The 114,579-nt window shown below is 73.9% G+C and carries 97 protein-coding genes and 2 tRNA genes (2 of these 99 only partly in view); 51 read left to right on the top strand and 48 right to left on the bottom strand.

Annotated features, from left to right (window positions below; all coding sequences use genetic code 11):
* The 7 genes from IEW07_RS01220 to IEW07_RS01190 form a co-directional block, all read left to right on the top strand.
* A protein-coding gene (locus IEW07_RS01220; protein WP_229741478.1) for a dicarboxylate/amino acid:cation symporter crosses the window boundary here: on the top strand, window positions 1-590 show its 3' portion. It extends 835 nt beyond the left edge of the window; the window shows 590 of its 1,425 coding nt (coding positions 836-1,425); the start codon falls outside the window, past its left edge; it ends in the stop codon at window positions 588-590.
* A gap of 153 nt (window positions 591-743) precedes the next feature.
* The gene (locus tag IEW07_RS01215) at window positions 744-1,976 is read left to right on the top strand and encodes a sigma-54-dependent transcriptional regulator family protein (RefSeq protein WP_188533999.1); all 1,233 of its coding nucleotides are present in this window, start codon (window positions 744-746) and stop codon (window positions 1,974-1,976) included.
* Between the two features lie 167 nt (window positions 1,977-2,143).
* Window positions 2,144-3,688, top strand: coding sequence for an acetaldehyde dehydrogenase ExaC (gene exaC / locus IEW07_RS01210; protein ID WP_188533998.1), 1,545 nt, complete (start codon window positions 2,144-2,146; stop codon window positions 3,686-3,688).
* A 314-nt stretch (window positions 3,689-4,002) separates the two neighbouring features.
* Window positions 4,003-4,497 carry a hypothetical protein gene (locus tag IEW07_RS01205; RefSeq protein ID WP_188533997.1) on the top strand — a complete coding sequence of 165 codons (495 nt, stop codon included), beginning with the start codon at window positions 4,003-4,005 and terminating at the stop codon, window positions 4,495-4,497.
* A gap of 190 nt (window positions 4,498-4,687) precedes the next feature.
* Window positions 4,688-5,323, top strand: a complete 636-nt coding sequence (locus IEW07_RS01200) for a Maf family protein (protein WP_188533996.1) — start codon at window positions 4,688-4,690, stop codon at window positions 5,321-5,323.
* A gap of 154 nt (window positions 5,324-5,477) precedes the next feature.
* The gene (locus IEW07_RS01195; RefSeq protein ID WP_188533995.1) at window positions 5,478-7,271 is read left to right on the top strand and encodes an acetyl/propionyl/methylcrotonyl-CoA carboxylase subunit alpha; all 1,794 of its coding nucleotides are present in this window, start codon (window positions 5,478-5,480) and stop codon (window positions 7,269-7,271) included.
* A gap of 133 nt (window positions 7,272-7,404) precedes the next feature.
* A complete protein-coding gene (locus IEW07_RS01190; protein ID WP_188533994.1) occupies window positions 7,405-8,817 on the top strand; it encodes an MFS transporter in 1,413 nt (470 codons plus the stop codon).
* Window positions 8,818-8,901: 84 nt separating this feature from the next.
* Here the strand turns inward: IEW07_RS01190 and IEW07_RS01185 are convergent, their stop codons facing one another.
* Entirely contained in the window at window positions 8,902-10,323 is a 1,422-nt protein-coding gene (locus tag IEW07_RS01185) for an NAD(P)H-quinone dehydrogenase (RefSeq protein WP_188533993.1), read from the bottom strand.
* A gap of 92 nt (window positions 10,324-10,415) precedes the next feature.
* On the opposite strand from IEW07_RS01185, the gene IEW07_RS01180 reads away from it, so the two are divergent.
* Both IEW07_RS01180 and IEW07_RS01175 read left to right on the top strand, forming a co-directional pair.
* A complete protein-coding gene (locus IEW07_RS01180) occupies window positions 10,416-11,237 on the top strand; it encodes a purine-nucleoside phosphorylase (RefSeq protein WP_188533992.1) in 822 nt (273 codons plus the stop codon).
* 98 nt (window positions 11,238-11,335) lie between these two features.
* Window positions 11,336-13,102 (top strand): phospho-sugar mutase, encoded by a 1,767-nt coding sequence (locus tag IEW07_RS01175; RefSeq protein ID WP_188533991.1) that lies wholly within the window; start codon window positions 11,336-11,338, stop codon window positions 13,100-13,102.
* A gap of 57 nt (window positions 13,103-13,159) precedes the next feature.
* Here the strand turns inward: IEW07_RS01175 and IEW07_RS01170 are convergent, their stop codons facing one another.
* On the bottom strand, window positions 13,160-13,630 hold the full coding sequence (locus tag IEW07_RS01170) for a universal stress protein (protein WP_188533990.1): 471 nt from the start codon (window positions 13,628-13,630) through the stop codon (window positions 13,160-13,162).
* Between the two features lie 371 nt (window positions 13,631-14,001).
* Between IEW07_RS01170 and IEW07_RS01165 the strand changes: the two genes are divergently transcribed.
* Together IEW07_RS01165 and IEW07_RS01160 are read left to right on the top strand one after the other, a co-directional pair.
* Complete coding sequence (locus tag IEW07_RS01165; protein WP_188533989.1) at window positions 14,002-14,184, top strand: hypothetical protein; 183 nt, start codon at window positions 14,002-14,004, stop codon at window positions 14,182-14,184.
* Between the two features lie 149 nt (window positions 14,185-14,333).
* Window positions 14,334-15,884: an alanine/glycine:cation symporter family protein gene (locus IEW07_RS01160; RefSeq protein ID WP_229741477.1), complete on the top strand. Its 1,551-nt coding sequence runs from the start codon at window positions 14,334-14,336 to the stop codon at window positions 15,882-15,884.
* A 166-nt stretch (window positions 15,885-16,050) separates the two neighbouring features.
* Here IEW07_RS01160 and nirD read toward each other — a convergent pair whose 3' ends face one another.
* A complete protein-coding gene (gene nirD, locus IEW07_RS01155; protein WP_188533987.1) occupies window positions 16,051-16,431 on the bottom strand; it encodes a nitrite reductase small subunit NirD in 381 nt (126 codons plus the stop codon).
* Between the two features lie 223 nt (window positions 16,432-16,654).
* On the opposite strand from nirD, the gene nirB reads away from it, so the two are divergent.
* Together nirB and IEW07_RS01145 are read left to right on the top strand one after the other, a co-directional pair.
* Window positions 16,655-19,282 carry a nitrite reductase large subunit NirB gene (gene nirB / locus IEW07_RS01150; protein WP_188533986.1) on the top strand — a complete coding sequence of 876 codons (2,628 nt, stop codon included), beginning with the start codon at window positions 16,655-16,657 and terminating at the stop codon, window positions 19,280-19,282.
* Window positions 19,283-19,337: 55 nt separating this feature from the next.
* Window positions 19,338-20,459, top strand: a complete 1,122-nt coding sequence (locus tag IEW07_RS01145; RefSeq protein WP_188533985.1) for a uroporphyrinogen-III synthase — start codon at window positions 19,338-19,340, stop codon at window positions 20,457-20,459.
* 76 nt (window positions 20,460-20,535) lie between these two features.
* Here the strand turns inward: IEW07_RS01145 and IEW07_RS01140 are convergent, their stop codons facing one another.
* From IEW07_RS01140 to IEW07_RS01120, 5 genes are all read right to left on the bottom strand, one after another.
* Entirely contained in the window at window positions 20,536-21,936 is a 1,401-nt protein-coding gene (locus tag IEW07_RS01140) for an L-lactate permease (RefSeq protein ID WP_188533984.1), read from the bottom strand.
* 124 nt (window positions 21,937-22,060) lie between these two features.
* Complete coding sequence (locus tag IEW07_RS01135) at window positions 22,061-23,662, bottom strand: FAD-dependent oxidoreductase (protein WP_229741476.1); 1,602 nt, start codon at window positions 23,660-23,662, stop codon at window positions 22,061-22,063.
* Window positions 23,659-25,815, bottom strand: coding sequence for a molybdopterin oxidoreductase family protein (locus tag IEW07_RS01130; protein ID WP_188533983.1), 2,157 nt, complete (start codon window positions 25,813-25,815; stop codon window positions 23,659-23,661). Before IEW07_RS01130 ends, IEW07_RS01135 begins: the two co-directional genes overlap by 4 nt.
* A gap of 46 nt (window positions 25,816-25,861) precedes the next feature.
* Window positions 25,862-27,256 (bottom strand): MFS transporter, encoded by a 1,395-nt coding sequence (locus IEW07_RS01125; protein WP_188533982.1) that lies wholly within the window; start codon window positions 27,254-27,256, stop codon window positions 25,862-25,864.
* 344 nt (window positions 27,257-27,600) lie between these two features.
* The gene (locus tag IEW07_RS01120) at window positions 27,601-28,323 is read right to left on the bottom strand and encodes a sirohydrochlorin chelatase (RefSeq protein WP_188533981.1); all 723 of its coding nucleotides are present in this window, start codon (window positions 28,321-28,323) and stop codon (window positions 27,601-27,603) included.
* A 159-nt stretch (window positions 28,324-28,482) separates the two neighbouring features.
* Here IEW07_RS01120 and cobA point away from each other — a divergent pair, with 159 nt between their 5' ends.
* From cobA to IEW07_RS01105, 3 genes are all read left to right on the top strand, one after another.
* Window positions 28,483-29,505 carry a uroporphyrinogen-III C-methyltransferase gene (gene cobA, locus IEW07_RS01115; protein WP_188533980.1) on the top strand — a complete coding sequence of 341 codons (1,023 nt, stop codon included), beginning with the start codon at window positions 28,483-28,485 and terminating at the stop codon, window positions 29,503-29,505.
* Entirely contained in the window at window positions 29,495-30,319 is an 825-nt protein-coding gene (locus tag IEW07_RS01110) for a uroporphyrinogen-III synthase (protein ID WP_188533979.1), read from the top strand. The genes cobA and IEW07_RS01110 overlap by 11 nt, the downstream gene beginning before the upstream one ends.
* A 427-nt stretch (window positions 30,320-30,746) precedes the next feature.
* A complete protein-coding gene (locus IEW07_RS01105) occupies window positions 30,747-33,131 on the top strand; it encodes a bifunctional polysaccharide deacetylase/glycosyltransferase family 2 protein (protein ID WP_229741475.1) in 2,385 nt (794 codons plus the stop codon).
* A gap of 86 nt (window positions 33,132-33,217) precedes the next feature.
* On the opposite strand, the gene IEW07_RS01100 is transcribed toward IEW07_RS01105, so the two are convergent.
* Window positions 33,218-34,177, bottom strand: a complete 960-nt coding sequence (locus tag IEW07_RS01100; RefSeq protein WP_188533978.1) for a chitinase — start codon at window positions 34,175-34,177, stop codon at window positions 33,218-33,220.
* A 356-nt stretch (window positions 34,178-34,533) separates the two neighbouring features.
* Here IEW07_RS01100 and deoC point away from each other — a divergent pair, with 356 nt between their 5' ends.
* Entirely contained in the window at window positions 34,534-35,205 is a 672-nt protein-coding gene (gene deoC / locus IEW07_RS01095; RefSeq protein ID WP_188533977.1) for a deoxyribose-phosphate aldolase, read from the top strand.
* 108 nt (window positions 35,206-35,313) lie between these two features.
* Window positions 35,314-35,745 carry a hypothetical protein gene (locus IEW07_RS01090; RefSeq protein ID WP_188533976.1) on the top strand — a complete coding sequence of 144 codons (432 nt, stop codon included), beginning with the start codon at window positions 35,314-35,316 and terminating at the stop codon, window positions 35,743-35,745.
* Window positions 35,746-35,841: 96 nt separating this feature from the next.
* Here IEW07_RS01090 and IEW07_RS01085 read toward each other — a convergent pair whose 3' ends face one another.
* Window positions 35,842-37,050, bottom strand: coding sequence for an acyltransferase family protein (locus IEW07_RS01085; protein WP_188533975.1), 1,209 nt, complete (start codon window positions 37,048-37,050; stop codon window positions 35,842-35,844).
* Window positions 37,051-37,214: 164 nt separating this feature from the next.
* Complete coding sequence (gene mfd, locus IEW07_RS01080; RefSeq protein ID WP_188533974.1) at window positions 37,215-40,940, bottom strand: transcription-repair coupling factor; 3,726 nt, start codon at window positions 40,938-40,940, stop codon at window positions 37,215-37,217.
* Window positions 40,941-41,127: 187 nt separating this feature from the next.
* Here mfd and IEW07_RS01075 point away from each other — a divergent pair, with 187 nt between their 5' ends.
* The 3 genes from IEW07_RS01075 to nhaA all read left to right on the top strand — a co-directional run bounded on the left by IEW07_RS01075 (window position 41,128) and on the right by nhaA (window position 44,847).
* On the top strand, window positions 41,128-41,625 hold the full coding sequence (locus tag IEW07_RS01075; protein WP_188533973.1) for a DUF2505 domain-containing protein: 498 nt from the start codon (window positions 41,128-41,130) through the stop codon (window positions 41,623-41,625).
* A 26-nt stretch (window positions 41,626-41,651) separates the two neighbouring features.
* Window positions 41,652-43,436: a glycoside hydrolase family 5 protein gene (locus IEW07_RS01070; RefSeq protein WP_188533972.1), complete on the top strand. Its 1,785-nt coding sequence runs from the start codon at window positions 41,652-41,654 to the stop codon at window positions 43,434-43,436.
* Between the two features lie 118 nt (window positions 43,437-43,554).
* Window positions 43,555-44,847 (top strand): Na+/H+ antiporter NhaA, encoded by a 1,293-nt coding sequence (gene nhaA / locus IEW07_RS01065; protein ID WP_188533971.1) that lies wholly within the window; start codon window positions 43,555-43,557, stop codon window positions 44,845-44,847.
* Window positions 44,848-44,935: 88 nt separating this feature from the next.
* Here the strand turns inward: nhaA and pth are convergent, their stop codons facing one another.
* Both pth and IEW07_RS01055 read right to left on the bottom strand, forming a co-directional pair.
* The gene (gene pth, locus IEW07_RS01060) at window positions 44,936-45,514 is read right to left on the bottom strand and encodes an aminoacyl-tRNA hydrolase (protein ID WP_188533970.1); all 579 of its coding nucleotides are present in this window, start codon (window positions 45,512-45,514) and stop codon (window positions 44,936-44,938) included.
* 98 nt (window positions 45,515-45,612) lie between these two features.
* Complete coding sequence (locus IEW07_RS01055; protein WP_188533969.1) at window positions 45,613-46,224, bottom strand: 50S ribosomal protein L25/general stress protein Ctc; 612 nt, start codon at window positions 46,222-46,224, stop codon at window positions 45,613-45,615.
* A gap of 671 nt (window positions 46,225-46,895) precedes the next feature.
* On the opposite strand from IEW07_RS01055, the gene IEW07_RS01050 reads away from it, so the two are divergent.
* Both IEW07_RS01050 and IEW07_RS01045 read left to right on the top strand, forming a co-directional pair.
* Window positions 46,896-48,557 (top strand): GH25 family lysozyme, encoded by a 1,662-nt coding sequence (locus IEW07_RS01050; protein WP_229741474.1) that lies wholly within the window; start codon window positions 46,896-46,898, stop codon window positions 48,555-48,557.
* Between the two features lie 109 nt (window positions 48,558-48,666).
* Window positions 48,667-49,818 carry a CAP and S-layer homology domain-containing protein gene (locus tag IEW07_RS01045; protein ID WP_188533967.1) on the top strand — a complete coding sequence of 384 codons (1,152 nt, stop codon included), beginning with the start codon at window positions 48,667-48,669 and terminating at the stop codon, window positions 49,816-49,818.
* 204 nt (window positions 49,819-50,022) lie between these two features.
* Here IEW07_RS01045 and IEW07_RS01040 read toward each other — a convergent pair whose 3' ends face one another.
* The 4 genes from IEW07_RS01040 to IEW07_RS01025 all read right to left on the bottom strand — a co-directional run bounded on the left by IEW07_RS01040 (window position 50,023) and on the right by IEW07_RS01025 (window position 53,569).
* Window positions 50,023-51,003: a ribose-phosphate diphosphokinase gene (locus tag IEW07_RS01040; RefSeq protein ID WP_188533966.1), complete on the bottom strand. Its 981-nt coding sequence runs from the start codon at window positions 51,001-51,003 to the stop codon at window positions 50,023-50,025.
* A gap of 2 nt (window positions 51,004-51,005) precedes the next feature.
* On the bottom strand, window positions 51,006-52,526 hold the full coding sequence (glmU, locus tag IEW07_RS01035) for a bifunctional UDP-N-acetylglucosamine diphosphorylase/glucosamine-1-phosphate N-acetyltransferase GlmU (protein WP_268235509.1): 1,521 nt from the start codon (window positions 52,524-52,526) through the stop codon (window positions 51,006-51,008).
* 75 nt (window positions 52,527-52,601) lie between these two features.
* A tRNA-Gln gene (locus tag IEW07_RS01030) sits at window positions 52,602-52,674 on the bottom strand.
* A 112-nt stretch (window positions 52,675-52,786) separates the two neighbouring features.
* Window positions 52,787-53,569 carry an IolE/MocC family protein gene (locus IEW07_RS01025; protein ID WP_188533965.1) on the bottom strand — a complete coding sequence of 261 codons (783 nt, stop codon included), beginning with the start codon at window positions 53,567-53,569 and terminating at the stop codon, window positions 52,787-52,789.
* Between the two features lie 261 nt (window positions 53,570-53,830).
* On the opposite strand from IEW07_RS01025, the gene IEW07_RS01020 reads away from it, so the two are divergent.
* Window positions 53,831-55,675 carry an ABC-F family ATP-binding cassette domain-containing protein gene (locus tag IEW07_RS01020; protein ID WP_188533964.1) on the top strand — a complete coding sequence of 615 codons (1,845 nt, stop codon included), beginning with the start codon at window positions 53,831-53,833 and terminating at the stop codon, window positions 55,673-55,675.
* Between the two features lie 4 nt (window positions 55,676-55,679).
* On the top strand, window positions 55,680-56,885 hold the full coding sequence (locus IEW07_RS01015; protein ID WP_188533963.1) for a phosphotransferase family protein: 1,206 nt from the start codon (window positions 55,680-55,682) through the stop codon (window positions 56,883-56,885).
* Between the two features lie 28 nt (window positions 56,886-56,913).
* Here the strand turns inward: IEW07_RS01015 and IEW07_RS01010 are convergent, their stop codons facing one another.
* Together IEW07_RS01010 and IEW07_RS01005 are read right to left on the bottom strand one after the other, a co-directional pair.
* On the bottom strand, window positions 56,914-57,933 hold the full coding sequence (locus IEW07_RS01010) for a GTP pyrophosphokinase (RefSeq protein ID WP_188533962.1): 1,020 nt from the start codon (window positions 57,931-57,933) through the stop codon (window positions 56,914-56,916).
* Window positions 57,934-58,203: 270 nt separating this feature from the next.
* The gene (locus tag IEW07_RS01005; RefSeq protein ID WP_188533961.1) at window positions 58,204-59,505 is read right to left on the bottom strand and encodes a ScyD/ScyE family protein; all 1,302 of its coding nucleotides are present in this window, start codon (window positions 59,503-59,505) and stop codon (window positions 58,204-58,206) included.
* A 377-nt stretch (window positions 59,506-59,882) separates the two neighbouring features.
* Here IEW07_RS01005 and IEW07_RS01000 point away from each other — a divergent pair, with 377 nt between their 5' ends.
* The gene (locus IEW07_RS01000; RefSeq protein WP_188533960.1) at window positions 59,883-61,598 is read left to right on the top strand and encodes a bactofilin family protein; all 1,716 of its coding nucleotides are present in this window, start codon (window positions 59,883-59,885) and stop codon (window positions 61,596-61,598) included.
* Window positions 61,599-61,643: 45 nt separating this feature from the next.
* On the opposite strand, the gene IEW07_RS00995 is transcribed toward IEW07_RS01000, so the two are convergent.
* Both IEW07_RS00995 and rsmA read right to left on the bottom strand, forming a co-directional pair.
* The gene (locus IEW07_RS00995; RefSeq protein ID WP_188533959.1) at window positions 61,644-62,603 is read right to left on the bottom strand and encodes a 4-(cytidine 5'-diphospho)-2-C-methyl-D-erythritol kinase; all 960 of its coding nucleotides are present in this window, start codon (window positions 62,601-62,603) and stop codon (window positions 61,644-61,646) included.
* Window positions 62,600-63,514, bottom strand: coding sequence for a 16S rRNA (adenine(1518)-N(6)/adenine(1519)-N(6))-dimethyltransferase RsmA (gene rsmA / locus IEW07_RS00990; RefSeq protein ID WP_188533958.1), 915 nt, complete (start codon window positions 63,512-63,514; stop codon window positions 62,600-62,602). Before rsmA ends, IEW07_RS00995 begins: the two co-directional genes overlap by 4 nt.
* 525 nt (window positions 63,515-64,039) lie before the next feature.
* Between rsmA and IEW07_RS00985 the strand changes: the two genes are divergently transcribed.
* Window positions 64,040-64,981: a type IV toxin-antitoxin system AbiEi family antitoxin domain-containing protein gene (locus tag IEW07_RS00985; RefSeq protein ID WP_188533957.1), complete on the top strand. Its 942-nt coding sequence runs from the start codon at window positions 64,040-64,042 to the stop codon at window positions 64,979-64,981.
* 187 nt (window positions 64,982-65,168) lie between these two features.
* Here the strand turns inward: IEW07_RS00985 and IEW07_RS00980 are convergent, their stop codons facing one another.
* On the bottom strand, window positions 65,169-66,182 hold the full coding sequence (locus IEW07_RS00980) for a TatD family hydrolase (protein ID WP_188533956.1): 1,014 nt from the start codon (window positions 66,180-66,182) through the stop codon (window positions 65,169-65,171).
* A gap of 116 nt (window positions 66,183-66,298) precedes the next feature.
* Between IEW07_RS00980 and IEW07_RS00975 the strand changes: the two genes are divergently transcribed.
* The 3 genes from IEW07_RS00975 to IEW07_RS00965 are packed head-to-tail and all read left to right on the top strand — an operon-like array spanning window position 66,299 to window position 70,895.
* On the top strand, window positions 66,299-67,249 hold the full coding sequence (locus IEW07_RS00975; protein WP_188533955.1) for an AAA family ATPase: 951 nt from the start codon (window positions 66,299-66,301) through the stop codon (window positions 67,247-67,249).
* Window positions 67,246-68,616: a DUF58 domain-containing protein gene (locus IEW07_RS00970; RefSeq protein WP_188533954.1), complete on the top strand. Its 1,371-nt coding sequence runs from the start codon at window positions 67,246-67,248 to the stop codon at window positions 68,614-68,616. Before IEW07_RS00975 ends, IEW07_RS00970 begins: the two co-directional genes overlap by 4 nt.
* Complete coding sequence (locus IEW07_RS00965; RefSeq protein WP_188533953.1) at window positions 68,568-70,895, top strand: transglutaminase TgpA family protein; 2,328 nt, start codon at window positions 68,568-68,570, stop codon at window positions 70,893-70,895. Before IEW07_RS00970 ends, IEW07_RS00965 begins: the two co-directional genes overlap by 49 nt.
* Here the strand turns inward: IEW07_RS00965 and rsmI are convergent.
* Window positions 70,882-71,811, bottom strand: coding sequence for a 16S rRNA (cytidine(1402)-2'-O)-methyltransferase (rsmI, locus tag IEW07_RS00960; RefSeq protein ID WP_371870197.1), 930 nt, complete (start codon window positions 71,809-71,811; stop codon window positions 70,882-70,884). The two genes, IEW07_RS00965 and rsmI, sit on opposite strands and share 14 nt — an antisense overlap.
* Window positions 71,812-71,897: 86 nt before the next feature.
* On the opposite strand from rsmI, the gene IEW07_RS00955 reads away from it, so the two are divergent.
* Complete coding sequence (locus IEW07_RS00955) at window positions 71,898-73,556, top strand: dolichyl-phosphate-mannose--protein mannosyltransferase (protein WP_371870196.1); 1,659 nt, start codon at window positions 71,898-71,900, stop codon at window positions 73,554-73,556.
* 54 nt (window positions 73,557-73,610) lie between these two features.
* Here the strand turns inward: IEW07_RS00955 and IEW07_RS00950 are convergent, their stop codons facing one another.
* The 4 genes from IEW07_RS00950 to IEW07_RS00935 all read right to left on the bottom strand — a co-directional run bounded on the left by IEW07_RS00950 (window position 73,611) and on the right by IEW07_RS00935 (window position 76,442).
* Complete coding sequence (locus tag IEW07_RS00950; protein ID WP_229741472.1) at window positions 73,611-74,603, bottom strand: TIGR01906 family membrane protein; 993 nt, start codon at window positions 74,601-74,603, stop codon at window positions 73,611-73,613.
* 135 nt (window positions 74,604-74,738) lie between these two features.
* Window positions 74,739-75,059 carry a hypothetical protein gene (locus tag IEW07_RS00945; RefSeq protein WP_188533952.1) on the bottom strand — a complete coding sequence of 107 codons (321 nt, stop codon included), beginning with the start codon at window positions 75,057-75,059 and terminating at the stop codon, window positions 74,739-74,741.
* Window positions 75,060-75,321: 262 nt separating this feature from the next.
* Complete coding sequence (locus IEW07_RS21375) at window positions 75,322-75,891, bottom strand: DUF3499 family protein (RefSeq protein WP_188533951.1); 570 nt, start codon at window positions 75,889-75,891, stop codon at window positions 75,322-75,324.
* Window positions 75,892-75,905: 14 nt separating this feature from the next.
* Window positions 75,906-76,442 (bottom strand): WhiB family transcriptional regulator, encoded by a 537-nt coding sequence (locus tag IEW07_RS00935; protein WP_188533950.1) that lies wholly within the window; start codon window positions 76,440-76,442, stop codon window positions 75,906-75,908.
* A gap of 310 nt (window positions 76,443-76,752) precedes the next feature.
* Between IEW07_RS00935 and IEW07_RS00930 the strand changes: the two genes are divergently transcribed.
* A complete protein-coding gene (locus IEW07_RS00930) occupies window positions 76,753-77,526 on the top strand; it encodes a TIGR03089 family protein (RefSeq protein WP_188533949.1) in 774 nt (257 codons plus the stop codon).
* Window positions 77,527-77,536: 10 nt separating this feature from the next.
* Here the strand turns inward: IEW07_RS00930 and IEW07_RS00925 are convergent, their stop codons facing one another.
* Window positions 77,537-78,109, bottom strand: coding sequence for a GtrA family protein (locus IEW07_RS00925; protein WP_229741471.1), 573 nt, complete (start codon window positions 78,107-78,109; stop codon window positions 77,537-77,539).
* Window positions 78,110-78,376: 267 nt separating this feature from the next.
* Between IEW07_RS00925 and IEW07_RS00920 the strand changes: the two genes are divergently transcribed.
* The 4 genes from IEW07_RS00920 to IEW07_RS00905 all read left to right on the top strand — a co-directional run bounded on the left by IEW07_RS00920 (window position 78,377) and on the right by IEW07_RS00905 (window position 82,886).
* Complete coding sequence (locus IEW07_RS00920) at window positions 78,377-79,492, top strand: 5-(carboxyamino)imidazole ribonucleotide synthase (RefSeq protein WP_229741498.1); 1,116 nt, start codon at window positions 78,377-78,379, stop codon at window positions 79,490-79,492.
* A 149-nt stretch (window positions 79,493-79,641) separates the two neighbouring features.
* Complete coding sequence (gene purE / locus IEW07_RS00915) at window positions 79,642-80,127, top strand: 5-(carboxyamino)imidazole ribonucleotide mutase (protein ID WP_188534180.1); 486 nt, start codon at window positions 79,642-79,644, stop codon at window positions 80,125-80,127.
* Between the two features lie 49 nt (window positions 80,128-80,176).
* Window positions 80,177-81,784 (top strand): LCP family protein, encoded by a 1,608-nt coding sequence (locus IEW07_RS00910; protein WP_188533947.1) that lies wholly within the window; start codon window positions 80,177-80,179, stop codon window positions 81,782-81,784.
* Window positions 81,785-81,845: 61 nt separating this feature from the next.
* Complete coding sequence (locus tag IEW07_RS00905; protein WP_188533946.1) at window positions 81,846-82,886, top strand: lipid II:glycine glycyltransferase FemX; 1,041 nt, start codon at window positions 81,846-81,848, stop codon at window positions 82,884-82,886.
* A gap of 21 nt (window positions 82,887-82,907) precedes the next feature.
* Here the strand turns inward: IEW07_RS00905 and IEW07_RS00900 are convergent, their stop codons facing one another.
* Together IEW07_RS00900 and glpX are read right to left on the bottom strand one after the other, a co-directional pair.
* Window positions 82,908-84,089, bottom strand: a complete 1,182-nt coding sequence (locus IEW07_RS00900) for a hypothetical protein (RefSeq protein ID WP_188533945.1) — start codon at window positions 84,087-84,089, stop codon at window positions 82,908-82,910.
* Window positions 84,090-84,320: 231 nt separating this feature from the next.
* Window positions 84,321-85,268 carry a class II fructose-bisphosphatase gene (gene glpX / locus IEW07_RS00895; protein WP_188534179.1) on the bottom strand — a complete coding sequence of 316 codons (948 nt, stop codon included), beginning with the start codon at window positions 85,266-85,268 and terminating at the stop codon, window positions 84,321-84,323.
* A gap of 238 nt (window positions 85,269-85,506) precedes the next feature.
* On the opposite strand from glpX, the gene IEW07_RS00890 reads away from it, so the two are divergent.
* From IEW07_RS00890 to IEW07_RS00880, 3 genes are all read left to right on the top strand, one after another.
* Entirely contained in the window at window positions 85,507-86,190 is a 684-nt protein-coding gene (locus IEW07_RS00890; protein WP_188533944.1) for a DUF4245 domain-containing protein, read from the top strand.
* The gene (locus IEW07_RS00885) at window positions 86,187-86,846 is read left to right on the top strand and encodes a carbonic anhydrase (protein ID WP_188533943.1); all 660 of its coding nucleotides are present in this window, start codon (window positions 86,187-86,189) and stop codon (window positions 86,844-86,846) included. Before IEW07_RS00890 ends, IEW07_RS00885 begins: the two co-directional genes overlap by 4 nt.
* 62 nt (window positions 86,847-86,908) lie before the next feature.
* The gene (locus IEW07_RS00880) at window positions 86,909-88,330 is read left to right on the top strand and encodes a class II fumarate hydratase (RefSeq protein ID WP_188533942.1); all 1,422 of its coding nucleotides are present in this window, start codon (window positions 86,909-86,911) and stop codon (window positions 88,328-88,330) included.
* Between the two features lie 175 nt (window positions 88,331-88,505).
* Here IEW07_RS00880 and IEW07_RS00875 read toward each other — a convergent pair whose 3' ends face one another.
* Entirely contained in the window at window positions 88,506-88,976 is a 471-nt protein-coding gene (locus tag IEW07_RS00875) for an NUDIX hydrolase (RefSeq protein ID WP_188533941.1), read from the bottom strand.
* 55 nt (window positions 88,977-89,031) lie between these two features.
* Window positions 89,032-89,547: a prepilin peptidase gene (locus tag IEW07_RS00870; RefSeq protein WP_188533940.1), complete on the bottom strand. Its 516-nt coding sequence runs from the start codon at window positions 89,545-89,547 to the stop codon at window positions 89,032-89,034.
* 85 nt (window positions 89,548-89,632) lie between these two features.
* Here IEW07_RS00870 and IEW07_RS00865 point away from each other — a divergent pair, with 85 nt between their 5' ends.
* Complete coding sequence (locus tag IEW07_RS00865) at window positions 89,633-90,388, top strand: hypothetical protein (protein WP_188533939.1); 756 nt, start codon at window positions 89,633-89,635, stop codon at window positions 90,386-90,388.
* 58 nt (window positions 90,389-90,446) lie between these two features.
* Here the strand turns inward: IEW07_RS00865 and phoH2 are convergent, their stop codons facing one another.
* Window positions 90,447-91,826: an RNA 5'-3' helicase PhoH2 gene (gene phoH2 / locus IEW07_RS00860; RefSeq protein WP_229741469.1), complete on the bottom strand. Its 1,380-nt coding sequence runs from the start codon at window positions 91,824-91,826 to the stop codon at window positions 90,447-90,449.
* 161 nt (window positions 91,827-91,987) lie between these two features.
* Complete coding sequence (locus IEW07_RS00855; protein ID WP_188533938.1) at window positions 91,988-92,749, bottom strand: isoprenyl transferase; 762 nt, start codon at window positions 92,747-92,749, stop codon at window positions 91,988-91,990.
* 238 nt (window positions 92,750-92,987) lie between these two features.
* Between IEW07_RS00855 and trhA the strand changes: the two genes are divergently transcribed.
* On the top strand, window positions 92,988-93,698 hold the full coding sequence (gene trhA / locus IEW07_RS00850) for a PAQR family membrane homeostasis protein TrhA (RefSeq protein ID WP_188533937.1): 711 nt from the start codon (window positions 92,988-92,990) through the stop codon (window positions 93,696-93,698).
* Here trhA and IEW07_RS00845 read toward each other — a convergent pair.
* Genes IEW07_RS00845 through mca form a run of 3 tightly spaced genes read right to left on the bottom strand, consistent with a single transcriptional unit; the run spans window position 93,688 to window position 97,147 of the window.
* On the bottom strand, window positions 93,688-95,808 hold the full coding sequence (locus IEW07_RS00845) for a thioredoxin domain-containing protein (RefSeq protein ID WP_188533936.1): 2,121 nt from the start codon (window positions 95,806-95,808) through the stop codon (window positions 93,688-93,690). The two genes, trhA and IEW07_RS00845, sit on opposite strands and share 11 nt — an antisense overlap.
* A gap of 56 nt (window positions 95,809-95,864) precedes the next feature.
* Window positions 95,865-96,260, bottom strand: coding sequence for a hypothetical protein (locus tag IEW07_RS20815; RefSeq protein ID WP_229741468.1), 396 nt, complete (start codon window positions 96,258-96,260; stop codon window positions 95,865-95,867).
* 8 nt (window positions 96,261-96,268) lie between these two features.
* On the bottom strand, window positions 96,269-97,147 hold the full coding sequence (mca, locus tag IEW07_RS00835) for a mycothiol conjugate amidase Mca (RefSeq protein WP_188534177.1): 879 nt from the start codon (window positions 97,145-97,147) through the stop codon (window positions 96,269-96,271).
* 203 nt (window positions 97,148-97,350) lie between these two features.
* On the opposite strand from mca, the gene IEW07_RS00830 reads away from it, so the two are divergent.
* From IEW07_RS00830 to IEW07_RS00820, 3 genes are all read left to right on the top strand, one after another.
* Window positions 97,351-97,788, top strand: coding sequence for a DUF4307 domain-containing protein (locus tag IEW07_RS00830; RefSeq protein WP_188533935.1), 438 nt, complete (start codon window positions 97,351-97,353; stop codon window positions 97,786-97,788).
* Window positions 97,789-97,984: 196 nt separating this feature from the next.
* Entirely contained in the window at window positions 97,985-98,488 is a 504-nt protein-coding gene (gene greA / locus IEW07_RS00825; protein ID WP_188533934.1) for a transcription elongation factor GreA, read from the top strand.
* A 2-nt stretch (window positions 98,489-98,490) separates the two neighbouring features.
* Window positions 98,491-98,700 (top strand): hypothetical protein, encoded by a 210-nt coding sequence (locus IEW07_RS00820; protein ID WP_188533933.1) that lies wholly within the window; start codon window positions 98,491-98,493, stop codon window positions 98,698-98,700.
* 112 nt (window positions 98,701-98,812) lie between these two features.
* Here the strand turns inward: IEW07_RS00820 and ilvA are convergent, their stop codons facing one another.
* Complete coding sequence (gene ilvA / locus IEW07_RS00815) at window positions 98,813-100,060, bottom strand: threonine ammonia-lyase (protein WP_188533932.1); 1,248 nt, start codon at window positions 100,058-100,060, stop codon at window positions 98,813-98,815.
* A 102-nt stretch (window positions 100,061-100,162) separates the two neighbouring features.
* Complete coding sequence (locus IEW07_RS00810; RefSeq protein ID WP_188533931.1) at window positions 100,163-101,524, bottom strand: AI-2E family transporter; 1,362 nt, start codon at window positions 101,522-101,524, stop codon at window positions 100,163-100,165.
* Between the two features lie 117 nt (window positions 101,525-101,641).
* On the opposite strand from IEW07_RS00810, the gene IEW07_RS00805 reads away from it, so the two are divergent.
* Window positions 101,642-102,244, top strand: a complete 603-nt coding sequence (locus tag IEW07_RS00805) for a nitroreductase family protein (protein ID WP_188533930.1) — start codon at window positions 101,642-101,644, stop codon at window positions 102,242-102,244.
* Window positions 102,245-102,328: 84 nt separating this feature from the next.
* Here IEW07_RS00805 and IEW07_RS00800 read toward each other — a convergent pair whose 3' ends face one another.
* Complete coding sequence (locus IEW07_RS00800; RefSeq protein ID WP_188533929.1) at window positions 102,329-103,246, bottom strand: Bax inhibitor-1/YccA family protein; 918 nt, start codon at window positions 103,244-103,246, stop codon at window positions 102,329-102,331.
* A gap of 259 nt (window positions 103,247-103,505) precedes the next feature.
* Between IEW07_RS00800 and IEW07_RS20810 the strand changes: the two genes are divergently transcribed.
* The 3 genes from IEW07_RS20810 (at window position 103,506) to IEW07_RS00785 (ending at window position 107,278) form a co-directional block, all read left to right on the top strand.
* Window positions 103,506-105,458, top strand: a complete 1,953-nt coding sequence (locus IEW07_RS20810; protein ID WP_229741467.1) for a S8 family serine peptidase — start codon at window positions 103,506-103,508, stop codon at window positions 105,456-105,458.
* Between the two features lie 190 nt (window positions 105,459-105,648).
* Window positions 105,649-106,722, top strand: a complete 1,074-nt coding sequence (locus tag IEW07_RS00790; RefSeq protein WP_188533928.1) for a hypothetical protein — start codon at window positions 105,649-105,651, stop codon at window positions 106,720-106,722.
* Between the two features lie 13 nt (window positions 106,723-106,735).
* Window positions 106,736-107,278, top strand: a complete 543-nt coding sequence (locus IEW07_RS00785) for an S-layer homology domain-containing protein (protein ID WP_188533927.1) — start codon at window positions 106,736-106,738, stop codon at window positions 107,276-107,278.
* A 47-nt stretch (window positions 107,279-107,325) separates the two neighbouring features.
* Here IEW07_RS00785 and IEW07_RS00780 read toward each other — a convergent pair whose 3' ends face one another.
* The 5 genes from IEW07_RS00780 to IEW07_RS00760 form a co-directional block, all read right to left on the bottom strand.
* Window positions 107,326-107,892: a potassium channel family protein gene (locus tag IEW07_RS00780; RefSeq protein WP_188533926.1), complete on the bottom strand. Its 567-nt coding sequence runs from the start codon at window positions 107,890-107,892 to the stop codon at window positions 107,326-107,328.
* Window positions 107,893-107,979: 87 nt separating this feature from the next.
* Entirely contained in the window at window positions 107,980-108,465 is a 486-nt protein-coding gene (locus IEW07_RS00775) for a hypothetical protein (RefSeq protein WP_188533925.1), read from the bottom strand.
* Between the two features lie 211 nt (window positions 108,466-108,676).
* Window positions 108,677-109,243: a hypothetical protein gene (locus tag IEW07_RS00770; protein ID WP_188533924.1), complete on the bottom strand. Its 567-nt coding sequence runs from the start codon at window positions 109,241-109,243 to the stop codon at window positions 108,677-108,679.
* Between the two features lie 356 nt (window positions 109,244-109,599).
* Complete coding sequence (locus tag IEW07_RS00765; protein WP_188533923.1) at window positions 109,600-109,794, bottom strand: hypothetical protein; 195 nt, start codon at window positions 109,792-109,794, stop codon at window positions 109,600-109,602.
* A gap of 22 nt (window positions 109,795-109,816) precedes the next feature.
* Window positions 109,817-110,101, bottom strand: a complete 285-nt coding sequence (locus IEW07_RS00760) for a hypothetical protein (protein ID WP_188533922.1) — start codon at window positions 110,099-110,101, stop codon at window positions 109,817-109,819.
* Between the two features lie 268 nt (window positions 110,102-110,369).
* Between IEW07_RS00760 and IEW07_RS00755 the strand changes: the two genes are divergently transcribed.
* Window positions 110,370-110,582 carry a hypothetical protein gene (locus IEW07_RS00755; RefSeq protein ID WP_188533921.1) on the top strand — a complete coding sequence of 71 codons (213 nt, stop codon included), beginning with the start codon at window positions 110,370-110,372 and terminating at the stop codon, window positions 110,580-110,582.
* Window positions 110,583-110,638: 56 nt separating this feature from the next.
* On the opposite strand, the gene IEW07_RS00750 is transcribed toward IEW07_RS00755, so the two are convergent.
* Window positions 110,639-111,001 (bottom strand): SpoIIAA family protein, encoded by a 363-nt coding sequence (locus IEW07_RS00750; protein WP_188533920.1) that lies wholly within the window; start codon window positions 110,999-111,001, stop codon window positions 110,639-110,641.
* 508 nt (window positions 111,002-111,509) lie between these two features.
* On the opposite strand from IEW07_RS00750, the gene IEW07_RS00745 reads away from it, so the two are divergent.
* Window positions 111,510-112,448, top strand: a complete 939-nt coding sequence (locus IEW07_RS00745; RefSeq protein ID WP_188533919.1) for a glycerophosphodiester phosphodiesterase family protein — start codon at window positions 111,510-111,512, stop codon at window positions 112,446-112,448.
* A 136-nt stretch (window positions 112,449-112,584) separates the two neighbouring features.
* On the opposite strand, the gene IEW07_RS00740 is transcribed toward IEW07_RS00745, so the two are convergent.
* A tRNA-Leu gene (locus IEW07_RS00740) sits at window positions 112,585-112,658 on the bottom strand.
* Window positions 112,659-112,938: 280 nt separating this feature from the next.
* Here IEW07_RS00740 and IEW07_RS00735 point away from each other — a divergent pair.
* The gene (locus IEW07_RS00735) at window positions 112,939-113,205 is read left to right on the top strand and encodes a hypothetical protein (protein WP_188533918.1); all 267 of its coding nucleotides are present in this window, start codon (window positions 112,939-112,941) and stop codon (window positions 113,203-113,205) included.
* A gap of 111 nt (window positions 113,206-113,316) precedes the next feature.
* Here the strand turns inward: IEW07_RS00735 and IEW07_RS00730 are convergent, their stop codons facing one another.
* Window positions 113,317-114,579, bottom strand: the 3' portion of a protein-coding gene (locus IEW07_RS00730; RefSeq protein WP_188533917.1) for an NAD(P)/FAD-dependent oxidoreductase. 147 nt of this gene lie beyond the right edge of the window; only the last 1,263 of its 1,410 coding nucleotides appear in the window; the start codon falls outside the window, past its right edge — the gene reads right to left on this strand; it ends in the stop codon at window positions 113,317-113,319.

Here is a 114,579-nt window from a genome sequence, read left to right as displayed (position 1 = left end):
CCGGCGTCTGGCCGGCCGTGCAGCTGGGCTTCGTCTCCCGCTCCTCCGTCGGCGCCATGCCCCTGACCCAGCGCGTTACCGAGCGCAGCCTCGGCGTGCCCCGGGCCTACGCGTCCTTCGCCGTGCCGCTCGGCGCGACCACCAAGATGGACGGCTGCGCCGCGGTCTACCCCGCGATCGCGGCCCTGTTCGTCGCGCAGTTCTACGGCATCGACCTGGACGTCACGCACTACGTGCTGATCGCGCTCGTGTCCGTGCTCGGCTCGGCCGCCACCGCCGGCACCACCGGCGCGACCGTCATGCTCACCCTCACCCTCTCGACCCTGGGCCTGCCCCTGGACGGCGTCGGCCTGCTGCTGGCCGTGGACCCGATCGTCGACATGGGCCGCACCGCGCTCAACGTGGCCGGCCAGGCCCTGGTGCCCACCCTCGTGGCCCAGCGCGAGGGGATCCTGGACCGGGAGCTCTACGACGCCCCCCGCACCGGGGACCCCTTCGCGCCGGAGGCCCCGGAGACCGCGGCCGCCCCGGGGACGGGCGCCCCGGAGGCGCCGGCCGATCCCCTCGGCGCCCCCGCCGGGGGGCGCTGACCGGCCCGCCCGGCCCGCCGAGGGGCGGGGAGCTGTGGGAATGCCCGACGCATCCCGGCAGTTCCCCGCCCCTCGCCCGTCGTGGACACGTCAGCGGCTACCCTGGGACCCGGAGCGAGACCCGGATCACACCGCACGACGGAGGCGAGGAGCATGGGCGCACGGGCCCAGGGGCCGACGACGACGGACCCGCTGCTGCGGCTGTCCTGGGCCCGGTCCCTGGAGACCCTCGCGACCCCGGAGCGCTGCGCGCCGCAGGTCGTCCTGGACCGGGGCGACGTCCGCGAGGCGCGGGCACCGCTGCGCCTGCTCCTGCCCGTGCTCGACGAGCTGCTCACGCCCCTGGCCGAGGAGACCGGCCTGGTCGTGGCGGTCACCGACCCGGCCGGCGTGCTGCTGCGGGTCGGCGGTGCCGCCGCCACCCGGCGCCGGGCCGAGGCGATGGGCTTCGTCGAGGGCGCCGACTGGTCCGAGCTCGCCGTGGGGACCAACGCCCCCGGCACCGCGCTCGTGCTGCGCCGCCCGGTGACGGTCCGCCGGGAGCAGCACTTCTACCCCGAGGCCCGGCCGTGGTCGTGCACGGCCGCCCCGCTGCTGCACCCCCTGACCGGGGAGCTGCTGGGCGCCGTGGACCTGACCGGCGGGGACACGGCCGCGGATGCCTCCACCCGCGCCCTCGTCGGCGCGGCCGTGCGGGCGGCCCAGGCCGAGCTCGCCCTGGCCCTGCGCGGCCGGCCACCCTCCGCGGCACCGCCCCGCCGGACGACCCCCGGCGCGGGCGCCCGCGCGGTCCCCGCGGCCGGTACGGGGGCCCGGCTGCGGGTCCTGGGACCGGGCGCGCCCGCGCTGGTCCTGCGCGGCCAGGCGCTCGAGCTCACGGAGCGGCACGCCGAGATCCTGCTGGTCCTCTCCCGCTCCGCGGCGGGACTGAGCACCGCCGAGCTCTCCGACCGGCTGTGGGGCGGCCGCGTGCAGGAGACCACGGTGCGCGCCGAGGTGCTGCGGCTGCGACGGCTGCTGGAGCGGGCCGGGGGCCCCACGGTGGACTCGCGCCCCTACCGGCTCGCGGCGGCGCTGCCGTCGGACGCCGGGACGGTCCTGGACCTGCTGGCCCGCGGCGCCCACCGGCGGGCCCTGCGGGAGTATCCCGGGACGCTGCTCCCCCGCTCGGAGGCCCCCTGGGTCGCCGAGCTTCGCCACCGACTCTCCGCGCTGCTGCGGGACGCCGTCCTCACGGACGGCTCCGCCGAGGCCGTCCGCCAGTACCTCGCCCTGCCGGAGGCCGCCGACGACGCCGAGGCGTGGGCGCTGCTGCTGCGCCTGCTGCCCGCCCGCTCCCCGGTCCGGGCGGAGGCCGTGCGCGAGCTCGAGAGACTGCGCGCCTGAGCCCCCGCCGCGCCACCCCGTCCCGTTCTGCCGCGGGCCCCGCCTTGTCCGCCGCCGCGCCGAGGGCCGTGCAACGTGCGTGCAACGTGGCGGCGCGTAGCGTGATCCGCATCACACACAGTGTGCGGCGGACCCGCGCACCCGGGCACGAAACGGAGTCTGCTCCCATGACCGTTGACGTTCAGTCCAGCACCACCTACGCGCAGCCGGGCACCGAGGGCTCGAAGGTCACCTTCAAGCCCCGCTACGACCACTGGATCGGCGGCGAGTGGGTCGCCCCCGTGAAGGGCCAGTACTTCGAGAACATCTCGCCGGTCAACGGCAAGCCGTTCACCGAGGTCGGCCGCGGCACCGCCGAGGACATCGAGGCGGCGCTCGACGCCGCGTGGGCCGCCGCCCCCTCCTGGGGCAAGACCCCGGTCGCGGAGCGCGCGCTCGCGCTGCACCGGATCGCCGACCGGATGGAGCAGAACCTCGAGATGCTCGCCGTCGCCGAGACCTGGGACAACGGCAAGCCCGTCCGCGAGACGATCAACGCCGACCTCGCCCTGGCCGTCGACCACTTCCGCTACTTCGCCGGCGCCATCCGCGCCCAGGAGGGCACCCTCTCCCAGCTGGACGACAGCACGACGTCCTACCACTTCCACGAGCCGCTGGGCGTGGTGGGGCAGATCATCCCCTGGAACTTCCCGATCCTCATGGCCGTGTGGAAGCTGGCCCCGGCGCTGGCGGCGGGCAACGCCGTCGTCCTCAAGCCCGCGGAGCAGACCCCGGCGTCGATCCTGGTGTTCGTCGAGCTGATCGCCGACCTGCTGCCCCCGGGCGTGATCAACGTGGTCAACGGCTTCGGCGTGGAGGCCGGCAAGCCGCTCGCCTCCAGCCCGCGGATCCGCAAGATCGCGTTCACCGGGGAGACGACCACGGGCCGGCTCATCATGCAGTACGCGTCCCAGAACATCATCCCGGTCACCCTGGAGCTCGGCGGCAAGTCCCCGAACATCTTCTTCGAGGACGTCGCCGCGCGGCAGGACTCGTTCTACGACAAGGCCCTCGAGGGCTTCGCGTTCTTCGCCCTCAACCAGGGTGAGGTCTGCACCTGCCCCTCCCGCGCCCTGATCCAGGACTCGATCTACGACCAGCTGCTGGGCGACGGCCTCGAGCGCGTGAAGGGCATGGTCCAGGGCAACCCGCTCGACCTCAACACCCAGGTCGGCGCGCAGGCGTCCAACGACCAGCTGCAGAAGATCCTCTCCTACATCGACATCGGCAAGCAGGAGGGCGCCAAGGTGCTCGTCGGCGGCGAGCGCAACGAGCTCGCCGGCGACCTCGCCGACGGCTTCTACGTCAGCCCCACGGTGTTCGAGGGCCGCAACTCGATGCGCATCTTCCAGGAGGAGATCTTCGGGCCGGTGCTGTCCGTGACCCGGTTCTCGGACTACGCCGAGGCCATCAGCACCGCCAACGACACCCTCTACGGCCTGGGCGCCGGCGTGTGGGCCCGCAACGGCAACCTCGCCTACCGCGCGGGCCGGGACATCGAGGCCGGCCGCGTGTGGGTGAACCAGTACCACAACTACCCGGCGCACTCGGCGTTCGGCGGGTACAAGTCCTCGGGCATCGGCCGCGAGAACCACCTCATGATGCTCGACCACTACCAGCAGACGAAGAACCTCCTGGTGTCCTACTCCGAGGACGCGCAGGGCTTCTTCTAGGCCTTCCGGCGGGCCCCTCCCAGGGCCCCGGACCGGCCGCGGAGGGGGGCGGCGGAGGGGCGGCGCCCGCGCGGGCGCCGCCCCTCCGCCGCGCCTGCCGACCGGCAGGCGGGACGGGCACCACAGAAGTGGGGACACGCGGTGGGGCGTGTCCCGGCCCCCGGGGACATAGCATCAGGGCCATCCCCACCCCGGACGCTGCTCCCGCGCGCCCGGACGACCTGTTCGCCCTGGTCAGACCGGCTTTCGTCCCCGCCCTCCCCCGGGGTGGGAGCGGTCGCCGCCCCGGGCGGACCCCCGCGAAAGGAACCCCCTTGGACGAGCCCGCCGGGCGCCCGACCCCCGCGCACGAGCCCTCCGACGACGCCCGCGGCACGACGCTCCCGGACCGCGCCGACCTGCTCGCCGCCCTCCGGGCCTGGGCGGCGGAGCACGGGCTGGTCCTCGCCGCCGCCGAGCTCCGGGAGCCGGCCTCCTCGGTGACGCTGGCCCCGGATCCCGCGGTCCTCCACGCCCTGACCGTCGACGCCGTGGCGAGGGGGGACGTGCCCGCCGACTGGGACGACGACACGGCGGCCCTCACGGAGGGCACCCCGGCCTGGACGTGGTCCGAGGCCACCGCCCGCGCCTACGACCGCCACCGCATCGTCGGGCGCCGGGACGCCCACCTCCGTGCCCTCACCGGCCTCCTCGCCGCCCACGGCCACCACGGCGCCGTCGAGCTCCGCATCACGGGGCCGACGCCCCGCCACATCCTGGAGCACCTGGCCGAGGTCCGGACCGGCAGGCCCCGCCCCACCGGCGGCTGACCGGGCCGCACTCCGGCTCCGGCTCGCGCCGAGGGGTCGTGCTCTGCGCCCCGACCCCGACGAGGGGCCGTGTTCTGCGCCCTGACCCTCCCGAGGGGTCGTGTTCTGCCGGTCCGGGCGCCCCGTTCCGACGGAACGCGCCCCCTCGGTGCAGACGGAGGCCCGGGCGGGCGGTGCGTATCCTGGGTCCGTGACCCCACGCCTGATCCTCGCCTCCCGCTCCCCCGCCCGCACCAAGCTCCTCGCCGACGCCGGGATCGGCCACGACCGCCTCGTCTCCGACGTGGACGAGGACGCCGTGGTGCGCGAGCAGGGGGCGGTCGGCCCCGAGGAGACCGCGATGCTCCTGGCCCGGGCCAAGGCCGAGGCGGTCGCGGGGCTGCCCGAGGCCGCCGGGGGGCTGGTGATCGGCTGCGACTCCGTGTTCGAGTTCGGCGGCGAGGTGCACGGCAAGCCCCTGGACCCCGCGACGGCCACGGCCCGGATCCGCGCCATGCGCGGGCGCTCCGGCGTGCTGCACACCGGGCACTGGCTCGTCGACACCCGCGACCCCGCCGACGGCGGCACCGGCTTCAGCGGCGGGGCCCCCGCGAGCGCGGAGGTCCACTTCGCGCAGATGTCCGACGACGAGGTCGCCGCCTACGTCGCCACCGGCGAGCCGCTGGAGGTCGCCGGGTCCTTCACCATCGACTCCCTCGGCGCGTCGTTCGTCGACCGGGTCGAGGGAGACGTGCACGCCGTCATCGGACTGAGCCTGAGCACCCTGAGGACCCTGCTGCGGGAGACCGGGGTGTCCGTCCCGCAGCTGTGGACGACCCACGGCTGAGCCCGGCGGCCGGGCCCCGGCCCGGATCCCGATCCCCGCTTTGTAGGACTCCTACAGAAAGCGCCGCCCATTTCCGGCCCCCTCGCCCGGTGGTTGGGCGATCGGCCGCACCGGGGAATACAGTGCATCGGAGGATTCGACAAGGAGTTGAGACGTGACCGGTAACAGTCCCGCGGACGGCGCCATCCGCCCCATCACGAAGGTGCTCGTCGCCAACCGCGGCGAGATCGCCGTGCGCGTGATCCGCGCGGCACGGGACGAGGGCATCGCCTCCGTGGCCGTGTACGCCGATCCGGACCGCGACGGCCTGCACGCCCGCATGGCCGACGAGGCGTACGCGCTCGGCGGCAACACCGCCGCGGAGTCCTACCTGGTGGCCGACAAGATCCTCGACGTCGCCGCCCGCTCCGGGGCCGACGCGGTGCACCCGGGCTACGGCTTCCTCTCGGAGAACGCCGACTTCGCCCTGGCCGTCCTCAACGCCGGCCTGACCTGGATCGGCCCGCCGCCCTCCGCGATCGCGAAGCTGGGCGACAAGGTGGCCGCCCGGCACATCGCCGAGAAGGTCGACGCCCCGCAGGTCCCCGGCACCACCGATCCCGTGAACTCCGCCGAGGAGGTGCTCGCGTTCGCCGACGAGCACGGCCTGCCCATCGCCATCAAGGCCGCGTTCGGCGGCGGCGGGCGCGGGATCAAGGTCGTGCGCTCCCGCGAGGACATCCCCGAGCTCTTCGAGTCCGCGGTGCGGGAGGCCACGGCGGCGTTCGGCCGCGGCGAGTGCTTCGTGGAGCGCTTCCTCGACGCCCCCCGGCACGTGGAGACCCAGTGCCTGGCCGACGCCCACGGCAATGTGGTGGTCGTCTCGACCCGCGACTGCTCGCTGCAGCGGCGCAACCAGAAGCTCGTCGAGGAGGCGCCGGCCCCGTTCCTGACCGAGGAGCAGAACCGGCGGCTGTACGAGTCCTCCAAGGCCATCCTGCGGGAGGCCGGCTACCAGGGCGCCGGCACGTGCGAGTTCCTGGTGGGCCAGGACGGGACCATCTCCTTCCTCGAGGTCAACACGCGCCTGCAGGTCGAGCACCCGGTCTCCGAGGAGGTCACCGGCATTGACCTGGTCCGGGAGCAGTTCCGGCTGGCCCGCGGCGAGGAGCTCGGCTACGACGACCCCGCGGTGCGCGGGCACTCGATCGAGTTCCGGATCAACGGCGAGGACCCGGGGCGGAACTTCATGCCCTCCCCCGGCACCCTCTCCGCCCTCGCGCTGCCGAGCGGCCCGGGCGTGCGCGTGGACACCGGCGTGGAGGCCGGGGAGACCGTGGGCGGGAACTTCGACTCCATGCTCGCCAAGCTGATCGTCACCGGCGCGACCCGCCGCCAGGCGCTCGAGCGCTCCCGCCGGGCCCTGGCGGAGCTGCAGATCGAGGGCATGCCCACGGTCGTGCCGTTCCACCGCGCCGTCGTCGCCGACCCGGCGTTCGCCCCGGAGGACGGCTCCCCGTTCCGCGTGCACACGCGCTGGATCGAGACGGAGTTCGACAACACGATCCGGCCCTTCGAGGCCGAGCCCCAGGCCGCTCCCGAGGCGGAGGAGCGCCAGGCCATCGTCGTGGAGGTCGCCGGCAAGCGGCTCGAGGTCGTGCTCCCCGCCCTCCCGGGGGCGCCCAAGGCCAACGGCACGGCGGGCAAGCCGCGCAAGTCCCGGGCGGCCCGCGGCGGGACCAAGGCCGCCGCCGGCGGCGACGGCCTCACCTCGCCCATGCAGGGCACCATCGTGAAGATCGCCGTCGACAACGGCGACGAGGTGGCCGAGGGCGACCTCGTGGTGGTCCTCGAGGCCATGAAGATGGAGCAGCCGCTCACCGCCCACAAGGCCGGCACGGTCTCGGGGCTCACCGTCAGCCCCGGGGACACCGTCTCCGCCGGCACGGTGCTGGCCACCATCTCCTGAGCACCCCGGCGGCGCGGCGGGGAACCGCGCCGCCAGATCCTTCTCACCATGTGAGACAGAGCATTCACCATGCGGATGATGGACGTAGCATCCTTGGTTTGACCACACCCATCGCTACAGCCGAGGTTTCCCCATGTCCTCTTCGGTGACCGGGCCGGACGCCACTCCCGCGACCGCCCCCGCCCTCCCGCTCTCCCCCCGCGTTCCCCGCAGCCGGGTGATCATGGCGTCCCTCGTGGGCACCACGATCGAGTTCTACGACTTCTACGTCTACGCCACCGCGGCCGTCGCCGTGTTCCCGGCCCTGTTCTTCACGGGCCAGGACGACACCGCCAAGCTGCTCGCCTCCATGGCCACCTTCGCGGCGGCGTTCATCGCCCGCCCGATCGGCTCCGTGATCTTCGGGCACTTCGGCGACCGGATCGGCCGCAAGGCCACCCTGATCGGCGCGCTGCTGACCATGGGCATCGCCACCTTCCTCATCGGCCTGCTGCCCACGTACTACTCGATCGGCATCTGGGCCCCGCTGCTGCTGACCATCCTGCGCTTCTGCCAGGGCCTGGGCCTCGGCGGCGAGTGGTCCGGCGCCGCCCTGCTGGCCACCGAGTACGCCGAGGAGGGCAAGCGGGCGCGCGCCGCCATGTGGCCCCAGCTCGGCGCCCCGTTCGGCTTCATCCTGGCCAACGGCTTCTTCCTGGTGCTCACCCTCGTGATGGGCTTCGTCTCCGTCGCCGAGCAGGGCGCGGACCACCCCTTCCTCACCTGGGGCTGGCGCATCCCGTTCCTGGCCTCCGTGGTCATGGTCGTGCTGGGCCTCTGGGTGCGCTTCAAGCTCGAGGAGACCCCGGTCTTCCAGAAGGCCGTGGAGCAGGGCCAGAAGGTGCAGAGCCCGCTGGCCGCGGTGTTCAGGACCTCGTGGCTGCAGATCATCCAGGGCACGTTCATCATGCTCGCCACCTACGTGCTCTTCTACCTGATGACCGCCTGGATCCTGTCCTACGGCATCGGCAAGCCGGAGAACGGCGGCCTGGGCATCCCCTACCGCGACTTCCTGGTGCTCCAGCTGCTGGCCGTGCTGCTGTTCGCCGCGATGGTGCCCGTGTCCGGGTGGCTCGCCGACCGCTTCGGCCGGCGCAGCTCCCAGCTGGTCATCACCACCGCGATCCTGCTCTTCGGCCTCGGCTTCGGGCTGGTCATGGACCCGGCGTCCGTGGGCACCGGCGCCGACGTCAGCATGGGCCGCGTCCTGGTCTTCCTGACCATCGGCATGACCCTCATGGGCCTGACCTTCGGCTCCATGTCCGCGATCCTGCCGGAGCTGTTCCCCACGAACGTGCGCTACACCGGCTCCGGCATCTCCTACAACGTGGCGTCCATCCTCGGCGCGGCCATCACCCCGTACATCGCCGTGTACCTCAACGCGAACCACGGCGTGGGCGCGGTGGGGCTGTACCTCGCCTTCGGCGCGGTGCTGACCCTCGTCGCCCTCTGGCTCTCCCCCGAGACCCGGGACGTCGACATGGAGAACGTGGTCACCCGCCGCTGACCCCGAACACCCGAGAACGCGGAACGGCCGCATCCTGCACGGATGCGGCCGTTCCGCGTTCGTCGCGGCAGGAGTTCCCGGCGCTCAGACGTGCACGTGCAGGCGCCGGGCGGCCTCCGAGATCGAGCCCGACAGCGACGGGTAGATCGTGAAGGTGTCCGCGAGGTCGTCGACGTGCAGCTTGTGCGTCACCGCGATGGAGATCGGGAAGATCAGCTCGGAGGCGCGGGGGCCCACCACCACGCCGCCGATCACGGTCCCGGAGCCCTTGCGGGAGAAGATCTTCACGAAGCCGTCCTCGACCGCCATCATCTTGGCGCGCGGGTTGGTGCTGAGCTTCAGCATGATCGTGTCCGCCTGGTACGTGCCGTCGTGGATGGACTTCTCGCTCACGCCCACGGAGGCGATCTCGGGCGAGGTGAAGATGTTGGACGCCACCAGGTGGGTGCGCAGCGGCTTGACGGCGTCGCCCATCAGGTGGGCCACGGCGATCCGGCCCTGCATGGCGGCGACCGAGGCCAGCGGGAGCACGCCGGTGCAGTCCCCCACGGCGTAGATCCCCGGCACGGTGGTGCGGGAGACGCCGTCCACCTTGATGTGGCCGGACTCGGCGAGGCCCACGCCGACCTCCTCGAGGCCGAGGCCCGAGGTCGCCGGGATCGCCCCGACGGCCACGAGGCAGTGGGACCCGGCGACCTTGCGCCCGTCGGCGAGGGTCACGACCACGCCGTCGTCGGTGCGCTCGACGGCCTCGGCGCGGGAGCGGGCGAGGACGTTCATCCCGCGGCGCTCGAAGACGTTCTCCAGCACGGTGGCGGCGTCCTCGTCCTCGCCCGGGAGCACCTGGTCGCGGGAGGAGACGAGGGTGACCTCCGCGCCGAGGCCGCGGTAGGCGGAGGCGAACTCGGCGCCGGTGACCCCGGAGCCGACGACGATCATGTGCTCCGGGACCTCGCGCAGGTGGTAGAGCTGCTTCCAGTTGAAGATCCGCTCCCCGTCCGGCCGGGCGCTGGGCAGCTCGCGGGGATAGGCGCCCACGGCGAGGAGGACGGCCTGGGCGTCGAGGTCGTACTCGAGGCCGTCGTCGGTGGTGACCTGCACGCAGGTGGGGCTCAGCAGCTTCCCGGTGCCCGCGATCACGCGCACCCCCACGCGCTCGAGCCCGCGCTTGATGTCCCGGGACTGGGTCGCGGCCAGGCGCAGCAGACGGGTGTTCACCTTGTCGAGGTCCACCGCGAGGTCGTTGATCTCGTTGCCGTCCTTGCTGCCGCGCACGTGCACCCCGAGGTCCGCGGCGTCGGCGAAGCGGGTCATGGCGTCGGCGGACGCGATGAGCGTCTTCGAGGGGACCACGTCCGTCAGCACGGCGGACCCGCCCAGACCCTGGTTCTCGATGATCGTCACCTCGGCGCCGAGGCTCGCGGCGACCAGCGCCGCCTCGTAGCCCCCGGGGCCGCCGCCGATGATGACCAGTTTCTGGATGGTGAATTCGCTGTGTGCAGTCACCGTGCCATTCTTGCAGGTGCGCATCCGGCGCGGGAACCGGCGGGCTCGGCCGGTGCCCGTCCGGCGCGGGGGCGTGCGGTAGTCTGCGGCGGGTGGAGAACCAGCAGAGCACCCCCGAGTCCGACCCCTTCGAGCTGGCCCGCGAGGCCGCGGCCGTCCTCCGCCGGGCCACCGGCGTCGAGACCCACGACCTCGCCCTGACCCTGGGCTCGGGCTGGGGGCAGGCGGCCGACCTCCTGGGCGAGACCGTCGCCGAGGTCCCCGCCGACGAGATCCCCGGCTTCACCCGGCCGGCCCTCGAGGGGCACGTGGGCACGCTCCGATCGATCCGCACGGCCGCCGGCAAGCACGCCCTGGTGATCGGGGCCCGCACGCACTTCTACGAGGGCCGCGGCGTGCGCGCCGTCGTCCACGGGGTCCGCACCGCGGCCGCCGCCGGCGCCCGCACCATGGTCCTCACCAACGGGTGCGGCGGCCTGGACCCGGCCTGGGGCCCCGGCACGCCGGTGCTCATCCGCGACCACCTCAACCTCACCGGCCGCTCCCCCCTGGAGGGGGCCACGTTCGTGGACCTCACCGACCTGTACTCGCCGCGGCTCCGGGAGCTGGCCCGGCGCGTGGACCCCTCGCTCGACGAGGGCGTCTACGCCCAGTTCACCGGCCCGCACTACGAGACCCCCGCCGAGGTCCGGATGGCCGGCGTGCTCGGCGCCGACCTCGTCGGCATGTCCACCGCGCTGGAGGCCATCGCCGCCCGGCACGCCGGGATGGAGGTGTTCGGCATCTCCCTGGTGACCAACCAGGCGGCGGGCATCTCCGCGACCCCGCTCTCCCACGAGGAGGTGCTCGAGGCCGGGCGGGCCGCCGGCCCCCGGATCTCGGAGCTGCTGGCCCGGATCGTCGCGGAGCTCTGAGCACCACGTCCGAGCCGGCTCGCAGAGCCCGCCGGCAGAGCCCGTCCGCAGAGCCCGTGCACCGGGCCGCCGGACCCGCCCCCGCAGGAGAGGACCCCATGACCACCCCCCACCGCACCGCCGCCGACCCGCTCGACGACCTGCTCGCCGCCGCCCGCGCGTGGAGCGCGGCCGACCCCGACCCCGTCACGCGCGCCGAGCTCGACGCCCTGACCGAGGCGGCCGGGGCCGGGGACGGGGCGGCCCGCGAGGAGCTCGCCGACCGCTTCTCCGGGTCCCTGCAGTTCGGCACCGCCGGGCTGCGCGCCGCGCTGGGCGCCGGGCCCATGCGGATGAACCGCGTCGTGGTCCTGCGCGCCGCCGCCGGGCTCGCGGCCCACGTCACGGCCGTGACCGTGGACAGCGCCGCCGGCTCGGGGCGCCCCCCGCGCGCCGTCGTCGGCTACGACGCCCGGCACAACTCGGACGTCTTCGCCCGGGACACCGCCGCCGTGCTCACCGCCGCGGGGATCGAGACGATGCTGATGCCCTCGGCCCTGCCCACGCCCGTCCTGGCCTGGGCGGTGCGGGCGTTCGACGCCGAGGTGGGCGTCATGGTCACTGCGAGCCACAACCCGCCCGCGGACAACGGCTACAAGGTCTACCTGGGCGGGCGCGCCGTGGAGCCCGCCGCCCGCGGCTGCCAGATCGTCGCGCCCTACGACAGGATGATCGCCCAGCAGATCGCCGCCGTGGGGCCCGTGCAGGAGATCCCCCGTGCCGAGGACGGGTGGAGCGTCCTCCCGGCGTCGATCGCCCGGGACTACCTGGACGCGGTCGTCCCGGCCTCCGGGCGGACGGGCCGTCCGCTGCGGATCGTCCTCACCCCCATGCACGGCGTGGGCGGGGCGACGACGACGGAGGCGCTGCGGCGTGCCGGGTTCGCCGACGTGCACGTGGTCGCGGAGCAGGCCGAGCCGGACCCCGACTTCCCCACCGTCGCCTTCCCGAACCCCGAGGAGCCCGGCGCCCTGGACCTCGCGCTGGCCGCGGCCCGCGCGGTGGGCGCCGACCTGGTGCTCGCCAACGACCCCGACGCCGACCGGGTGGCCGTGGCCGTCCCTGTGACCGTTCCGGTGGCCGACGGGAGCGCCGGGGCGCAGGGCTGGCGGATGCTGCGCGGGGACGAGGTGGGGGCCCTGCTGGGCCACGCCGCCGCCGAGCGGCTGGCCGGCCGGACCCGCGGGGCCGTGTTCGCGAACTCGATCGTCTCCTCCCGGTTGCTGGGCCGGATCGCGGCGGCGGCCGGGATCGAGCACCGGGAGACCCTGACCGGCTTCAAGTGGATCGCCCGGGTGCCGGGCCTGGTCTACGGCTACGAGGAGGCCCTGGGCTACTGCGTGGCCCCGGAGCTCGTCAAGGACAAGGACGGGATCAGCGCCGCGGTGGCGGTGGCCGTGCTGGCCGACGACCTGCGGGCGGAGGGCCGGACGCTGCAGGACGTGCTGGACGACCTCGCCCTCGCCCACGGCCTGCACTCGACGGACCAGCTGAGCGTCCGGGTGGCGGACCTCGCCCTGATCCCGGCGATGACCACGGCGCTGCGCGCCGCTCCCCCGGCAGCCCTCGGCGGCTCCGAGGTCGTGGAGGTCGCCGACCTCAGCTCCCCGGACAGCGGGCTGCCGCCCACGGAGGGGCTGCGCCTGCGCACCCGGGACGACACCCGCGTGGTGGTGCGCCCCTCCGGGACCGAGCCGAAGCTCAAGTGCTACCTGGAGGTCGTCACCCCGGTCGCGGACCGGGCCGGGCTGCCCGCCGCGCGCGCCGAGGCGGCCCGCACGCTGGAGCGGATCCGCGCCGAGCTCCGGGCGGCCCTGGGCCTCTGAGCGGGAACGCCCCGGTCCGTCCGCCGGCCCCGCCGCGGACGGACCGGCCGGAGCCGGCTACTCCGTCCGCTCCGCCTCGCGCGTCCGCTCCGCCTCGGGGTGCTCGTGGAGCACGAGGACCGGGCAGCGGGCGTGGGTCACGCACGCGGCGCTGACCGAGCCCAGGAGCAGTCCTCGGAAGCCGCCGTGCCCCCTGCGCCCCACCACGAGCATCGAGGCGTCGTTGCTCTCCTGCACCAGCACCTTGGACGGGTGGCCGAAGACGACGGAGGTGCTCAGACCCGGCGGGACGTCCTCCCCGAAGGCCTCGTGGACGGCCTGGTCGACCCGCTTCTGGGTGATCTCGTCGAAGTTGTCGCTGCCCAGGGGGACGTATCCCGCGTACTCGGGCGGGTACTCCCAGGCGCCCACCGCCCTGATCCCCGCTCCGAGCGCCGGGGCCAGGCGCGCGGCCCAGCGCAACGCCTCCACGGACTGCTGGGAGCCGTCGACCCCTACGACGATCTCTGCTGACGCTTCGTTTTCCATGCCGGACCCTTTGCGCTCGTGACGACCGTGGTGCGCCCAGTATCACAGAGCCCGCGGCGCACCGACCAGACCCCGCGGCGCCCCGGCCGGACACCGCGCCCGGAGCCGCCCGTGGTGCCGCGGCCGCCGGCGGCGGCCGTCCGGGACGCGCGATGCCGTGGATCCGGCCGTCGGCGTCGTCACTACGCGACCAATCTCACCCCTGCGCCGGGAAACCGTCCTCCAGGGCCCACCATCGGGCCGGTAGACTGTGGACGCCCACTGCGGCGCCCCCGGCGCGCCGGCCGCACCGCAGGACGCTCCCCACGATCGCACCGATCCCACCGCGGATCCGCCTGCCCTCGCGCGCCCACAGAAAGCTGGATGCTCCCATGGCCTTCCTCCTCGTCTTCGGCCTCCCCGCCGTCCTCTTCTCCCTGATCGGCCGGGCCGCCTCGCCGGCGAGCTCCGCCGGTCCCACGCCGCGACGGATCGGCGCGGACCTGATGCGCGGCCTGCGCGTCTGCGCCATGACGCCTCCGCAGTTCCTCGGGGACGCCCGCGCCGCCGAGTAGCCGTCGCCGAGCAGGCCGGGGCGCGCGGTCTGCCCGTCCCGCGCCCCGGAGCGCGCAGGAAAATTCTGCGTTTCAATCCCTACTGACGCGTTGCCAACACCCCGCCCACCGGGTGTAGTTGTGAGATGCAGATCACACACGCGGTCCCCATGACCACCGTTGCCGAGGACGTCGGCTGGCTCGCCGCCATCGACGACGCGATCAACTCGGCGTTCGCCCCCATCACCGAGGTGTTCTCGAGCATCGTCTTCTTCCCGATCACCATCGGGGAGATCAGCTTCCCGGCGGTGGTGGCCTGGCTCATCGCGGCCGGTGTCGTCTTCACCGTCTACTTCGGGTTCATCCAGTTCCGCGGCCTGAAGGTCTCCACCGAGGTGATCCGCGGCAGGTTCTCCGCGAAGGACGACCCCGGCGAGGTCCCCCACTTCCAGGCGCTGACCTCTGCGCTGTCCGGGACCGTCGGACTCGGCAACATCGCCGGCGTCGGCGCCGCGATGGCCCTCGGCGGGCCGGGCGCCACCTTCTGGATGATCTGCGCCGGCCTGCTCGGGATGGCCACCAAGTTCGCCGAGTGCACCCTGGGCGTGAAGTACCGCGACGTCCACGAGGACGGCACCGTCAGCGGCGGGCCGTTCAAGTACCTGCCCATCGCGTTCCGCAGGTTCGGCCGCGTCCCCGCCAAGCTCCTCACCGGCATCTTCGCTGTGGCCATCCTCTTCTTCGGCGCGGCCGGCGGCAACATGTTCCAGGCGAACCAGACGTTCGCCCAGGTGCAGAACGTCACGGGCGGGGCCGACGGCTTCCTCGGCAGCGCGGGTGCCGCGCTGATCTTCGGGATCGTGCTGGCGCTCCTCGTGGCCGCGGTGATCATCGGCGGCATCAGGTCCATCGGCGCCACCACGAGCCGGCTGGTGCCGGCCATGGGCGCCGTCTACGTCACCGCGTGCCTGGTCGTCATCCTGACCAACCTGGGCCAGGTCCCCGCGGCGATCGGCGCGATCATCGACGGCGCGTTCTCCCCCGAGGGCATGGCCGGCGGCGTGCTGGGCGTCATGGTCGTCGGCTTCCAGCGTGCCGCGTTCTCGAACGAGGCCGGCCTGGGCTCCGCCGCGATCGCCCACTCCGCGGTCAAGACCCGCCGCCCGGTCAGCGAGGGCTTCGTGGCCCTGTTCGAGCCGCTCGTCGACACCGTGGTCATCTGCACCATGACGGCGCTCGCGATCGTCATCGCCGGCGCCCCGAGCCTCCAGGCCGGCATCGACCAGGTCCAGGCGGGCGGTGGCGCCCCCGACGGCGTGATCCTCACCTCGGACGCCTTCGCCACCGTGATCCCCTGGTTCCCCGTGGTCCTGGCCGTCGCGGTGGTGCTCTTCGCCTACTCGACGCTGATCACCTGGTTCTACTACGGGCTCAAGGCGTGGGAGTACCTCTTCGGGCGCAGCCGGGTCAGCGACACCGCCTTCCGCATCATCTACCTGTTCTTCACCGTCGCCGGCTGCGTCCTGACCTTCAGCGAGGTCATCTCCTTCGCCGACGCGGCCCTGTTCGTCTGCGGCTTCGTGAACCTGCTGGGCGTCTACCTGCTCCTGCCGGTCATCAAGCGGGACATGAAGGAGTACCTGGCCGACCGCAGGAGCGGGAAGCTCCACGAGCTCGGCGTCGAGCCCGAGGAGGCCCCCGCCGCAGGTCCCCAGCTCTAGGCAACCGGCCCGGGCCCAGGACCGAGCCCCCACCAGCGGCGCCGAGCCCCCTCTCCTGTCGCATTTCCCCATGCGTGATTGTGGGGGATTGCGACGGACGAGGGGGCTCGGCGCGGACTGCTGCCACGTGGTGGGGGCTCGGCGGAGGTCCGCCGTCGGGGCCGGCTCAGGCAGCGGCCAGCCCGACGAGGACCCGCCCCTCCACCACGTGCACGGGGTGCACCGGCAGGGCCGGGCCGTCGCCGTTGAGGCAGAGGCCGGTGCCGAGGTCGTAGACCTCCTTGTGCAGGGGTGAGGCGACCGTGACGGCCGGTCCCCGGGAGCCGAGGATGCCCCGCGCCATGACGCAGGCACCGGTGTGCGGGTCGCGCTGGTCGGCGGCGAGCACCGTGGCCGCGTCCACGCGGAACAGCGCGACCTGGCGCCCGGCCACCCGGGCGGCCTCGCCCCACTGCACCTCGAGGTCCTCCAGCGCGCACACGTCGTGCCAGGTGAGCTCCTCGGTGGTCGAGGTGCGGGGGGCGAGGTCGGGAATCGTGATGGTCATGGGTTCCTCCTGGTGGGTCGGGACGTCGTTGTCGACGTTAGGACCGGCGCGTTTCCCCGGCGCTCCCATCCCGTTTCGGCTCCGTCAAACAGCGCTCACACGGGAAGGGCAGCCCGGTGAGGGGATCGTCATCCGGACGGAACGGCGGGGCAATCGAGGGGCAACCGCGGATCCCTAGAGTCGGAGTCGATGTCCCCGTCCGTTCCCGTCCCCGGAGGTTCCCGTGCCGCGCTCCCCCTTCACCCCCCGGTCCCCGCAGCACGTCGTCGTGGTGGGCGGCGGCCCCGCCGCCCACCGGTTCGCCGAGGCGGCGCTGTCCGCCGAGGACCACCACGTCCGGCTGACCGTGTTCGCCGACGAGCCCTGGCTCCCCTACGACCGCGTGCAGCTGTCCAAGGCGCTGACCGGCCCCGACGGGGAGGTCGACCTGACCCTCGGCGGCGGCACCGTCTGGGAGGACCCGCGGGTGGAGCTCCGCCTGGGCGTGGCCGCGCAGGAGATCGACCCGGAGGCGCGCACCGTCACGGCCGCCGACGGCTCCGTGACGGGCTACGACGAGCTCGTCCTGGCCACCGGCTCCGACGCCGCCCGGCTCGATGTCCCGGGCGCCCACCACGCCTTCGTCTACCGAACCCTCGACGACGTCTCCGCGATCCGCGCCGAGGTCGAGCGGCTGCGCGCGCTCTACGGCCGGACGCCGCGCGGTGTGGTGATCGGCGGCGGGCTGCTGGGCCTCGAGGCCGCGGGCGGGCTGCAGGAGCTCGGCGCGGAGGCCACCGTGGTGCACTCCCGCCAGTGGCTGATGAACGCCCAGCTGGACCAGGGCGCCGGCCGCGCCCTCAACGCGCTCATCGCCGGGCGCGGGGTGCGCCTGCGCCTGGGCGAGCGGCCCTCCGGGGTCGGGCTGCGCAAGGCCGACGGAGAGGTCTGCGCCGTCGAGTTCCGCGACTCCGCCGACCTCGAGGCCGACATGGTGATCGTGGCGACCGGCATCCGGGCCCGCGACCGCCTGGCGTTCAACGCCGGGATCGTGACGAACCCGCGCGGCGGCGTGGTGATCGACGACGCGTGCCGCACCTCCGCCGAGCATGTGTGGGCGATCGGCGAGGTCGCGTGCTTCGCCGGGGAGTGCGTCGGCCTGGTCGCCCCGGCCAACACCATGGCGGAGATCGTGGCCGACCGGATCGCCGGCGGGCGCTCCACGTTCGACGGCTTCGACACCGCCACCAAGCTCAAGCTCTCCGGGGTGGACGTCGCGTCCTTCGGCGACGCCTACGGCGTGACCCCGGACTGCCTCGAGGTCGTCTACGCGGACCCGGCCCGCGGGCTGTACCAGAAGCTCGTGGTGACCGCGGACGCGAAGACGCTGCTCGGCGGCGTGTTCGTGGGCGACGCCGAGCCGTACAACGCGCTGCGTCCCCTCCTCGGCCGGGAGCTGCCCGCGGAGCCCGGCGCCTACCTCTCGGCCTCCGGCGGCGAGGCCCCGGCCGGGGAGCTGCCCGACGACGCCGTCCTGTGCTCCTGCAACAACGTGACGACCGGCTCGGTGCGCGAGCAGATCTTCTGCGGCGTCCACGACCTCGGTGAGCTCAAGACGTGCTCCCGCGCGGGCACCCAGTGCGGCTCCTGCGTCCCGATGCTCAAGAAGACCCTGGACCTGGAGCTCGCCAAGGCGGGCGTGGCGGTGTCCAAGGCCCTGTGCGAGCACTTCGAGCTCTCCCGCGCGGGGCTCTTCGAGGCGGTCCGGGCCCTCGACCTCGCCTCGTGGGACGAGGTCCTCGCCCGCTTCGGCACGGGTCTGGGCTGCGACATCTGCAAGCCGGTGGTGGCCTCCGTCCTGGCCTCCCAGCGCGACGAGTACGTGCTCGACGCCGGCCGCGGCGGCCTGCAGGACACCAACGACCGCGCCCTGGCGAACATGCAGAAGGACGGCACCTACTCAGTGGTCCCGCGCGTGCCCGGCGGGGAGATCACCCCCGACAAGCTCATCGTGCTGGGCGAGGTGGCGCGCAGGTACGGGCTCTACACCAAGATCACCGGGGCGCTGCGCATCGACATGTTCGGGGCCCGCCTGGAGCAGCTGCCCGAGATCTGGCGCGAGCTCGTGGACGCGGGCTTCGAGTCCGGCCAGGCCTACGGCAAGGCCCTGCGCAACGTGAAGTCCTGCGTGGGCTCCACGTGGTGCCGCTACGGGGTCCAGGACTCCACCGGCATGGCTGTCCGGCTCGAGCTGCGCTACCGCGGCCTGCGCTCCCCGCACAAGTTCAAGATGGGCGTCTCCGGCTGCGCCCGCGAGTGCGCCGAGGCCCGCGGCAAGGACGTCGGCGTCATCTCGACCACCGACGGCTGGAACCTCTACACCGGCGGCAACGGCGGGGCGACCCCCGCCCACGCCCAGCTGCTGGCCCAGGGCCTGGACGACGAGACCCTGGTCCGCTACATCGACCGCTACCTCATGTACTACATCCGCACCGCCGACCGCCTCCAGCGCACCGCCCGCTGGCAGGAGGAGCTCGACGGCGGGATCGACCACGTGCGCGCCGTCGTCGTCGAGGACTCCCTGGGCATCGGCGCGGAGCTGGAGGAGGCCATGGCCCGCCACGTCGACCGCTACGAGGACGAGTGGGCCGCCACCCTCGAGGACCCCGAGCGGCTGCGCCGCTTCCGCTCCTTCGTCAACGACGCCGCCCCGGACGACTCGCAGGAGTACGTGGTGGAGCGCGGCCAGCGCCGCCCCGCCACGGAGGCGGAGCGCGCCGCGTCCGACGCCGGGGAGGGCCCCGTGCTGATCTCCGGTGCGAGCATCCCGGTCCGCGCCGAGGCCGGGACCGGCGCACCGGCCGAGGTGTGAGCTGCCGGAAACAGTGGGAAACACCACCGACACAGCAGAGCCATATCCTCAGGTCATGGCCCACGACGTTCTTCCCGGAGCGCCCGAGCAGGGCGAGCTGACCGGCTTCCGCATCGGCGTGACCGCCCACCGCCGCGCGGGCGACTTCATCGCCGCGCTCGAACGGCGCGGCGCCCAGGTGGTGCACGCCCCGGCCCTGATGATCTCCCCCGCCGAGGAGGACACCCGGGTCGTCGAGGACACCCGTGCCCTGCTCGCCCACCGGCCCGAGGTGGTCGTGGTGACCACCGGCTACGGGGTGCGCCGCTGGTTCGAGGCCGCGGACGCCGCCGGCCTCGGCGAGGACCTGCGGGAGGCGTTCCGCACCGCCCGCGTGCTCGCCCGGGGCGCCAAGGCGCGCGGCCAGATCCTGTCGATGGAGCTGGACGACGTCGAGGTCTCCGAGCTCGAGCGCACCTCCTCCGTGGTCGACCGGCTGCTCGCCGACGGTGTCGCGGGAACCCGCGTGGCCGTGCAGCTGCACGGGCTGACCGACGCCCTGCAGCTGCGTCGGCTCGTGGCCGCCGGTGCCGCCGTGGACACGGTGGCGCCCTACCGGTGGCTCTCCGCCGACGACGGCGAGCGGCTGCCGGCCCTGATCCGGGAGGTCTGCGAGCGCCGGATCGACGTCCTGACCTTCACCGCCGCACCCGCCGTGGACGCCGTGTTCAGCACCGCCCAGGAGATCGGCTGCCACGACGAGCTCGTGGCGGCCCTGCGCTCCGGCGTCACCGCCGCGGCCGTGGGCCCCGTGTGCGCCGGGCCCCTCCTGGAGGCCGGGATCGAGCCGGTCGTCCCGGAGCGCTACCGGCTGGGCGCGCTCGTGCGCCTGGTCTGCGACCACGTCGTCACGGAGCGCACCACCGTGGTGCCCACGGCGTGCGGGGAGCTGCGGCTGCTCGGCACCGGGATCGCCCTGGGCGGCCGGTTCATCCCCCTCCCCTGGTCCCAGATCGCGGTGCTGCGCGCCCTCGCCGCCGCCCCCGGCCTCGTGGTCCCCCGCGCGGACCTGCTGCGGGCCGTGCCGGGGCTGGACAACGAGCACGCCCTGGAGATGGTGGTCTCCCGGCTGCGCCGGGCCCTGCCCGCCCCGCTCGTGCAGACGGTGATCAAGCGCGGCTACCGCCTGGCCGTCTGAGCCGCAGCTCCACGGCCCCGCCGGGAGTCCTGCCGGAGCGCCCCGGTGGCGCCACCGGAGCGCTCCGGTCCGCCGGTCAGCGCAGGACGAGCGCGACGAGCCCGAAGCAGCCCGCCAGCAGGACGGCGAGGACCACCAGCAGCCTCAGGTCGAACCGGACGAGGGCCTGCTCGGCCCGCCGCCCGGACAGCCCCGCGATGCCGAGGACGAGGCTCGCGGTGGGCAGGGACGCGAGCATCGCGATGCCCGCCCCGGCGTTCTGGACCGAGGGCGCCAGCGCCCCGGTCCCGGACAGCTCCCCCAGGGAGGCCTGCGTCGCCATCATGAGCGCATTGCCGCTCGTGGCCGAGCCGGTCAGGAAGCCGGAGGCCAGGGCCATCACCGGCGAGAGCCACGCGACCACGGGGAGCCCCGCCGTCGCGACGCCCGCGGCGACGGTCTCCACCGCCCCGGACGCGGTCATCACCTGGGCCATGAGGATGAACCCGCCCAGGGCGCAGACGGTGCGCCAGCTGGAGGCAGCGGAGCGGGCGGCGGACCGGGCCGAGCCCGTCCGCACGAACAGCGCGCACGCCACGAACAGGGCCAGGCCGGGTGACAGGAGCGGGGCGACGCCGGCCGCGCCCACCGGCAGGCGCACGTCCACGGGAGCCCCCAGGAGCAGCAGGAGGCGCACGGCGACCACCGTCCCCAGGACCGCGGCGTACGGGGCGACCGCCCCGAGCGGCAGAGCCGGGACGGCACGGCGGAGCAGCCCCGGCAGCAGGATCCCCCCGGCGACGGCCGCGCCGGCCACGACGCCGGCCAGGCTCGTGATCCCCGCCGCGCTGGCCGCCAGCAGCAGCGCCGCCTGGGCCGCCCCGCAGAGGACCCCGGGCCAGGTCCGGCGGAGGACCGGGGCGCCGTCCCGACCCAGGAAGGTCGCGAGGCCGCCCACCACCGGCATGAGCACCAGGTAGAGCAGGGCGGTGCGGGTGCCGAGGGCCGCGGGCGTGGCGCCGCTGAGCGCCGCCCCGACGGCCGTGGGCAGGGCCAGCGCGCCCCACGGGACCACGGCCATGCCGAGCACGGCCTGCCGGACCGCCGTCGCGGGCGGGGAGAGCGCCAGCAGGATGGGGACCGTCGCCAGGAGGGACACGCCGAAGCCCGTCAGGGACTCGAGGGCGGGCCCGAGCCCCAGCACGATCAGGCACGTCTTCCACGGGGCGGGCAGGCGGATCCCGTGCACCCAGCCGGCGAGCCGGTGGTGGACCCCGCGGGCCTCGAGGATGCCGTTCAGCGTGAGGCCCGGGACCACCACCATGGCCGCGCTGAGCAGCAGGGCGAGACCCGCGTCCCACCGGACCGGCACGGGCCCGTCCGTTCCTGCCAAGGCCGCGGCGAGGCCCACCAGCGCGCTCGCCCAGACCGGGGCCTTGAGGACCAGGAGCACGACGAGGACCGCCAGCACGGGCAGCAGCGCGTACGCGTACGTCATGGGCACACCGGTCCGAGGTCGTCGTGCGGGACGGTGCCCCCAGTGTCCCGCACCGTCGCAGGCCGCACCACCGGCGGGCGGCCACGCGGGCCCGGTCAGCGCGTGCGGAGGAGGATCTCCTCCCTCACACCGTCACGCCCCGGTGCTCCTCGATGATCCGTGCCACCGCCGCCCTGCACCCGCCGCAGCCGGTGGACGCCCGGGTGGCGCAGCTGACCTCCTCCACGGTGCAGGCGCCCTCGTCGACCGCGTGCGCGATGCGCCCCATCGTGACCCCCGCGCAGTGGCACACGGTGGACTCCGGGCCCAGCCGCGACTCCTCGCCCCCGGCGTCGGGCCCGTCGAGGCGCAGCAGGACGCTCGGGTCCTGCGGCAGGACCTCGCCGCGGTCGTGGAGCAGGCCGATCTCGGCCGCGGCCCGGGGCAGGCCGAGGACGACGTAGCCCTCGAGCCGCCGGTCGGGCCCCAGGACGAGCTTGGCGTAGGTGCCCGCCGAGCCGTCGGCCCACTGCACCACGGACCCGCCGTCGGGTCGGGGCTCCCACGGCTCGCCCGCCACCGTCCCGGCGGACGCGAGCTCCACCTGGTGGGCCTTCAGCCGCACCGCGGCGGCCGGCCCCTCGGTCAGCGGCTCGAGCACCGCCGTCCCGCCCCGGGCCACGGCGTCCAGCTCGGCGTGGAAGCGGGCGGCGAGCCACTCGGCCTGCCGCCAGCCGGGCCCGACGAGCCCGGACGGCCCCCTGCCCTCCCGGGCGGGGCAGACCTGGCAGGAGGCGTCCCGGCACAGCACCTCGGCGCAGTCCCCGATCGCGAAGACGCGCAGCTCCACGTCGGCCTCGAGCTCGTGGTTGACCACGACGCCGCGGGCCGTGCGCAGCCCGGCGCCCTCGGCGAGCTCGGTGCGCGCCGTGACGCCGATCGACAGCAGCAGCAGGTCCCCCGGCACGGTCCTGCCGTCCTCGAGGAGGAGGCCCCGGAAGGCGCGGTCCTCGTCCAGGAGCACCTCGCGCGCCTGCGCGCCGGAGACCACCTCGACCCCCGCCTCCGCCAGGGCCCGGCCCAGCAGGGCGCCGCCGGGGGCGTCCAGGGAGCGCGTCATGACCCAGGGGGCGTGGTGGACCACGGTCGACGGGCAGCCCGCCTCGCTCGCGGCCAGCGCCGCCTCGAGGCCGAGCACCCCGCCGCCGAGCACCACCACGCGGCCCCGCCGTTCCACCACCGCCCGCACGGCGCGCGCGTCGGCCAGGTCCCGCAGGGCGGTGACCCCTGCCGGCAGGTGCTCGTAGGCCCCGGGATCGGGGTTGATCCCGCGCAGCACGGGGAGGTTGGGGCGGGCGCCGGTGGCCAGCACCAGGCGGTCGTAGCCCAGCTCCCGGGACTCCCCGGTCGCCCGGTCCGTGAGTCGCAGGCGCCGCCGGGCACGGTCGACCCGGGTGACCTCCGTCCCCAGCAGGACCTCGACCCCCGACGCCGCCAGGCCGGCGGGGTCGGAGAGCGCCATCCCGGAGAGCTCCGCCCGGCCCATCGCGTGCTCGCCGACGAGGACGCGGTTGTAGGCGGCGTCGGCCTCCCCGCCGACCACGGTCAGGCGGATCGTCCCGGCGGCGGCGAGGCCGAGGACGTCGTCGACGAAGCGCGCGGCCACCGGCCCGTAGCCGACGACGACCACGTGCTCCCCGGGCCGCATGGGGGCGCCCGCCGAGCGGGCAGGACGGATCGTGGTCATCGGATCATCTCCTCGGGGTCGAGCGCTCGCACGGTCACGGAGCCCGCCTTGAACTCCGGCATGCTGGAGACCGGGTCCACGGCGGCGGAGGACACGAGCCTGTTGGCGGTCTGGTCGCCGGCGAAGTGGAAGGGCAGGAAGACGGTGTCGGGCCGGATGTCGGTGCTCAGCCGGGCCGGCACCAGCACGCGGCCGCGGGGACTGGTCAGCTCCACGGGGGCGCCGTCCTGGATGCCGAGCGCCGCGGCGGTCGCGGGGTGGATCTCGAGCACGGCCCCGGGCCGCGCCTCGTGCAGGGAGCGCACCCGGCGCGTCTGGTTCCCGGACTGGTACTGCTCCAGGTAGCGGCCGGTGATCAGCGTCAGGGTCCCGGGGGCGTGGAGGCGCTCCCGGCGGTGGGGGCGGGGGCTGGGGTCCACGGCCCGTCCCGCGGCGCGCGGCCGGACCGGGACGAGCACGGCCCGCCCGTCCGGGTGGCCGAAGCGGTCGAGGAACGCCCGGGGAGTGCCCGCCCCCGCGCCGGCGGGCCAGGGCCAGTAGCAGGCCTCGCCCGCGTCCAGGGCGGCCCAGCTGATGCCGGAGTAGTCCGCCTTTCCGCCCGCGGACGCCGCGCGCAGCTCCTCGAAGACCTCCTCCGGATCGGGGCTGAAGGTGCCGGGGGCGTCGAGCCGGCGGGCGAGCTCGGCCATGATCCACAGCTCGTCCCGGGCGCCGGGGGGCGGGGCCACCGCGCGGCGGCGGCGCAGCACCCGCCCCTCCAGGCTGGTCATCGTGCCCTCCTCCTCCGCCCACTGCAGGACCGGCAGCACGAGGTCGGCGTACTCCGCGGTCTCCGAGAAGAAGAAGTCGCACACCACCAGGAAGTCCAGCGCCTGCAGGCCCCGGGCCACGGCGCCGGAGTCCGGCGCCCCGATCACCACGTTGGAACCGTTGACCCACAGGCAGCGGACGCCGCGGTCGGCGCCGAGAGTGGTGAGCAGCTCGACCGCCGGGACGCCGGCGCCGGGGAGGTCCCCGGGGTCCACGCCCCACACCGCGGCCACGTGCCGGCGCGCGGCGGGGTCGGTGATCGAGCGGTAGCCGGGCAGCTGGTCGGCCTTCTGGCCGTGCTCGCGCCCGCCCTGGCCGTTGCCCTGCCCGGTCAGGGTCCCGTAGCCGGAGCCGGGGACGCCGGGCAGGCCCAGGAGCAGGGCCAGGTTGATGGCCGCGCTCGCGGTGTCCGTCCCGTCGACGTGCTGCTCCACGCCGCGGCCGGTGAGGACGTAGGTGCCCCTCCGGTCGCGGGCCAGCAGGTGCGCGGCGCGCCGGATCAGCGCGGCGGGGACACCGGTGACCTGCTCGACGCGCTCGGGCCACCAGGCGTTGAGCACCGGCAGGAGCGCGTCGAGGCCCGTCGTGCGCCGCTCGAGGTAGTCGCGGTCCGCGAGGCCGTCGTGGACGACCACGTGGGCCAGGCCCAGCAGCAGGACCAGGTCGGTGCCCGGGGTGGGCTGGAGGTGCACTCCCCCGCCGTCGTCGGTCATCCGGGCCGTGGCGGAACGGCGGGGGTCGACGACGACCAGGCCCCCGTGCTCCCGCGCGTGCTCCAGGTGCTGGACGAACGGCGGCATGGTCTCGGCGGGGTTCGTGCCCAGCAGCAGCACCGTGCGGGCGCCGTCGAGGTCGGTCACGGGGAACGGCAGGCCCCGGTCCATGCCCAGGGAGCGGTTGGCCGCGGCGGCGGCCGAGGACATGCAGAACCGGCCGTTGTAGTCGATCCGCGAGGTGCACAGGGCGATCCGCGCGAACTTCCCCAGCTGGTAGGCCTTCTCGTTGGTCAGCGAGCCCCCGCCGAAGACGCCCACGCCGTCGTTGCCGTACCGGTCCCGGGCCGCCCGGAACTCCCCGGCCATCCGGTCGAGGGCCACCTCCCAGGACACCTCCCGGAAGGCCCCGTCCGCGCCCCGGAGCAGCGGCGCGGTGAGCCTCGACGGGCTGGCGAGCAGCTCCGCCGAGGTCCACCCCTTGCGGCACATCCCGCCCCGGTTCGTCGGGAAGTCGCGGCCGGCCACCTCGGGGAACCCCTGCTCCCCCGCCGTCGCCGACGCCGGGTCCAGCGTCATGGCGCACTGCAGGGCGCAGTAGGGGCAGTGGGTGGCGGTGGCTGCGGGCATCAGGGGCTCCTCGCGGTGGCGGGCGTGCGGGTGGGTGCGGGCGGGATCAGATGCGGTGCGCGGCCATCTCGGTCCCGCGCCGCAGGTAGCAGGCCCAGGTCACGACGAGGGCGAGCATGTAGAAGGCCACGAAGCCGTAGAACGCCGCGCCGTAGCCGCCGGTGGAGCCGCTGGAGAGGCTGAGCACCTGCGGGATCGCGAACCCGCCGTACGCGCCGACCGCCCCGATCAGCCCCAGCGCGGCCGAGGCCTTGCGCTCGGTCGAGACCCCGCTCGTCTCCTGCCGCAGTCCGCGCACCTTGTAGATGGTGGGGATCATCCGGTAGGTCGAGCCGTTGCCCATGCCGGCCGCGGTGAACAGCAGCAGGAACAGCCCGAGGAACAGCCAGAAGCCGGCCAGCGGCAGGGTCAGCACCACGGACAGGGCGAGCAGGGCCATGACCGCGAACACGGTGACCGTCATCCGGGCGCCGCCGAACCGGTCGGCGAGCTTGCCGCCCCAGGGGCGGGCCACGGAGCCCACGAGCGGGCCGAGGAAGGCGAGGGACAGGGCCGCCGCACCCACCGTGAAGGTCGAGAACTCCGGGAAGACGTCCTTGATGAGCTTGGGGAACACGCTGGAGAAGCCGATGAAGGAGCCGAACGTGCCGACGTAGAGGAAGGACATGATCCAGAAGTGCGGCTCCTTCACGGTGGCCAGCGACCCGGCGACGTCCCCCTTGGCGTGGGAGAGGTTGTGCATGTACTTCTTCGCGCCCCACGCCGCGAACAGGATGAACGGGACCCAGATCCAGCCCGCGAAGGGGAGGTTCAGCGCGCCGGCCGCCCCCACCGTGATGACGATCGGCACCACGAGCTGCGCCACGGCGGTGCCGAGGTTGCCGCCCGCCGCGTTGAGCCCGAGCGCGTAGCCCTTCTCCCGCGCCGGGTAGAAGTAGGTGATGTTGGCCATCGAGGAGGCGAAGTTGCCGCCGCCGAAGCCGGCCGCGGCCGCCAGGAGCAGCATGGTCCAGAACGGGGTCGCCGGGTTCCCCACGGCGAGCGCGAGCCCGACGGTGGGGATCAGCAGCAGCAGCGCCGAGACGATCGTCCAGTTGCGCCCGCCGAAGCGGCCGACCATGAAGGTGTACGGGATGCGCAGCGTGGCGCCCACGAGGGACGGGATCGACAGCAGCCAGAAGATCTGGGAGGTGCTGAAGGCGAAGCCCGCGTCCGGCAGGAAGACCACCGTGATGGCCCACAGCTGCCAGACGGCGAAGCCCAGGAACTCGGCGAAGATCGACCACTTGAGGTTGGTGCGGGCGATGGGCCGCCCGGTGCGCTCCCAGAACCCGGGGTCCTCGGGGCGGTAGCCGTCCAGCCACCGGCCGGGCCGCTCGCGCAGGGCCAGGGGCGGGACGGTGGTGGACGCGGCGGCGTCGGGCAGCAGTTCTGAGCTCACGGCAGGACCTCCTGGGAACGGGGAGCACGACCTCGTCGGGCGTGCGCTGCTCCCACCGTATGGAGACCGTGTTTCGCGTCCTGACGGACGGGGTAACGGCCCCGTGCACTTCCCCTCACAATCGGGTCACGATCCTGTGAGGGCTCGGACACCGGCCGGTCACCGCGCCGAGTCCCCCGGCGTTCCGCGGCCCGTTCCGGGCTCTCTCGGCCGAGTCCCCACGATGTACGCAATTCCCCACGTGCCCGCATGGGGAAATGCGAACATCGTGGGGACTCGGTGCTGAGTGCGGCCGGACAGTGGGGACTCGGCGCTAAGGAAGGGTTCAGAGCGCGGAGGAGAAATCAGAGCGCGGAGCGGTAGCGCTCGAGCACCACGTGCACGAGCTCCGCGGGGACCTCGCCGTCGGCCGTGAGCAGGGGCTCGGTGTCCACGTCCGCGGCCGCCGCGTGCGACTGGTCGAGGAAGAACCCGGGGGCCAGCAGATAGTTGGCGACGACGACGCGCCCGCCGCCGCCCAGGCCGGCGCGGGCGGCGGCGACCGCCTCGGCCACGCGGGGACCGGCGGCGGCGAGATAGGACACGGTGACCGGCCGGCCCAGCTCCTCGGCGAGCTGCTCGGCGACCACGGCGCAGTCGGCCACGGCGCGGGCGTCGGAGGAGCCGGCCGTGGCGAGCACCACGGCGTCGGCCTCCCCCAGGGGTGCCCCGGCGTGCGCGCACGCCTCATGCACCCGCCGGGCCAGCAGCCGCGCCAGCGCCGGGTCGGGGCCGAGCGCGGCAGTGGCGCGGTGCGCCTCGTCGGCGGCGGCCGCGCGGGCCACGTCCACGTACACGTGGTACCCGGCCGACAGCAGCAGCGGGACGACCACGGCCGCCCGGCCCGCGTACTCCTCGGTGCGCTGGGCGAGGTCCGGGGTCTGGACGTCCACCCACGTGGGCACCACCTCGGTCCCGGGCAGCGCGGCGGCCACCGCCTCGACGAGCCGGGCGACGGCGGTGCGCCCGGTCGGGGACCGGGTGCCGTGGGCGCAGGCGAGCAGGACGGGGGCCTCGTGTGCGGTCATGCCGTCCAGCCTACGAGGAGCGGCCCTATCATGGATCCCGTGATGCGGCACGTCACGCGGCGTCATGCGGCAACGGGCCCGTAACGCGGATGCGTCACGCTGGAAGCGGCGCCGCACGGGCGGCGCGCCGAATCCCCTTGCACGCCCCTGGAGGACCGCATGCTCCTGACCGCCGATCTCACCGACGTCCCGGTGCTCGTCCTGGGCGACCCGCGCGGCGCCCGGCGCGCCCGCCGCCGGTACGAGGCGTCCGGCGCGCTCGTCCGGGCGGTGGCCGCCCCTGAGCTGCTGGTCCCGGAGGACCTCCGGGAGGCCGCCCTCGCCGTGGTCGTCGGCGAGGGGGCGCCGCGCTGGCGGACCGCCCTGCGGGAGGCCGGCGCCCGCATCCCGGTCGTGCAGGAGCCCTCCGCCCGGGAGGGCGGCCGGGTGACCCTGGTCGGCGGCGGCCCGGGTGCCGACGACCTGCTCACCGTGCGCGCCGTCCAGGCGCTCGCCGACGCCGACGTCGTGTTCGTGGACCGGCTGGCCCCCTCCGGGGCCGTGGCCGCCGCCGCTCCCGGCGCCGAGATCGTCCCGGTCGGCAAGACACCCGGTCACCACCCGGTCCCCCAGTCCCGGATCCAGGATCTCATGATCGAGCAGGCCCTGGCCGGGCGCTCCGTGGTCCGGCTCAAGGGCGGGGACCCGTACGTCTTCGGCCGCGGCGCCGAGGAGTTCGCCGCGTGCGCGGCCCACGGCATCACGGTGGACGTCGTCCCGGGGATCACCAGCGCCGTCTCCGTGCCCGGCGCCGCCGGGATCCCGGTGACGTTCCGGGACGTCAGCCGCATGTTCACGGTGGCCTCCGGCCACGTCCCCTTCTCGGAGGCGGAGCTCGCCCACTTCGCGGGGCTCGGCGCCGCCGGCGGCACCCTGGTGGTGCTCATGGGCATGGGCACCCTGCCGCACCTCGTGGCGGGCCTGGTCCGCGCCGGGGCCGACCCCGCCACGCCGCTGGCCGTGGTCGAGCGCGGGTTCACCGACCGGCAGCGCTCCACCGTCACGTCGCTCGCGTCCGCGGTCGCGGACACCACGGCGGCGGGCTGCGCCTCGCCCGCCGTCGTGGTCGTGGGCCCCGTCGTCCGCCTCGCCTCGGCCGAGCGGGACGCGTTCCTGGCGGAGGTGACCGCGCATGGCTGCTGAGCACCTCCCCCTGGCCGGACGGGTGGTCGGCGTGACCGCCCACCGCCGCTCCGAGGACCAGATCGCGGCCCTCGAGCGGCGCGGGGCGCGGGTCATCCACGCGCCCGCGCTCAAGGTGGAGCCGGTCGGCGAGGACGCCGGCCTCGCCGCGTCCTCCCGGGCGCTGTTCGAGGCCCGCCCCGACACGGTGCTGATCACCACCGGCTACGGGCTGCGGCGCTGGCACGAGGCCGCCGAGGCTCAGGGCTTCGACGCGGACCTGCTCGTGTGCCTGCGCGAGGCCGCCGTGTACGTGCGCGGGCCCAAGGGCCGGGGCGCCGTGCGCGGGCTCGGCCTGGAGGACGCCGGGATGTCCGCCGACGAGACCACCCGCGGGCTCGTCGACCTCGTCCTGGCCGAGCACGGCGGTGACCTCACCGGGCGCACCCTGGGCCTGCAGCTGCACGGGATCGCCGACGTCGCCCAGCGGCGCCGGCTCACCGACGCCGGTGCGCGCGTCCTCACCGTGACCCCCTACCGGTGGGCGAGCGCCGACGACGCCGGGCAGGTCCCGGTGCTGGTGCGCGAGGCCGCCGCCGGCCGGGTGGACGCCATCACGTTCACGGCTGCCCCGGCCGTGGACGCCCTGTTCAGCACCGCCGAGGAGCTGGGCCTGCACGAGGAGCTGCTCGCCGCCTTCCGCCGCGGCATGCTCGCCGCCACCGTCGGGCCCGTCACCGCCGCCCCGCTGCTGGAGCTGGGGATCGAGCCCCTGGTGCCCGACCGGTTCCGGATGGGCGCGATGCTCAAGCAGCTCACGGAGGCCCTGTCCTGATCCACCGGCGGCAGAACCACTCGCCCGGCACGGCGACGACAGCGCTGCCAGGCCGTGGCCGTCGGTAGGCACATCGGCCCCCACCTGCGCAAATAGCCATCGCAAACTCGTGTGATTATTCACACAAGCCAATACCTCCTCGTGTCCCCAGGTCAGGGGACAGGACCTCCTCACGTTGTCCCCCGTTGTTCCCACGTGGTGATCCGCCACCCGCCCCTGCGCCCGGCATCACGTCGCCCACCGCTTTCCTCAGTGCACAAACGCATGGATGCAGCACCCTCCCTCGTCGCGGCAAAACCGCAGGTCAGAGTATGAGTCGATCGCGAATTTCTGAAAGCATCCAAGTGCTTGGTCTCCGCCGGGGGGCGGACGACCAGGTCGATCCGTCGGGGGGATGGATCGAGCTCTAGGGGAACGAGGGTGTGTCATGACCCAGGTATTCGGCCGCCGGAACTACATGCCGCCTCGGCACCTGGAGCTTCCGGGTGCCCGGAGCAGGCGCCGCAGGGCGGAGCGCACGGGCAGCACGGCTGTGCCTCCGGTGTTCTTCGACTCCAGCGGCAAGCGCTGGCGCCGGATCCTCGCCACGCTGGTGCTGGCCCTCGTGGTCGCCGTCGGCGCGGTGGCGTGGATCCTGCCGCAGGCGCTGGCCTCGACCTGGCAGCCCGAGCTGCACCAGGACCCGGAGTACCCCCGCGAGCTGCTGGCCACGGGGGACGTCGAGAACATCCCGCTGCTGGGCGACGGTTCGCAGCCCTTCTCGCGCGTCGTGCTGGTCAAGCAGGTCGACGGCAGGACGGTGCTGGCCGACCCGTTCAGCGACGAGGTCCTGCGCACCGTCACCGACGAGGAGAAGCTCGTCATCGGGGACAGCCCCTACGTCATGGAACGCTTCGGCGCGCTGGCCGACCGGCAGCTGGTGATCACCTTCGACGACGGGCCCGACGCCGCGTACACCCCGGAGGTCCTCGACGTGCTCTCGGCCGAGAAGGTGCCCGCCACGTTCTTCACCGTGGGCACGAACGTCGTGAAGAACCCCGACATCTTCCAGCGCATCATCCGCGAGGGCCACATGGTCGGCAACCACACCATGACCCACACCACGGCGTGGGACGACGACCTCCGCAGCCGCGAGGAGCTCATCGGCACCGACCGGGTGATGCGCTCCGTCGGCAGCTACGCCACCCCGCTGTTCCGCCTCCCGACGGGCGACCCGGACCGCAAGCCACTGCCCCTGCTCCAGGCCCAGCAGCTGGGTTACCTGCACGTGGACTTCGATCTCGACACGAACGACTGGAGCTACGCCCCGGGCGAGGAGGTCCCGGTGCCCGAGCTGGACGGGAAGGGCCATGTCGTGCTGATGCACGACGGGGGCGGTGACCGGACCGAGACCGTCACGGCACTCAAGGAGCTGATCGCCCAGGCCAAGGCCGAGGGCTACACCTTCACCACGCTGGCCCCGGTGCTGCCGCAGGACAGGATCCCGGCGACCGACGCCCAGGCGGTGCTGGCCGACGAGGCCACCGCGCTGACCCTGACCGGGGTGACTGTGACCCCCAACGTCGTGATGACCTGGCTGTTCTGGTTCGGCATCGGCTCGCTGACCCTCATGTCCCTCCTCTACGTCGTGCTGGCCGTCATCGGAGCCCGCCGGCAGAAGCGTCGGCAGTGGCGCGAGGTGCCCGACGACGAGCTGCCGCTGGTCAGCGTGGTGCTGCCCGTCTTCAACGAGGAGCCGGTCGTCGGCCGCACCCTGGCCGCGCTGCGGGCCAGCGACTACCCGAACCTCGAGGTCATCGCCGTCGACGACGGGTCCACGGACTGGACCCTGCAGATCATGGAGGACTTCGCCCGTGAGTGGCCCCGGCTGCGCGTGATCAGCCAGCCCAACGGGGGCAAGTCGGTCGCGAGCAACCACGGGATCATGGCCGCCCGGGGCGAGATCGTCGTCACCCTCGACGGCGACACGCTCTTCGAGCCTCAGACTGTCCGCATGCTCGCCCGGCACTTCTACGACCACGACGGCGGACGCCCGGTCGGGGCCGTGGCCGGGCACGTGAAGGTCGGCAACCGCCGCGGCGTGCTGCCCATGTGGCAGTCCCTGGAGTACATCTCCGGAATCTGCGTCACCCGCATGGCCGAGGGCGTCGTCGGGGCCATCTCCATCGTCCCGGGCGCGTGCGCGGCCTGGCGCAGGGACGCCCTGAAGCAGGCCGGGGGTTACTCCCACGACACCATGGCCGAGGACGCCGACCTGACCATGTCCTTGCAGAAGCTGGGCTACGCCGTGGTCCAGGAGAACCGGGCCGTGGCCTGGACGGAGGCCCCGGTCACCGTGAAGGGCCTGGCCAAGCAGCGCCTGCGCTGGACTTACGGCAATCTCCAAGCCCTGTGGAAGCACGCCGGGATGCTGTTCCGCCCCCGCTACGGGGCCCTGGGCATGATCGCCCTGCCCTACACCATGCTCGCCACCGTGATCCCCCTGCTCTTCCTGCCCCTGACCGTGCTCATGGCCGGGCTGAGCGTGGCCGCCGGCAACTGGGAGACCATCGCGATCTTCGCCGCCTTCGTGGCCGGCATCCACGCCGTGATCTGCGTCATCGCGATCCGCATGGTGCAGGAGAGCCCCGTCCACCTGCTGATGGTCCCCATCTATCGGCTGATCTACGAGCCGCTGCGCGCCTACCTGCTCTACGCGTCGCTGATCCAGGCGCTCAAGGGCCGGGTGGTCGGGTGGTACAAGCCCGAGCGCACCAACAGCGTCCTCGACCTGTCGACCCTCGAGGGCAGCACGCGCTCCGAGCGCGTCTGATCACTCCGGACACTGCGCGGCCGGCCCGTCCACGACGGGCCGGCCGCGCAGCCGTCGGCGCCCGAGCAGTCCCGGGCGGCGGACCGTCAGCCGTCGAAGCCCTCGCCGAGGGTCCGTGTGAAGTCCCCGGCCTCCTGCTCGATCCCGCTGCAGAGGTCAGTCGCGTCCCGGAGGTCGGTCTGCTCGGGTCCGCAGGAGCGGTCCCGGTTGAGGGACCAGAAGGACAGCCGGCCGAGGCCCTGTTCGTGCGCGAAGTCGTTCAGCTCGGCCGCGGCGTCGACGTCCAGGACCTCGTCACGGATGTCGTTCTGGCCGATCATGGGGGTCAGTCCCATGCGGTTCCACACCAGCTCGGCGGACAGCGGCTGCTCCGCCTGCGCGTACAGCTTCTCCAGCTGGCCGTGCGTGGCGCGGGCTGCCTCCATGGAGGCGTCGGCCACGGACTGCTCAGCAGGTTTTCCCTCGCTGTAGTTCATCGTCATGATGTTCACCCCGGCGAGGTCGACCCCGGCCTCCAGCATCTGCGCCACCACGTCCCGGGACGGCTCGTCCAGCCCCTGGATCCCCACAGGGAGGGTGGCCCAGACCCGCAGGGGGTCGTCCCTGTCACGCTCCTCCTGCAGGCGGGCGACCGCCTCCGCCCGCCTGAGGGCCGCGTCGTGGTTGTCGAGGTCATCCATCTCGACGTCGAAGTCCAGCACGTCGACCTGGTAGCGGTCGACGACGGAGCTGTACGCCTGGTGCAGCGCCTCGGGATCGGTGCAGGCGGTGGCCAGCTCGTCGTGGGCGGCGCCGCCGAAGGACACCACCACGTCACTCCCGCTCGCGCGCAGGTCGGCGATCTGGCCGTCCATGTCCAGCACGTCCGCGGCCTCGTCCAGCCCGTAGTAGCCGCCCCAGGAGGGGGTGCAGGGCTCGTCGGGATCCGCCACCACGAAGCCCAGGACGGCGTGCGGCTGTCCTGCCGCCTCGGTGCCGAACTCGTAGAACGGCACGGAGGTGGCGTTGACGTAGCCGCCGAACCACGGGGTGTTCTCGGTGGGCACCGGCTCCCCGCACGATGCCAGCAGGCCCGTGCACAGCACGGAGGGCAGGAGGAGGCGGGACGCGGATCGGTGCCGCCCCGATGGATCGGACTGCCTCACGAGCTGTTCTCCGTTCGATGGTGCCTGCTGGGCGGGCCCCCGTCCGCCGGCCGACCCGGCCGGCGCTCACGGCACGACTGAACGCACCCTCCGGGGCCACCCCGGGAGCGGTCGTCATGGTCCCCCGGCTCATCGTAGCGGGGCACCCCGGAGCACGACGACGCAGTGTGCTGCCGCGGCCGGCCGACCAGGGCGCGCCGGAAAAGGGGCGCGGGTAGGCTGGGCTGCGATCCGACGGACAATTGAAAGGCCCTCCCGTGACCGCCGCTCCCGCCCCATGCCCTGATCAGCTCGCCTCCTGCATCGACCACACCCTGCTCAAGCCGGAGGCCTCCCGGGAGCAGATCGCCACCCTGTGCGAGGAGGCCAAGCAGTACGGCTTCGCCGCGGTGTGCACCAATCCGCTGTGGGCCGGGTTCGTCCGGGAGCGGCTCGAGGGCAGCGACGTCAAGACCTGCGTCGTCGTCGGCTTCCCCCTCGGCGCCTCTGCCACGGAGGTGAAGGCCTTCGAGACCGTCACCGCGGTCGCCGCCGGCGCCCAGGAGGTCGACATGGTCATCGACATCGCCGCCGCCCGCGCCGGCGAGCGCGAGACGGTGGAGCAGGACGTCCACGCCGTCGCCGAGGCCGCCCACGCGCACGGGGCCCTCCTCAAGGTGATCATCGAGACCTGCCTGCTCACCGACGAGCAGAAGGTCCTCGCGTGCCAGGCGGCCGTCGCCGCGGGTGCCGACTACGTCAAGACCTCCACCGGCTTCGCCGCCGCCGGCGCCACCGTGGAGGACGTGCGCCTCATGCGCGCCACCGTGGGCCCGGACATCGGGGTCAAGGCCTCGGGCGGGATCCGCACGCGTGAGGACGCCCTCGCCATGATCGAGGCCGGGGCCTCCCGGATCGGCGCGAGCAGCGGCCCGGCGCTCCTCGGCTGAGCCCCGCGTCCCGTGCCCCGGCGGGGCCGTCGACCCACTAGACTGAACCAGAACGACCTGCGGCCGTTGCGTGCTCGGCCGCCCCACACTGCCAGAAGGGTTAGATCCATGGCCAGAAGAGCTCAATCGTCCACCAGCGTGCCGGGCGGCACGGTCTCGCGCGGGGGCACCCAGGTCCTGTCGTACTCCGGCCAGGGCCGGACCCTGACCAACTTGCTGCTCCTCCTCCTGTGCATGGGCGTCATGGTCGGCAGCTTCTGGGCCTTCGCGAGCTACCCGGACAGCATCCTCATCTGGATGGTCGGCCTCCTGCTTTACGCCGTCGCCCTGCTGATCCCCGTGGGCATCCTCAGCACCAGCACCGCCAAGAAGGCCGAGGGCGGGCGCACCGTCCTGATGGACGTCCCGCCGACCACCGAGGTCCACGGTTTCGGCACCACGGCCGCGCAGTTCGGGGACGAGCCCCGTGACATCCGCGAGCGCGACGCCCTCACGGCGGCGGCCCACAAGAACGACAAGTACGGCAAGGCCACGCAGTAGCACTGCTGATCGCACCGGACACGGCGACGGCCCCTCCCGCAAGGGAGGGGCCGTCGCCGTTCTCGTCCGTGTGCCGGCCGCCCTGCCGGCCGGCCCTCAGCCGCCCTGCCGGCCCGGGGCCGCCGACCGGGAGGAGGCCGGCCAGAGACGCGGGCGGCGCTTCGCCGCGATGTCCTCGACCCAGCCGACGGCGACGATCACCCCAGCCACGAGCACCCAGGTCAGGAGGAAGTCAAGCCACAGGCCTTCCAGCAGCCACGGCGCTGTGTCCCAGAGCAGGTCGACCGAGTACAACGGGTCCAGGAGAGGAACGGTGAGGACGAGCAACAGGTTGTGCCACAGGTAGACGGTCACGGCACGGTTGTTGAGCAGCGTGACCACCGGGTCAAGGAAACGCAGCGGCCGGGGCAGGACCTGCCACGAAGGCGAGATCCGCAGCAGCAGGGCGCAGAAGCCGAACGACCACAGGGCCTGCCCGATCGGGATCGCGTTGAGGTCGAGCCCCTCCTCCGTCGGGTGGGTGAGGGCCCAGCACAGGCCGAGCCCCATGGCGAAGGGTGCCGCAGTGAGGACGAACCACCATGGGAGGCTGCGCAGCAACCCGTCGTGGTGAGCGAAGCCGAGCAACCAGCAGGAGCCGAAGACGGCGATGTCGGTCAGCGTCGCGGAGGCCGCGTCGGACAGGGGCACGATGCCGGCCTCCAGGACCAGCAGCAGCACCAGCGGCGCCACCAGCGTCGGCCAGGGCCGGGCCCGGAACATCCGCCGCAGCAGGGGAGACAGGAGGACGAACCAGAGGTAGGCCCGGAGATACCACAGGATCTCGCCGGCCTGCACGGGCCACGAGGCGTCGATTGCTCCGCCGTCGCCGAGGCTCTCGGGGTAGGGCGGGTCCGCGAGGGGCACGAACCAGAGGAGCACCCGGTACCACGGCCCGGTCCCCTGCTCGCCCGGGGTCCAGCCGGAGAGCACGAACAGGGCCAGGACCGTGGCGCTGTAGACCCACAGCGGCAGCAGCAGGCGCCTCGTCCGGCTGCGAAGGACCGTGCCCGCCGGCCGCTCCAGGGAGCGTGCCATGAGGGACCCGGCGAGGGCGAACATGATGCCCATGGCCGGGAACACGAGGCTCAGCAGGGCGCCCCCGAAGGTGTGGTAGACGACGACGCGCACGAGTGCGAGCGCCCGGAGCAGGTCCAGGTAGCGGTCTCGCCCGGGGACGTGCACCGGCGCTGCGGCGCCGGGCGAGGCCCGTTCGGCGGGCGCACCGGCGCCCTCTCGGGCACGGATTTCGGCAGACTGGTTCACGGTGGTGCTCCCCCTCGGTGTCAGGACGTGCCGCGCGGGGGCCCTGTACTCCGATCGGGCGGTGCCGCCCCCGCGGCACCCGGGCCCTGGACCCCGCTGCAGCTGTCAGTCTGCCGCAATTCCGTGACGATGGTGAATTGGGGACGGGGACTTGACCTCCCGCGTCAGGCGGGCGCCTTCGCGGAGGCCGTGGCGGTCTCCGTGGCGAACACCGCCTCCACGACGCCCCGCGCCCACTCCAGCACGGCGCCGTCCACCAGGTCCTTTCCGCCGATCCGGGCGGTCTTGGGCTTGGGGACCAGCACCTGCGTGGTGTCGGTGCCCGGCACGGCCTTCACCTGCGCGCCGGGGTACAGGCGGGTCAGGCGCATCTGCCGGGACTCGGCCAGCTCCGCCGGCGCGAAGCGGACCATGCTGCCCTGCGCCGCGACGTCGGTGAGCCCGGCCGCGCGCGCCAGGACGCGGAAGCGGGCGACCTCCAGGAGGTTCTGCACCGGCTCGGGGACGTCCCCGTAGCGGTCCACGAGCTCGTCCGCGACCTCCTGGATGGCCTCGTCCGTGGTGGCGTTGGCGAGGTTGCGGTACGCCTCCAGGCGCAGCCGCTCGCCGGGGACGTAGTCGTGCGGCAGGTACGCGTTGACCGGCAGCTCGATCTTCATCTCGGTGGGCTTGTCCTCCTCCTCGCCGCGGTACTCGGCGACGGCCTCGCCCACGAGCCGCAGGTACATGTCGAAGCCCACCCCGGCGATGTGCCCGGACTGCTCGCCGCCCAGGAGGTTGCCCGCGCCGCGGATCTCGAGGTCCTTCATGGCCAGCTGCATGCCGGCGCCGAGCTCGTTGTGCGCGGCCACGGCCTTGAGCCGCTCCAGCGCGGTCTCGGACAGCGGCTTCTCGGCGGGGTAGAGGAAGTAGGCGTAGGCCCGCTCCCGGCCGCGGCCCACCCGCCCGCGCAGCTGGTGCAGCTGGGAGAGCCCGTAGCGGTCCGCGCCGTCCACGATCAGCGTGTTGGCGTTGGCGATGTCCAGGCCGGTCTCCACGATCGTGGTGCACACCAGGACGTCGAACTTCTTCTCCCAGAAGTCCACGATGATCTGCTCGAGCCGGGACTCGGACATCTGGCCGTGCGCCACGGCGATCCGCGCCTCGGGCACCAGCTCGGCGAGCTCCTTGGCCTTGCGCTCGATCGAGGAGACGCGGTTGTGGATGTAGAAGACCTGGCCCTCCCGCATGAGCTCGCGCCGGACCGCGGCGGAGACCTGCTTGTCGGTGTACGCGCCCACGTAGGTGAGCACGGGGTGGCGCTCCTCCGGCGGGGTGGCCAGGGTGGAGGTCTCGCGGATGCCGGTCAGGGACATCTCCAGGGTGCGCGGGATGGGCGTCGCGGACATCGCCAGGACGTCCACGTTGGTGCGCATCGCCTTGAGCTTCTCCTTGTGCTCCACGCCGAAGCGCTGCTCCTCGTCGATCACCACGAGGCCCAGGTCCTTGAACTCGACCTCCTTGGACAGCAGCCGGTGGGTGCCGATGACCACGTCGATCGACCCGTCCTTCAGGCCGGCCAGGGTCGCCTTCGTCTCCTTCGCGGTCTGGAACCGGGAGAGGGTGGCCAGGTGCACCGGGAAGCCGGAGAAGCGCTCGGTGAACGTCTCCCCGTGCTGCTGGGCGAGCAGGGTGGTGGGCACGAGGACCGCGACCTGCTTGCCGTCCTGCACGGCCTTGAACGCCGCGCGCACCGCGACCTCGGTCTTGCCGTAGCCGACGTCCCCGGAGACGAGACGGTCCATGGGGACCTCCCGCTCCATGTCCTGCTTGACCTCGGTGATGGTGGTCAGCTGGTCGGGGGTCTCGATGTAGGGGAACGCCTCCTCGAGCTCGCGCTGCCACGGGGTGTCGGGGCCGAAGGCGTGCCCGCGCGAGGCTATGCGCGCCGAGTAGAGGCGGATCAGCTCGTTGGCGATGTCCTTGACGGCCTTCTTGGCGGCGCGCTTGGTCTTGGACCAGTCCGCCCCGCCCATCTTGGACAGGGTCGGCGCCTCACCGCCCACGTACGTGGTGACCTGGTCGAGCTGGTCGGTGGGCACGAAGAGGCGGTCCCGGGGGCCGTTGCGCTTCGACGGCGCGTACTCGAGGACCAGGTACTCGCGTACGGGCTTGGGCTGGCCCGGCTTGGTCAGGGCGCCGGCGATGGGCCGCTGGATGAGCTCCACGAACTGGCCGATGCCGTGCTGCTCGTGCACCACGAAGTCGCCCTTGCTCAGCGAGAGCGGGTCCACGGCGTTGCGCTTGCGCCGCACCGGCAGCCTGCGCATGTCCTTGGTGCTGTAGGGGCTCGCCCTCCCGAGCAGGTCCGCCTCGGTGAGCAGCGCGATCCGCGGCCCGTCGAGGGCGAAGCCCCGGCCGGCCACGGCCGTGGTCAGCTCCACGACCCCCGGCTGCGGCTCGGCGTCCAGGGAGTCGCGGCGGGCGGCCGGGATCCCGGCGTCGTGCAGCAGCTCCGCGAGCCGGGCCAGGGGGCCGGGGCCCTCGGTCACGGCCACGAGCCGCCAGCCGTCCGCCACGCGGCCGGCGAGGAACTCGAGCATCTGCTCGACGTCCCCGGCGAAGCTGCGGAGCTCCCGCGCGGCGACCGTGAGCGTGTCGGCCTCGGAGTCGAGCAGCGCGATCTCGTCCTCCGGGGTGTCCGCGTCGACGTCCCGGGCCGCGGCGGCGCCCAGGTTCAGCGCGGTCACGGACCACCAGGCGACGTCGGCGGCCAGGGCTGTGGCCCGGGCCTCGGCGAGGGTCTGGAAGGACCCCGAGGCCAGGGTGCGGCCCTCGCCGTCCCCCGCGCCCTCGGCGGCGGTGATGTCCAGGGGCGCGGCCTGCCCGTCGGAGGCGGAGTCCCAGGCCGCCAGCAGGAACTCCTCGTTGGTGGCCACGAGGTCGTGCGCGCGGGCGCGGACCTTCTCCGGCTCCATGACCACGACCACCGACCCGGCCGGCAGCAGCGAGAGCAGGGGCACCATGCCGTCCACCAGCAGCGGCGCGAGGGACTCCATGCCCTCCACGTAGATGCCGCCGGCGATCCGCTCGAGCATCGACTCGGCCCCGGGCAGGGTGTTCTTCAGCCTGGCGGCGCGGGACATCACCGCGGGGGTGATGAGCACCTCGCGGCACGGCGGGGCCACCAGCGCGTCCGGGTGCTCCCCGGTGCTCAGCGTCCGCTGGTCGGCGACGGCGAACCAGCGCAGCTCGTCGACCTCGTCCCCGAAGAACTCGATGCGCACGGGGTGGTCCTCGACGGGCGAGAACACGTCGATGATCCCGCCGCGCACCGCGAACTCGCCCCGCCGCGTGACCATGTCCACCCGGGAGTAGGCGGCCTCGGCGAGCGCGGTGACGGCGGCCTCGAAGTCCAGCTCCTCGCCGCGGGCGAAGCGCACGGGGGCCATCTCCCCCAGGCCCTCGACGACGGGCTGCAGCACGGAGCGTACCGGGGCGGTCAGCACCCGCAGCGGGTGCCCGTCCTGCGGGTGCGCGAGCCGGCGCAGGACCTCGAGCCGGCGGCCCACGGTGTCCGAGCGCGGCGAGAGCCGCTCGTGGGGCAGGGTCTCCCAGGCCGGGAACTCGGCGACCTCCGCCGTCGGCAGGTACGCGCCCAGCGCGGCGGCCAGGTCCTCCGACTCGCGGCCCGTGGCCGTCACGGCCAGCACCACGGGGGCGGGCCGCGGCGCGCCGGGCGCCTCGTCGAGCGCGGCCCGCAGCTGGGCGGTGAGCACGGCGCGCATGCCGTCCGGGGCGCTGATCACCGTCTCGGCGCTGCGCTCCCCCGGCGGGAGGGCGGCCTGGGTGCGGATGTTCGCGAAGGAGCGCTCCGCCCCGAGGGCGGCGAGCAGTCCGGACAAGGTCATGGGTGAGCAGTCTCCTGGGGCGCGGGACGAGTGGGGCCGTTGTGCTCAACGATCGCGCGCCCCAGCTTACTCCCGGGCCCCGACAGGTCCCCCGCCGCGCTTCCCCTTCCGGGATCCTCCCGGCCCGCCTCCTTGCCGGGGCACCTCTACCATGGAGGGAACCGTCCGCCCCGACCGAGGAGCCCCCATGGCCGTCACCGCGTCCACCGTCGTCACCGCCCCCGTCCAGCAGGTCGTCGTGACCTTCACCGACGAGGAGTTCATCCGCCACGTGGCCCACCGGGCCGGGGCGACCCTCGAGTCCGTGGACGTCGACGGCGACGTCACCGCCGACTTCAAGGTCACCACCGTCCGGGCCATGAGCGCGGACCGGCTGCCGGAGATGGCCCGCAAGTTCGTGGGCAGCTCCGTGCGGCTGACCCAGGTGGACTCCTACTCCACCCCGGACGCCGACGGCCTGCGGATCGTCAGCACCGAGATCAAGGTCGCCGCCCTGCCGGTCTCGGGCACCGCCACCCAGACCCTCACGCCCCAGGGCGAGCACACCGAGGTCCACGTCGACTGCGTCGTGGAGGCCAACATCCCGTTCGTCGGCAAGAAGATCGCCGCGGCCGCGGAGCCGTTCATCGGCAAGGCCCTGTCCCTGCAGTCGCGGGAGGCGAGCGCCTGGCTGGCCCGCGGCTGAGGCCACGCGCCGGCCGCCCGGGCGGGATGCCCGGCGCGGCCGCCCCGGAGGAAGCGCTGCCGCCGGCGCCCCGGCCCGGACGCCGTCGTGAGCCCCGGAGCACCCTGCGCACCGCGGCACGGCTGGCGCTGCCCGCGGTCCTCCTCGCCGTCCTGTCCGGGTGCGGGGCGGTCCCGGACGGCGAACGGGAAGGCGACGAGTCCCAGGGCTTCGTCAGCGCTGCCGGGCGCGGGCTGGTGGTCGACGGCGAGCCGACCCGGCTCCGGGCGGTCAACTTCACCAACAGGTACGACGCAGAAACCCGGATCACCGACCTCCTGTCGTCGGCGCACCCCTCCGCGCGCGACTACGCGCAGGTGGAGGACATGGGCTTCAACAGCGTCCGCTTCGTCCTCAGGGGAGAGTGGCTCGCGCAGGACGAGGAGGCCTTCTGGACGTGGCTGGACCGCAATGTCGCCTGGGCACGGGAAGCCGGCGTCCGGCTCGTGCTCGACCTGCACGTCCCCGTCGGCGGCCGCTGGCTGGACCCCGGCAGCGCGGCCACCACGTTCGAGATGTGGTCGGACCCGGCCGTCAGGGCCCGGACCGTGGAGTTCTGGCGGGAGGTCGCGAGCAGGTACCACGACGAACCCTCGGTGGCCGCCTACGACCTGCTGAACGAGCCGGTGACGACCGACTCGGACGGGGAGCAGTGGCGGAGCCTGGCCCAGGAGCTCGTGGACACCATCCGGGCCGTGGACGACAACCATCTCCTGGTGGTGGGCGGTGTCTACGGGGTCGAGGGCCGGTTCGACCCGGAGGGGCAGGAGCGGCACTTCCTGGTCGACGACGAGAACGTCATGTACGACTTCCACTTCTACGAGCCCTACCCGTACACGCACCAGTACGCCCCCTGGGTCGACCCGGCGCGCGACGGCGGCACGTACCCGGATCCCGACCGCCTCGTCGCCACCGCCCCGCCCGAGGTGTCGGAGGCGGACGTCGTCGCCACCTCCTCGCTCCCGGAGGGCACGTCCGGCTGGACCCGCTACGACAGCGGCGTGGTCACCGTCGAGGACCCCTCCGCGGTGGCGGCCCTGCCGCAGTTCGTCGTCGAGGGGGGCATGGACGGCACCGCCCGTGTCGACGGCGTCACCGTCACCGAGTACGGACCCGACGGCACCGTGCTCCGTGAGGTGCTGGACGACCCGATGGACCGGAGCAGCACGGGCTCCTGGTACGGCTGGGGAGACGACGACGGCGCCGATCCGTCCGTGCGGCTGGAGCGGGAGCCGTCGGGGCGTCAGGACGACGGCAGCCTGTCCGTCGGGGGCAGCGTGCGGTCCGGCGCGGGGTGGAACAACAGCCAGCACCTGTTCAGGGTGGTGCCGGGCAACCGGTATCGCGTCCAGGGGTACATGCGCGGGGACGACGTGGTCCTCACCGACGGGGACCGGTCCCGTGTCCGGCTGGAGCTCGAGGTGTACACGGAGGTCCCCGGCGCTCCCGGTGGAGGCTTCCTGGCTCGGGACAAGGACTACCTCGAGCACGCGATGAGCCGGCACCTCCGGTTCGGGGCCGAGCACGGCGTCCCCATGTCCGTCATGGAGTTCGGTGCCGTCCGCCAGACCTTCGAGATGCCAGGCAAGGGCGGTGACCGCTGGGTCGGCGACGTGCTGGGCCTGCTCGCGGAGCACGATCTCAGCTTCGGCTACTGGGAGTACCACGACCCCGACATGGGCATCTTCGTGGACGAGGGCGGGGCACCGGACGAGCCCAACGAGGCCCTCCTGGACGTCCTGCGGCGGGAGCTGCACGAGGAATCTCCGTGACCGTCCCCGCCCGCAGCGGGTGCCGCCGCGGCACGGTCGCAGGCCGGACCGGGGCGGGACGCCCACGGCTCCCCCTACACTGGGTTGAATCCCTGCCGATGACGAACAGGAGTTCCCCGTGACCTCAGCCCCGACAGCCAATCCGATACACCGTCTGGGCAGCGTGCTCCGCAAGGACCTGGTGGGGGGCGTCCTGCTGCTGGTCGCGATGCTCTCCGCCCTTGTCATCGCCAACTCCCCCTGGGCCGAGGGCTACTTCGCGCTGCGGGACATGCACATCGGCATCGACTTCCCGGGCCTGGACCACACCGTGGGCGAGTGGGCCTCCGAGGGGCTGCTCGCCCTCTTCTTCTTCCTGGTCGGTCTGGAGCTCAAGACCGAGTTCGTCGACGGAGAGCTGAACGACCTGCGCAAGGCCGCGCTGCCCGTCGTCGCGGCGTTCGGCGGCGTGGCCGTCCCCGCCCTGATCTACGTGGCGGTCAACCTCAGCAACAACCAGGACCCGAGCACGATGCAGGGCTGGGCGATCCCCACCGCCACCGACATCGCCTTCGCGGTGTCGGTGCTCGCCGTCGTCGGCGCGTCCCTGCCCACCGCCATGCGCACCTTCCTGCTGACGCTGGCGGTGGTCGACGACCTCATCGCGATCGTCATCATCGCCTTCTTCTACACCGACGACCTCCAGCCGCAGTACCTGCTGCTGGCGCTGATCCCGCTGGCGCTGTTCTACTTCCTGACCCAGCGGTTCATGATCTTCTTCCTCACCCGGGGCTGGGCCGCGTGGGTCATCCTGCTCCCCATCGGCGTGATCACCTGGCTGTTCGTGCTCGAGGCGGGCGTGCACGCCACCATCGCCGGCGTGCTCCTGGGCTTCATGGTCCCGGTCCTGCACGTCAACCGGAGGGTGATCCGGGGAGACGCCCCAGAGCTGGGCCTCGCCCCGACCCTCGAGCACCGGTTCCGCCCCCTGGCCAACGGGCTGGCGGTCCCGGCGTTCGCCTTCTTCTCGGCCGGGGTGGCCGTGGGCGGCTGGGACGGCGTCATGGGCTCCCTGTCGGACCCGGTGGCGATCGGCATCATCCTGGGCCTGATCTTCGGCAAGACCGTCGGCATCTTCGGCTCCTCCTACCTGATGGACCGGTTCACGCCGGCCACCAAGGACCAGGACTACTCCTGGCTCGACCTGGGCGGGCTGAGCATGGTCGCCGGCATCGGCTTCACGGTCTCGCTGCTCGTGGCGGAGCTGAGCTTCGGCACCGGCAGCCCCCACAACGACCACGCCAAGGTCGGCATCCTCACCGGCTCGGCGCTCGCCGCCCTGCTCGGCGGCACCCTGCTCGGCTTCCGCAACAGCGCCTACAAGAAGCTGCGCGAGCGCGGCGTGCCGGTGGACAAGCTGGACACGCCGTAGCACGTCTTGCGGCCCGCACGGCCCATGGAGCGACGAGAGCCGCCCGCCGGATTCCTCCGGTGGGCGGCTCTCATCCTGGGCGGTGGGTTCAGCGCGAGTGGTACTTCTGTTGCGCCTCCAGCAGCCCGTGGTCGACCAGGGTCTCGACGGCGTCGGCAGCCGTGTCCACGAGCAGCGGCAGCTCCTTGGCCTCCGCCGTGGAGAACGGCTTGAGCACGTAGGTGGCCGCGTCCATCCGGCCCGGGGGCCGGCCCACCCCGACGCGCACCCGGTAGTAGTCCTTGGTGCCCAGGGCCTTGGACATGTCCCGCAGACCGTTGTGCCCGCCCTCTCCCCCGCCGAGCTTGAGCCTGACGGCGTCGAAGGGGATGTCGATCTCGTCGTGGACGGCGATCACCCGGTCCGGGGCGATGTCGAAGAACTTCGCGAGCCCGGAGACCGGCCCGCCGGAGGTGTTCATGTATGTCATGGGCTTGGCGAGCACCAGGCGGGGACCGCCGGGGCGCAGCCGGGTCTCGACCACCTGCGCCCGGGCCTTGTGCGTCCTGTACGTGCCCCCGGTGCGCGCGGCGAGCTCGTCGAGGACCATCTGCCCCACGTTGTGCCGGGTGCGGGCGAACTCGGGGCCGGGGTTGCCCAGCCCCACGACCAGCCATGCGTCGGACATCGGTCCCTCCTGTGGGTGCTCGAAAACGGTGCGCTCATGAGACGTGCGGGGCGGCTCACAAGCCGCCCCGCACGTCGGGATCATACGGAGAGGAAGGCTCAGGCCTCGTTCTCGGGGACGACGCCGCCGGTGGCGCCGCCCTCGACGGCGGTTTCCTCACCGAGATCCTGGACGGTCGGCTCGGAGACGTTGACGACCAGCAGCTCGGGGTCGGACACCATGGTCACGCCCTCGGGCAGGCGCACGTCGGCGGCGTAGACGTGGTCGCCCGCGCCGTGGCCGTCGAGGTTGATCGTGATGGCCTCGGGGACGTTCAGGGCGTCGGCCTCGACCGTGAGGGTGTTCTCCTCGACGTTGTGCACGGCGGTCGGGTCGACCTCGCCGATGACGTGCACGGGGATCTCGACCTCGACCTTCTCGCCGCGGCGGACGGCCAGGAGGTCGATGTGGAGGATCTCCGGACGGGTGGCGTGGCGCTGGACGTCCTTGACCATGACCAGCTGGGTGCTGCCCTCGACGTCGAGCTCGAGCACGGCGTTGGAGTGGCGCACGGCCAGCATCGTCTCGTGGCCGGGGATGACCACGTGCTGCGGCTCGGCGCCGTGGCCGTAGACGACCGCGGGGATCTGGTTGTTGGCGCGGATGCGGCGGGCGTAGCCCTTGCCGAAGTCGCTGCGCGTGGTGGCGGGGATGCGGATGGTGTCGACCATGGGAACTCCTCGGATCGGGTCTGATGTCTCTCGGCCAGGCGATACCGGCCGCAGACCCTCCCCGGTACCGCGGGCTCTCCAGGAGCAGCCGCGCCCGCGGGGCGGGAACGTTCAACCAGCCGTCGTCGATCACGGGACACAGGGGTCCCCTCGCCGTGGCAACCGGACCAGGGTAGCACGGCGCTTCCCCAGTCGGCCTCGGACGGGAAGGTCCGTCCGTGCCGCGAGATCCTCGGCAGGCACGACACCGGACCCCTCCAGCGAGCCGCACATCATCCGGCAGGCAGGCCGGACAGATGTCCCCATGATTGGTAAGTGGTGTCCCGATCATGTCCCCATATGTGGGGTCTTGCACCCGGACTCAACAGTAAATGTGCCGCACGACAGAGCCCCATCAAATCATTTCAGGCCTTTTCGAATCTCTTTTCGAAAGTACCCTTATTGACCTAAGCCCCATGTCAGACCTGGATTGTAGGCGTCGACACCCACCGGGTCGCTCTCCGCGCCACACCCTGGGATTTAAGGATCGATTTAGCCGTCACGCACGGTCACGTCTTGATAACTCATGCAAATGGTCCTTTATACTCGTCATGGCTCCAAAGGAACTTCCCCCCATCCCTTGGCCCGCGTGAGTCATCCCCCCATGTTCCATGCGAGTTAGGCGTTCCGGCGTGAAAGCACCCCCCCATCTGACGCTGCCCGCTGCCCTCACGGCGGCAGTGCTGGCCCTGTCCACCCTCCTGCCCGCCGCGGCGGCCGATGAACCTCCGGCCCCCGACACCGGCGGCACCGTCACCTCCTCCGCGACCACCGGCAACCTCGTGTCCGAGGTGAAGGAGGTCGACGGCGAGATCATCTCCACGCTGACCGACAAGGACACGGGAGAGCCCGCCACGTTCGATCCCGAACGCTTCGGCGAACTGCCCGCCGAGGGCGCCCTCTCGGGCGGCGCCGTGATGGGCCAGTCGTTCAAGACCGCCGAGGACGCCGAGCGGATCACCGCCGGGGGCGCAGCCTCCGGCGGTGAGCAGCCGGCCGGGGGCGCCGCCGCCTACTCCGCGTGGCGTCCGGTCGGCATCCAGGGCCTGGACGTCTCCACCTATCAGACATCCATGAACTGGACAGCCGAGTACCAGGCCGGCGCCCGCTTCGCCTACGTCAAGGCGACCGAGGGCAACTACTACAAGTCCCCGGCATTCAACGCCCAGTACTCCGGTTCCTACCAGGCCGGGATGATCCGCGGGGCCTACCACTTCGCCAACCCCGAGGTCTCTTCCGGAGCCGCGCAGGCCGACTACTTCATCGACAACGGCGGCGGCTGGTCCGCCGACGGCAGGACGCTGCCGGGCCTGCTGGACATGGAGAAGAACCCCTACGGGGAGTCCTGCTACAACATGACTCCTGCCCAGCTGGTCAGCTGGATCCGCGACTTCTCCAACCGCTACAAGGCCCGGACCGGCCGCCTGCCGGCGATCTACACCGGTGCGTACTGGTGGAACGACTGCACCGGCAACTCCACGGCGTTCAACGACCACCCGATGCACCTGGCCTCGTACTTCATCTCCACCCCGGCGGTGTACCCCTCCGGGTGGTCGCGCTACGACATCTGGCAGTACTCCGACACCGGGCCCTTCGTCCTGCCCGCCGGGGGGGACTCCAATGTCTTCGGCGGCACGCAGGCGCAGCTGACCGACCTGGCGACGAACCCGTACTACAAGCCCCTGGGCGGCAGGGCCCCCTCGGGTGCTCCGGCTCCGGCCGCCCCCGCGCCGGTGGCACCGTCCGTGCCGGCCGGGCCGTACAAGGACGTCTCCGCCGCCAACCAGTTCGTCCGCGAGATCACCTGGGCACGGGACCGGAAGATCCTCACCGGCTGGACCGACGGGACCTTCCGGCCGCTGAACAGCATCAACCGCGACGCGATGGCGGCGGCGATGTACCGGTTGGCCGGTTCCCCGGCCTACACCGCCCCGGCCACCTCGGAGTTCACCGATGTGAAGCCGGGACAGCAGTTCTACAAGGAGATCCACTGGGCCGAGTCGCGTGGACTGCTGACGGGCTGGAAGGACGGCACCTTCCGCGCCACGACGCCCATCGCCCGCGACGCCACGGCCGCGTTGCTCTATCGTGCCGCAGGATCTCCCCGGTTCACGGCGCCGTCGGTTTCCCCGTTCACGGACGTGAGCACGGACCAGAGGTTCTACAAGGAGATGACCTGGCTGAAGGCCTCCGGGATCTCCACCGGCTGGACCGACGGCAGCTTCCGCTCGCTGAACCCCACGGCCCGCGACGCGATGGCCGCCTTCCTTCACCGCTTCGACGCCCGCTTCTGACGGGCAGCCCCCTCCCTCCCTGCGCCCGAGCGGGCGGGACTCACCCGTGCCACTTCCCCGGCACCGAGCCGTCCGCCCGCGGTGCACACGCAGAAAAGAACCCGAACCCATGCAGAAGCACCTCTCCGTCGCGGCGCTGACCGGCGCCCTCCTCGTGACCGGCCTCGGCGTGACGACCGCTCCCGCCACCGCGGCGTCCTCGGACATCGTCACCGTCTCCCCGAGCACCCGGCTCACGGACACCCAGCAGCTCCTGGAGCTGATCAACGCCCACCGCAGGACCAAGGGCCTGGCCCCGGTGAAGTACTCGGCGACCCTGTCCCAGATCGCCCAGGGGCAGTCCGACCGGCTGGTGCGCGAGGAGGTCATCGACCACACGGACACCTTCATGACCGACCCCCGCGCCGGCAGCTGGAACGCGGTCGGGGAGATCCACGCCGTCTCCTGGCAGGTCTCGGTCCACGACCTGATGAACTGGTGGAAGGGCTCCACCGCCCACAACAAGGTGCTCACCGATCCGAGGATGCAGGTCATCGGCATCGGCCTGACCTACGCCGACGGGTCCCTGGCCGGCGACGGCGATCCGTGGCGGCTGGCCGGCACCGTGGCCTCCTACGGCTACCCGGACGGCATGGCTCCCACCGACGCCCGAGAGTCCGTGACCACGGCGCCCTCGGGGTCCACTGCCCCCTCGGCGCCCTCGGCGCCTTCGGTCACCCCGGTCGGCCCGTTCGTCGACGTCCCCGCCCACCACCAGTTCGCCGCCGAGGTCTCGTGGGTCAAGCAGCGCGGTCTGCTCAACGGCTGGCGGGACGGCACGTTCCGCCCGGGCCTGCCCATCGAGCGCGGGGCCATGGCCGCCGTCGCTTACCGCATGGCTGGCTCTCCCGGCTACACCGCACCGGCGGACTCCGCGTACCGGGACGTGGCTCCCGGGGACCCGTTCTACAAGGAGATCCACTGGGCGAAGGCCCAGGGCCTGCTCAACGGCTGGCGGGACGGCACCTTCCGTCCCACGACCCCCATCGCCCGCGACGCCACGGCCGCGCTCCTGTACCGCACCGCCGGTTCCCCCTACTACTCCGCCCCCGCCACGTCGTCCTTCTCGGACCTGGCCCCGGGGAACCAGTTCTACAAGGAGATCCACTGGCTGCAGGCGAGCGGGATCACCACCGGCTGGAAGGACGGCACGTTCCGCCCGCGGGCCAGCACGAACCGGGACGCCATGTCCGCGTTCCTGCACCGCTTCTCGAGCCGGTGATGACCCGCACGGCAGGACGAGGAGACCGATGAGGCGGCACCGCGCCGTCCCGTTCGCCGTGCTCGGCACCGCGACGCCCGTGCTCCTGCCCGCCACGGCGGCCGCGCCGGCGCCCCGACGACGACGCAGCCCCTCACCGCCCGCAGCGGGCGGTGAGGGGCTGCGTCGTCGTCGGGGGCCTCGCGGGGACGGCCCCCGGGGATTTCAGGAGCGGCCGTTGAAGAGGCTCGTCACGGAGCCGTCCTCGAAGACCTCCTGGATGGCCCGGGCGATCAGCGGCGCGATCGACAGGACCCGCAGGTTCTCGAACTGGTGCTCGGGCGGCACGGGCAGGGTGTCGGTCACCACGACCTCGAGGGCGCCGCAGGAGGACAGGCGCTCGACGGCGGGGTCGGAGAACACGGCGTGCGTCGCGGCGATGATGACGTCCTTGGCGCCCTTCTCGCGCAGCACCTTCACCGCGCCGGTGATGGTCCCGCCGGTGTCGATCATGTCGTCGATCAGCACGCAGGTGCGGCCCTCGATCTGGCCCACGACCTCCTTGGAGGCGGCCTGGTTGGGCCGGGTGATGTCGCGGGTCTTGTGCACGAACGCCAGCGGGCAGCCGCCGAGCAGCTCGGTCCACTGCTCGGCCACGCGCACCCGGCCGGTGTCCGGGGAGACGACCGTCACGTTGTCGACGTCGACGACGGAGCGGACGTGCTCGGCGAGCAGCGGGATCGCCATGAGGTGGTCCACCGGGCCGTCGAAGAAGCCCTGGATCTGCGCGGTGTGCAGGTCCACCGACATCAGGCGGTCGGCGCCGGCGGTCTTGTACAGGTCGGAGATCAGCCGGGCCGAGATGGGCTCGCGGCCGCGGTGCTTCTTGTCCTGGCGGGCGTAGGGGTAGAACGGGGACACCACGGTGATCGACTTCGCGGAGGCCCGCTTGAGGGAGTCGATCATGATGAGCTGCTCCATGACCCACTGGTTGATCGGCGCCGGGTGGGCCTGGATCAGGAAGGCGTCCGCGCCGCGCACCGAGTCCCCGAAGCGCACGTACGTCTCGCCGTTGGCGAAGTCGTACGCGTCCGTCGGCACGAGCTCCGTGCCGAGCTCTGCGGCGATGTTCTGCGCGAGCTCGGGGTGGGCCCGGCCCGAGAGCAGGACCATCCGCTTCGCCCCGGGATTGGTGATTGCGGTCATTGTCACTCGCTTTCGTCGGTGGTGTCCGGGTGGGTGCCGGACCCTGCTGTGCTGCCCGCGGCCTGGGCCCGGCGGGCCGCCTCCGCCGCTGCGGTTCCCGCACGGCGCTCGACGACCCAGTTCTCGACGATGCGCTGGGCGCCCTCGGTCAGGGCCAGCGCGCCGGCCGGCACGTCCTTGCGGATCGTCGTCGAGGCGCCGGAGTAGGCGCCGTCGCCGACGGTCACGGGGGCCACGTACATGTTGTCGGAGCCCATGCGCACGTGGTCCCCGATCACGGTGCGGTGCTTGGACACGCCGTCGTAGTTGACGAAGACGGAGGCCGCGCCGATGTTGGAGTGCTCGCCGATGGTCGCGTCGCCCACGTAGGACAGGTGCGGGACCTTGGAGCCGTTGCCGATCCGGGAGTTCTTGGTCTCCACGAACGTGCCGATCTTGCCCTTCTCGCCCAGGACCGTGCCCGGCCGCAGGTAGGCGAAGGGGCCGACGTCCGCGCGGGCGCCGATCACGGAGCCGGAGCCGTGCGTGCGCACGACCTTGGCGCCGGGGCCGACCTCGACGTCGGTGAGGGTGGTGTCCGGGCCCACCGTCGCGTCCTCGGCCACGCGCGTGCCGCCGAGCAGCTGGGTGCCGGGCAGGACCGTGACGTCCGCGGCGATGCGCACCTGCACGTCGATCCAGGTGGTGGCGGGGTCCACGATGGTGACGCCGTTGCGCATGTGCTGCTCGAGGAGCCGGCGGTTGAGGTGCGCACCGAGCTGGGCGAGCTGGACGCGGTCGTTGGCGCCCTCGACCTCCCAGCGATCCTCGATCTTCAGGGCGTCGACCGGGTGGCCGGCGTCGCGGGCGATCAGCGGCACGTCGGTCAGGTACATCTCGCCCTGGGCGTTGTCCGAGGTCACCTCGGCGAGGGCGGTGCGCAGGACGTCGGCGTCGAAGGCGAAGATGCCGGAGTTGATCTCGGTGACGGCCAGCTCGGCCTCGGTGGCGTCCTTGGCCTCCTTGATCTCGCGGAAGGAGCCGTCGGGGTCGCGCAGCACGCGGCCGTAGCCGCCGGGCTGCTCGTGGTCGGCGGTCAGCACGGTCACGGCGTTGCCGCGCTCCTCGTGCCGCCGGACCAGGCGGGCCAGGACCTCGGGGGTCAGCAGGGGGACGTCGCCGTAGGTGACGACCACGGTCCCGCTCAGCCGCTCCTGCGCGTCGAGGGCCTCCACCGCCACCTGGACGGCGCGGCCGGTGCCCGGCACCTCGTCCTGGTCGACGATCAGCGCCTGGGGGTCCTCCTCGAGGATGTGCGGGGCGACGAGGTCCCGCTCGAAGCGCACCACGGCGGCGAGCCGCCGGGGGTGGAGGCTGCGGGCGGCGACCAGCGAGTGGCCGACCATGGAACGACCCCCGATCCGGTGCAGGATCTTGGGGGTCTTGGACTTCATGCGGGTGCCCTTGCCGGCGGCGAGGACGATGACGGCGGCAGGTCCCTGGGGGGACTCGCGGGGCACGGCGGGGGAATCAGGAAGGCTCACGGCGGACTGCAGCTCCTCGGTCGTCGAGTTGCGCCGGTGGGGGCACCGGGACCATCACCCGGGCGGATGCGGACGTTCCGCCTCTAGGACTCGAACCTAGACTCCACGGCTCCAAAGGCCGGGGTGCTGCCGATTACACCAAGGCGGAGCACCGCCGCGGCACGGCAGTGGTGCACGCTGTGCACAGAGAGTCACCCTACCACCCGGCCGCGGGCCGGTTCGTGGCCCGGGGACGGGCTCAGGGGGTCCCGGGAGGGGGCTCAGACGGTGCTGCCGGTGGGGTCTCCGGAGGGGTCTCCGGAGGGGTCCAGGACCACCAGGATCCGGCCGGCCGCGACGGCCTCCCGCAGGTCGGGGACGGCTTCCAGCAGCGCCGCGAACGACGCCTCGTCCACGCCGCGCACCAACACCGGCGCCCGCTCCAGCAGGGGCCTCATCCGGGCGAAGGCCGCCACCGGGTCCTCCCCCGCCCGGGCGCTGGAGGCCACGTTCCACGCGACGGAGACGAGGTACTGCGGCTCCGCGTCGACGTCCCCGTCCTCCCGCGCCCGCTCCATGTCGATCAGCAGGTCGATCTCGTCGGCCGTGGCGCCCTCGTTCTCCAGCACCAGGTGCACGTGCTGGGCCGAGGCCGCCTCGGCCAGGGCTGCGAGCATGGAGAAGATCCGCTCCTCGTCCCGTCCACCGTTCCGGACGCCCGCCCGCGGGACGACGACGTACTCGGCGCCCAGGCCGACCGCCAGCGACAGGTGGTCGTCGAGGGTGGCGATGACGCCCTCGTCCGGGATGTCCTCGTCCATGGAGGTCTCCGCGTGGACGATCAGGGGCTGCGCGCCCGCCTCGCGCAGGACCTCCCCGATCTGGCGCCGCGGCACCGCGCCGAGGTGGCGGCCAACGAGCTGATCGGGCCCGACCGGCAGCTCCACGGGCCCGGGGTGCTCCTGGACGGCGCGCACGGCGGCGTCCAGGTCGGCGATCCCGTCCAGGCGGAGGCCGTGGGGGGTCGCGATGGGGGTGGGCTGCTCAGCCGGGTGCTCCTGCATGCCCGCATTCTCCCACGCTCCCCTGGTGCCGGAGCTGAGAGTGCCGCGGTTGCGGCTGCACCCCTCCCCTGTCCGCCGAACCCCCACCCAACCGACCCGCGACCCACCGAGCCCCCACTGACGCAGCAACTCCCCACGTTGGATCATGGGGAAATGCGAGAAAGATGGGGACTCGGCGCATCACTGCACCCCGGGATGGGGACTCGGCGCACCAGCGCACCCCGGGACGGGGGACTCGGCGGGCGCGAGTACCCTTGATGGGTGGCACATCTACTCGGCGGCGAGAACCTGCATCTGGAATTCCCCACCAAGACGGTCTTCGACGGCGTCAGCCTAGGCATCGACGAGGGCGACCGGATCGGCATCGTGGGCCGCAACGGCGACGGCAAGTCCACCCTCATGAAGCTGCTGGCCGGACGGCTCCAGCCCGACGAGGGTCGCGTGACCGTGCGCTCCGGCGTGCGCGTGGGCATGCTCGACCAGACCGACGTGCTGGACCCGGAGCTGACCGTGGGGCAGGCCGTCGTCGGCGACCGCGACGAGCACGAGTGGGCCGGGGACCCGACGGTCCGCGACGTCGTCTCCGGGCTCGTCAAGGACCTCGACTGGGACGCCCGGCTGGGCGAGCTGTCCGGCGGGCAGAAGCGCCGCGTGGCGCTCGCCGCGCTGCTGGCCGGGGACTGGGACGTCATCTTCCTGGACGAGCCCACCAACCACCTCGACGTCGACGGCATCACGTGGCTGGCCCGCCACCTCGAGAACCGGTGGCCGAAGAACCAGGGCGGGCTCGCCGTGGTCACCCACGACCGCTGGTTCCTGGACGCGGTGTGCACCGACACGTGGGAGGTCCACGACCGGACGGTGGAGCCCTTCGAGGGCGGCTACGCCGCCTACGTCCTGCAGCGCGTGGAGCGCGACCGCCAGGCCGCCACGGTCGAGGCGAAGCGGCAGAACCTCATGAAGAAGGAGCTGGCGTGGCTGCGCCGCGGCGCCCCCGCGCGCACGGCCAAGCCGAAGTTCCGGATCGAGGCCGCGAACCAGCTGATCAACGACGTCCCGCCGCCGCGCGACACCGTGGAGCTGTCCCGGATGGCGGTGTCCCGGCTGGGCAAGGACGTGGTGGACCTCGAGAAGGTCTCCGTCTCCTACCCCACCGAGGACGGCGGCATCCGCGAGGTGCTCCGGGACGTCACGTGGCTGATCGCGCCGGGCGAGCGCACCGGCATCCTCGGCGTCAACGGCGCGGGCAAGTCCACCCTGCTGGGCCTGGTGACCGGCGCGGTGCAGCCCACGAAGGGCCGGGTCAAGCGCGGCAAGACCGTCAGGATCGCCACCCTGACCCAGCAGCTCTCCGAGCTGGACGAGGTCGCGGAGGACCGGGTCTCGGACGTCGTGGCGCACAGGCGCAGCACGTACCTGGCCGACGGCAAGGAGATGACCCCCGGCCAGCTCCTGGAGCGGCTGGGCTTCACCAACGAGCAGCTGTCCACGCCCGTGAAGGACCTCTCCGGCGGACAGAAGCGGCGTCTTCAGCTGCTGATGATCCTGCTGGACGAGCCGAACGTGCTGATCCTCGACGAGCCGTCCAACGACCTCGACACCGACATGCTCGCGGCCATGGAGGACCTCCTCGACACTTGGCCCGGCACCCTGCTGGTGGTCTCCCACGACCGCTACCTGCTGGAGCGCGTCACCGACCAGCAGTACGCCGTGATCGACGGCCGCTTCCGGCACCTGCCCGGCGGCGTGGAGCAGTACCTGGAGCTCGCCTCGCAGTCCCGCACCGGCACCGCGGCCGGGTCCGCCGGCGCCTCGAACCCGCTGGCGGCGACGGGGCCGTCGTCGAACGGCGCGAAGGGGACGACGGACGCGGTGCCGCGGCTGGGCGGCGCGGAGGCCCGGGCCGCCCAGAAGGAGGTGGGCGCGATCGAGCGGAAGCTGGCCAAGCTCACCGGCCAGGTGGAGCGGATCCACTCCGAGATGGCCGCCCACGACCAGTCCGACTACGAGGGCCTGGCCGGGATCACCACCCGGCTGCGCGGGGTCGAGGAGGAGATCGAGGAGCTGGAGCTGCGCTGGCTCGAGCTCTCCGAGGACCTCGGCTAGCCACGTGGACGGGCCGTCGCGGGAGGCGGCGGCGGTGGGCCTGCTGACCGGCCCGGACGCCGGGACGCTGCTGCGGCGGGCCCTGCGGCCGGCGGGGCTGGCCGTGCACCGCTGGACCCTGCGCCGGGTCCACCACCGGCCCGGCGCCGGCGCCACGGCGATCTACGACGTCGCGGCCCTCGCCGGGGCACGGCGCGCGGCGGAGACGGTGTGCGTGAGCACGGTCCCGGTCCCGCTGCTCTCCCCGGCACCGGTCGTGCGGCTGCGCCACCGGGACCTGGAGCTCGTGGCCTGGCGCCACCCCCATGACCCGTGGCTGCCGGGACTGCCCTGGGCGTCCTCGCCCGGGCACGTGGGCCGGGCGGTGTTCGGCTCCGGCGAGCCCGCCGCGCTGACCACGCTGTCCTACCGCCCCGGCCGTCGTGCCGTGGTGCGGGCGGTCCTCGGCTCCGAGGTCCGCTACCTCAAGGTGCTGCGGGCGGGCCGCGCCGAGGGGCTCGTCGACCGGCACCGGCTGCTGCTCGGAGCCGGTCTGCCCGTCCCGGAGCCGGTGGGCGCGCTGGTCGACGACGTCGTGGTGCTGCGCGCGCTCCCCGGCGCCCCTCCGCCGGTCGCGGCGCGGGACGGCGACGCCGCGGCGCTGCTCCCGGCGCACGTGCTCGCGCTGCTGGACGCGCTGCCCGCGCAGGTGCTCGCGCTGCCGGCCCGGCCCGCCTGGACGGACCGGGTCCTGGACTACGGCCGCGCCGCCGCGGTGGCCCTGCCCGAGGAGGCGGACCGGATCCGCGAGCTGGCCCGGGCGGTGGACGAGGCCCGGGCGGCCACCGGCCCGGGTCCGGTGGTGCCCGTGCACGGCGACCTCCACGAGGCCAACCTCCTCGTGACGCCGGGGACGGAGGGCCCCTTCGGGCCCGTGACCGGCCTGCTCGACGTCGAGACCGCAGGACCGGGGCACCGGGTCGACGACCTCGCGTGCCTGGCCGGGCACCTCGCCGTCCTCCCGGCCGGGTCCGCCCGCACGGCGGCGACGGCGCGGCGGATGCTCGCCGGGTTCGACGAGGCGGTTGATCCCACCGCGCTGCGGGTCCGCGCCGCCGGGGTGGCGCTGTCCCTCGTGGCGGGCGCCCGCCGCTCGGGCGGGCCGCCCGACAGGGCGCGGCAGCGGCTGGCGGTGGCCGAGCGCCTGCTGGCGGAGGCCCGGGCGCGCTGAGCCCGGCGGCGCTGACGCCCGGCCGGGCTCAGCCGTCCCGGAGCTTCCCGAGCCGGTGGCGCAGCTTCGTGGCGCGCTGCTCGTCGTCGCCCAGGTGCGAGGTCCGCTCGACGTAGTCCTCGGCGAACGCGGACAGCAGCAGGTCGTCCATCACCCGGACGTGGCCGGGCGGGAACCGGTACCCCATCCGCCCGGTCACCGCCGCCCGGTCCACGTCCTCGAGGAACTCCTCCAGCTGGATCTCGGTGCGGATGCCGCACACGGCCAGCGCGTCCGCGAGCCAGCCGTACTGCTCCTGCCGGCTGCTGGGGTACTCGGGCATCCGCGCGATCAGCAGCTCCGCGACGCCCTCCGCCGTGAGCACCTCCTCCGGCTCCCGGGTGTGCAGCTCGCCGCCCTCCGTCATCTCCCCCCGCACGGTCTCGCTGATGGTGACGAACTGCTGGTCGGCGAGCTCGAGCAGGCCCGACGCCATGGACAGCGCCCGGTCCACCGACGCGGGGATGGGGAGGGTGGACTTGTACCGGACCTCGTGCTCGAACTCGGCCCACGCGTGCTGCAGGACCGTCCGGATCTGCACCTCGAACCGCTGCCCCTTGCACGAGGAGCACCCGCTGGGCGGACTCTCCTGGCCCACCTCCAGCACGAGGTGCTGGCCGGCGTACCCGAGGATCCCCATCTCCCGGCCCTGCGCCGTCTTGTCCACGTGCTCCTTGACGACGAACACGCCCTTCAGCGCCTCCACCGCCTTCAGGACGTCGGTCTCGAGGAACATGATGACCCGGATGCCGATCAGGTCGTCGATCCCCCGGAGGCCGTCGGCGTACTTCCTGCTGCCGTCCGGGTTCCGCCGGGCCAGCTTCTGCTGGAGGGACTCGATCTCCTTCACGCGGCGGGTGATCTGGTGGTAGTTGAGCCCGTCGTCCTGGAGCCGTGCCTCCACCGCGTGCTTGATCGAGGCGCAGGCGCCCTCCAGGGCACGCCGCCGGGCCGCGTAGTCCCGGAGCAGGGTCGTGGTGTCGGTGATTCCACCGGGAGAGGCGGTCACGTGGGAACCCCCTGGAGCTCAGATGCGCGACGACCGTGTACGGCCCGAGTCCTCACACCCTATATCCGGGGTGGAACGATCCCCGGGCCGGAACGCACAAGCGGTGCCCGGGCGCGTTCCCCGCTCTTCTCCGCCCTTCTCCGCCGCGGCCCGGCCCGGCTCGGCGGGCCGGGCCGGGCCGGCCGGCACGGGGGCGCTTCCCCGCTCGCCCCTGTGCACGGGCCGGTGCTCCCCCGGCGCTCGTCCCTGGGCACGGACCGCTCCGCCGGCTCAGCCGCCCGGGGCGGCCTCCGGCGCTGCGGGCTCCACGGGCTCCACGGGCTCCACGGGGTAGGCGTCGGACAGGTCCAGCTCCCACACCGCTCCCCCGCCGACCGCGCCGAACGGGTTCGCCGGTCCGGCCGCGATGCCCCCGGCCGGTGCCAGGCTGTTGACCGCGGCGTAGAGGCTGCTGCCGTCGGAGGCCAGGCCGGCGGGGAACGGCACGTCGACCGCCCGGCGCTCGGCGTCCTCGTCGTGCCGGTCGACCACGATCACCTGGCCGGGGACGGCGCCGGCCGCGGGCGGCGCCTCGTCCGAGGGGGTCTGCCCGGGAGGCATCGGGGCCGTGGGGCCGAACAGCTGCGACACGTACAGGTGGTGCCGGTCCACGGCGACGCCGGTGATCGCGGTGAACCCGTCCCAGCGCTCGAGCTCCTCCCCGTCCGCGGAGAACTTCACCACCGAGGCCTCGCCGGCCCGCTCCGAGCCGAGCCCGCCGACGTAGACGTTGCCGCGGCGGTCCGCGGCCAGGGCCGTGGGCACGAACTCGGCCGGGCCGGCCGGGTCGTCCACGTTGCCGGGCAGCGAGGTGGTGGGCCAGGTCGCCCACTCGGTGATCTCGTACTCCGGCGGGGCGTCCTCGGTCTGGGTCGAGAAGTCGGGCTCCACCTTCCACACGGTGTTCGCCGCGGCGTCGGCCACCAGCGCGTAGCCGTCGGGCGCGTCGTCCGGGTCCTCGTCCACGAAGAGCACCGCGTAGGGGTTGGACTCGATCTGGGCCGTGTCCGGGTTCTGCTCCTCCTCGGCCTTCTGCAGGTCGGCGAACGGAATGAGGTACTCCTCCCCCGTCTCCTCGGTGCCGGCCACGAGCAGCGACCCGTTCTGCATGGGCGGGCCGGCGGGGTCGTATCCCGCCACGACGTACTGGCCGTCCACGTCCGTGGCGTCCGCGCCGTTGCTGCCGACGGCGAAGGACCCGTCGGGGCTCGCCATGCTCGTGAAGCCCTCCGCCACGGTGGAGACCGCCGGCGTGCGGCGCCACGGTCGCTCGACCAGCGAGATCGCGCCGGTCGCCCCCGCGCACTGCCCCCCGGCGCACTGGTCCCCGCCGCGGCCGGCCTCGGCCACGACCAGGGACTCGTGGTCCTGCGACCAGTTCAGCTGCCGCGGGTTGTCGAGCCCGTCCGCGACCACGCGGTGGCCGCCCCCGTCGTCCCCGTGCCCGTGTCCCCCGCCGTGGGCACCGGCCAGGGGCACGGGCCCCACCAGCACCACGGCGGCCGCGAGCACACCTGTTCCCAGTCTCTTCACGATCCCCACCCCCGTCGGAACCGTCGCGCGCGACCCGCGCGACAGCCCCAGGCTACGACCGCGCCGGGACCCCCGGCCCGGGGGACCGCAAACCGTGACCGGAGCGTCATCGCGGCCCGCCGGAGCACGACACGAAGCTGCCCGCCCGGCCGGTGGTCGCCCCGACCGTGCCGTCCCGTCCTCGCCGTCCGCCCTCGCCGTCCGCCCTCGCCGTCCCGTCCTCGGCTCCGGCAGGGTCCTGCCCGGGGCCGTCATGACCGCGGCACTCCTTGACACCCCTGCCGCCTCGGACATGGACTCGACGGTGTCAGGCGAGTCGAGCCGTCTGGGAAGAGGTGCCCGCCATGAGCAGCAGACACGAGAGAACGGGACGACCGATGAGGCAGCACACGATCCGGATCCGCCTGGTGCCGAGCCTCGTCCGCTGGACGGCGGCCCTGCTCCTGGCTCTCGTCGGCCTGACCCTGGCCGTGCCGGGGAGCTGGGCGGCGGAGGTCCGCGGCGGCGACGACGTCGGCGTGGCGGCCGGCGAGGTCGTGGACGACGACCTCTACCTGGCGGGCGACGAGATCGTCGTCGCCGGCACCGTGCGCGGGGACGTGGTGGTCGCGGCGCGGAAGGTGACGGTCACCGGCACCGTGGAGGGCGACCTGATCGCGGCGGCCCAGACCGTGGTGGTCGAGGGCACCGTGGGCGACGACGCGCGTCTGGCCGGGCAGGCCCTCCTGGTGCGCGACGGCGCCCGGATCGCGGACGACCTGGTCACGGGCGGCTACAGCCTGCAGACCGAGGCCGGCTCCACGGTGGGCGGGGACGTGCTCATGGGCGGGTTCCAGGGTGAGCTCGCCGGCGACGTGGACGGGAGCGTGACCGCGGGCGCCGAGGGCCTGGCCCTGGCCGGCCGGATCGGCGGCGACGTGGAGGCCTCGGTGAGCGCCTCCGGTCCCGAGGCCGCGCCGTTCGCGTGGGCGCCGGCGGCCGACGTCCCGCTGCCCGTCGTGCCGTCAGGGCTCACCCTGACGGACGACGCCCGGCTGGAGGGCGACCTGTCCTACGAGGGCGGACAGGAGGCCGACATCGCCCCCGGGGCACAGATCACCGGGGAGACCACGTACCGGCAGATCACCGTCCCGGAGGACCAGGACACCGCCCCGGCCGGACCGCTGGCCCTGCTGCTGATCGGGCTGCGGCGCTTCGTCACACTCCTGGTCGTGGGACTGCTGGCGCTGTGGCTGCTGCCGAGGGCGGTCGACGGCGCCGCCACGACGCTGCGGACGCGCCCGTGGCTGAGCCTCGGCTGGGGCGTGCTGGCGGTCGCCGGAGCGGTGGCGGCCGTGGTCGCGGTGCTGCTCGTGGCGATCCTGCTCGCGGTGCTCCTCGGCTGGCTGACCCTCGGGGGCCTGGCGGCCGCCGTCGTGGTCACCGGGGTGGTGCTGGACGTCGTGCTCGTCCTCGCCCTGGTCCTCGGCCTCACGCTGCTGGCGCCGGTGGTCGTCGGGTTCACGGGCGGCGGGCTCATGCTCCGGGATCCCGTGCCGACGGCGTTCGGCAAGCGGGTGCTGGCCCTGGCTCTGGGCCTGCTCGTGTACGTGCTGCTGCGGGCGGTGCCCTTCGTGGGCCCGGTCGTGGGTCTCGTCGTGGCGCTGCTGGGTCTCGGGGCGCTGGTGGTCTGGGCCTGGGCCGGGCTCACCCGCCGACGGACGTCCGGGCGGAGGGCCGGCCGGCTCCCCGAGTACGGCCCCGGACAGGGCGCAGGGCCCCTGCCGGGTCCGGACCGCACCGCCCCGGGGCAGCCGGCGCCGTGGTCGACGGGGCAGTGGCCGGCGGGACAGGGGTCGACTGGATTGAGCCCGACCGGGCAGGATCAGGCAGGACAGAGCCCGGCAGGTCAGTGGCCGGCGGGACAGAACCCCACCGGACAGAGCCCCACCGGGCAGGATCCGGCAGGACAGTGGCCGACGGGACAGAGCCCCACCGGGCAGGATCCGTCAGGACAGTGGCCGGCGGGACAGGATCAAGCAGGACAGCGACCTGCGGGACGGGGTCCGGGCGATCAGCACCGGCCGGTCCCGCCCCCGGACACCCGCCCCTGAGCCCGGGGAACGGCCTGCAGACGTGCCGGTCCCCGGGGCGGGCGGTCAGGCGGGAGGTGCGGTGACCGCCAGGGCGGCGAGCCCGCGTCGGGTGAAACGGGCGGCCTGCTCCTGCGCCGCTGCGGCGTCGGGGGCGAGGTGCGCGGTGGTCGGCCCGGACCCCGAGACGATGCTCGTGAGCGCCCCGGCCGCGCGCCCCGCCGCCAGCACGTCCTCCAGCTCAGGGGCCAGCGAGAGGGCCGCCGGTTGCAGGTCGTTGCGCAGCAGCGGGGCCAGCTCCGCGGCCGACCCGGTGGCCAGCGCCCGTTCGAGCCCGGCAGGCAGCTCCGGCGCCGGCACGTCCTCGTGCTCCCGCAGGCGGTCCAGCTCCGCGTAGACGGCCGGGGTGGAGAGTCCGCCCGTTCCCGCCACCAGCACCAGGTGCAGGGCCGTCCCGGTCCGCACCGGCCGCAGCTCCGCGCCGGTGCCGGTGCCGACGGCCGCCCCGCCCGTCAGCGCGAACGGCACGTCCGCGCCGAGCCGGGCCGCGAGACCGAGCAGGGCGTCGTCGTCGAGCGCGGGCCGTCCCGAGACGCGGGCAGCGAGCCTGTTGACGGCCACGAGCGCGGCCGCGGCGTCGGCGGAGCCCCCGCCCATGCCGCCGGCGACGGGGACGGCCTTGTCGATCGTCAGGTGCAGCCCGCCGACCAGCGGGGGGAAGAGCTCGAGCACGGCGTGCGCGGCCCGGACGGCCAGGTTGGACGCGTCGGTGGGCACGCCGTCGAGGGAGAAGCTCCCGGCGGCCTCCTGCTGGGCCACCAGCGAGCCCGGGACGACCGCGACGTCCACGGCGACGTCCGCCCCGGTGGCGCGGGTGAGCGTGGCCGTCACGACCTCCGTGGCGCTGACGGCGCAGTACAGGCTGGCGACCTCGTGGTAGCCGTCGGCGCGGCGCGGACCGGCGGCGAAGAAGAGGTTGACCTTGCCGGGCGCCTCGGCGCGTTCGGCGAGCATCGTCGTGGTCATGCGCCGCGTGCCCCCGCGGTCAGCCCGGCCGCCGCGCCCGCCTGGGCGATGCGTGCGAACTGGTGGACGTCGAGCTTCTCGCCCCGCTCCCCCGGGTCGATCCCGGCCGCCTCGAGGATCTCGCCGGCCGCGGCGGCGGAGCCCGCCCACCCGGCGAGCGCGGCGCGGAGGGTCTTGCGCCGCTGGGCGAACGCGGCGTCCACCGCCGCGAAGACCAGGTCCCGGTCCACCGCGGCCACGGGCTCGTCCCGGCGCACGAAGCGGACCAGGCCGGAGGCGATCTTGGGGGCCGGCCAGAACACGTTCTTGCCGATCGTCCCCGCCTTGGTGACCTCGGCATACCAGGAGGCCTTGACCGATGGGACGCCGTAGACCTTGGAGCCGGGGGCTGCGGCCAGCCGGTCGGCGACCTCCTCCTGGACCATCACCAGGCCGTGGCGCAGCGACGGGAAGCGGCCCAGCAGGTGCAGCAGCACCGGGACGGCCACGTTGTAGGGAAGGTTCGCCACCAGCGCCGAGGGAGCGGCGGGCAGCTCCTGGACGCGCAGGGCGTCCTGCTCGATCACGGTCAGCCGGTCCGCCCGCTCCGGCCGGAAGCGCTCGGCCGTGCGCGGGAGCTGCTCGGCCAGCGGCGGGTCGATCTCCACGGCCACGACCTGCTCCGCGGCGTCCAGCAGCCCCAGCGTCAGCGAGCCCAGGCCCGGGCCGACCTCCAGCACCGTCTCGCCGGCGCCGAGGCGGGCGGCCGCGATGATCCGACGGATCGTGTTGGGGTCGATCACGAAGTTCTGCCCGAGCGTCTTGGTCGGGCGGATGCCGAGCTGCTCGGCGAGCGCGCGGATCTCCGCGGGTCCGAGCAGGGGGCGTGCGGCGGACGGCTCGGGCGGGAGCGGCGCGGTGGATTCTGTCACCGGGTCATCGTATCGGCCCGCGCCCGGAGGCCCCTGCCCGTCCCTGCCCGCCCCTGCCGGACCCTGCCCGCTCCTGCCGGACCCTGCCCGCTCCTGCCGGACCCTGCCCGCTCCTGCCCGCCCCTGCCGGACCCTGCCCGCTCCTGCCCGCCCCGACGCGCCGAGTCCCCATGCCGGCCACGCCCGGACCGCCGAGTCCCCTCTGGTGCGGCAATTCCCCCGGTGATTGCTTGGGGAATTGCCGCACCTGAGGGGACTCGGCGGCAAGGAACCGGCGGGAGGGGACTCGGCGCGAAGGAGCCGACCGGAAGGAACCGGCGGGAAGGAGCCGACCGGAAGGAACCGGCGGGAAGGAGCCAGCCGGAAGGAACCGGTCGGCGGCACGGGGAACCCCATGGAGACGCCGGAATCCCCAGTGCCGCCGGCCTCACTCCCCTGCTGCAGGTCCCGTGCCACGGAGGGACCGGCGTCCACATCCGGAGAGCGTCGCGCCCACTCCGGCTCTCGCGCGGGTACCACCGAGCCATGACAGCACGTTTTTTCGAGCCCGCGACGAACGCGCCGCAGCTGCTCAGCACAGCAAGCCTCCTGGAGGCCGGACTCAGCGACCGCGCCGTCCACCGACAGGTCCGGGACGGCAGGCTGATCCGCGTCCGGCCGGGGTGGTTCGTCGACGCGGAGCAGTACCGGGGGTTGCGGCACGAGGAGAAGACCCTGCTCGCCTACCAGGCGTACGTCCGCACCTCCGCCGTGTCGCCGGTGCTGTGCCTCGCCTCCGCGGCCCTCGTGCACGGCCTGCGCATGTACCGAGTCCCCACCCGGATCCACACCCTCTCGACCCCCGACCACGGCACGCACAACGGCGGCCCCGACATCGTCCGCCACCAGGCACCGCTGCCGGACTCCGACGTGGTGGAACTCCAGGGCATCAGGGTCACGTCCGGCGAGCGCACGCTCCTCGACTGCGCGCGATTCCTCCCCTTCCCCGACGCCGTGGTCCTGGCCGATCAAGCACGCGCGCTCGGCGTGCCCCGGGCACGGCTGGAGAAGCGACTGCCCGAGTGGAAGGGCCAGCGGGGTGTGCGGACAGCGCGGAGGGTGCTGGGCTGCATGGACGTCCGCGCGGAGTCCGTCGGCGAGACCCTGACGCGGTTGATGCTGCTGGAGTGGGGACTGCCCGAGCCCCGGGTCCAGTGGGTGATCGAGGGAAGGTCCGGCCGCTACCGGGCGGACTTTGCCTGGCCCGAGCACCGATTGGTGCTCGAGTTCGACGGCGAGCTCAAGTACGCGCACACCGACCCGGAGACCGTCGCCTCGGTGCTCCGCGACGAACGACGACGCGAGACCGAGATCCAGGAGCTCGGCTGGACGGTGATCCGGATCGGGTGGAGAGACGTGATCAGCACTCCCGCGGCGACGGTCGCCCGGATCGAGAAGGCGATGCACGCGGCCGGGGCCCGAAGCTGATCCCCCGCCGTCGCAGACGACCTGGCCACGAGTCCCCTCTGGAGCGGCAATTCCCCCGGTGCCGCACTGGGGGATTGCCGCTCCAGAGGGGACTCGGCGCACCAGGCGCGGCCGGGATGGGGACTCGGCCCACCAGGCGCGGCCGGGATGGGGACTCGGCCCACCAGGCGCGGCCGGCGCGGGGCGCTCAGAACGCCCCGTACACCTCGGCCGTGTTCGCCCAGATCCGCTCGCACAGCTGCCCCAGGTCCTGCTCGAGGATCCCCGCCATGCCGCGCACCGTCCAGTTGGTCACGTAGCTGGCGTTGGGCCGGCCCCGGTACGGGTGCGGGGTGAGGAAGGGGGCGTCGGTCTCCACGAGCACCAGCTCCGGGCGGGCGGTCCGCAGCGCGGCCTTGAGGTCGTGGCTGTTCTTGAACGTCACCGTCCCGGAGAAGGACATGTACCAGCCGTGCTCGTTGCAGGTGCGGGCGAGCTCGGCGTCCCCGGAGAAGCAGTGGAAGACGGTGTGCTCGGGGGCGCCCTCCTCGAGCAGGACGGCGACGACGTCGGCGTGCGCGTCCCGGTCGTGGATCTGCAGCGCCTTGCCGGTCTCCTTGGCGAAGCGGATGTGCTCGCGGAAGGACGACTTCTGGTGCTCCCGGCCCTCGCCCTCGGTGCGGTAGTAGTCCAGGCCGGTCTCGCCGAAGGCACGGACCCGGTCGTGGGCCCCGAGCTCCCGGATCTCGGCGAGCGCCTCGTCGAGCCGCCCGGCCGCGGCGAGCTTCGGCGCCTCGTTGGGGTGCAGGGCCACGGCGGCCAGCACGCGGGGGTCCGCCTCCGCCGCGGCCACGGCGAAGCGGGAGGAGGGCACGTCGCAGCCGACCTGCACCACCCCGGCCACGCCGGCGAGGGCGGCGGCGTCCGCGGCGTCGCGCACCGAGACCGCCACCTGGCCGTCCTGCAGGTCCATGTGGGTGTGGTTGTCCACCACCGGGTGCGGCAGCGGCTCCGGCGCCGGCGGGTACCGGAGGTTGCGGCGGCGCCCGTCGTCGGCCTGGGCGGCGCGGCGGCGCGTGCCCTCCCCGTCCGGGGCGTCCTCGGGCACCGCGTAGCGCTCCGGCTCGTAGGCGGGCGGGACCGCCCCGGGCTCCTGCGCGGGGCGGGCCGCGGGGTCGGGCCACAGGGAGGCGGAGAGGCGGGTGGTGGTGGGGTCGGTCATGGCGTGCGGAACCTCGGGGCGGTCGGGTGCGGGGCGGTCGTGTCCCCACCAATCTACGAGGCCGGGACGGGACGACATACTGGGAGGAACAGCCACGAGCAGAAGCCGAGGAGCCCATGGAGTCCTTCCCCCAGCACACGCAGGCGATCCTGGACCGGATCAACACGGTGATCGACGGCAAGCCGGAGGCGGCGCGCACCGCGCTCACGGTGCTGCTGGCCGGCGGGCACCTGCTCGTCGAGGACGTCCCGGGGGTGGGCAAGACCATGCTGGCCCGCACACTCGCCACGGCGATCGGGGGCACCGTCTCGCGCGTCCAGTTCACCCCGGACCTCCTGCCCACGGACATCACCGGCGTGTCGGTCTACGACCAGGCGCGGCGGGAGTTCGAGTTCAAGCCCGGGCCCGTGTTCGCGAACATCGTCATCGGCGACGAGATCAACCGGGCCTCGGCCAAGACCCAGTCGGCGCTGCTCGAGTGCATGGCGGAGGGCCAGGTCACCGCGGACGGGACCACGTACCGGATGGGCACCCCGTTCATGGTGGTCGCCACGCAGAACCCGGTCGAGATGGACGGGACGTTCCCGCTCCCCGAGGCGCAGCGGGACCGGTTCACGGCCCGGATCTCGATGGGCTACCCGGACGCCGACGCGGAGATGACGATGCTCGCCGACCACGGCGGCGGCTCCCCGCTGGAGGGCATGCGCCCGGTCGTGTCCGTCGAGGACGCGGCCCGCCTCGTGGCCCACGTGCGGGAGGTCCACGTCTCCGACGTGGTGCGCGCCTACGTCGTGGCGCTGGGCCGGGCGACCCGCTCCCACCCCCAGATCCGGCTGGGCGCCAGCCCCCGGGCCCTGCTCCAGCTGCAGGCGGCCGCCCGCGCGGAGGCCGCCCTCAGCGGGCGGGAGTACGTCCTGCCCGACGACGTGCGGGCGGTCGCCGTGCCCGTGCTCGCCCACCGCCTGATGCTGGACCGCCGCGCCGGGACCGACTCCGCGGAGGAGCTGGTGCGCGCGGTGCTCGACGAGGTCCGCGTCCCCGCCGAGCAGGCGCCCGGGACCCGATGAGCCGCCCGCACGCCCGGGCACCGCAGGAGGAGGGCGAGCGGGCCGAGCCGCCCGTGGCCTCCCGCGCCCGGTTCACCGGGCGGGGCTGGGGCTTCCTGGCGGCGGGGGCGCTGTGCCTGCTGCTGGCCACGTGGCTCGGCCGCAAGGACGTGCTGGCCCTGGCCCTCTTCCTCGGCTCCGCGCCCCTGTTCGCCGCCCTGTCCCTGTACCTCGTCAAGCCGCGGGTGCAGCTCAAGCGCACCGTGGACCCTGCGCTGGTGACGGCCGGGGACCCCGCCGCGGTGCGCCTGCGCGTGCGCCACCGCACCCGCCGCGGCCGCCCGGACCGCGGGGCCGTCACCGTGCACGAGACCGTGCCCGGGCCCCTGGGCGGGGACCGGGAGCTGAGCGTCGAGGCCGGCGGCGAACCGGCCGGCTACACCGTGCGCCCCCGCCGCCGCGGGGTGTGGGAGCTGGGCCCGGCCACCGTCCGGGTCGCGGACCCCTTCGGGCTGGCCACCGAGCTGCTCGACGTGTCCGAGCGGACCACCCTGCACGTCGCCCCGGACGCCGTGGAGCTGCCCGAGATCAGCGCGGACCGGCTCCGGGACAGCGGCGCGGACCCGTCCCGGACCGCCCTGCCGCAGCCGGGCCCGGACAACGTCACCACGCGCGAGTACCGCCACGGGGACCCCCTGCGCCGCGTGCACTGGGCGGCCTCCGCCAAGCAGGACAAGCTCATGGTCCGCCAGGAGGAGCCGCGCAGCACCCGCCGCACGGTCCTGGTCCTGGACCTCGACGAGCGGTCCTGGCCGGGCGGGCGGCTGTGGGCGGGCGTGCTGCCGAGCACCGCGGAGTTCGAGTGGGCCGTGGGCCTGGTCGCCGCCCTGCTCGAGCACCTGACGCAGCGGGACACCGCCGTGCACGCCCTCGACGGGTTCGGCCGGCCCCTGCCCTCGGGCGGGGAGGACGACGACGCCTCCGCGCCGCGGCACGCCGTCGCGGCCGTGACCGACGACACCGCCGAGGACGCCCGGCACGGGCTGTCCCGGGTGCGTCCCGTGCGCGCGCCGGCGCCGGAGCCCGGCGGGTCGGGACCGGCGAATCCCCTGGCCGACCGGCTCGCCCGGGACGGGCTCGTCCACCCCCTGCTGCTGGTCTCCGGCGACCTCGGCCGGGAGGCGGCCGACCGGCTCGTGCGCGCCGCGCCGCGGTCGGCCGCCGGCAGCGCCGTGCTCGTGGCCTCCGCCCCGGACCGGGAGCCGGAGGGCGCCGGGGTGCTCGAGGCGGCGGGCTGGTCCGTCGTCGTCGTGCCCGCCGACGCCGCCCCCGAGGAGGCGTGGGCGCGCCTGGGAACGGGCGCCCGGACGGCCGGGGCCGCGCGGTGAGCGCCGCCCCGGAACGCCCGGCCCGCTCGGCCGCGGCTCTCGCCGGCACGGTGCTGCTCGCCGTCCTCCTCGGCCTGGTGTCGCTGGGCGGGGTCCTCGCCAGCCCCGGGTGGGTGCCCGGCGCGGTGCTGGCCGTGCTCGCGGTCGTGGCCGCCACCGGCACCGCCCGGGCCTTCGGCCTGCCGTCCCTGCTGGCGCCGGTGTTCGGCGCCGGTGCCCTCGCGCTCGTCCTCACGGTGCTGTTCCTGCGCGAGCCCTCCCTGCTGGGCGTCGTCCCCACGCCGGGCAGCCTGGCCCTGGCGGAGACCCTCTGGGCGGAGGCCGGCGCCGCGGCGGCGGCCCACCCGGCGCCGTACCCGCCCGGGCGGGGCCTGGAGTTCGTGACCGCCCTGGGCGCCGGGCTCGTGACCCTGTTCGTGGAGACCGTGCTCGTGGGACTGCGCCTGCCCGCGGTCAGCGCGCTCGGCGTGCTGGCCGTCCTGGTCGTCCCGGCGCTCGTGCTGCCCGGCAGCGTGGGCGCCGCCGGGGCGGCCGCCGCCGCGCTGGCGGCCCTGCTGCTGCTCGCCGGCGGCCGCCGCTGGGGCGCCGCCCGCGAGCCCCGCACCACCCCCGCGCCGGGCAGCTGGGCGCGCGCCGCAGTGGTGGGCTCCGGGGTCCTGGCCGTCGCCCTGGTCCTGCCCGCGGTGGTGCCGGGCTTCGTCAACGGCGCGTTCCCGCAGGGCAGCGGCCTCGCCTCCGACCGCGCCGCCGGGGTGGGGCCGCTGCGCGGGATCGGCCAGGACCTGCGCTCGCCCGAGCAGCTCCCCCTCCTCGAGTACACGACCGCCTCGGGCGAGCCCGGGCTGCTGCGGGTGCTCACCCTCGAGGACTTCTCGGGCGAGGAGTGGTTCCCCACGGCCACGGACCTGGACCCCGACCTCGCGGAGCTCGGCGGGACCGCGCTCACGCCGGTGGGCTCCGGGCCGGAGGAGACGACCGGGGTGCGGCTGCGCGACTGGTCCGGCCGCTGGCTGCCGCTGCCCTGGGCCGCGGTGGGGATCGACGGTCTCGAGGGCGGCGGCTGGGCCTGGAACCCCCGCGACCTGACCGTGCGGGGGGACCGGGTCCCGCCCGCCGGGACCGGCTACGAGGTCCGCTCCGTGGCGCCGCGGCCCACCGCCGACGCGCTGCGGGCGGCTCCCGCCGCGCCGGGCACGCCCGAGCTGGACCCGTTCCGGGCGCTGCCCGACGGCACCCCGGCGGCCCTGCGGGAGGCCGCGCGCGCGCAGGCCGGGGACGAGGGCAGCGCGTTCGACCAGGCGCTCGCCCTGCAGGAGTGGCTGCGCTCGGAGGAGTTCCGCTACGACGTGGGCCTCCCCCTCGCCGAGGGCTACGACGCCGGCGGCATGGCCTCCCTGGAGGAGTTCCTGGAGCGGCGCACCGGCTACTCCGGGCACTTCGCCCCCGCGATGGCGGTCATGGCCCGCGAGCTCGGCATCCCGGCCCGCGTCGCCGTCGGCTACCTCCCGCCCTCCGACCCGGGCAGCCCCTTCCCGGGCACCCCGGAGGACGGACCGTCCGTGGAGGTCCTGCCCCGGGACGCCCACGCGTGGCCCGAGCTGTGGTTCGAGGGCGTCGGCTGGGTGCGCTTCGAGCCGACCCCCGGCACCGCGGACGTCCCCGGCTACGCGGCCCAGTCCCCGGCGGAGTCCTCGGAGGAGGGCGCCGAGGCGTCGGCGCGGCCCACCGGCGGCGCCTCCGACCCGGCCCCGGCGGACACCGCCCAGGCCGACCCCTCCGCCACGGCCCCGCAGCGGGCGCCGGAGCAGGGGGCCGGCACGCCCGAGGAGGGCGTCCCGGGCTGGCTGCCGTGGCTCGCCGCCGCGGTTGCCGCGGCGCTGCTCGCGCTGCTGCTCGCCGCGCCGCGGACCGTGCGGGAGCGGCGCCGGGCCGGACGCGCCCGGCTGCTCGGCGACGGGACGGCCCCCGCGCCGGAGCGGGCGCTCGCCGCGTGGGCGGAGATCGAGGACCTGGCCACCGACCACGGCCTGTCCCGCGCCGCGGCCGAGACCCCGCGGGTCTTCGTCGACCGGCTCGCGGCCGCGGCGCCCGCGGCGGCCGAGCCCCTGGGCCGGGTCGGGCGGGACGTCGAGCGGGCCCTCTACGCCCCGGCCGGGGAGCGGTGGGCCCCGGCGGCGGAGCCGTCGGACCTGGCCGCCGTCCGGGACGCCCTGGCGGCGGCCGGCGGGACCACCGCGCGCCGGGCCCGGTGGTTCCCGCGCTCGGTCACGGGCCGGTGACGCGGTCCTTGCGGGCGCCGAGCACGGTCTCGTAGAGCTCGCGCTTGCCCACCCCCGAGCGCTCGGCCACCCGGCCGGCGGCGTCCTTGAGCCGGACGCCGCCGGCCACCAGCTCCTCGACCTCCCCCACGAGGTCCTCCGGGCGGGCGGCCTCGGGGGCGGGGGCGCCCGCGACGACGACGGCGATCTCCCCGCGCACCTGGCCCTCGGCGCACCAGGCGACGAGCTCCGTCAGGGTGCCGCGCACGACCTCCTCGTGCAGCTTGGTGAGCTCCCGCGCCACGACGGCCCGGCGCTCGGCGCCGAAGGCGTCCCGCAGGGCGGTGAGCATGGTCTCGAGCCGGTGCGGGGCCTCGTAGAAGACCATGGTGCGGCGCTCGCCGTGGAGCTCCGCGAGCCGGGCGGCGCGGTCCGAGCTCCGGCGCGGGAGGAAGCCCTCGAACGTGAAGCGGTCCGTGGGCAGCCCGGACACGGCGAGCGCCGTGAGCACCGCCGAGGGCCCGGGGACGGCCGTGACCAGCAGGCCCTCGGCCGCGGCGGCCTCCGCGAGGCGGTAGCCGGGGTCCGAGACGGTGGGCATCCCGGCGTCGGAGAGGACCAGGACGGTGCGGCCCTCCCGGACGGCGTCCAGCAGCTCGGCGACGCGGCCGGCCTCGTTGTGCTCGTGGTGGGTGATCACGCGCCCGCGGGTCGTGACGCCGAGGCCCGCGGTGAGCCGGCGCAGCCGCCGGGTGTCCTCGACGGCCAGGACGTCGGCGGTCTCCAGCGCCTCCCGCAGCCGGGGCGAGGCGTCCCCCAGGTTGCCGATCGGCGTGCCCGCCAGCACGACCTGTCCCGTCCCCTCCGGTCCGGCGGGGCCGCCGGGGCGGTCCTCGGTCGAGGCGGGAGGGGCGTCGTCGTGGGGTTCCGTGTGCACGGCTCCACTCTACGGCTCGGTCCCGCGGGCGGGTCCCGCCGCCCGTGCCCCGGGGCTCCGCGGACCGCCGGGGCCCGTCCCCTACGATGACAAGCGTGAGTTCCTCGGTGCGCACCCCGGCCCGGGCCCCGGCGACGCGACCGGTGCCCCTCGTGACCACCCTGCGCCGCTCCCTCGACCCGGACGCCCTGCGGGCCCGGCTGCTCCCGGGGCCGTCCGCGGCGGCGCCGCTCGCGTGGCTGGCGCCGCTGCTGGTCGTGGTGCTCGGCGGCGTGCTGCGCTTCTGGCACCTGTCCCACCCGGACGCGATCGTGTTCGACGAGACCTACTACGTCAAGGACTCGTACTCGCTGCTGCTCCACGGCTACGAGCGGGAGTGGCCCGACGGGGCCGACGAGCAGTTCGTGGCGGGCACGCACCCGGAGCCGCTGGCGGGACCGTCGTACGTGGTCCACCCGCCGGTCGGGAAGTGGCTGATCGCCTTCGGGATGTGGCTGTTCGGGGCGGACGACCCCTTCGGCTGGCGGTTCTCCGCGGCCCTGGTCGGGACCCTCTCCGTCGCCCTGGTCTGCGCGGCCGGGTGGCTGCTCTTCCGCTCCGTGACGGTCGCCACGCTCGCGGGCCTGTTCACGGCGGTCGACGGGCTCCACCTCGTCCAGTCACGGCTCGCGCTGCTGGACGTCTTCCTGATGTTCTTCGTGCTGCTGGCCTTCGTCCTGCTCCTGCTGGACCGGTCCCACGGCCGGCGCCGGCTCGCGGAGCGGCTGGGCGTGCCCCCGCACGAGGCGGCCCGCGCCTCCGACGCCGAGCTGCTGCGCCGGCTCTCGTGGGGGCCGTGGCTGGGCGTGCGGTGGTGGCGGGTCGCCGCCGGGGTGGCCTGCGGGCTCGCGGTCGGCGTGAAGTGGAGCGCCCTGTTCCTCGTAGCGGGCCTGGGGATCCTCACGGTCCTCTGGGACCTCAACGCCCGCCGCGCGGCCGGGATCCGGCACTGGGTCCGGGCCGGGGTGCTCATGGACGGGGTGCCCGCCTTCGGCGCCGTCGTCGGGACGGGACTGGCGGCCTACGTGCTGACGTGGGCGGGCTGGTTCGCGTCGTCGGGGGCGTACGACCGGAACTGGGCCGCGGAGCACCCCGGCGAGGGCGTGGCGTGGCTGCCCGCGCCGCTGCGCTCGCTGTGGGCCTACCACGTCTCCGCCTACGGCTTCCACAGCGGCCTGGGCACCCCGCACTCCTACGAGGCCCTGCCCTGGCTGTGGCTGACCCTGGGCCGGCCCACCTCGTACCACTACGACTCCCCGGAGCCCGGCGTCGACGGCTGCGCCGTGGAGCACTGCTCCCAGGCCATCCTCAACATCGGCAACCCGCTGCTGTGGTGGACGGCGATCGCCGCCGTCCTCGTGGCCGTCTGGTTGTGGGCGGTGCGCCGTGACTGGCGCGCCGGTGCGCTGCTGGGCGTGTTCGCCGCCGGGTACGTCCCCTGGCTGCTGTACCCCGAGCGCACCATGTACTTCTTCTACGCGCTGCCGTTCCAGCCGTACCTCATGCTGATGCTCGCCGGGATGCTGGGGCTCGTCCTCGGGCGCCGCGGGGACCCGGTGGCCCGGCGGCGGGCGGGGATCCTGGTGGTGGGCCTGTTCACGGCCACGGCGCTGCTGGTGAGCGCGCACTTCGCGCCCATCTGGTTCGCGGAGACCATCCCCTACGAGCAGTGGCAGCAGCGGATGTGGTTCAAGAGCTGGATCTGAGCCGCGGGCACGGGCCCGGGGACGCCTCCGGGACGTCCCCGGGCCCGTGCCGGCTCAGCGCCCGGCCAGCCGCCGCTTCAGCTCCTGGCGGCGGCGCACCCGGTCCAGGGCCCGGTGCCGGCGGAACGCCGTGGGCCACGTGGCGGCCATGACCGCGAGCGCCCCGAGCAGGGCCAGCACGCCCACCGCGATCGCGGCGTCCATCCAGAACTGCGTGGGGTACAGCCGGATGAGGGTGTCCGTGGCCCGGAACGTCCAGGTGCCGTCCGCGAAGAACAGGGAGTGGAACAGCGCGAAGAACTGCTGCCAGCCCAGGACGGCGGCCACCGCCAGCAGCACCAGCAGCACCACGGTGAGCCACGAGCCGAAGAACAGGGCCCCGGACGCCGCCCTGGGGGCCTTGGCCCGCAGGTAGAGGGCGGACAGCACCGCCAGCAGCCCCAGGACGAGGACCACGGTGAGAGCCACCTGCAGCACGATCTTCACGTCGGTCATGTGGGCGACCTCGGAGGACAGGAACAGCTGCGCGCCGTCCGCGTCCTCGAGCCCGCCCAGGAAACCGGGAGGGGCCCAGTTGAGGACGTAGTCCAGGCCGTAGGAGCCGAAGACCATCCGCTCGTCGGTCGTGAAGCCCTGGGGATCCGCGGGGAAGCCGGGACGGTGGTACTCGAGCCACAGGAACAGGGGCGTCGCCACGACGCGCACGGCCAGCCCCAGCAGGACCAGGGGCAGCACCACGGCGAGGAACACCTGCTGGAGCCGGGGGAACCGCGGCTCGTCGGCGACGGCCTGCTGGCGCAGGGCGGTGCGGCGGCGGGCGTCGTCGTCCTCGTCCTCCGGGTCGGACGCAACGGGACCGGAGGCGTCGACGGGACCGGAGGAGGCGCGGGAGCGTTCGTCCCCGGGCTGCTCCTCGGCCGGCGGCCCGGCCGGGGCGACTGCGGGCAGCAGACCGGTCCACACCGGCTCCTCCCGGGGCTCGTCGGCCGTCGCGGCGGCGCGGTCCTGCTGCTGCCAGGGGGCCTGGTCGTTGGTGGAGGGGGCCACGGGAGGGGTCCTTCGGGTCGAGAGCGTCGGACGCCGCGCGGGCGGGGCCCGCACGGCAGGTCCGATCCTACCCAGCCGCATCCTCCCCAGCCGCAGGCGTCCTCGGCGGAGCTTCAGCGGGCGCTCAGCGGGGCCTCAGCGCACGGGCGCGAGGCAGGCGATCCCGTTGAGGACCGGGTAGACGGGGTGGACGCCGTCCCGGAAGGGCCGGTCGCTCATCAGCCGGTCGGCGTCCACCGGGACGAGGACCCCTCCCGTGAGGGGACAGCGCAGCAGCGCGAAGAAGGCTGGATCGAGAGGCGTCTCGGCGCGTGGCTCGGGGTCCAGTCCGGTGGCGGCCGAGGCCCACGGGGCCGGACGAGCACCGTGGGCCTCGGCGACCGCAGGACGGACCGGCTCGGTGAGGCCCTGGTGGAGGGGCTGCTGCGCCGTCCGCGTCGTTGCAAGGACAGACATGGGGGGGGACTCCTGGGTGCTCCGGGGGGAAGAGCCTCCGCGCCGGGCAGGCGCGGTCTGCGCCTCATCCTAGGGGACAACGCGGCGGGCGCACAGGCCCCCGCGCGGGGGACGGCGCCGTGATTCCGCGACCCCGGAGACATCCGCGGGCGCGACCACCCGGGTCGCACGGGAGGGTCGGCACGGGGACCGGGTCACCGTACGGACGGACGCGGCACAGCAAAGTGCCCGGCGCACGGGCGGACGCGGCGCGGGGACGGGCTCAGCACCCGGCGGGCTCCTGCCCGGCGGCAGGGCGGCGGAGGTGCGGCCTGCGCAGCGCCTCGGGCAGCGGGACGTCGTGCTCCGGGACGTCGTGCTCCCCGGCGCCGGACGTCAGGGCGCCGGGCGTCAGGGCGCCGGGCGTCAGGGCGCCGGGCGTCAGGGCGCCGGGCGTGCGGGGGCCGGCCTCGACGGCAGCGCCGGTGCGGGCCGCCGTCCCGCCGCGGCGGGCGGGCGGGCGCGGGAGGGAGACGTCCCGCAGGGCCGCGCGCGGGCGCTCCCGGACGGCCGGGGCGGGCTCGGGCTCGCGGACGGCCTCCGCCACGGCGTCGAGGTCGTCCCGGCGGGTGAGCGCCTCGGGCAGCTCCAGCCGGACCACGCGCCAGCCCCGGGGAACGGTGAGGCGGTCGGCGTGCACCGCGCACAGGTCGTAGGCGTGCGGCTCGGCGTGCGCCGCGAGCGGCCCGACCACCGCGGTGGAGTCCGAGTACACGTAGGTGAGGGTCGTGACCGCGTCCCGCGTGCAGGTCTGGCGGGAGCAGCGGCGCGAGGAACTGCCGGAAGAGCTCATTCCTCGAAACTACCTCAGCGCGCGAGGCGCCGCAGGCGGCGGCGCTCGCGCTCGGAGAGCCCGCCCCAGATCCCGAACTTCTCGTCCTTGCTCATCGCGTAGTCCAGGCACTCCGTCTGCACGGGGCAGGCCTCGCACACGCGCTTGGCGTCGCGCGTGGAGCCGCCCTTCTCGGGGAAGAACGCCTCGGGGTCGGTCTGGGCGCACAGGGCGTCGGTCTGCCACGAGAGCTCGCCCTCCTCCTCCTCCACGGAGTAGAGACCGGCGACCTCGCTCCAGGCGACGGCCTCCTCCGGGGCGGGGGCGGCCGGGGCCTCGAGCAGGTCCAGGGCCCCGTGCAGGCCCTCCGCGGCACGGGCGGCAGGCTCGTGGGCGGCGAGGAAGGCGGTGGCCTGGTCCTCCAGGTCCACGGCCGTCCGGAGCACGTGCCGCTCGGCGGCACGGGGATCGGCCGGATCGACGTACCAGTCCTCGGGGACGGACCGGACGCTCCTGCGGCGAGCACCGAGGGGGGTGGAATCGACGAGCTGGCGGCGCGCGGCCTCTCCCATGACTTTCCTTCCATCCGACACGTTGGCCCGGGCCTGGCATAATGCGGGGGGTGCCGACCCGGTGCATCCCGGAGGAGGCATCCTTTCGGATTTCCTGCCGGACCCCCTAATTACACGTGTGTAAGCAGGACCACGTCAACCCTTGTCCAGGCCCGGTCTTCCGGCGCAGAACGCGCCGGACAAGGCCCCACGGAGGTCGTTCGCCCACGTCAGCGCGCGGTCTTCCGAGCGCCCTCAGCAGCCGGACGAATACGCCCGGACGCATATGACCCGGGTGCAAGCCGGCCGACCAGGATCGTCAGGAGCGAGCATGAATTTCCCCCTTCCCACCTCTGTCCCCCGTCTGGTGGACACGCTACGGCGTAGCAGCCGGCCCGCGCTCCTCTGGTACGGCGCGGACGGCGAGCGCGTGGAGCTCTCCGGCCGCGTCCTCGACAACTGGGCCGCCAAGACCGCCAACCTCTGCGTCGACGAGCTCGACCTGGGCTCCGGAGACCTGGTGGTGCTCGGCGACGAGGTGCACTGGCGCGCCCTCGCCGTCACCCTGGGCGCGTGGACGGCCGGCGCCGCGGTCCGCCCCTCCGATCCCCGGGGCACGACGGCGGACGGCGACGTGGTGGTGGCCCTCGTGGACGCCGAGGGCGGCCTGCCGCCCCTGCTCGCGCACCCGCCCGCGGGGGCGCGAGCGGTGGTCGTGGACCGGCCCGCCCTCTCGCTCGGCCTCCGCGGCGGGGCGCCGGACGACGCCGTGGACTACTGCGCGGAGGTCCGCTCCCACGCGGACGTCTACTCGGGACTCGAGGAGCCGGTCGCGGACGGGCCGGCGCTGCCGGACCCGGACGTCGGGCAGGAGATCACGCACGCGCGGCTGCTCCCGCGCGCGCTCGAGGAGGCGGCCGGCCGCGAGGAGCAGTGGGGCACGGCGGCGGCCGTGCACGTGCCCGGGCGGCAGGTGGACCCGAGGTTCCTGCTGCGGGTCCTCGCGGTGCTGGCGAGCGGGCGCGCGGTGGTGCTCACGGACCGGGACACCGCGGACGGGTCGTGGACGGCGGTGCTGACGGCGGAGAACGCCGTGGGCTTCTGAGCGGTCCGGCTCAGCGGGCGGCGGGCCGCCCGGTGTCCTCGTGGTCCTCGTGCCCGGGGTGCCCTGCCTCGGCGGCCGGGGCGCGACCGGTGATCCGGGCGATCTCGAGGGCGGCGGTGTCCGCGAAGTCCGGGTCCTCGTCGAGCTCCTCGGCGAAGACCCAGAAGCGGTACGCGAAGTAGCGGAAGATCGTGCCCAGGATCGTGCCGATGATTGTGCCGGAGATGAAGGACGCGGTCGCGCTCGTGAGCCCCAGCACGTAGTAGCTGAAGCCGAGGCAGCCCAGCTCGATCGCCATGCCGATGCCGTTGGCCACGAGGAACTGGACGAGCTCCCGCCGCTTGTCCGACTGGCGCTTGTGCCGGAAGGTCCAGAGCCGGTTGGCGATCCAGGAGAAGAGGATCGCGACCACCGTGGCGATGAACTTGGCCTTGAGGTGGCCGTCCTGCAGGTACGAGTGCATGAGCAACCAGGTCAGCGACGCGTTGATGACGAACGCGAGTGCACCGACGACGCCGAACTTCATGAGTTCCTTGACGAAGAGGTGCCACAGGGCTTCGAAACGGTCGATGACACGGTTCACGCGCGGGTCTCCAGGAGGGTGAGAGGACCGGCGCCGGGCGGCGCCGCGGCCGGCGGGCACGCGAGCCGCCCCGTCCGGATCTCGGGTCATCCTACCCTGCCGCCCTGTCGACCGCCCCTGGCCGGGAGCCGTCCGTGACGAGCGCCACGACCACGGGGCCCGCACGGGGCGCACCGGGCGCCGGACGAGCCGGGATACCCTGGACGGGTGAGAAATCCAGGAAACGGTCCCGTCGTCGGCGTCGTCGGAGGCGGGCAGCTCGCCCGCATGATGGCGCCCGCCGCCACCGCTCTCAGCCTCGAGCTCCGCGTGCTCGCCGAGAGCCCCGACGTCTCGGCGGTCGCCGCCGTGCCCACCGCCCCCGTCGGCGACTACACGGACCTCGAGGTCCTGCGCCGCTTCGCGGCGGACGTGGACGTGCTGACCTTCGACCACGAGCACGTCCCCACGGAGCACCTGCGCGCCCTGCTGGCCGACGGCGTCGCCGTCCGGCCCGGGCCCGAGGCCCTGGTCCACGCCCAGGACAAGCTCGTCATGCGCCGCGCCGTGGACCGGCTCGGCCTGCCCAACCCGCGCTGGGCGGCGGTGGCCGACGCCGGGGAGCTCGTGGCCTTCGGCGAGGACGCCGGCTGGCCCGTGGTGCTCAAGACGCCTCGCGGCGGCTACGACGGCAAGGGCGTCATGGTGCTGCGCACGGCCGACGCGGCCCGCGGCCAGGAGCCCGCGCGCTGGTTCGAGCAGACGGAGGGGCCCCTCCTGGTGGAGGAGATGGTGCCGTTCGCCCGGGAGCTCTCCGCCCTCGTGGCCCGCGCCCCCTCCGGCGAGGTGCGCGCGTGGCCCGTGGTCGAGTCGATCCAGGTCGGCGGCGTGTGCGACGAGGTCCTGGCCCCGGCGCCGGACCTGCTGCCCGAGGTCGCCGCCGCGGCCGCGGACACCGCCCGCACGATCGCCACCGAGCTGGGCGTCACCGGCGTGATGGCCGCCGAGCTGTTCGAGACCCCCGGGCGCGGCCCCGGGTTCCTCGTCAACGAGCTGGCCATGCGCCCGCACAACTCCGGGCACTGGACGATGGACGGCGCCGTGACGGGCCAGTTCGAGCAGCACCTGCGCGCCGTGCTCGACCTCCCGCTCGGGGACACCGGCCTGGTCGGCGGCGCCGCCGTGATGAAGAACTTCCTGGGCGGCGAGAACCAGGACCTGTTCGGCGCCTACCGGGCCGCGATGGGCGCGGAGCCGCGGGCGAAGATCCACAACTACGGCAAGGCCGTGCGGCCCGGGCGCAAGATCGGGCACGTCAACGTCACCGGGGGGGCCGACGAGATCCCCGAGCTGCGCCGCCGCGCCTCCCGCGCCGCCGCCATCCTGCGGGACGGGCGGGCCTGACCCCCGGGTTCGGGCGCTCCGCCCGCGCCCGGTAGCGTAGCCGCAGCAGGAACCCGCAGCACGAATCCGCAGACCAGAGCCGGGACGGCCGGCTCAGCAGCCCAGGAGCACGAGTGAACGAGAAGCAGCAGCCCGTCGTCGGCGTCGTCATGGGGTCGGACTCCGACTGGCCCGTCATGGAGGCCGCCGCGACGGCCCTCGAGGAGTTCGGCGTCCCGTACGAGGCGGACGTCGTCTCCGCCCACCGCATGCCGGTCGAGATGATCGAGTACGGGCAGCGGGCGCACGAGCGGGGGCTGCGCGTGATCATCGCCGGCGCCGGCGGCGCCGCCCACCTGCCCGGCATGCTCGCCGCCGTCACCCCCCTCCCGGTGATCGGCGTGCCCGTGCCCCTCAAGACCCTCGACGGCATGGACTCCCTGCTGTCCATCGTGCAGATGCCCGCGGGCGTGCCCGTCGCGACCGTCTCCATCGGCGGGGCCCGCAACGCCGGCCTGCTCGCCGCCCGGATCCTCGCCGCGGGCGACGACGAGCGCGCCGTCCGCCTGCGCGAGCAGCTGCAGCGCTTCGCCGCGGAGCTCAAGCAGACCGCGCACGACAAGGGCGCGGCCCTGCGCACGCGCCTCGACGGCTGACCCGGCCGCCCCTGCTCTCCCCCGCCCGCCCTCCCCGCCGGAGCTGCCCGTGAACGGCCCCACCCCCCGCGCTGCGCACGACCCCCGCCCCTCCCCCGACCCCGGTTCCCCCGCCGGGGAGCTGCCCGACGACGCCGTCTCGGCGGTCCGCGGGCTCGCCGACACCCCTGCGGGCCCGCCGCGGCTCACCGACCCGCTGCGCCACCCGGAGCACGCACGGGGCGCCACCCGGGCCCGGCGCGCGTGGACGCTGCTGCTGTCCACGCTCGTCGTCCCCGGCAGCGCGCAGCTCGTGGCGGGCCGCCGGGCCGTCGGGCGGGCCGCGCTGAAGGCGGACGTGGTGGTCTGGGCGGCTCTCGCCCTGGGTCTGCTGTCCCTCCTGCTGTGGCGCACGCCCCTCGTGTGGTTCGTCACGAACTCGGTGACCTCCCTCCTGGTGATCGCCGGGCTCGTCGTGCTCGCCGTGGGGTGGCTCTACCTCTTCTTCGACACGCTGTGCCTGATCCGGCCCGGGCTGCTCGTCCGGCGCACCCGCCGCGCCGTGGCCGCCGCCACCGTGGCGCTCATGCTCGTGACCTCGGGCGGGCTGGGGTACTCCGCCTACCTGCTGTCCGTGGCCCGCGGTGCGGTCTCGGACGTGTTCGGCGGCGGCCTGCCGTTCCGCCCCTCCGACGGGCGGTACAACGTCCTGCTCATGGGTGGCGACGCCGGGGAGGACCGCTCCGGCCGCCGCCCCGACTCCATGACCGTGGTCAGCGTGGACGCCCGGTCGGGACGCACGGTCACCGTCTCCCTGCCCCGCAATCTGCAGAACGTCCCCTTCCCGGAGGACTCGCCGCTGGCCGAGGTCTACCCCGAGGGCTTCTCGTGCGGCGACGAGTGCATCCTCAACGCTCTCTACACCGACGTGACGAACAACCATGCCGAGCTCTATCCCGATGCGCAGGACCCGGGCGCCGAGGCCATGAAGGACGCGGCGGAGGGCGCGCTCGGGATCGAGGTCCAGGCGTACGCCCTGATCGACATGAGCGGCTTCGAGCAGCTCGTCGACGCCCTCGGGGGGATCACCATCGACGTGGGCGGGCGGGTGCCCATCGGCGGCGGCACCGACATGGAGACCGGCCTGCCGAACGAGATCTTCGGGTACATCGAGCCCGGGGTGCAGCACATGGACGGCTACCACGCCCTCTGGTACGCCCGCTCCCGCGAGGGCGCCACGGACTACGACCGGCAGGCCCGCCAGCGCTGCGTCCAGGCGGCGATGCTCAAGCAGCTGAACCCCGTCAACGTGGTGACGAAGTTCGGCGAGCTCGCCGAGTCCGGGGCGAAGGTGGTCGAGACGGACATCCCGCAGAGCCAGCTCGGCTCGTTCACGGACCTCGCGCTGAAGGCGAAGGAGCACGAGCTCGAGCAGTTCGCCGCCGGCCCGCCCTACTACGACCCGAGCTTCCCCACCTACCCGGACTTCGAGCTGCTGCACGCGGACGTCCAGGAGGCGCTCGAGCGCGCCACCGACGCCGGCGCGCGCGACGCGTCCGCCCTCGCCGACGCCCCGGCGCCCGGGGCGGGCCCGGCCATGGCCGTGCCCGTTCCCGCGGCCCGGCCCCTGGTCCCGGCCGAGGAGCTCTCCCCCAACGGCACCTGCTCGGTGCCCTGAGCGGACCCCGCCCGGGGCCCTGCGGACCGACCCCCTCCTGACCGGCCGGTACAGTGAGGGCGTGGCAAACATTCTCCAGTCGAACGCATGGGCAACTTTCCACCGCAACCTCGGGCACAAGGTCTTCCAGGCCTACGGTGACGGGTGGCGCTCTCTCGCGACCCTCGAGGGCGGCCGGACCGGCCGCTACCTCTACTGCCCGTACGGACCCGAGGCCGAGACGCCCCAGGCCTTCGACGCGGCCCTCGAGCACCTCGTGCGCACTGCGCGGGCCGAGAAGTGCTGGTTCGTGCGCGTCGAGCCCGCGGGCGCCGCGGTGGCCGACGGCCTCGAGACCCCCGAGGCCTCCCTGCGGCGCCGCGGCCTGCGCCCGGCCCCGCGCCAGGTCCAGCCCGGGCACACCCAGGTGATCGACCTCACGCAGGACGAGGAGGCCATCCTCAAGGACATGAAGTCGACCAACCGCAACCTGCACCGCAACATCGCCAAGAAGGGCGTGGAGTTCACCAGCTCGACCGACCCCGACGACGTCGACGTGCTGCTCCGGTTCCTGGACGCCACCGCCGAGCGCAAGGACTTCAACCGCCAGCAGGACGACTACCTGCGGGAGGCGGCCCGGTCCCTGATGCCCCTCGGCGCGGCGACCCTCTACGTCGCCCGGCTGGAGGGCGAGCCGATCGGCGCCTCCCTCGTCTACGACTCCGACGACACCCGCACCTACGCCCACGCGGCGATGGACTTCGAGCACCGTAAGCTCTCCGCCGGCATCCCGCTGGTGGTGCGGATGGTCCTCGACGCCAAGCACAAGGGGCTGTCCCGCTTCGACCTCTTCGGGACCGCGCCCGAGGACGCCGGGCCCGAGCACGAGTGGTACGGCTTCACCAAGTTCAAGAAGTCCTTCGGCGGTCGCCCCGAGTCCTACCCCGGCACGTGGGACCTGCCCGTCAACCGGGCCGGGTACGCCGCCTACACCGGGGTGCGGGCCGCGCGCGAGGCCGTGTCCGCCGCGCGCAAGGAGCTCCCCGCCCTGGCGGAGAGGGCCCGCGCCGGGACCGGGAAGGCACGCGCCGGGGCCGCGAAGCTCCTCCGCCGGGGCGCCTGAGCCGGGAGCGGCGCGGCGGGCTCAGCGGCCCGCCGCGTCCCGGAGGGCGGACATGCCCTCGTCGACCATGCGGCGGGTGAAGCTGCGGGCGCGCAGGACCCTGCTGCGCCGGGACTCCTCGGCCGTCTCGGCGCGGTCGGCACCGGCTGCGGCCTCGGCGACCGGGGGCGCCTCGCGGACGGGGACGGCCTCGTCCAGGCCCAGCTCCGCGGCCACGGCCGTGCCGGTGCGGGCCGCCGCGGCGTCGGCCGCGTCGGCCGCGGCCGCGAACTCCCCCGCGCGGTCACGGCCCAGGGCCAGCTCCCACGTGCCGAGGGCGGGACGCTCGGCCCCGGCGAGCTCGCGCACGACCAGGGGCACGTCGGGCTCGGCCGGGTCTCCGCCGTCGAGGGCGCGGACCTGGCGCTTCTGCAGCTCCACCAGCCCGGTGAGGAGCAGGGCGTCGTCCACGCCCAGGTCCCGGCTGCGCCGGGTGAAGCCCAGCCGGTAGATCATGGCCAGGCCGCGGGCGTGCACGAACCACAGGTAGCCCAGGGCGGTCTCGGAGCCGTCCGCGGCGGCCTCCGTGGCGACCAGCAGCAGGGAGTCGTCGCCGAGGTCGTCGAGCAGCTGCTGGATGAGGCGGGTGCGCAGGCCCACGCGGCCCAGCACGTCGCTGCCGGCGCTCACCTCGCGCACGGTCACCCCCGGCGTGCGCAGCGCCGCCCGGCAGCGCTGCAGGGTGGTCTCCGAGAGCCGGCGGGCGAGGTCCCGCTCCGTCTCCCCGAGCAGCACCTCCAGGCGGCGGGGACCGTCCGGCCCGGCGGCGGCGGGGCGCACGAACCCGGCGGCCTCCAGGGCCTGCTCGGCCGCGGGGGTGCGCAGGAGGTCGACGTCGAGGCGCAGCAGGGCCGCGGAGTGCTCGTCGCGGGCCCAGTCGGCCAGCGCGTCGGCGAGGACGGGGAGGTCGGCGGGCCGGTGCACGTGGCACTGCACGGTCCCGGCGATCACGCGCTCGGCCTCCGAGCGCAGGAAGAGCTGCGCGTAGCCCACGGTCCGGTGCTGGTCGTCGTGGACCATGACCCGGTCGACCCGCAGGCCCGGGCCCTCGGCCGAGACCTGCGCCTCGCCGATGCCCCACAGCTGCTGGGGGTGTCCGCCGGTCACCCGGACGGTGGCGTCCCACGTCTTGCGGTGTGGGCAGGAACTGACCGTCGTCGTCACGGTGGGATCCTCCTCGTCGCGCGGGCGCCCCGCCCCGGCCGGGGGACCGCGGTCGGCGCCTGCGGTAGGGACCAGTCTAGTGGCCGCCGCACGCCGACCCGGACAGGCCGGGGGCGCGTCGCGGCCGGTCGTCGCGGGAACGGGTCCGTGGCCGGACCCGGACCGGCCCGGAGACGGAGGATCCCCCGCACCGGTGCCGGTGCGGGGGATCCTCGGGGAACGGGGCCGGGCTCAGACGCGGGCGTACTTCTGCCACTTGGAGGCCAGGTGCTCCGCCTCGACCATGCGCACGGTGCCGGAGCGGGAGCGCATCACGATGGACTGGGTGGTGATCTTCTTCCCGCGGTAGCGGACGCCGCGCAGCAGGTCACCGTCGGTGATCCCGGTGGCGCTGAAGAAGCAGTTGTCGGAGGTGACGAGGTCGTCGGTGGTGAGCACGGCGTCCAGGTCGAGCCCGGCGTCGAGGGCCTTCTGGCGCTCGGTGTCGTCCGTGGGGGCCAGGCGGCCCTGGATGATCCCGCCGGTGGCCTTGACGGCGCACGCGGTGACGATGCCCTCGGGCGTGCCGCCGATGCCCATCATCACGTCCACGCCGGTGCCCTCGCGGCAGGCCGCGATCGCGCCGGCCACGTCGCCGTCCAGGATCATGCGGGTGCGCGCGCCGGTGGCGCGGATCTGGTCCACGAGCTGCTGGTGGCGGGGGCGGTCCAGCACGCACACGGTGAGCTGGTTGATGTTGATGCCCTTGGCCTTGGCCACGAGGTGCAGGTTCTGCTTGACGGGCAGCCGCAGGTCCACGAAGTCCGCGGCCTCGGGGCCCACGACGAGCTTGTCCATGTAGAACACGGCCGAGGGGTCGAACATGGATCCGCCGTCGGCCACCGCGATCACGGCGAGCGCGTTGTTCATGCCCAGCGCGGTGAGGCGGGTGCCGTCGATCGGGTCGACCGCGACGTCCGAGGCGGGGCCCGAGCCGTCGCCGACCTGCTCGCCGTTGAACAGCATCGGGGCCTCGTCCTTCTCCCCCTCGCCGATGACCACGGTGCCGTTGAAGTGCACGGTGGAGAGCAGGGCGCGCATCGCGTCGACCGCGGCGCCGTCGGCGGCGAGCTTGTCGCCGGCCCCGACCCACTGGCCGCCGGCGATCGCGGCGGCCTCGGTCGTCCGGACCAGCTCCATGGCCAGGTTGCGGTCGGCCACGTTGTTCGTGCTGCTACGAGTGGTTCCGGTGGATTCTTCGGCCACGTTGTTCCTCACCTTCGAGTTCACGATCTTGCGGGACCCCCGGGCCGGGCTCGGCCGCGGGCGCGGTCCACGTCCTGCCCAGCATATCGCCCGCGCCCCCGGCGGCACCGGACCCCGCGGTCGGCGGGCCGCCCGGTGCACGGGTGTCCGCCCGAGCAGGCACAATGGAGGGGTGAGCTCCTCGACCCACGACCGCCCCGCCGGCAGCCCCGCGACCGGCGCCCCCGGCCACCCCGACGGCGCCGCCGGGGACCAGCCGCTCCCCCGGATCACGCAGAAGCAGGCCCGCCGGATCAACGCCCCCGTGCAGGGCATGATCATCTCCATGGCCGTCCTGCTGCTGCTGGTCCTGCCGTTCGTGTGGCTCCAGCCCCCCCCGGACGCGCAGCCCTACCGCCCCGACGTCGACGTCGCGCAGGAGGCGTCCTTCGTCGCCGACTCCGCGCCCTTCCCCCCGGTCGTGCCGGAGCTGGAGGAGGGCTGGACAGCGAACTACGCCCGGTGGAACGCCGGCGCGGCGGAGGGCGTGCCCTTCTGGGAGATCGGCTACGTCACCCCGCAGACCCGCTTCATCGGCGTCGTCCAGACCTCCCTGTCGAACCCCACCTGGCTCGCGCAGCAGGCGGAGACGATCCCCGCCACCGCCACCACGCAGGCCGGCGGCGTGGAGTGGGACGTCCACGTCCGCGCCGAGTCCTCGGACCAGGACGCCCTGACGGTGTACACAGGAGAGGTCGACGGTTCGACCGTCGTCCTCAGGGGCGACGCCCCCGGGGCCGAGTTCGACCGCCTCGCCGCGGCCGTCGTCGAGGACCTGTCCGACACCACCGACCCCCGACCCGCGGAGCAGCCATGACCGAGCAGATCCAGCAGTCCGACCTCCAGGACACCGTTCCCCGCACCCCGGCGGCCGCCTGGCAGCGCCTGCGGGAGGGCAACGCCCGCTTCGTGGCCGGCGAGTCCATGCACCCCAACCAGGACGCCTCCCGCCGCCAGCAGCTGGCCAAGCACCAGAACCCGTTCGCCGTGATCTTCGGCTGCTCCGACTCCCGGCTGGCGGCCGAGATCATCTTCGACCTCGGCCTCGGGGACGCCTTCGTCATCCGGACCGCGGGTCAGGTCATCGACGACGCCGTGCTCGGCTCCCTGGAGTACTCGGTGGCGAACCTGCGCACGCCGCTGATCATGGTGCTCGGCCACGACTCGTGCGGGGCCGTGACGGCCGCCCACGGCGTCGCGAGCTCCGGGCAGATGCCGCGCGGCTTCCAGCGGGACCTGATCGAGCGGATCATGCCCTCCGTGCTCGACACCCAGCGCCGGGGCAACCACGACGTCAACGCGGCGGTGGTCGAGCACACGAAGCAGACGGCGTCCCGGCTCATGGAGCAGTCCCGGGTGATCGCCGACGCGGTCTCCAAGGGGGACGTGGCGGTCGTCGGCGTGTTCTACCACCTCGACGACGGGCAGGCGGAGCTCGTCCACGGCCACGGGACCTGGCTGCCCTCGCGCTGAGCCGCGTCGTCCCGCCGGGCCCGCGTGCCGGTCGTCACCATGCGCTGACCTAGACTGGCCCCATGGCACACACCACCGCAGAAACCACCGAGTACCGCATCGAGCACGACACGATGGGTGAGGTCCGCGTCCCCGCGGCCGCCCTCTACCGTGCCCAGACCCAGCGGGCCGTCGAGAACTTCCCGATCTCCGGCAAGCCCCTGGAGCCCCAGCACATCGCCGCGCTGGCCCAGATCAAGAAGGCGGCCGCCAAGGCCAACGCGGAGCTGGGGGTGCTCGACGGCGAGCGCGCCCAGGCCATCGCCGACGCCGCGGACAAGGTCGTCACCGGCGCCTACAACGAGCACTTCCCCATCGACGTGTTCCAGACCGGCTCCGGCACCTCCTCCAACATGAACACCAACGAGGTGCTGGCGACCCTGGCGAACCAGGCGCTCGAGGGCAAGGACGTCGAGGTCCACCCGAACGACCACGTCAACGCCTCCCAGTCCTCCAACGACGTCTTCCCGACCTCCGTGCACGTGGCCGTCACCGGCGCGCTGATCAACGACCTGATCCCGGCCATGACGCAGCTGGCCGAGTCCCTGGAGCGCAAGGCCGCGGAGTTCAAGGACGTCGTCAAGTCCGGCCGCACCCACCTCATGGACGCGACCCCCGTCACCCTGGGCCAGGAGTTCGGCGGCTACGCCGCGCAGGTGCGCTACGGCATCGAGCGGGTCGAGTCCTCCCTGCCGCGCGTGGCGGAGGTCCCCCTGGGCGGCACCGCGGTGGGCACCGGGATCAACACCCCGGCCGGCTTCTCCGCCCGCGTGATCGAGCTGCTCGCCGAGGAGACCGGCCTGCCGATCACCGAGGCCCGCAACCACTTCGAGGCCCAGGCCAACCGCGACGGCCTCGTCGAGGCCTCCGGCCAGCTGCGCAACATCGCCTACAGCTACATGAAGATCAACAACGACCTGCGCTGGATGGGCTCCGGCCCCAACACCGGCCTGGGCGAGATCTTCATCCCCGACCTGCAGCCGGGCTCCTCGATCATGCCGGGCAAGGTCAACCCCGTGATCTGCGAGTCCACCATCCAGGTCTGCGCGCAGGTCATCGGCAACGACACCACCGTCGCCCTGTCCTCCACCAACGGCGCGTTCGAGCTCAACGTCGGCATCCCCGTGATGGCCTCCAATCTCCTGGAGTCCGTCCGCCTGCTCGCCAACTCCTCCCGCGTGATGGCGGAGAAGATGATCGACGGCATCGAGGCCAACCCCGAGCGCTGCCGCTTCCTCGCCGAGGCGTCCCCGTCCATCGTGACCCCGCTCAACAAGGCCATCGGCTACGAGGCGGCCGCGAAGATCGCCAAGCACGCCGTGGCGAACAAGATGACGGTCCGCGAGGCCACCATCGCCCTCGGCTACGTCGAGAACGGCTCGCTCACCGAGGAGCAGCTGGACAAGGCGCTGGACGTCACCACCATGACGGGCCCCAACGCCTGATCGGCGCCGCACGCCGGGGGCGCGTCCAGCGCCCCCGGCACCGAGGGGCCGCCTCCGCACGGGAACGCTGCGTCGTTCCGTGCGGACGCGGCCCCTCGCGGCATGCCAGGGCAGTTCGCGGCCCCTCGCGGCGTCCGGGCGCAGTACGCGCCCCGTCCCCGTGCTCCGGGCGGGATCAGACGACGAAGCGCGGCCGCCCGTCGTGGGTGAGGGCGGCCTCGAGCCGGGCGCGCTGGTGCGGCGGCAGGGGCGGGGGGTCCGCGGGGTCGAACCAGCCCACCTCGAGCGACTCGTCGTCGTTGACCCGGGCCTCCCCGGACACGTAGCGGCAGCGGAACGTGTGGTCGAGGTACTGGCAGCGGTCGCCGTTGGGGTACTGCACCGGCTCCCCCGCCTTGATCGCCACGAGGTCCTCGACGACGGCGACCACGCCGGTCTCCTCCAGGCACTCGCGCACCGCGGTGACCGCCGGCTCCTCGCCGGGCTCCACGATCCCGCTCACGAGGCCCCAGTTGCCGTTGTCGCTGCGCCGGCCCATGAGCACCCGTCCGTCCTCGCGCAGCACGACGGCGGTGACGGCGGGCAGCCACAGCAGGTCGTGGCCGATCTTCTCCCGCAGGGCGAGGACGAACTCGGGAGTGGGCATGCGGGCTCCTGTTCCTGCGGGGTCGGTGTCCCGTCCATTGAACCAGCCGCGCCCCTCAGAGCAGCAGGAGCGTCCCGAGAGCGCCGGTGATCATGGCGGGCCCGAAGGCCACCCGGGAGCCGGCGTCGACCCGCCGCAGGGCCAGCAGCACGACGACGACGAGGCCGCCGACCACGAACCCGGCCACCGCGCCCAGCACGGCGTGCCACACGGAGACGAAGCCCAGGCACATGCCGAGCAGCCCGGAGAGCCGGACGTCGCCCATCCCCATGCCCGCGGGCCGCAGCACGCGCAGGAGGACGTAGGTCCCGCCCACGAGCACCAGGCCCCAGGCCATCCACAGCAGCCGGACCGGCTCGCCGCCCACCAGCGCGGCGGCGCCGAGCAGCGACCCGCACACGGGGTAGAGGGGGCGCACCAAACGGCCGGGCAGCCGGTGCTCCCGCACGTCCACGGCCCACAGCCAGGCGCAGGAGGCTCCCAGCACGCCGAGACCCAGCAGCGCCAGCGCCGCGGCCAGCCAGCCCGCGGCGTCCCCGCGGGCGAACTGGTCGGTCAGGAAGGCGCTCACACGGGGCATCGTAGCCGCGCAGGCCCCGGAGCGGCGGGCCGGGCGGTCCCTGTGGACCCCTGCGGCCGCTCCCTAGACTGGGGCCATGTCCCGCTCCCCCGTGCCCGCGCCCACCGACCCGGACGAGTTCGCCGCGCTGTGCCGCTCGTCGCCGTGGCGCTGGGACACGGTGCGGTTCGTCCTGTCCTGGCTGTTCCCGGCGGACCGGGCCCCCCGGGAGCCGGTCCGGGCGTGGGTGCGCCGGCCGTCCGACCTGCGGGTCGAGGCCCTGGACGGCACGCCGCTGTACTCGGCGACCAGCCTCCAGCAGTCCCGGGACGACTTCTACGTGGCGTCCACCTCGACGTCGTGGCTGCTGGCGCCGTCGCTGGTGACCCCCGTCTTCACGGACACCGGCCTGGTCGAGCGGCGCCCCGAGGCCGCCTACGGCGACCCGGTGTTCGGGGGCGGACGCTGGCAGGCCATCCTCGACCCGGTCGAGCTGGCCGGGAGCGCCCCCGTGCCGCCCTATCTGCCCGAACGGCGGCCGTGCACCGTGGAGGACGTCGTGCGGGGCACCCACCACGGGCGGCCGGTGCGCGGCGCCGTGGTGACGCCGGGCCCCGCCTACTCCCCGACGACGCCGGGCCACCCCCTGGCACCGGCCCGCACCCGGGTCCTGCTCGACGAGCGGACGGCCGTCTGCGTGCGCTCGGAGGTGCTCGAGGGCCCGCTGGCCGGCACCGGCCACGACGTGCGGGTCGAGGCGGTGGACGAGTACTTCATCGACGACCTCTTCACCTCGGTGCGGCTGGACCTCACGGACGTCAGCAGGCACCTGCCCTGGCCCGTCGCCCCCTGATCCTGCCCACCGGTCCTCCCCGCGCCGCCGGAGGGCGCCGCGAGGAGGACGCGGGGAGCTAGCCGTCCAGGTCGCCCAGCACCTCCGTCACGAGCGCCGCGATCGGCGAGCGCTCGGAGCGGGTGAGCGTCACGTGGCCGAACAGCGGGTGGCCCTTGAGCGCCTCGACCACGGCCGTGACCCCGTCGTGGCGGCCGACGCGCAGGTTGTCGCGCTGGGCGACGTCGTGGGTCATCACCACCTTGGAGTTCTGGCCGATGCGGGACAGGACGGTGAGGAGCACGTTCTTCTCGAGCGACTGCGCCTCGTCGACGATCACGAACGCGTCGTGCAGCGACCGGCCCCGGATGTGGGTCAGCGGGAGCACCTCCAGCATCCCGCGGTCGAGCACCTCCTCGACGACCTCCTGCGAGACGAGCGCGCCGAGGGTGTCGAAGACCGCCTGGCCCCACGGGTTCATCTTCTCCTCCTCGCTGCCGGGCAGGTAGCCGAGCTCCTGCCCGCCCACGGCGTAGAGGGGGCGGAAGACCATGACCTTGCGGTGCTCGCGGCGCTCCATCACCGTCTCGAGGCCCGCGCACAGCGCCAGCGCCGACTTGCCCGTGCCGGCGCGCCCGCCGAGGGAGACGATGCCCACCTCCGGGTCCAGCAGCAGGTCGATCGCGAGCCGCTGCTCGGCGGAGCGGCCGTTGACGCCGAACACGTCCCGGTCGCCCCGCACGATCCGCGAGCTGCCGTCCGCGCGGATCCGGGCCAGCGCATTGCCGCGCACCGAGTGCAGGGTCAGGCCCGTGTTCGCGGGCATCCCCTCCGTGCCCGGCACCGGCACGTGCTCGCCGTCGTAGAGCCGGGCCACGACGTCGTCGTCCACGTCGAGCTCCGCGGTCCCGGACCACTCGACGTCGGAGCCGACCCACTCCGCGCGGTACTCGTCGGCCTCCAGGCCCAGCGCGGAGGCCTTGACCCGCATCGGCAGGTCCTTGGAGACCACGCACACGTCCTTGCCCTCGTTGGCGAGGTTCAGGGCCACGGCCAGGATCCGCGAGTCGTTGTCCTTGAGCCGGAAGCTCTCGGGCAGGACGGTGTCCGCCACGTGGTTGAGCTCGACGACGAGCATCCCGCCGAGGTCGCCGATCGGCACCGGGCGGTTGAGGCCCTTGTGCTCCAGGCGCAGGTCGTCGAGCAGCCGCAGCGCCTGCCGGGCGAAGTAGCCGAGCTCGGGGTCGTGGCGCTTGCCCTCCAGCTCGGTGATGACCACGACGGGCAGGACGACCTCGTGCTCGGCGAAGCGCAGGATGGCCCGGGGATCGGAGAGCAGCACCGACGTGTCGATGACGTACGAGCGCACGGCCGTGCGCGGCACGGACCCTCCGGCACCTTCGGCCCCCAGCGGGGTCGTGATGTCTGTGATGCGCTCCGACTTCTTGGAGATGCTCATGGCGGCCCTTCCGACTCGGTCCGGCGGCCGGCGTGTCACCGTCCGCCTGAGCCCAAACGTACGCACAGCGGGTCCCCCGCGCGAGAGGAAACGGTGAACGGGGCGGAAACAGACCGTGCCGTTACCGGTCCGTAACAACCGGGGTCCGGCCGCTCCCCGGCTCAGCCGCCGAAGCGCCGCTGCCGGGAGGAGTAGTCCCGCAGGGCGCGCAGGAAGTCCACGCGCCGGAAGTCCGGCCACAGGGCCTCGCAGAAGTAGTACTCGCTGTAGGCCGACTGCCACATGAGGAACCCGGACAGCCGCTGCTCCCCCGAGGTGCGGATGAGCAGGTCCGGGTCGGGCTGGCCGCGGGTGTAGAGGTGCTGGGAGATGTCCTCGACCGACAGGCGCTCGGCGAGCTCCCGCAGGTCCTGGCCGGCGTCCAGGGCACCGGTGAGGACCTCGCGCACGGCGTCGACGATCTCCTGCCGGCCCCCGTAGCCCACCGCGATGTTCAGGTGCGGGCCGGGGTTCGCGGCAGTGTGCTCCCTGAGCTCCGCGAGGCGCTCGGCGAGCCGGGGCGGGAGCAGCTCGAGGGCGCCCACGGGCTGCACCCGGTAGACGCCGGTCTCGGTGAGCGTGTCCAGCAGGTCGGAGATGATCTCCAGCAGCGGGTCCAGCTCCGCGGCGGGGCGCTTGAGGTTCTCGGTCGAGAGGATGTAGAGGGTGACCACCTCGATCCTCAGCTCCTGGCACCAGCCGAGGAACTCGACGATCTTCTCGGCCCCGGCCGCGTGCCCGGCCGCCGTGCTGGCGCCGCACTGCTTGGCCCACCGCCGGTTCCCGTCCACCAGGACGCCGACGTGCTTGGGCAGCCGCGCCGGGTCGAGGCCGGCCGCGAGCCGCCGCTCGTAGAACCGGTAGAGCGGCCGGGGCTTCGCCATCGGTGGTTCCTCCCGTGCTTCGGATCGTGCGGCGGTCGCCGCGGGATGGTGCCGTCAGGGGTGCCCCCGGCCGTGGCGCCGGTGCCGCGGTGGACGGCGCCGCGGGCCGGTGCTCCGGTGCCCCGGGCAGGGGCAGCCGGCGCCCAGCGGGCGGTCGGGGACTCCTCCTAAACTACCCGGTGTGGCGCCTGGCAGGACTTCGCGCCGCAGACGCGCACGGGAGACGAGGACGGACACGATGGAGGACACGCCGGGCGGGCTCGGACCGGCCGCGGAGGAGTTCGGGGACGCGGTCGAGCAGCGGGTCGAGGACCTCCTCGAGCGCAAGCCCGCGTGGCGGGGGTGGATCCACGCCGGCTTCACGCCCGTCGTCGTCGTCCTGGGGCTCGTGGCGATCGTCGTGGCCCCCACCACGGAGCTGCGGATCGCCACGGCCGTGTACGGCGTGACCGGGATCCTGCTGTTCGGCGTGTCGGCGATCTACCACCGGGCCTACTGGCCCCGGAAGCTGCACATGGTGCTGCGCCGGATGGACCACTCCAACATCGCGCTGCTGATCGCCGGGACCTACACCCCGCTGGCCGTCGCCCTGCTGCCGGCGGGGCAGTCGCAGCTGCTGCTGACGGTGATCTGGTCCTGCGCCGCGGGCCTCGTGCTGTTCCGGCTCCTGTGGACCCTCGCCCCGCGCTGGCTCTACACGCCGCTGTACGTGGTGATGGGGTGCCTGGCGGCCTTCTACCTCCCCCAGTTCTGGCAGACCAGCCCCGCGGCGGCGGCGCTGACGGCCGCCGGCGGCGCCGCCTACATCACCGGCGCCGTGGTCTACGGCACGAAGCGGCCCCGCCTGCTGCCCGAGCTGTTCAGCTTCCACGAGGTCTTCCACGCCTTCACGGTCGTGGGGTTCCTGCTGCACTACGTCGCGATCCTGATCGCGGTGCTCAGCCGCTGACGCCCCGCAGCTGCTGCTCGAGCTCGGCCACCGAGTGCACCGGGGCCCGGCAGGCGAAGTCCCGGCACACGTGGACCGTGAACCGCCCGCCGAGGGCGTCCTTGCCGCGGGCGGCGCCGGGCGCGTCCGGGTCGTCGGCGTCCACGACCCAGGTGTCCAGCACGGCTCCCGCGCCCACGGCCCGCCGCGCCTCGAGCTTGTCCTCGGCCGTCCCGCCCGCGAGCACCACGTGGGCCGGGGCCTCGGCCAGGGCCGCGCGCACGGTCAGCGCCCACCCCGCGCTGCGCGGCGCGCGCCGCGCCAGCAGCTCCAGCGGTCCGAGCAGCGGGGGCACGAGCGCCGCCCAGCGCTCGTCCTCGTCGAGGGCACACAGGTCCAGGAGCACCGCGGCGTGCACGGCGGTGCCCGCCGGCGTGACGTCGTCGAGGGGGTCGGCCCGCCCGGTGCTCCCGGCCGCGAGCAGCGGGGCGGGCACGTCCGCGAGGTCCGACCAGACGCGGTCGGCGCCCCCGCCCGGGCCGGCGTGGGAGAACCGCTCCCCCGCGACCTCGGCGATCTCCCGTGCCCGAGCGGCCCAGACGGCGGGCGCGCCGGCCCGGTAGAGGACCAGGAACCCCTCGGCGACCATCGCGTAGTCCTCCAGCAGGCCCTCGATCGACGACGCGGCCGAGCCCTCGTGGCTGGTGCGGGCCAGCCGCCGGCGGCCGCCGTCCCAGTGGACGTCCCAGAGGTGGCCGGCGGCCTGCTCGGCCGCGAGCAGCAGCGCGGGGTCCCCGAGCAGGGCGCCGGCCTCCGCGAGCGCGGCCACGGCCATCCCGTTCCAGCCCGCCACGACCTTGTCGTCGCGGGCCGGCGCCCGGCGGCGGGCACGGGCCGCGGCCAGCTCCGGGCGCGCCCCGTCCCACAGCGCCTGCTCGTCCTCGTCCAGCACGCGCCCCGGGTGCAGCGGCTGGGCCCGGCCGGCGGCCACGCCCATGAGGTCGGCGACCGCGGCCCCGCGCTCGGGGCCGAGCACGTCCCGCAGCTCGGTGCGGGTCCAGACGTAGAACGCGCCCTCGCCGCTGTGCACGTCGCCGTCGTCGGAGGGGGTGTCGGCGTCCAGGGAGGAGGCGAACGCCCCGCCCGGCAGGCGCAGCTCCCGCAGCAGGAAGCCCGCGGTGTCCGCGGCCGTGCGGTCGTAGCCGCGGCCCGGTTCGCGGGCGGCGGCGCGCGCACAGGCGCGCAGCAGCTGGGCGTTGTCGTAGAGCATCTTCTCGTAGTGCGGCAGCGACCACTCGCGGGTCACGGAGTACCGGTAGAAGCCGCCGGCCACGTGGTCGAGCAGCGCCGAGCCGCGCATCGCGTCGAGGGTGCGCACCAGCAGCCCGCGCGCCCGGTCGGCGCTCCGCGGGTCCCGGCCCGCGGCGACGCGCTCGAGCAGGGGCAGGACGGTGGACGGAGGGAACTTCGGGGCGCCGCCGAAGCCGCCGTGCTGCGGGTCCTCGTCCCCGAGCAGCGCGTCCAGCGCGGCGGCCAGCAGGCCGGACACCTCGTCGTCGGCGGGGAGGCCGTCCGCGGGGACCTCGACCGCCGGGGCGTCGACCGCGCCCAGGGCCGCGCGCAGGTCCTCCGCCTGCCCTGCGATCGCGCGGGCGACCTCGTCCGCCGCCCGCTCCAGCTCCGGCCGGCGCTGCGCCCACGCCTGCGCCACGGCCTCGAGCACCTGGCGGAAGGACGGCATGCCCGGGGCGGGCCGCGGCGGGAAGTAGGTGCCGGCGTGGAAGGCGCGCCCGTCCGGCGTGAGGAACACGCTCATGGGCCACCCTCCCTGACGGGTGATCAGCTGCGTGGCGGCCATGTAGACGGCGTCCACGTCGGGGCGCTCCTCGCGGTCCACCTTGACGGGCACGAAGTGCTCGTTGAGGTACGCCCCGGTCCCGGGGTCCTCGAAGGACTCGTGGGCCATGACGTGGCACCAGTGGCACGCGGCGTAGCCCACGGAGAGGAAGACGGGGACGTCCCGGCGGGCGGCCTCGGCGAACGCGGCGTCGTCGAAGGGCTGCCAGTCCACGGGGTTGTCCGCGTGCTGGCGCAGGTACGCGGAGGACTGTCCGGTCAGGCGGTTGGGCACGGGGCGCTCCTTCGGGCTCGGGTCCTGCACGCGGGCCCCGCCGGGGCCCCGGTCGGTCAGCGGGGGCCGCTCCGCTCGTCGGTCCCCGACGACGGCGCGGCGCCGTCCTCGGCACGGCCGGCCGTGGCGGCGCGGGCGCTGTCGGAGGCGTCCTGCGGGCCGGTCCTCCGGTCCGGCACGGTCCCACCGGCCGTCCGCTCCTCGGCGGCCCGGCGCTCGGCGTACTCGGCACGGTAGCGCAGCCGCCGGTTGCGGCGGTTGAAGTCCAGGAAGAGCAGGATCACGACCACGGCCAGGAACAGGGTCATGAGGAAGCCGATCAGCCCGGGGGTCACCTGGCTCGGGTCGAGGCCGGGCCTGAGCGTCCCCTCGTCGATCGGGTTGGGGGCGATCGCAGGCAGCAGGCCCAGCATGCCCGTGGCGCTGTTCAGGGTGGTCAGCACGGTGGTCATCTCCTCGGTCAGCCCACGATCCCGGCGAACAGGTCGGTCTCCGGCAGGCTCGTGCGCACGCGGGAGTCGGCCAGGACGTAGTCCTCCCAGGGCCACACCTCGGCCTGCAGCTCGGCGGACACGGCGAAGAACATGCCGTCCGGAGCGACCTGGGTGCGGTGGCTGCGCAGGGCCTCGTCCCGGTGGGGGAAGGTGTGCGGGCACTCGATCCTGGTGGTGGTCTCGTGGCGGGCCACCGGCGGGCGGTGGCCCTCCGGGTCGCTCTCCTGCTGGGCGGCGATCCGCGCGGCGTACGGGGACTGGAGTCCTCGCTCCTCGAGGGCCTCGTGCAGGGCGACGAAGCGCTCCACGTTGAACGCGCGGTCGTAGTAGAGCTTCAGCGGCGTCCACGGGTCCCCGAGCCCGGGGTAGCGAGCGGGGTCGCCCGCGGCCCGGAACGCCTCGACGGAGACGTTGTGCGTCTGGATGTGGTCGGGGTGCGGGTAGCCGCCGTTCTCGTCGTAGGTGAGGACCACGTGCGGGCGGAACTCGCGGACCAGGCGCACCAGCGGCGCGGCGGCGCGCTCGAGCGGCTGCAGGGCGAAGCAGCCCCACGGCAGCGGCGGCAGCGGGTCGCCCTCGGGCAGACCGGAGTCCGCGAAGCCCAGCCAGCGGTGGCGGATGCCCAGGGCGGCGGCCGCCCGGGCCATCTCGTGCCGGCGCAGCCCCGCCAGGTCGCGCTCGGCATGGGCGTTCCCGTCCATCTCCGCGTTGAGGATCGACCCCCGTTCGCCGCCGGTGCACGTGGCCACCACGACCTCGACCCCCTGCCGGACGTAGTGGGCCATGGTCGCGGCGCCCTTGCTCGACTCGTCGTCGGGGTGGGCGTGGACGGCCAGCAGGCGCATCTCTGACAGGGAGGTCACTCGGGAGGTCCTCTCGGGAACGGTCGGGAACGGCGGGGCACGGCCGGTGCGGGCACGGGCCGTCCATCATTTTACGCGTCCGGCGCGGTCCCCCGTCCCCGGCATGCTCCCAGGGGCCTCGGCTACAGTGGTCGGGCGGCTGCCGGGCCCGGCGCCGTCCCCTGCCCCCGAGACCCGAGGCCGCCGTGTCCACCGAAGCCACCCCAGACCTGCTCCGGAACCGCTACGGCGCCCCGGCCCGCACCCGGCGGATCGGCCCGCGCGGGTGGCTCGGCATCCTCCTGGCGGCCACCCTCGTGTCCGCCGTCTTCATCGTGTGGGTGGTCACCGCCCAGAGCTCGGCGCCCACGTTCAAGGACGTCGGCTTCCAGATCGTCTCCGAGACGCAGGCCACCGCGGACTTCGACCTCACCAAGCGCCCCGGGGACGTCGTCACCTGCGCGGTGCGCGCCCTCAACGAGGAGTACGCCGTGGTGGGGTGGAAGGAGGTCACCGTCGGCGCCGTCCCGGAGGAGCTGCTGAGCGACGGCCGGACCAGTTCCCACCGGGTGGCGCTGCGCACGACGAACCTCGCGACCACCGCCGTCGTCGACTCCTGCTGGGTGGAGAAGGTCGAGGAGTGAGCGCGCCCCGGGGCCGCGCCGTCATGATTCTTTGGGGTTGCCGACGGCCGCGCCTAGACTTGGGTACCAGAACTCCCCGCCCCCGGGCGGGGTCTTTGTGTTTGCGGACCCCCGCACCGTCGACGGCCCCGGCCGTCGAGCCGGCCGCTTCCCGGACCACCCGCAGGGCCGGCAGACCGTCCACCGAGGAGAGATCGTGACCACCACCAACAAGAACGGCGCCTGGCTGACCCAGGAGGCCTACGACCGCCTGCAGAAGGAGCTCGCCCACATCTCCGGGCCGTACCGGCAGGAGATCGTGGAGCGCATCGACCAGGCCCGCTCCGAGGGCGACCTCAAGGAGAACGGCGGCTACCACGCCGCCCGCGAGGAGCAGAGCAAGAACGAGGGCCGGATCGCGCACCTCAAGGCCCTCCTGGAGAACGCCCAGGTGGGCGAGGCCCCCGCGGACGACGGGGTCGTCGAGGCCGGCATGGTCGTCACCGCGGAGATCGCCGGGGAGCCGATGACCTTCCTCATCGGCTCCCGCGAGGTCGCCGAGGACCTGGCCGCCGGCCAGGAGCTCGAGGTCTTCTCCGAGAAGTCGCCCATGGGCTCCGCCATCTCGGGCCACAAGGTCGGCGACGAGCTGTCCTACACCGCGCCCAACGGCAAGCAGATCCCGGTGAAGATCCTCGACGCCAAGCCCTTCCAGGGCTGAGCATGACGACCCACTGGCTGCGCCGGCCCGGTCCCGGGACCTGGGCCATGATCGCGCTCACCGGGGCGCTCGCGGTCGTCGCGGTCGTCCTGCACTTCGTGGGGCAGGGCGACCCGGAGGCCTCGGCCCCGGGGAGCCTGCGCAACGTCTTCGTGTTCGCGACGTTCGTCAGCGGGTTCATCACCTACTTCACGGCGCGCGGCCGCAGCTGAGGGCCGCCCGCCCGGGCGCACGAACGGCGCCGGTCCCCGCGGGGACCGGCGCCGTTCGTCGTCGTCGGGGAGGGCGCCGCCGACCGGGGCGAGCGGCGCACGGGCCGGGCGATCAGTGCACGACGACGGGGTGGTACCCCTCCGCCTCGAGCGCCCGCAGGATCTGCCGGCAGTGCTCGTGGCCCTTGGTCTCCATGTCGATGGTGATCGAGACGTCGCCCATGCTCAGCGACCCGCCGATGCGGGTGTGGTCCACGCCCGTCACGTTGGCGTCCTGGATCGCGATGATCTTGGAGATCAGCGCCAGCTCGCCGGGACGGTCGGTGAGCATCATCTTGATGGTCATGTACCGGCCCGCGGCGGAGAGGCCGCGCTGGATCACCTTGAGCATGAGCATGGGGTCGATGTTGCCGCCGGAGAGCACCACCACGGTGTTGCCCAGGTCCGGACAGGTCTTCTGCAGCGCGCCGTCGAGGAGCGCGGCGACGCCCACCGCGCCGGCGGGCTCGACGACGAGCTTGTTGCGCTCCAGCAGGAAGATCAGCGCCTGCGCGAGCGAGTCCTCGGAGACCGTCACGACGTCGTCCGCGAGCTCCTTGATGATGCTGAACGGCAGCTGCCCGGGCTTGCCCACGGCGATGCCGTCCGCGATCGTGGAGACCCGCTCGAGGGTCACGAGGGCGTCGCCCGCCAGCGACGGCGGGTAGGCCGCCGCGTTCTCCGCCTGCACGCCGATCACCCGGATGGGCCGGCCGAGCTGCTCCGCGCGGGCCTTCACCGCCACGGCCAGGCCCGCCAGCAGTCCCCCGCCGCCCACGCCGGTGATGACGGTGTCGACGTCGGGCACCTGATCGAGGATCTCGAGGCCCAGGGTGCCCTGTCCGGCGACGATGTCGGGGTGGTCGAAGGGGTGGACGATCACGGCGCCGGTCTCCTCGGCGTAGCGCTGCGCCTCGGCGAGGGCCTCGTCGACCGTGGAGCCGTGCAGGATCACCTCGGCCCCGTGGTCCTGGGTGGCCGCGACCTTCGGCAGCGCCGCGCCCCGCGGCATGTAGATGCGGGCCACGATGCCCAGCCGGTCCGCGGCGAGCGCCACGCCCTGGGCGTGGTTGCCGGCCGACGCGGCGACGACGCCGCGGGCCTTCTCCTCCGGGCTGAGCTTGGCCATGCGCACGTAGGCGCCGCGGACCTTGAACGACCCGGAGCGCTGGAGGTTCTCCGCCTTGAGGTTGACCTCGGAGCCGACGAGCCGGGACAGCGCCCGCGAGTGGGCCATGGGCGTCCGCTCGGTGACGCCCTCGAGCAGCGCGGCGGCGGCCTCGACGTCGGACAGGCGGACGGGCAGATCGGCCAGGCTCACGGTGGTCCTCACTCTTCCGGGCGGGCGCGGGACGGGCGCGGTCGGCGCCCGGGGACCGACGCGCGGGGAGCGCGCCCGCGGACGGCAGGCGCGGTGTCCATCCTAGTCCGTGCCGGAGGGGGCCCGGTCGTGGCCCCCGGTTCCGCCCTCCGGGGCCGGGGCCTGCTCCCGGGGACGCCGGGTCTCGCGCTTGAGGGCCGCCTGCAGCCGCTCCTTGGCGCGCGTGCGGCGGAAGCGCTGGAGCTGGGCCATCACCTGGTCGCGGGTCAGCTCGTTCCGGCGCGCGTGCTTCTTGATCTCCCAGGGGAAGTAGTAGGGCTGCCACGCGATCTCGTCGTCGTCGGCCCACCGCCGGCCCACGAGGTAGCGCACCACGGTGTTGAGGAACGCCATGACCGGCACGGCGAACAGGGCGCCGGCGATGCCGAAGAGGATCGTCCCGGAGGCCACGGCCAGGAACACCGCCAGCGGGTGCAGGGACACCGCCCGGCCCATCACGAGCGGCTGGAGGGCGTTGGACTCGATCTGCTGGACCAGCAGCACGACCGCCAGCATGGCCATGGCGTTGCCGAAGCCGTTGGCCACCAGCGCCACGAGCACGGCCACCGCGCCGGTGATGACGGCGCCGACGATCGGGATGAAGGAGCCGAGGAACACCAGGATGCCGATGGGCAGCGCCAGCGGCACCCCGAGCAGGGCGGCACCCACCCCGATGCCCACGGCGTCCACGAACGCCACGAAGCCCTGGATCCGGGCGTACTGCACGAGCGAGGTCCAGCCCCGGCGGCCGGCGCCGTTGACGGCCTGCCGCGCGCTGACCGGGAAGAGCCGGACCAGGAACAGCCAGATCCGCTCCCCGTCCATGAGGAAGAACAGCAGGGTGAAGAGCATGATGATGATGCCCGTCAGCACGTTGCCGGCGGTCGACCCGAAGGACATGGCCCCCGACAGGATGGCCTCGCTGTTGTCCTGGACCGTGGTGCCGAGGTCGTCGATCCACTCGTTGATGCTGTCCGCGCTGATGTTCAGGGGCCCGTCCTCGAGCCAGCCGAGCAGCTGCTGGGTGCCGATCACGACCGAGTCGGAGAGCTGGGCGAAGCCCAGGACGATCTGCCGCCCGGCCAGCACGAGGAGGCCGGTCACCACGCCGACGAGGGACAGGACGGCGATGCCGGCGGCCAGTCCCGCCGGGACGTGCCGGGCTCGCAGCCACTTCACCAGGGGGAAGAGGAGCCCGGCCAGCAGCCCCGCGATGAGCACGGGGATGATGACCACGGTGATCGTCGACAGGATGTAGCCCAGCAGCCCCACGGCGGCGAGGATGATGATGAGCCGCCAGGACCACGCCGCCGCCACCCGCACCGGGATGGCGACCCCGCCGGCGGCGTTGCCGTGCAGCGGCGGCAGATCGTGGTCCTGCCAGGAACCGGGGGAACGCTCGGCGTCGTGCGATGTCGAAGGCATGGGGCCATCTTGGCACGCGCGTGCGTCGGCCAGGTGACGGGACGGCGGACGGTGGGGGACGCGCGCGGGGCGGGCGCTGCCGGGCCGACGGCCCCGGTGCGGTGGGAGACTGGGGGCATGTCGCGCACCTTCCTCCGAGTCCTCGCCCAGCGCCGCCCGGCCCCCGCACTGACCCCGGACGCCCCTCCGCGGGAGGAGCTCGAGGCCGTGCTGCGCGCGGTCGCCGGGACGGGCGGCGCGGTGCCCGGGCCGAGCTGGCGGGTGGTCGTCACCACGCGCCGCTCCGCCCCGGAGCTGGCGGCGGCGATGGCCGGGATGACGACGGTGCCGAACATGACCGGGCCGGTGCCCCGGCTCAAGGGCAAGCAGCTGCGCCGGCTCGCGGCGTTCCGCGGGGCCCTGAAGTGGGCCGGCACCGGCGGGATGTGCCTCGCGGTCGTCTTCAGCCCCGACGGCGGCCAGGGCGTCCCGCGCAAGGAGCAGCTGGCCGCCGCCCACGGGGCGCGGCCCCTGCTGGAGGCCGCGTTCTGGGCGGCAGGGTGGGGCACTATCTGGGAGCACCGGGACGAGGCCCGCCAGGACACGGTCCGCGACTACTACGGGCTCGGGCCCCAGGAGAGGATCCTCGGCTGGCTGTTCGTGGGACGGGTCCCCCGCGCCGCCGCGGCCGACCACGTGGTCACCCGCCCCCTGGTCGAGGTGCCCGTCACCTGGCTCTAGCGCCGCAGGCCCAGGGACACGGCGACGGCCCGGCACCCTGGTGGGTGCCGGGCCGTCGCCGGACGCGGTGTCGGGTGCGCCGGGTCAGTCGGAGACCATCGAGCGGATGATCGCGAGGATGCGCAGGATCTCGATGTAGGTCCACACGAGGGTGACCGTGAGGCCGAACGCCGCGGACCAGGCGGCCTTCTCGGGCGCGCCGGCCTCGACCCCGTGCTTGATGTTCTCGAAGTCCAGCACGAAGCTGTACGCCGCGAGCAGGATCGCGATGGCACCGATGGCCAGGCCCAGCCAGCCGCCCAGGGCGGTCCCGGTGCGGATGTCGAAGCCGAACAGCAGGACGGCGCCGAGGTTCACCAGCGAGAAGATGGCGTAGGCCATGAGGGCGACCATGAAGATCCGGGTCGTCTTGGCGGAGGCCCGCAGCTTGCCGGACCGGAACAGGACCAGCACGGAGGCGAACACGGCGATGGTGCCGATGACGGCCTGCACCACGATGCCCGGGTAGATGCCCTCGAACATCGCGGAGATCCCGCCCAGGAACATGCCCTCGAAGAGGCCGTAGGCGAGGATGAGCGCCGGCGAGGGCTGGCGCTTGAACGCGTTGACGAGGCCCAGGACGAGGCCCACGACGAGGCCCGGGAGCATCAGCGCGGGCACCATCCACCCGGCGAGCGCACCGAGCACGACGGCGCCGAGCACCATGGCGGTGCGCATGATGACGTCGTCGTAGGTCATCCGGCCGGTCTGGTTGGTCCCGGCGGCGGGGGCGTTGTACATCGCGCCGAGCTGCTCGGCGGAGTAGGGGGCGCGCGGCTGCGGCTGTCCCCAGCCGCCCCGGCCGCCGCCCTGCTGGGGGGCGCCGGGCTGCTGGTACTGCGGGGCCTGGTAGCCGCCGTAGGAGCCCTGCCCGTACGGCGATCCGTACTGCGCCCCGGTGGGCCGGGCGCTGTTGGCGCCCGTCTTGCTGAAATCGCGGAGTAGCGGGTTTCCGCCGGCCATGTGTCGGTCCTTCCCTGGCACTGATGTGCGTCGTGTGCCTCCAGAGTAGCAACGGCGACCGCACGGAAGCATGGGATCAGCTGGGATTGAGCCGTGGGCGAGCAGGGTTCTCGCGGTTCCGCGGGACGCCGCCCGCCCGCGGCGTTCCCTTTCGTAACAGAACGGCATCTTCGAAGGTTCTCGGGGCCCACCCCTCCCCTGCCCGCGGTGCCTGTGGGACGATCGTCGCGCACCTCCCATCCCCCCAGGAGATCCCCCCGTGCACAGATCCTTGCTCCCCCCTGCCCTGTCCGCTCTCACCCTGGCGCTCGTGCTCGGGCCGGTGTCCCCGGCCGCCGCCGTCCCCGTCGATCCGGCGCCCTCCGCCGCGCCCGTGGACGGCACCGACCTCCCCGAGGTCACCGACCGGATGATCGTCAAGTACGAGACCCCCCTGGCCCAGGGCGAGAAGGACCGTGTGCTCGAGGAGGCCGCCGACGCGGCGGACGTTCCCGAGGCCACCGACGCGGTCGAGATCAAGACCACCGTGGACGGCGCGGACGTGGTCGAGCTCGCCGGCGAGATCTCCACCGGCGACGCCGAGAAGCTCGCCGAGGAGATCGCCGCCGACCCGGCGGTCGCCTACGCCGAGCCCGACCGCCTGGTGTTCACCGCGGAGATCTCCACCGATCCCGACCTCGACCGGCTGGGCTCCACCGCCGCCGCGGCCTACGACGCCGACTACGGCTACCAGTGGGGCATGCAGGCGCTCGGCACCCCCATGGCCTGGGACACCGCCACCGGCCGGGGCGTGACCATCGGCGTGGTCGACACCGGCATGGCCTACCACCCGGACCTGTCGCCGAAGATCGTCGGCGGCTACGACTTCGTCAGCGACCCCACGATCTCCAACGACAGCGACGGCCGGGACCCCGACGCCACGGACCCCGGCACCTACTCCAGCGCCGGGCAGTGCTGGAGCGGGTCCGCGGCCATGAACTCCAACTGGCACGGCACCCACGTCGCCGGCATCGCCGCGGCCGCCCGCAACAGCATCGGCACCGTGGGCGTCGCACCGGACGCCCGGCTGCTCAACGCCCGGGCCCTGGGCGCCTGCGGCACCGGCTACGTCTCCGACGTCGCCGCCGCGGTGGTCTGGCTGGCCGGCGGCGCCGTCGCGGGGGTGCCCGCCGCCCCGCGCCGGGCGGACGTCATCAACATGTCCCTGGCCTTCGGCGGCTCGTGCGGGCCGACGTTCCAGTCGGCCGTCGACACCGCCTACAGCCGCAACATCCCCGTGGTCGTGGCCGCGGGCAACTCGGGCCTGAACGCCTACGGCTACGCCCCGGGCAACTGCTACAACGTGATCACCACCGGCGCCATCACCTCCGCCGGCGCCCGGGCCAGCTACTCCAACTGGGGCGCAGGGGTCGACATCTGGGCTCCGGGCGACGGCATCCTCTCCTCCGGCAACAGCGGCACCAAGGGACCGTCGGCGGCCAACAGCACCTGGCTGTCGGGCACGTCGATGGCCGCCCCGCACGTGGCGGGGACCGTGGCGCTGATGAAGCAGAAGAACCGGCACTTCACCGCCGACCAGTACAAGCAGCTCCTCCTGGACTCCGGGGACCCCTTCACCGAGGGCAAGACGCTCAACACGCACGACGGCCTCTACATCACCTCGGTGTTCAAGGACGTCTTCTGGGGCGCCCAGTTCTACGACGAGATCGCGTGGGCCCACCGGCGCGGCATCTCGACGGGCTGGGTCGCCGCCAACGGGGCGCGCACGTACCGGCCGGTCCAGGCGATCAACCGCGACGCGATGGCCGCCTTTCTCTACCGCATGGCCGGCTCCCCCGCCTACACCCCGCCGAAGGTCTCGCCCTTCAAGGACGTCTCCACGACCCAGATGTACTACAAGGAGATGGCGTGGCTGCGGTCCGAGGGCATCTCCACCGGATGGAGGGACGGCACCTACCGGCCCTTCGAGCCGATCGAGCGCGACGCGATGGCCGCCTTCCTCTACCGCATGGCCGGCTCCCCCGCCTACAGCGCCCCGGCGGTGTCCCCCTTCAAGGACGTCGCACGCGGCACGCAGTTCTACACGGAGATGTCCTGGCTCCGGGCCCGCGGGATCTCCACCGGCTGGACCGACGGCACCTACCGGCCGTGGCAGCCCATCAACCGCGACGCGATGGCGGCGTTCCTCTACCGCCTGGCGCCCCTGGTCTGACGCCGGCCGGGTCCGCCCCTCCTGCCCCGTCGGCCCCGCTCCCGCCCGGAGCGGGGCCGGTCCCCTCCCGGCAGTCCCCGGACCCGTGCAACGCCCCTCCGGGCCTGGCGCACCCCCTGCGGCGCGTTGCGTTCGCAAAGCACTGGGGTCCGCCCATGATGAGCGAGACCCTCCGAACGAAGGCCCCCCGATGAGCGCCACTCCCCCCTCTTCCGACCCCTCCCGCCGCACCGTCCTCGGCGCCGGGGCCGCGGCCGCCGTCTCCGTCCTGCTCCGCGCGCAGCACGCCGCGGCCGAGGAGCCGACCCCGGCGCCGACCGTCCCGGAGCAGCCTGCTCCCGAGCCCACGGCGCCGGAGCAGCCGACGCCGTCGCCGCGGCGGGACCTCGTGCTGTGGGGCTCCTCCTCGGCCGCCAGCCACGCCTACGACCGGTACCCGGTCGGCTTCCGGCCGGTGCGGATCCACGAGGCGCTCGCCGTCCTGCTCGGGGTGGCCGGCAGCACCGAGGGCGTTGCCGGGCACCAGTCCCACCACACCGTGGCGATGCGCCGCTACGACCGCCCCTACCGGCCGGACTTCGCCTACCTGGGCCAGGGGGGCGTTCTCCCCTCCCAGGGGAAGGTCGTCCTCTCGGTCCTGGACGGGCGGATGCCCACCGCCTACCGGAGGCTCCCCGGAACCGTCGCCGGCGTGCCGTGCAGCATCGAGGCGGTGCCCGGACGGCGGAACAAGGTCTTGCTCCGCCGCGAGGGGATCGGCGAGGAGGTCGTCGTCGGCTCCGGCCCGCAGAGCTGGTGGCACACCGGCCTCGAGGCGGCCCACCGCGGGAAGACCCACCTGATCTGGACCGGCAAGAACAACATCATGGACGTCAGCGGCGTGCTCGCCGACACCCGGGCCGTCTTCGAGGTCGAGCCGGCCACCTCCGTGGTCATGGGCCACTTCCCGAGCTCCTGGTACTGGGAGAACCCCTCCGGTGCCCTCGCGAGGCTGCGGCAGGTCAACGACGCCTACCGGGCCGAGTACGGCCGCCGGTACTTCGACGCACTGGCGGCCCTGCGCGACCCCGCGCTGTGGAAGGTGGGCGACCTCGCCCGCTTCAGCATCGGGACCTCCCCTGCCGACAAACTGGCCCTGGGCCGGGGCATGGTCCCTCCCTCGCTCATGGCTCCCCGGGACGGGCTCCACCTCAACGCCCTGGGCAACCTCGTCATCGCCCACGGCCTGGCCCGCTTCCTGACCGGCGCCGCCGGCCTGTACTGAGAGGACGACCGGAATGGCGACCTTCACCGACGTGCCCGCGGGCACCAAGTTCTACGCCGAGATCGAGTGGGCCGCGAGCCAGACCCTCCTGCGCGGCTGGCCCGACCGGACCTTCCGCCCGCTCAACCGGATCAACCGCGACGCGATGGCGGCAGCGCTCTACCGGCTCGCCGGCGAGCCGCACTTCGTGGCGCCGGCCGTCTCCTCGTTCCCCGACGTCGTGCCCGGCCAGCAGTTCTACCAGGAGATCCACTGGGTCGCGGACCGTGGCCTCCTGCGGGGCTGGACCGATGGGAGCTACCGGCCGGTCCGGCCTATCGCGCGCGACGCGACCGCGGCGATGTTCTACCGCGCCGCGGGCTCTCCCCCCTACACGCCACCGCGCCTGTCCCGTTTCAAGGACGTGCAGCCCGGACGCCAGTTCTACAAGGAGATCCACTGGCTGGCGTCCACGGGGATCACCACCGGCTGGGCCGACGGCACCTACCGGCCCGGGCTGCCCATCGCCCGAGACGCGATGGCGGCGTTCCTGAAGCGCTTCGACCAGGCGGTCTGAGCGGCCGCGCCCCGGCGGCTGCGGGCGCACAGAGGGGGCGCCGGGCCCTACCTGCGGCGCAGGTGCGGGACGGTGGGTGCCTCTCCGCGCTCGGACTGTTCGTGGCGGAGGGCGAGCTGGGCGTCCCGCAGCCGGCGCTCCACCTGCTGGAGCTCGCGGTAGGCGTCCCGGCCGCGCGGGTCCTTGCCGAGCGCGTCGCCGCAGAGCTCCTCGAGCATCGCGGTCTGGTAGCGGGCGTGAGCGGTCTGCACCGCGTCGTGGGCCTGGCCGTGGCGCTGCTCGGCGTCGGTGAACAGGTGCGGCTCCGGGATCACGTTCTTGATCAGCAGCGTGGCGACCACGAGGTTCAGCACCCACGAGGACGCGATGGCGTACATCGTCAGCAGCATCGAGGGAACCGACGACGGCAGCACGTCCCCGAACCCGGTGGTGGACCCGGTGACGGAGGACCAGTAGAGGCCGACCAGCCAGTTGTCGTCGGGCTCCAGGGCGGCGAAGGCGAGCCCGCACGCGGCGAGGTTGGCCCAGAAGAGGAGCAGGGCCGGCAGCACCTCGCGGCGGATGCCGGGCCAGACGCGGCGGGCGTGGGTCAGGGCGGTGGCGGTGGCGGGCATGGTCGGTTCTCTCTCGGGGGGGGGGACGGTGCGGCGAGCGCACGGGGGATGCGGTGTCGTGGGGCCCACGGGTGCGGGGCGTGCGGGCTATTCGTCGATGGTCTCCACGAGCACCCAGGAGGCGGAGACGAGCGCGTCGAGGAACCAGTCGAGGGTCTCGGTGGTGGGCGCCAGCCCGTGGAAGTGCATCTCCAGCTGCACGGTCGGCAGGTCGGACAGGTCGAGCAGGACCTCCATCGCCCCCTCGCCGCCGGCCGGCGGATCGGGGGCGTGGACGTGGACGGTGACCTGCAACGGCACGGTCTCCAGCAGGTGGTCCTCCCGCTGGGCGGCCTCGGCGACCGCCAGCGCCTGGGCGTACAGGGCCGAGGCGCTGGGAACGGGCCCGGTGCTCTCGGGCCAGCCGATGTGGACAGCCGCGGCGCGCTCCCCGGTGCGGACGACGCGCAGGCGCTGGACGTGCGGACGGCGGGCGGACAGCTTCGACTTTTTGAGGAAGCGGCCCGGGACCTGCGTGGGCTGCCCTGGCTGGGCGCCCGGTTCCTGCTCCGGACCGGGGGTCGGCTCGCTCATGCCACCAGTCTCCCCCGGATCGGCCGCCGGTGGTCCGTGTCCTCGCCCCTCCCCGTCGAGGACCGACGGTCAGCACCACGGCTGAGCAGCCCAGACCAGCCAGAAGCCCCCGCGGCACGACGCCGTGGGGGCTTCTGCGCACCCGGAAAGGGGGACGGGTGCTCGGCGGACACCTCCTGCTGGTGGACGAGGTGTCACGCAGGCACGGGTGCTACGGGGCCGGCAGCTCGGCCGGGGCCTCGACCACGGGCTCGTCGATGACCGGCTCCTCGGTCACCGGCTCGCCAACGACCGGCTCCTCGGTCACGGGCTCCTCGACGACGGGCTCCTCGGTCACCGGCTCGTCAACGACCGGCTCCTCGACGACGGGCTCCTCGGTCACCGGCTCGTCAACGACCGGCTCCTCGGTCACAGGCCCGTCAACGACCGGCTCCTCGGTCACAGGCTCGTCAACGACCGGCTCCTCGGCCACCGGGGCGTCGTCGGTGCCGTCAGGGGTCTCGGTCTCAGGCGCCTCGACCTCGGGTGCCTCCGGCTCCTCCACCTCGGGGGCCTCGGTCTCGGGGGCCTCCTCGACCGGCTTCTCCTTCTGCAGGCCCGGTGCGTGGGCGTGGGCGGCCTCGCGGTTGGACTCCCCTGCGGCCTTGCTCTGGGCGGCGGCGGCGACGGAGCTGTCGGTGCCCTCGGACTCGGGAGCGGCGTTGGCGGCACCCATGCCGGCGCCCAGGGACAGGGCGGCGATCGCGGAGGCGGTCATGGTCTTGTGGACGAGCTTCATGCTTCTCACCATTCCTTCTTGGGGTTGGGTTGGTGGTCCGGTCTCCAGCACCGGCGACAGGGGGATCGCCGGCACAGTCTCGTCGGAGACGCGGAGCCGTCTGCGTGACGACGCTCTCCACGGTGCCATGCCCATGAAAAGGAATCAAAAGGACGCTTGGCATTTTGAGGGTTCTCCCAGATTCTGCACGCACGCACGACGGACCCGGGCCGGAGCTCGTGGAGGTCGTGCGGCGGGGTGAAGGCTGGGCTGCTTCGGACGGACCCCTGTGGAGGAGCCCACAGGGCACCGGGCGGAGTCGCAGTGGATCCGCGCCCGCCCGCCCTCCCTCGACAGCGACCGCTCCGTTCGAGCCCTCAGTCTCCTGCCATCAGCAGGGCCCCGGCGGTGAAGAACAGTTCCGGCGGGACGAGAAACAGCGCTGCCGCGATCCGCCGGTCCCGGCCCCGTGGCATCCGCCCCTTGCCCTCGACGAGGCCACGGGCCATGAACAGCAGCGCGGCGAACAGCACCGCCAGGGCAAGCAGGTTGAATCTCAGCGACATCGGCACCGGCCGTCTCCTTCCTGGGCGCTCATGGGGCGCCGGCCATCTCGAGCAGCACCCCGGGCAGAGTCGGGGACAACGACAGCCCCACCACCAAGAGGGCGACCCGTCGGTCGTGGCTGGTCCGATCGGCCCCGTGGGTCTCCACCCACCAGCGCACCACGAACAGCATCCCGGCCACCGCGAGAGTGGCGTGCCAGGCCGACGAAGGGTTCCACGCCTTCTCGGGCCGGCGCTTCTGTCGCACGGCCGGCACGAAGCAGAGGAGGGCAAGGGCCGCCGGGTGGGCCAGGAACACCCTGTCCGCGTTCACGCGACGTCCTCGCCGCCGTGGGGTCACGGTACCGCCGAGGTGGTGTGCAGGGGGAACGGCCACCCCTGTGCGGGACACGGATGTGCAGCCGGCCCGGCGAGCCGGTGCCGGCTGCCCGTCAGAGCTCTTCCGTCCGGCCCGGTTGCCGGTGCACAATCCATGCCACGAGGACTCCGCGACAGCGCTGGTGAACCAGTGCGGCGGGGTCCTCGTCGATCCGTCGAACGACCCCGGCACCGCGCCGGGACGAGTGGAGGAAGGAGCTGCCGTGAACCCCGACGAGTGCCCGATGTGCGATGCGGGCGTGATCGCCCGCTACCGGGTGAACGCCACCGGAGAGTCCATCCAGGTCTGCGACGAGTGCGACTCCGTGTGGGAGGAGACCGACGAGCTGCCGGGTCCGGCCACCGCGACCGTCGAGCAGTTCCTGACCGTCCGAGGCCTGCCGCTGCTGTGGAGCCAGCTCAGCGCGCTGGCGTGAGAAACCGGTAGCAGCACCCGGTGCCGATGACGCCGGGTGCTGCTGCCGGCCCGCGGTCAGGGCTGGGTGATCCAGGCCAGCGCGGAGGTGCGCTGGTCGGCCGGGAAGGTCCGCACGGACACGTGGGCGAGCTCGGCCGTCCACTCGGCCAGCTTCGACACCCAGGCCCCGTCGGAGACGACCGCCAGGCGGTCCGCGCGCTTGAGGTACCCGGCGGCCTTCAGGTCCATCCAGACCGCCTTCGGTTCGACGGCCGAGACGTCGACCGGACCGATGACCGCCAGCATCCGCACGCTGTCGTGGTTCCGGAGCACCTCGTCGAGCACCTGGCGCATCCGCTGCTCGTCCTCGACGGTGAGGCCGCCGTGGTAGTCGAGGGTGACGATGTTGGTGCCGGGCTGCACCGTGGTCTCCAGCATGATGGGTCTCCCTGCTCGGCGGCGTTCGTCGCGGGTCGTGCACTCCACGCTAGGCGTGTCCGGTGCCGTCGTCACCCCCCTGTTCCAGTCCCCCTGGGACTCGAAGCCGGACTGAGCGGAGCTCAGGTCCTGCCCCCACGACCAGCCCTTCCCTGCGAATGCACGACGTGCCACCTCCGTGGACTTCCCCCGGGTCACCCCTGCTGCCGACCAGGTCGACGGATGAACGGCAGAGAGGCGGCAGGGAAGGTCCCGAACGTGGGGTGGTCCATGGGGCCCATGTGCGCGGAGCAGCGCCCCGGCCGGGACAGGACGGGATCGGTGCCCGAGGGAGTCCGCCGCGCACCGTCCGGGCATGACCATCCAGACCACTGCCTCCGCTGCGAGCGAAGCCGTGCCGCCGGGCCGTAGTGTGGGCGGGCGACCGCACTCCGCACCGGGCGTCCGCGCTGCGTGACCGCCCGGGGTGCGGACGCTCCCACCGATCGGAAGGACCCCCGTGACCCAGGTGACCACTCAGCAGGACGGCACGCCCCCCGACGTCGCCGCCCGTGCCCGGGCGCTGCTCCGCGCGGCCGTTCCGTTCGCCGGCAACCTGCTCACGAGCACGGTCGGCGCGGCCCTCGGCCGGCACGTGGTCGCTCCGTCACCGGGTCCGAAGGCTCCCGTGCCCACGGGCTGGCCGGCCACTTTCGCCCACCGGGGCGGCGCCGAGGTCGCCCCCGAGAACACCCTCGAGGCGTTCCGTGCGGCCGAGGCCCTCGGCGACGTCGTGCTGGAGCTCGACGTCCAGGTCTCCGCCGACGGCACGGCCGTGTCGATGCACGACCTCACGGTGGACCGCACGACGGACGGGACCGGAGCCGTCGCGCTGATGTCCACCGCAGACCTGCAGCGGCTGGACGCCGGGCACGCCTTCACCCTCGACGGCGATACCTTCCCGTGGCGGGGGCGCGGGGTGCGCGTTCCCACGCTCGCGGAGGTCTACGAGGCCTTCCCCGAGCACCGCGTGGCGATCGAGCTCAAGGGCAACCGCCCCGGGGCCGAGGAGATCGTCTGGCGGACCATCCAGGCGGCGGGAGCTCAGGGGCGCACGCTCGTGGCGACGAACCGTACGGCCTCGATCCGGCGCTTCCGCCAGGTCTCGGGCGGGACGGTCCCCACTGCGGCCGCCGTCACGGAGTTCGCGGCCTTCCGGCTGCTGTGCCTGCTGGGCCAGCACGACCACCACGCCCTCCCGTTCCAGGGCCTGCAACCGCCGGACTCCATCCTGGGCCTGCGCGTCCTCACCCCCGGGCTGCTGCGGGCCGCCCAGCAGGCCGGTCTCCGGGTGGACGTGTGGACGGTCGACCGGGAGGACGACATGCGCCGCCTGCTCGAGTGGGGCGTGGACGGCGTCATGACGGACCGGCCGGACCTGCTCTCCCGGGTGCTCCGGGAGGCCTGAGCCGCGCCGGGGACCGTCAACAGGCCCTGTTGCAGCGCGGCCCTCTCCGAGCAGAACGACGGACACACCGCGGAAGAGGCTCCCCTGCACCCTGGATCGGGGGCCCTGATCGTGCACGATGCCGTGGTAGAAGAAGTGCCCCCACTGGGACTCGAACCCAGACTAGGCGGATTTTAAGTCCGCTGCCTCTGCCGATTGGGCTATGGGGGCGCACGCCGTGATCACGCGGTCACGGCATTCGTCTCAGGAACACTACAGGCCGGGGCGCCGCCCGGTCGTGAGCCCGGCTCCGCCGGGGCCGCGCGCCCCAACAGTGCGGACAGACAACGATTTGCCGGAGCACACATGCTGAGGAGGAACAGACCGCCCGCAGGGAGGACTCCCTGCCCGACACCTCCCCCGCCTGTCCGGGGCCCGTGATCCCTCCGCTCGCACGAGGCCCGCACCGCGCCGAGCCCACCGGCCACGAGCACCATCGGAGGGAACACCCGTGGACCACCTGTCCGGCACCCTGCTCTTCACGGGCGCCCTGCTGCTGTCCTGCTCGGTGGCCACGGCGGTCTGGTCGCTGACGCAGATCGTCCTCGAGCTCTCCGACTGGCGCCGCGCGCACGGGACCCGGCCACGGTCCGCCGTCGCGCGCGGCGCCCTCGCCGGGCACGGCCGCCGCGCCGTGGCCGCCGGGGCCGTGGGCGCCGTGGTGCTCGTCTGGCCCGTCCTGGCCGAGGCCACGTGGGCGCTCAGCGCGGCCCTGTGACGCGCCCTGCCACGGACGACCTGCAACCGCCGGTCGATAAGGCCGGAACGGCCCGACCCCGCCGCGGGAGGGTGCCCGGGGCGGGGTCGGGCCGGTGGGCGACCGGTCGGGTCAGAGGTTGGCCTTGCGAGGGGCCGGCGCCTTGCCCGCGGCGATCTGGAACCGCGTGCGCGGGTCCCGCTCGTGGCGCAGCGTGGTGGTGTCCCGGCCGAAGACCATGTTCAGGGTCCACTCGGTGAACACCCGGGCCTTCCGGTCCAGGGTGGGGATCGCGTAGCCGTGGTAGAGCCGGTGCATGGCCCACGCCGCGAAGCCAGAGAACTCGATGCCCTTCTCCGGGAGGCCGGGCAGGCCCTTGATGCTGGCCACGCCCTTGTAGAGGCCGAGGCCCGCGACCGCGCCGAGGTTCTCGTGGTAGTAGTCCTCGAGCGGCTTGCCCGCGCGGGCGGCCATGATGTTCCGGGCCATGACGTGGGCCTGGCGCACCGCGTGCTGGGCGTTGGGGACGCAGAACCCGCCCACGCCGCCGCCGGTCAGGTCCGGGACGGCCGCGACGTCGCCGGCGGCCCAGGCGCCCTCGAGGGGGCCGTCGTCGCCGGTGATGCGCAGGTCGGTCCCGGCGCGGACGCGGCCGCGCTGGTCGAGCGGGAAGTCCGTGCTCTTCACGAGCGGGTTCGCCTGCACGCCCGCGGTCCAGATGAGCGTGTCGGTGTCGAACTCGCCCGCCGGGGACTTGTCCTGCATGTTGATGAGCTTCAGGTGCTTGTCGACCGCGGAGTCCAGCGACGTGTTGAGCAGCACCTCGATGCCGCGGCTGCGCAGGTGCGCGACGACCTTCTCCGCGCGGTCCTCGGAGACCTCGGGCATGATCCGCCCCATGGCCTCGACGAGGACGAAGCGCAGGTCGGAGACCCTGAGCCGCTCGTTGCGCTCCACGGCGGAGCGGGCCATGTCCTCGATCTCGGCGATCGTCTCGGTGCCGGCGTAGCCGCCGCCGACGACCACGAAGGTCAGGGCCCGGCGCCGCGCGTCCTCGTCGGCGGTGAGGGAGGCGACCTCGATGCGCTCGAGGACCCAGTTGCGCACGGCGACGGCCTCCTCGATGGTCTTCAGGCCGATCCCGTTCTCGGCGAGGCCCTCGATCGGGAAGGCCCGGGTGACGGACCCGCCGGCCACCACGATCTCGTCGTAGGCCAGCTCGAAGGTCTCGCCCTCGTCGATGCCCTTGACGGTCGCGGTCCGCTGGGCGTGGTCGACGCCGAGCACGTGGCCCGTGACGATCTCGCAGTCGGGGAGGTGCTGGCGGTGGGGCACCACCGCGCTGCGGGCGGAGATGTTGCCGCCGGCGACCTCCGGGAGGAAGGGGAGATACAT

The sequence above is a fragment of the Kocuria dechangensis genome, from assembly GCF_014636775.1.
GTDB lineage: Bacteria > Actinomycetota > Actinomycetes > Actinomycetales > Micrococcaceae > Kocuria > Kocuria dechangensis.
The sequence above is the reverse complement of the archived record's forward strand: the minus strand, read 5'-3'. Positions and strand labels throughout refer to the sequence as shown.

Excerpts from the sequence above, each read along its gene's own strand:
- IEW07_RS01215 (WP_188533999.1), top strand. The coding sequence starts at position 744 with ATGGGCGCACGGGCCCAGGGGCCGACGACGACGGACCCGCTGCTGCGG.
- exaC (WP_188533998.1), top strand. The coding sequence starts at position 2,144 with ATGACCGTTGACGTTCAGTCCAGCACCACCTACGCGCAGCCGGGCACC.
- IEW07_RS01190 (WP_188533994.1), top strand. The coding sequence starts at position 7,405 with ATGTCCTCTTCGGTGACCGGGCCGGACGCCACTCCCGCGACCGCCCCC.
- IEW07_RS01175 (WP_188533991.1), top strand. The coding sequence starts at position 11,336 with ATGACCACCCCCCACCGCACCGCCGCCGACCCGCTCGACGACCTGCTC.
- IEW07_RS01170 (WP_188533990.1), bottom strand. The coding sequence starts at position 13,630 with ATGGAAAACGAAGCGTCAGCAGAGATCGTCGTAGGGGTCGACGGCTCC.
- IEW07_RS01165 (WP_188533989.1), top strand. The coding sequence starts at position 14,002 with ATGGCCTTCCTCCTCGTCTTCGGCCTCCCCGCCGTCCTCTTCTCCCTG.
- IEW07_RS01160 (WP_229741477.1), top strand. The coding sequence starts at position 14,334 with ATGACCACCGTTGCCGAGGACGTCGGCTGGCTCGCCGCCATCGACGAC.
- nirD (WP_188533987.1), bottom strand. The coding sequence starts at position 16,431 with ATGACCATCACGATTCCCGACCTCGCCCCCCGCACCTCGACCACCGAG.
- IEW07_RS01145 (WP_188533985.1), top strand. The coding sequence starts at position 19,338 with ATGGCCCACGACGTTCTTCCCGGAGCGCCCGAGCAGGGCGAGCTGACC.
- IEW07_RS01140 (WP_188533984.1), bottom strand. The coding sequence starts at position 21,936 with ATGACGTACGCGTACGCGCTGCTGCCCGTGCTGGCGGTCCTCGTCGTG.
- IEW07_RS01135 (WP_229741476.1), bottom strand. The coding sequence starts at position 23,662 with ATGACCACGATCCGTCCTGCCCGCTCGGCGGGCGCCCCCATGCGGCCC.
- IEW07_RS01130 (WP_188533983.1), bottom strand. The coding sequence starts at position 25,815 with ATGCCCGCAGCCACCGCCACCCACTGCCCCTACTGCGCCCTGCAGTGC.
- IEW07_RS01120 (WP_188533981.1), bottom strand. The coding sequence starts at position 28,323 with ATGACCGCACACGAGGCCCCCGTCCTGCTCGCCTGCGCCCACGGCACC.
- cobA (WP_188533980.1), top strand. The coding sequence starts at position 28,483 with ATGCTCCTGACCGCCGATCTCACCGACGTCCCGGTGCTCGTCCTGGGC.
- IEW07_RS01110 (WP_188533979.1), top strand. The coding sequence starts at position 29,495 with ATGGCTGCTGAGCACCTCCCCCTGGCCGGACGGGTGGTCGGCGTGACC.
- IEW07_RS01105 (WP_229741475.1), top strand. The coding sequence starts at position 30,747 with ATGACCCAGGTATTCGGCCGCCGGAACTACATGCCGCCTCGGCACCTG.
- IEW07_RS01090 (WP_188533976.1), top strand. The coding sequence starts at position 35,314 with ATGGCCAGAAGAGCTCAATCGTCCACCAGCGTGCCGGGCGGCACGGTC.
- mfd (WP_188533974.1), bottom strand. The coding sequence starts at position 40,940 with ATGACCTTGTCCGGACTGCTCGCCGCCCTCGGGGCGGAGCGCTCCTTC.
- IEW07_RS01075 (WP_188533973.1), top strand. The coding sequence starts at position 41,128 with ATGGCCGTCACCGCGTCCACCGTCGTCACCGCCCCCGTCCAGCAGGTC.
- IEW07_RS01070 (WP_188533972.1), top strand. The coding sequence starts at position 41,652 with ATGCCCGGCGCGGCCGCCCCGGAGGAAGCGCTGCCGCCGGCGCCCCGG.
- pth (WP_188533970.1), bottom strand. The coding sequence starts at position 45,514 with ATGTCCGACGCATGGCTGGTCGTGGGGCTGGGCAACCCCGGCCCCGAG.
- IEW07_RS01055 (WP_188533969.1), bottom strand. The coding sequence starts at position 46,224 with ATGGTCGACACCATCCGCATCCCCGCCACCACGCGCAGCGACTTCGGC.
- IEW07_RS01045 (WP_188533967.1), top strand. The coding sequence starts at position 48,667 with ATGCAGAAGCACCTCTCCGTCGCGGCGCTGACCGGCGCCCTCCTCGTG.
- IEW07_RS01040 (WP_188533966.1), bottom strand. The coding sequence starts at position 51,003 with ATGACCGCAATCACCAATCCCGGGGCGAAGCGGATGGTCCTGCTCTCG.
- IEW07_RS01025 (WP_188533965.1), bottom strand. The coding sequence starts at position 53,569 with ATGCAGGAGCACCCGGCTGAGCAGCCCACCCCCATCGCGACCCCCCAC.
- IEW07_RS01000 (WP_188533960.1), top strand. The coding sequence starts at position 59,883 with ATGAGGCAGCACACGATCCGGATCCGCCTGGTGCCGAGCCTCGTCCGC.
- IEW07_RS00995 (WP_188533959.1), bottom strand. The coding sequence starts at position 62,603 with ATGACCACGACGATGCTCGCCGAACGCGCCGAGGCGCCCGGCAAGGTC.
- IEW07_RS00985 (WP_188533957.1), top strand. The coding sequence starts at position 64,040 with ATGACAGCACGTTTTTTCGAGCCCGCGACGAACGCGCCGCAGCTGCTC.
- IEW07_RS00980 (WP_188533956.1), bottom strand. The coding sequence starts at position 66,182 with ATGACCGACCCCACCACCACCCGCCTCTCCGCCTCCCTGTGGCCCGAC.
- IEW07_RS00975 (WP_188533955.1), top strand. The coding sequence starts at position 66,299 with ATGGAGTCCTTCCCCCAGCACACGCAGGCGATCCTGGACCGGATCAAC.
- IEW07_RS00970 (WP_188533954.1), top strand. The coding sequence starts at position 67,246 with ATGAGCCGCCCGCACGCCCGGGCACCGCAGGAGGAGGGCGAGCGGGCC.
- IEW07_RS00955 (WP_371870196.1), top strand. The coding sequence starts at position 71,898 with ATGACAAGCGTGAGTTCCTCGGTGCGCACCCCGGCCCGGGCCCCGGCG.
- IEW07_RS00945 (WP_188533952.1), bottom strand. The coding sequence starts at position 75,059 with ATGTCTGTCCTTGCAACGACGCGGACGGCGCAGCAGCCCCTCCACCAG.
- IEW07_RS21375 (WP_188533951.1), bottom strand. The coding sequence starts at position 75,891 with ATGAGCTCTTCCGGCAGTTCCTCGCGCCGCTGCTCCCGCCAGACCTGC.
- IEW07_RS00935 (WP_188533950.1), bottom strand. The coding sequence starts at position 76,442 with ATGGGAGAGGCCGCGCGCCGCCAGCTCGTCGATTCCACCCCCCTCGGT.
- IEW07_RS00930 (WP_188533949.1), top strand. The coding sequence starts at position 76,753 with ATGAATTTCCCCCTTCCCACCTCTGTCCCCCGTCTGGTGGACACGCTA.
- IEW07_RS00920 (WP_229741498.1), top strand. The coding sequence starts at position 78,377 with ATGATGGCGCCCGCCGCCACCGCTCTCAGCCTCGAGCTCCGCGTGCTC.
- purE (WP_188534180.1), top strand. The coding sequence starts at position 79,642 with ATGGGGTCGGACTCCGACTGGCCCGTCATGGAGGCCGCCGCGACGGCC.
- glpX (WP_188534179.1), bottom strand. The coding sequence starts at position 85,268 with ATGGAGCTGGTCCGGACGACCGAGGCCGCCGCGATCGCCGGCGGCCAG.
- IEW07_RS00885 (WP_188533943.1), top strand. The coding sequence starts at position 86,187 with ATGACCGAGCAGATCCAGCAGTCCGACCTCCAGGACACCGTTCCCCGC.
- IEW07_RS00880 (WP_188533942.1), top strand. The coding sequence starts at position 86,909 with ATGGCACACACCACCGCAGAAACCACCGAGTACCGCATCGAGCACGAC.
- IEW07_RS00875 (WP_188533941.1), bottom strand. The coding sequence starts at position 88,976 with ATGCCCACTCCCGAGTTCGTCCTCGCCCTGCGGGAGAAGATCGGCCAC.
- IEW07_RS00865 (WP_188533939.1), top strand. The coding sequence starts at position 89,633 with ATGTCCCGCTCCCCCGTGCCCGCGCCCACCGACCCGGACGAGTTCGCC.
- phoH2 (WP_229741469.1), bottom strand. The coding sequence starts at position 91,826 with ATGAGCATCTCCAAGAAGTCGGAGCGCATCACAGACATCACGACCCCG.
- IEW07_RS00855 (WP_188533938.1), bottom strand. The coding sequence starts at position 92,749 with ATGGCGAAGCCCCGGCCGCTCTACCGGTTCTACGAGCGGCGGCTCGCG.
- trhA (WP_188533937.1), top strand. The coding sequence starts at position 92,988 with ATGGAGGACACGCCGGGCGGGCTCGGACCGGCCGCGGAGGAGTTCGGG.
- IEW07_RS20815 (WP_229741468.1), bottom strand. The coding sequence starts at position 96,260 with ATGACCACCGTGCTGACCACCCTGAACAGCGCCACGGGCATGCTGGGC.
- mca (WP_188534177.1), bottom strand. The coding sequence starts at position 97,147 with ATGCGCCTGCTGGCCGTCCACGCCCACCCCGACGACGAGTCGAGCAAG.
- IEW07_RS00820 (WP_188533933.1), top strand. The coding sequence starts at position 98,491 with ATGACGACCCACTGGCTGCGCCGGCCCGGTCCCGGGACCTGGGCCATG.
- IEW07_RS00810 (WP_188533931.1), bottom strand. The coding sequence starts at position 101,524 with ATGCCTTCGACATCGCACGACGCCGAGCGTTCCCCCGGTTCCTGGCAG.
- IEW07_RS00805 (WP_188533930.1), top strand. The coding sequence starts at position 101,642 with ATGTCGCGCACCTTCCTCCGAGTCCTCGCCCAGCGCCGCCCGGCCCCC.
- IEW07_RS00800 (WP_188533929.1), bottom strand. The coding sequence starts at position 103,246 with ATGGCCGGCGGAAACCCGCTACTCCGCGATTTCAGCAAGACGGGCGCC.
- IEW07_RS00790 (WP_188533928.1), top strand. The coding sequence starts at position 105,649 with ATGAGCGCCACTCCCCCCTCTTCCGACCCCTCCCGCCGCACCGTCCTC.
- IEW07_RS00785 (WP_188533927.1), top strand. The coding sequence starts at position 106,736 with ATGGCGACCTTCACCGACGTGCCCGCGGGCACCAAGTTCTACGCCGAG.
- IEW07_RS00780 (WP_188533926.1), bottom strand. The coding sequence starts at position 107,892 with ATGCCCGCCACCGCCACCGCCCTGACCCACGCCCGCCGCGTCTGGCCC.
- IEW07_RS00775 (WP_188533925.1), bottom strand. The coding sequence starts at position 108,465 with ATGAGCGAGCCGACCCCCGGTCCGGAGCAGGAACCGGGCGCCCAGCCA.
- IEW07_RS00770 (WP_188533924.1), bottom strand. The coding sequence starts at position 109,243 with ATGAAGCTCGTCCACAAGACCATGACCGCCTCCGCGATCGCCGCCCTG.
- IEW07_RS00750 (WP_188533920.1), bottom strand. The coding sequence starts at position 111,001 with ATGCTGGAGACCACGGTGCAGCCCGGCACCAACATCGTCACCCTCGAC.